99 protein-coding genes and 1 tRNA gene (2 of these 100 running past the window's edge) are annotated in these 115343 nt (G+C 64.7%); 64 read left to right on the top strand and 36 right to left on the bottom strand.

Annotated features, from left to right (window positions below; all coding sequences use genetic code 11):
* The 7 genes from QW861_RS18565 to QW861_RS18535 all read right to left on the bottom strand — a co-directional run.
* Positions 1-425: the start of a class I SAM-dependent RNA methyltransferase gene (locus QW861_RS18565; protein ID WP_315752055.1), read on the bottom strand. 811 nt of this gene lie to the left of the window's left edge; 425 of the gene's 1236 nt are visible here — the first part of the coding sequence; its start codon is at positions 423-425; the stop codon falls past the left edge of the window.
* On the bottom strand, positions 418-1155 hold the full coding sequence (locus tag QW861_RS18560; protein ID WP_315715541.1) for a TlyA family RNA methyltransferase: 738 nt from the start codon (positions 1153-1155) through the stop codon (positions 418-420). The genes QW861_RS18565 and QW861_RS18560 overlap by 8 nt, the downstream gene beginning before the upstream one ends.
* Positions 1156-1338: 183 nt before the next feature.
* Entirely contained in the window at positions 1339-1899 is a 561-nt protein-coding gene (locus QW861_RS18555) for a nucleoside 2-deoxyribosyltransferase (protein WP_315715542.1), read from the bottom strand.
* Positions 1900-1928: 29 nt separating this feature from the next.
* Positions 1929-3854, bottom strand: coding sequence for a 1-deoxy-D-xylulose-5-phosphate synthase (gene dxs / locus QW861_RS18550; protein ID WP_315715543.1), 1926 nt, complete (start codon positions 3852-3854; stop codon positions 1929-1931).
* A gap of 963 nt (positions 3855-4817) precedes the next feature.
* On the bottom strand, positions 4818-5069 hold the full coding sequence (locus tag QW861_RS18545) for an exodeoxyribonuclease VII small subunit (RefSeq protein WP_315715544.1): 252 nt from the start codon (positions 5067-5069) through the stop codon (positions 4818-4820).
* Positions 5070-5169: 100 nt separating this feature from the next.
* Positions 5170-6099 (bottom strand): histone deacetylase family protein, encoded by a 930-nt coding sequence (locus QW861_RS18540; RefSeq protein ID WP_316193375.1) that lies wholly within the window; start codon positions 6097-6099, stop codon positions 5170-5172.
* Positions 6100-6210: 111 nt separating this feature from the next.
* Positions 6211-7887, bottom strand: coding sequence for a bifunctional metallophosphatase/5'-nucleotidase (locus QW861_RS18535; RefSeq protein WP_316193374.1), 1677 nt, complete (start codon positions 7885-7887; stop codon positions 6211-6213).
* A 107-nt stretch (positions 7888-7994) separates the two neighbouring features.
* On the opposite strand from QW861_RS18535, the gene bla reads away from it, so the two are divergent.
* Positions 7995-8882, top strand: a complete 888-nt coding sequence (gene bla, locus QW861_RS18530) for a subclass B3 metallo-beta-lactamase (RefSeq protein ID WP_315828088.1) — start codon at positions 7995-7997, stop codon at positions 8880-8882.
* A gap of 12 nt (positions 8883-8894) precedes the next feature.
* On the opposite strand, the gene solA is transcribed toward bla, so the two are convergent.
* Both solA and QW861_RS18520 read right to left on the bottom strand, forming a co-directional pair.
* The gene (gene solA / locus QW861_RS18525; protein ID WP_316193373.1) at positions 8895-10088 is read right to left on the bottom strand and encodes an N-methyl-L-tryptophan oxidase; all 1194 of its coding nucleotides are present in this window, start codon (positions 10086-10088) and stop codon (positions 8895-8897) included.
* A gap of 21 nt (positions 10089-10109) precedes the next feature.
* Positions 10110-10874 (bottom strand): crotonase/enoyl-CoA hydratase family protein, encoded by a 765-nt coding sequence (locus tag QW861_RS18520; protein WP_316193372.1) that lies wholly within the window; start codon positions 10872-10874, stop codon positions 10110-10112.
* A gap of 255 nt (positions 10875-11129) precedes the next feature.
* On the opposite strand from QW861_RS18520, the gene QW861_RS18515 reads away from it, so the two are divergent.
* Positions 11130-11939, top strand: a complete 810-nt coding sequence (locus QW861_RS18515; RefSeq protein ID WP_316164262.1) for a hypothetical protein — start codon at positions 11130-11132, stop codon at positions 11937-11939.
* Between the two features lie 33 nt (positions 11940-11972).
* On the opposite strand, the gene QW861_RS18510 is transcribed toward QW861_RS18515, so the two are convergent.
* Both QW861_RS18510 and QW861_RS18505 read right to left on the bottom strand, forming a co-directional pair.
* On the bottom strand, positions 11973-12344 hold the full coding sequence (locus tag QW861_RS18510; protein ID WP_316193371.1) for a hypothetical protein: 372 nt from the start codon (positions 12342-12344) through the stop codon (positions 11973-11975).
* A complete protein-coding gene (locus tag QW861_RS18505; protein WP_316193370.1) occupies positions 12344-12859 on the bottom strand; it encodes a hypothetical protein in 516 nt (171 codons plus the stop codon). Before QW861_RS18505 ends, QW861_RS18510 begins: the two co-directional genes overlap by 1 nt.
* Positions 12860-13146: 287 nt before the next feature.
* Between QW861_RS18505 and QW861_RS18500 the strand changes: the two genes are divergently transcribed.
* The gene (locus QW861_RS18500) at positions 13147-14415 is read left to right on the top strand and encodes a DUF892 family protein (RefSeq protein ID WP_315715553.1); all 1269 of its coding nucleotides are present in this window, start codon (positions 13147-13149) and stop codon (positions 14413-14415) included.
* Between the two features lie 337 nt (positions 14416-14752).
* Here the strand turns inward: QW861_RS18500 and QW861_RS18495 are convergent, their stop codons facing one another.
* Entirely contained in the window at positions 14753-15010 is a 258-nt protein-coding gene (locus QW861_RS18495) for a hypothetical protein (RefSeq protein WP_315715554.1), read from the bottom strand.
* A gap of 272 nt (positions 15011-15282) precedes the next feature.
* Complete coding sequence (locus QW861_RS18490) at positions 15283-15651, bottom strand: hypothetical protein (RefSeq protein ID WP_315715555.1); 369 nt, start codon at positions 15649-15651, stop codon at positions 15283-15285.
* Positions 15652-15921: 270 nt separating this feature from the next.
* Here QW861_RS18490 and QW861_RS18485 point away from each other — a divergent pair, with 270 nt between their 5' ends.
* Positions 15922-16614 carry a phytanoyl-CoA dioxygenase family protein gene (locus QW861_RS18485; RefSeq protein WP_315715556.1) on the top strand — a complete coding sequence of 231 codons (693 nt, stop codon included), beginning with the start codon at positions 15922-15924 and terminating at the stop codon, positions 16612-16614.
* A gap of 115 nt (positions 16615-16729) precedes the next feature.
* Here QW861_RS18485 and QW861_RS18480 read toward each other — a convergent pair whose 3' ends face one another.
* Both QW861_RS18480 and QW861_RS18475 read right to left on the bottom strand, forming a co-directional pair.
* Positions 16730-17023: an HdeA/HdeB family chaperone gene (locus tag QW861_RS18480; protein ID WP_315715557.1), complete on the bottom strand. Its 294-nt coding sequence runs from the start codon at positions 17021-17023 to the stop codon at positions 16730-16732.
* A gap of 1043 nt (positions 17024-18066) precedes the next feature.
* Entirely contained in the window at positions 18067-19845 is a 1779-nt protein-coding gene (locus QW861_RS18475; protein WP_315715558.1) for an acyl-CoA dehydrogenase, read from the bottom strand.
* A 289-nt stretch (positions 19846-20134) separates the two neighbouring features.
* Between QW861_RS18475 and QW861_RS18470 the strand changes: the two genes are divergently transcribed.
* Together QW861_RS18470 and QW861_RS18465 are read left to right on the top strand one after the other, a co-directional pair.
* Positions 20135-20209: transfer RNA gene (locus tag QW861_RS18470), tRNA-Gln, on the top strand.
* 940 nt (positions 20210-21149) lie between these two features.
* Entirely contained in the window at positions 21150-21617 is a 468-nt protein-coding gene (locus QW861_RS18465) for a GNAT family N-acetyltransferase (RefSeq protein WP_315752044.1), read from the top strand.
* A 191-nt stretch (positions 21618-21808) separates the two neighbouring features.
* Here the strand turns inward: QW861_RS18465 and QW861_RS18460 are convergent, their stop codons facing one another.
* The 4 genes from QW861_RS18460 to QW861_RS18445 are packed head-to-tail and all read right to left on the bottom strand — an operon-like array spanning position 21809 to position 26205.
* Positions 21809-22996: an amidohydrolase gene (locus QW861_RS18460; protein WP_315752043.1), complete on the bottom strand. Its 1188-nt coding sequence runs from the start codon at positions 22994-22996 to the stop codon at positions 21809-21811.
* Positions 22997-23042: 46 nt separating this feature from the next.
* A complete protein-coding gene (locus QW861_RS18455; RefSeq protein ID WP_315752042.1) occupies positions 23043-24494 on the bottom strand; it encodes an amidase in 1452 nt (483 codons plus the stop codon).
* Entirely contained in the window at positions 24491-25399 is a 909-nt protein-coding gene (locus QW861_RS18450; protein ID WP_316193369.1) for a DMT family transporter, read from the bottom strand. Before QW861_RS18450 ends, QW861_RS18455 begins: the two co-directional genes overlap by 4 nt.
* Positions 25396-26205, bottom strand: a complete 810-nt coding sequence (locus QW861_RS18445) for a hypothetical protein (RefSeq protein ID WP_315752040.1) — start codon at positions 26203-26205, stop codon at positions 25396-25398. Before QW861_RS18445 ends, QW861_RS18450 begins: the two co-directional genes overlap by 4 nt.
* Positions 26206-26722: 517 nt before the next feature.
* Here QW861_RS18445 and hemA point away from each other — a divergent pair.
* The 6 genes from hemA to QW861_RS18415 all read left to right on the top strand — a co-directional run bounded on the left by hemA (position 26723) and on the right by QW861_RS18415 (position 35019).
* Positions 26723-28030: a 5-aminolevulinate synthase gene (gene hemA, locus QW861_RS18440; protein WP_315752146.1), complete on the top strand. Its 1308-nt coding sequence runs from the start codon at positions 26723-26725 to the stop codon at positions 28028-28030.
* Positions 28031-28087: 57 nt separating this feature from the next.
* Positions 28088-29626 (top strand): B12-binding domain-containing radical SAM protein, encoded by a 1539-nt coding sequence (locus tag QW861_RS18435; protein WP_315752039.1) that lies wholly within the window; start codon positions 28088-28090, stop codon positions 29624-29626.
* A complete protein-coding gene (locus tag QW861_RS18430) occupies positions 29623-31128 on the top strand; it encodes a hypothetical protein (protein WP_315752038.1) in 1506 nt (501 codons plus the stop codon). Before QW861_RS18435 ends, QW861_RS18430 begins: the two co-directional genes overlap by 4 nt.
* Positions 31128-33536 carry a penicillin acylase family protein gene (locus tag QW861_RS18425; RefSeq protein WP_315752037.1) on the top strand — a complete coding sequence of 803 codons (2409 nt, stop codon included), beginning with the start codon at positions 31128-31130 and terminating at the stop codon, positions 33534-33536. Before QW861_RS18430 ends, QW861_RS18425 begins: the two co-directional genes overlap by 1 nt.
* Before the next feature lie 18 nt (positions 33537-33554).
* Positions 33555-34514: a DMT family transporter gene (locus QW861_RS18420; protein ID WP_315752036.1), complete on the top strand. Its 960-nt coding sequence runs from the start codon at positions 33555-33557 to the stop codon at positions 34512-34514.
* Between the two features lie 94 nt (positions 34515-34608).
* Positions 34609-35019 (top strand): hypothetical protein, encoded by a 411-nt coding sequence (locus QW861_RS18415; RefSeq protein ID WP_316193368.1) that lies wholly within the window; start codon positions 34609-34611, stop codon positions 35017-35019.
* A 43-nt stretch (positions 35020-35062) separates the two neighbouring features.
* Here the strand turns inward: QW861_RS18415 and QW861_RS18410 are convergent, their stop codons facing one another.
* Both QW861_RS18410 and QW861_RS18405 read right to left on the bottom strand, forming a co-directional pair.
* A complete protein-coding gene (locus QW861_RS18410) occupies positions 35063-35833 on the bottom strand; it encodes an acyl-homoserine-lactone synthase (protein WP_315752034.1) in 771 nt (256 codons plus the stop codon).
* 78 nt (positions 35834-35911) lie between these two features.
* Complete coding sequence (locus QW861_RS18405) at positions 35912-36646, bottom strand: LuxR family transcriptional regulator (protein ID WP_315715569.1); 735 nt, start codon at positions 36644-36646, stop codon at positions 35912-35914.
* 533 nt (positions 36647-37179) lie between these two features.
* Between QW861_RS18405 and QW861_RS18400 the strand changes: the two genes are divergently transcribed.
* A complete protein-coding gene (locus QW861_RS18400; protein ID WP_315752033.1) occupies positions 37180-37344 on the top strand; it encodes a hypothetical protein in 165 nt (54 codons plus the stop codon).
* 491 nt (positions 37345-37835) lie between these two features.
* Complete coding sequence (locus QW861_RS18395; RefSeq protein WP_315715570.1) at positions 37836-38819, top strand: transporter; 984 nt, start codon at positions 37836-37838, stop codon at positions 38817-38819.
* A gap of 86 nt (positions 38820-38905) precedes the next feature.
* On the opposite strand, the gene QW861_RS18390 is transcribed toward QW861_RS18395, so the two are convergent.
* Entirely contained in the window at positions 38906-39814 is a 909-nt protein-coding gene (locus tag QW861_RS18390; RefSeq protein ID WP_315715571.1) for a LysR family transcriptional regulator, read from the bottom strand.
* A gap of 145 nt (positions 39815-39959) precedes the next feature.
* Here QW861_RS18390 and QW861_RS18385 point away from each other — a divergent pair, with 145 nt between their 5' ends.
* The 9 genes from QW861_RS18385 to QW861_RS34015 all read left to right on the top strand — a co-directional run bounded on the left by QW861_RS18385 (position 39960) and on the right by QW861_RS34015 (position 47797).
* On the top strand, positions 39960-41117 hold the full coding sequence (locus QW861_RS18385) for an alpha/beta hydrolase family protein (RefSeq protein ID WP_316193367.1): 1158 nt from the start codon (positions 39960-39962) through the stop codon (positions 41115-41117).
* Positions 41118-41141: 24 nt separating this feature from the next.
* On the top strand, positions 41142-42095 hold the full coding sequence (locus QW861_RS18380; RefSeq protein WP_316193366.1) for a VOC family protein: 954 nt from the start codon (positions 41142-41144) through the stop codon (positions 42093-42095).
* A complete protein-coding gene (locus QW861_RS18375) occupies positions 42079-42438 on the top strand; it encodes a Rieske (2Fe-2S) protein (protein WP_315828107.1) in 360 nt (119 codons plus the stop codon). Before QW861_RS18380 ends, QW861_RS18375 begins: the two co-directional genes overlap by 17 nt.
* 37 nt (positions 42439-42475) lie before the next feature.
* Entirely contained in the window at positions 42476-43606 is a 1131-nt protein-coding gene (locus tag QW861_RS18370; protein ID WP_316193365.1) for an FAD-dependent oxidoreductase, read from the top strand.
* 49 nt (positions 43607-43655) lie between these two features.
* Positions 43656-44813, top strand: coding sequence for an MFS transporter (locus tag QW861_RS18365; protein ID WP_316193437.1), 1158 nt, complete (start codon positions 43656-43658; stop codon positions 44811-44813).
* A 16-nt stretch (positions 44814-44829) separates the two neighbouring features.
* Entirely contained in the window at positions 44830-45405 is a 576-nt protein-coding gene (locus tag QW861_RS18360; RefSeq protein WP_315752030.1) for a cupin domain-containing protein, read from the top strand.
* Entirely contained in the window at positions 45405-46406 is a 1002-nt protein-coding gene (locus tag QW861_RS18355) for a fumarylacetoacetate hydrolase family protein (protein ID WP_316193364.1), read from the top strand. Before QW861_RS18360 ends, QW861_RS18355 begins: the two co-directional genes overlap by 1 nt.
* Positions 46407-46409: 3 nt before the next feature.
* Positions 46410-47333 carry an NAD-dependent epimerase/dehydratase family protein gene (locus tag QW861_RS18350; protein WP_316193363.1) on the top strand — a complete coding sequence of 308 codons (924 nt, stop codon included), beginning with the start codon at positions 46410-46412 and terminating at the stop codon, positions 47331-47333.
* Positions 47334-47506: 173 nt separating this feature from the next.
* A complete protein-coding gene (locus tag QW861_RS34015; RefSeq protein ID WP_409999282.1) occupies positions 47507-47797 on the top strand; it encodes a hypothetical protein in 291 nt (96 codons plus the stop codon).
* Positions 47798-47842: 45 nt separating this feature from the next.
* Here QW861_RS34015 and QW861_RS18340 read toward each other — a convergent pair whose 3' ends face one another.
* The 3 genes from QW861_RS18340 to QW861_RS18330 all read right to left on the bottom strand — a co-directional run bounded on the left by QW861_RS18340 (position 47843) and on the right by QW861_RS18330 (position 55379).
* A complete protein-coding gene (locus QW861_RS18340) occupies positions 47843-48406 on the bottom strand; it encodes a DUF4399 domain-containing protein (protein ID WP_316193436.1) in 564 nt (187 codons plus the stop codon).
* Between the two features lie 384 nt (positions 48407-48790).
* Positions 48791-50305, bottom strand: coding sequence for a formylglycine-generating enzyme family protein (locus QW861_RS18335; RefSeq protein ID WP_316193362.1), 1515 nt, complete (start codon positions 50303-50305; stop codon positions 48791-48793).
* 37 nt (positions 50306-50342) lie between these two features.
* On the bottom strand, positions 50343-55379 hold the full coding sequence (locus QW861_RS18330) for a helicase (protein ID WP_316193361.1): 5037 nt from the start codon (positions 55377-55379) through the stop codon (positions 50343-50345).
* A 917-nt stretch (positions 55380-56296) separates the two neighbouring features.
* Between QW861_RS18330 and QW861_RS18325 the strand changes: the two genes are divergently transcribed.
* The 13 genes from QW861_RS18325 (at position 56297) to QW861_RS18265 (ending at position 69501) form a co-directional block, all read left to right on the top strand.
* Positions 56297-58135 carry a porin gene (locus QW861_RS18325; RefSeq protein ID WP_316193360.1) on the top strand — a complete coding sequence of 613 codons (1839 nt, stop codon included), beginning with the start codon at positions 56297-56299 and terminating at the stop codon, positions 58133-58135.
* A 137-nt stretch (positions 58136-58272) separates the two neighbouring features.
* Positions 58273-60630: a type II secretion system secretin GspD gene (gspD, locus tag QW861_RS18320; RefSeq protein WP_316193359.1), complete on the top strand. Its 2358-nt coding sequence runs from the start codon at positions 58273-58275 to the stop codon at positions 60628-60630.
* On the top strand, positions 60627-61154 hold the full coding sequence (locus tag QW861_RS18315; protein WP_316193358.1) for a tetratricopeptide repeat protein: 528 nt from the start codon (positions 60627-60629) through the stop codon (positions 61152-61154). Before gspD ends, QW861_RS18315 begins: the two co-directional genes overlap by 4 nt.
* A 113-nt stretch (positions 61155-61267) precedes the next feature.
* Positions 61268-62944 carry a GspE/PulE family protein gene (locus tag QW861_RS18310; protein WP_410052331.1) on the top strand — a complete coding sequence of 559 codons (1677 nt, stop codon included), beginning with the start codon at positions 61268-61270 and terminating at the stop codon, positions 62942-62944.
* 4 nt (positions 62945-62948) lie between these two features.
* Positions 62949-64163 carry a type II secretion system F family protein gene (locus QW861_RS18305; RefSeq protein WP_316193356.1) on the top strand — a complete coding sequence of 405 codons (1215 nt, stop codon included), beginning with the start codon at positions 62949-62951 and terminating at the stop codon, positions 64161-64163.
* Positions 64164-64169: 6 nt separating this feature from the next.
* Entirely contained in the window at positions 64170-64661 is a 492-nt protein-coding gene (gene gspG, locus QW861_RS18300) for a type II secretion system major pseudopilin GspG (protein WP_316193355.1), read from the top strand.
* A gap of 2 nt (positions 64662-64663) precedes the next feature.
* Positions 64664-65137, top strand: coding sequence for a prepilin-type N-terminal cleavage/methylation domain-containing protein (locus tag QW861_RS18295; RefSeq protein ID WP_316186015.1), 474 nt, complete (start codon positions 64664-64666; stop codon positions 65135-65137).
* Positions 65106-65519: a type II secretion system protein gene (locus QW861_RS18290; RefSeq protein ID WP_315752020.1), complete on the top strand. Its 414-nt coding sequence runs from the start codon at positions 65106-65108 to the stop codon at positions 65517-65519. The genes QW861_RS18295 and QW861_RS18290 overlap by 32 nt, the downstream gene beginning before the upstream one ends.
* Positions 65519-66220, top strand: a complete 702-nt coding sequence (locus QW861_RS18285; RefSeq protein WP_315752019.1) for a prepilin-type N-terminal cleavage/methylation domain-containing protein — start codon at positions 65519-65521, stop codon at positions 66218-66220. Before QW861_RS18290 ends, QW861_RS18285 begins: the two co-directional genes overlap by 1 nt.
* Positions 66217-67164, top strand: a complete 948-nt coding sequence (locus QW861_RS18280) for a type II secretion system protein GspK (RefSeq protein WP_315752018.1) — start codon at positions 66217-66219, stop codon at positions 67162-67164. Before QW861_RS18285 ends, QW861_RS18280 begins: the two co-directional genes overlap by 4 nt.
* Positions 67165-67166: 2 nt before the next feature.
* Positions 67167-68264 carry a PilN domain-containing protein gene (locus QW861_RS18275; protein WP_316193354.1) on the top strand — a complete coding sequence of 366 codons (1098 nt, stop codon included), beginning with the start codon at positions 67167-67169 and terminating at the stop codon, positions 68262-68264.
* Positions 68261-68818 (top strand): type II secretion system protein GspM, encoded by a 558-nt coding sequence (gspM, locus tag QW861_RS18270; protein ID WP_315752016.1) that lies wholly within the window; start codon positions 68261-68263, stop codon positions 68816-68818. The genes QW861_RS18275 and gspM overlap by 4 nt, the downstream gene beginning before the upstream one ends.
* On the top strand, positions 68815-69501 hold the full coding sequence (locus tag QW861_RS18265; RefSeq protein ID WP_316193353.1) for a hypothetical protein: 687 nt from the start codon (positions 68815-68817) through the stop codon (positions 69499-69501). The genes gspM and QW861_RS18265 overlap by 4 nt, the downstream gene beginning before the upstream one ends.
* An 86-nt stretch (positions 69502-69587) precedes the next feature.
* Here QW861_RS18265 and QW861_RS18260 read toward each other — a convergent pair whose 3' ends face one another.
* Positions 69588-69890 (bottom strand): hypothetical protein, encoded by a 303-nt coding sequence (locus QW861_RS18260; protein ID WP_316193352.1) that lies wholly within the window; start codon positions 69888-69890, stop codon positions 69588-69590.
* A 574-nt stretch (positions 69891-70464) separates the two neighbouring features.
* On the opposite strand from QW861_RS18260, the gene QW861_RS18255 reads away from it, so the two are divergent.
* The 10 genes from QW861_RS18255 (at position 70465) to QW861_RS18210 (ending at position 82899) form a co-directional block, all read left to right on the top strand.
* Entirely contained in the window at positions 70465-72459 is a 1995-nt protein-coding gene (locus tag QW861_RS18255; protein ID WP_315715804.1) for a multicopper oxidase domain-containing protein, read from the top strand.
* Positions 72460-73087: 628 nt separating this feature from the next.
* The gene (locus tag QW861_RS18250) at positions 73088-73546 is read left to right on the top strand and encodes an FMN-binding protein (RefSeq protein WP_315752014.1); all 459 of its coding nucleotides are present in this window, start codon (positions 73088-73090) and stop codon (positions 73544-73546) included.
* Complete coding sequence (locus QW861_RS18245) at positions 73527-74417, top strand: FAD:protein FMN transferase (RefSeq protein ID WP_315752013.1); 891 nt, start codon at positions 73527-73529, stop codon at positions 74415-74417. The genes QW861_RS18250 and QW861_RS18245 overlap by 20 nt, the downstream gene beginning before the upstream one ends.
* Entirely contained in the window at positions 74407-74937 is a 531-nt protein-coding gene (locus tag QW861_RS18240) for a hypothetical protein (RefSeq protein WP_315715596.1), read from the top strand. The genes QW861_RS18245 and QW861_RS18240 overlap by 11 nt, the downstream gene beginning before the upstream one ends.
* Before the next feature lie 131 nt (positions 74938-75068).
* Complete coding sequence (locus QW861_RS18235) at positions 75069-75287, top strand: helix-turn-helix transcriptional regulator (protein WP_315752144.1); 219 nt, start codon at positions 75069-75071, stop codon at positions 75285-75287.
* 895 nt (positions 75288-76182) lie between these two features.
* Positions 76183-77505 carry a dicarboxylate/amino acid:cation symporter gene (locus QW861_RS18230; RefSeq protein ID WP_315715597.1) on the top strand — a complete coding sequence of 441 codons (1323 nt, stop codon included), beginning with the start codon at positions 76183-76185 and terminating at the stop codon, positions 77503-77505.
* A gap of 300 nt (positions 77506-77805) precedes the next feature.
* Complete coding sequence (locus QW861_RS18225) at positions 77806-79128, top strand: NAD(P)/FAD-dependent oxidoreductase (protein ID WP_315715806.1); 1323 nt, start codon at positions 77806-77808, stop codon at positions 79126-79128.
* Between the two features lie 155 nt (positions 79129-79283).
* Positions 79284-81086, top strand: coding sequence for an ATP-binding protein (locus QW861_RS18220; protein WP_315752012.1), 1803 nt, complete (start codon positions 79284-79286; stop codon positions 81084-81086).
* Positions 81087-81098: 12 nt separating this feature from the next.
* Entirely contained in the window at positions 81099-82475 is a 1377-nt protein-coding gene (locus QW861_RS18215; protein ID WP_315715599.1) for a sigma-54 dependent transcriptional regulator, read from the top strand.
* Between the two features lie 187 nt (positions 82476-82662).
* On the top strand, positions 82663-82899 hold the full coding sequence (locus tag QW861_RS18210; protein WP_315752011.1) for a hypothetical protein: 237 nt from the start codon (positions 82663-82665) through the stop codon (positions 82897-82899).
* A gap of 18 nt (positions 82900-82917) precedes the next feature.
* On the opposite strand, the gene QW861_RS18205 is transcribed toward QW861_RS18210, so the two are convergent.
* The gene (locus QW861_RS18205) at positions 82918-83268 is read right to left on the bottom strand and encodes a RidA family protein (RefSeq protein ID WP_315715601.1); all 351 of its coding nucleotides are present in this window, start codon (positions 83266-83268) and stop codon (positions 82918-82920) included.
* A 286-nt stretch (positions 83269-83554) separates the two neighbouring features.
* Between QW861_RS18205 and QW861_RS18200 the strand changes: the two genes are divergently transcribed.
* The 6 genes from QW861_RS18200 to QW861_RS18175 all read left to right on the top strand — a co-directional run bounded on the left by QW861_RS18200 (position 83555) and on the right by QW861_RS18175 (position 89822).
* Positions 83555-84532, top strand: coding sequence for an ABC transporter substrate-binding protein (locus QW861_RS18200; RefSeq protein WP_315752010.1), 978 nt, complete (start codon positions 83555-83557; stop codon positions 84530-84532).
* Between the two features lie 23 nt (positions 84533-84555).
* Entirely contained in the window at positions 84556-86262 is a 1707-nt protein-coding gene (gene ilvD / locus QW861_RS18195; protein ID WP_315715603.1) for a dihydroxy-acid dehydratase, read from the top strand.
* Between the two features lie 105 nt (positions 86263-86367).
* The gene (locus QW861_RS18190) at positions 86368-87213 is read left to right on the top strand and encodes an ABC transporter ATP-binding protein (RefSeq protein ID WP_315752009.1); all 846 of its coding nucleotides are present in this window, start codon (positions 86368-86370) and stop codon (positions 87211-87213) included.
* Complete coding sequence (locus QW861_RS18185; protein WP_315715605.1) at positions 87210-87986, top strand: ABC transporter permease; 777 nt, start codon at positions 87210-87212, stop codon at positions 87984-87986. The genes QW861_RS18190 and QW861_RS18185 overlap by 4 nt, the downstream gene beginning before the upstream one ends.
* A complete protein-coding gene (locus QW861_RS18180) occupies positions 87983-88744 on the top strand; it encodes an ABC transporter permease (RefSeq protein WP_315752008.1) in 762 nt (253 codons plus the stop codon). The genes QW861_RS18185 and QW861_RS18180 overlap by 4 nt, the downstream gene beginning before the upstream one ends.
* Before the next feature lie 31 nt (positions 88745-88775).
* Positions 88776-89822 (top strand): peptidase M29, encoded by a 1047-nt coding sequence (locus tag QW861_RS18175; protein ID WP_315752007.1) that lies wholly within the window; start codon positions 88776-88778, stop codon positions 89820-89822.
* Between the two features lie 1105 nt (positions 89823-90927).
* On the opposite strand, the gene QW861_RS18170 is transcribed toward QW861_RS18175, so the two are convergent.
* Genes QW861_RS18170 through QW861_RS18150 form a run of 5 tightly spaced genes read right to left on the bottom strand, consistent with a single transcriptional unit; the run spans position 90928 to position 96655 of the window.
* On the bottom strand, positions 90928-91914 hold the full coding sequence (locus QW861_RS18170; protein WP_315752006.1) for a 3-hydroxybutyryl-CoA dehydrogenase: 987 nt from the start codon (positions 91912-91914) through the stop codon (positions 90928-90930).
* Entirely contained in the window at positions 91911-93005 is a 1095-nt protein-coding gene (locus QW861_RS18165) for an NAD/NADP-dependent octopine/nopaline dehydrogenase family protein (RefSeq protein WP_315752005.1), read from the bottom strand. Before QW861_RS18165 ends, QW861_RS18170 begins: the two co-directional genes overlap by 4 nt.
* A 19-nt stretch (positions 93006-93024) precedes the next feature.
* Complete coding sequence (locus tag QW861_RS18160) at positions 93025-94539, bottom strand: class I adenylate-forming enzyme family protein (protein ID WP_315752004.1); 1515 nt, start codon at positions 94537-94539, stop codon at positions 93025-93027.
* 2 nt (positions 94540-94541) lie between these two features.
* Positions 94542-95828, bottom strand: a complete 1287-nt coding sequence (locus tag QW861_RS18155; RefSeq protein WP_316193351.1) for an acyl-CoA dehydrogenase family protein — start codon at positions 95826-95828, stop codon at positions 94542-94544.
* On the bottom strand, positions 95828-96655 hold the full coding sequence (locus QW861_RS18150; RefSeq protein ID WP_316174704.1) for an alpha/beta hydrolase: 828 nt from the start codon (positions 96653-96655) through the stop codon (positions 95828-95830). Before QW861_RS18150 ends, QW861_RS18155 begins: the two co-directional genes overlap by 1 nt.
* A 170-nt stretch (positions 96656-96825) precedes the next feature.
* Between QW861_RS18150 and QW861_RS18145 the strand changes: the two genes are divergently transcribed.
* The 4 genes from QW861_RS18145 (at position 96826) to QW861_RS18130 (ending at position 102209) form a co-directional block, all read left to right on the top strand.
* Positions 96826-97587, top strand: coding sequence for an SDR family oxidoreductase (locus tag QW861_RS18145; RefSeq protein WP_316193435.1), 762 nt, complete (start codon positions 96826-96828; stop codon positions 97585-97587).
* A 48-nt stretch (positions 97588-97635) separates the two neighbouring features.
* Positions 97636-98472, top strand: a complete 837-nt coding sequence (locus QW861_RS18140; protein ID WP_316193350.1) for an enoyl-CoA hydratase family protein — start codon at positions 97636-97638, stop codon at positions 98470-98472.
* A gap of 87 nt (positions 98473-98559) precedes the next feature.
* Positions 98560-100908, top strand: a complete 2349-nt coding sequence (locus tag QW861_RS18135; protein ID WP_316193349.1) for a bifunctional salicylyl-CoA 5-hydroxylase/oxidoreductase — start codon at positions 98560-98562, stop codon at positions 100906-100908.
* A gap of 53 nt (positions 100909-100961) precedes the next feature.
* On the top strand, positions 100962-102209 hold the full coding sequence (locus QW861_RS18130; protein WP_316193348.1) for a flavin-dependent oxidoreductase: 1248 nt from the start codon (positions 100962-100964) through the stop codon (positions 102207-102209).
* A 117-nt stretch (positions 102210-102326) separates the two neighbouring features.
* On the opposite strand, the gene QW861_RS18125 is transcribed toward QW861_RS18130, so the two are convergent.
* Both QW861_RS18125 and QW861_RS18120 read right to left on the bottom strand, forming a co-directional pair.
* Positions 102327-102785, bottom strand: coding sequence for a cupin domain-containing protein (locus QW861_RS18125; protein ID WP_315751999.1), 459 nt, complete (start codon positions 102783-102785; stop codon positions 102327-102329).
* A 20-nt stretch (positions 102786-102805) separates the two neighbouring features.
* The gene (locus QW861_RS18120) at positions 102806-103990 is read right to left on the bottom strand and encodes an ABC transporter substrate-binding protein (protein ID WP_315715618.1); all 1185 of its coding nucleotides are present in this window, start codon (positions 103988-103990) and stop codon (positions 102806-102808) included.
* Between the two features lie 305 nt (positions 103991-104295).
* Here QW861_RS18120 and QW861_RS18115 point away from each other — a divergent pair, with 305 nt between their 5' ends.
* The 4 genes from QW861_RS18115 (at position 104296) to QW861_RS18100 (ending at position 108092) form a co-directional block, all read left to right on the top strand.
* Complete coding sequence (locus QW861_RS18115) at positions 104296-104790, top strand: MarR family transcriptional regulator (protein WP_315751998.1); 495 nt, start codon at positions 104296-104298, stop codon at positions 104788-104790.
* A gap of 165 nt (positions 104791-104955) precedes the next feature.
* Positions 104956-106647, top strand: a complete 1692-nt coding sequence (locus tag QW861_RS18110; protein ID WP_316193347.1) for a benzoate-CoA ligase family protein — start codon at positions 104956-104958, stop codon at positions 106645-106647.
* Between the two features lie 21 nt (positions 106648-106668).
* The gene (locus tag QW861_RS18105) at positions 106669-107115 is read left to right on the top strand and encodes a RidA family protein (RefSeq protein ID WP_315715621.1); all 447 of its coding nucleotides are present in this window, start codon (positions 106669-106671) and stop codon (positions 107113-107115) included.
* A gap of 701 nt (positions 107116-107816) precedes the next feature.
* Positions 107817-108092 (top strand): hypothetical protein, encoded by a 276-nt coding sequence (locus QW861_RS18100; protein ID WP_316193346.1) that lies wholly within the window; start codon positions 107817-107819, stop codon positions 108090-108092.
* A 302-nt stretch (positions 108093-108394) separates the two neighbouring features.
* Here QW861_RS18100 and QW861_RS18095 read toward each other — a convergent pair whose 3' ends face one another.
* Together QW861_RS18095 and QW861_RS18090 are read right to left on the bottom strand one after the other, a co-directional pair.
* Entirely contained in the window at positions 108395-109768 is a 1374-nt protein-coding gene (locus QW861_RS18095) for a vWA domain-containing protein (RefSeq protein WP_316193345.1), read from the bottom strand.
* A 7-nt stretch (positions 109769-109775) separates the two neighbouring features.
* The gene (locus tag QW861_RS18090) at positions 109776-110735 is read right to left on the bottom strand and encodes a MoxR family ATPase (RefSeq protein ID WP_315715624.1); all 960 of its coding nucleotides are present in this window, start codon (positions 110733-110735) and stop codon (positions 109776-109778) included.
* A 276-nt stretch (positions 110736-111011) separates the two neighbouring features.
* Here QW861_RS18090 and QW861_RS18085 point away from each other — a divergent pair, with 276 nt between their 5' ends.
* The 4 genes from QW861_RS18085 to QW861_RS18070 all read left to right on the top strand — a co-directional run.
* Positions 111012-111425, top strand: coding sequence for a TspO/MBR family protein (locus QW861_RS18085; RefSeq protein ID WP_315826496.1), 414 nt, complete (start codon positions 111012-111014; stop codon positions 111423-111425).
* 246 nt (positions 111426-111671) lie between these two features.
* Entirely contained in the window at positions 111672-112571 is a 900-nt protein-coding gene (locus QW861_RS18080) for a LysR substrate-binding domain-containing protein (protein ID WP_316193344.1), read from the top strand.
* A 444-nt stretch (positions 112572-113015) separates the two neighbouring features.
* On the top strand, positions 113016-114392 hold the full coding sequence (locus QW861_RS18075; RefSeq protein ID WP_316193343.1) for an MFS transporter: 1377 nt from the start codon (positions 113016-113018) through the stop codon (positions 114390-114392).
* A 48-nt stretch (positions 114393-114440) separates the two neighbouring features.
* Positions 114441-115343, top strand: the 5' portion of a protein-coding gene (locus QW861_RS18070; RefSeq protein ID WP_316193342.1) for an amidohydrolase family protein. The gene runs 123 nt beyond the window's last position; only the first 903 of its 1026 coding nucleotides appear in the window; the start codon lies at positions 114441-114443; the stop codon falls past the right edge of the window.

The following is a 115343-nucleotide window of genomic DNA, read 5'->3' as shown; positions in this document are numbered from 1 at the left end:
TCGTGGCTGTTGGCTGCCGAGAATCCGACGCGGAGAACCTCGTGCGTGCCCATCCGGGCGTGGAAGGTGGCGCGGCGCCGGCCGGCGCCGTGGGCATCGATCAGATCGGCCACTTCGCAATCGACCTTGGCGGCCCGTAGCGTCTCGACGACGATGTTGCGCTTCCACTGCTGATAGGGCCCGGGCATCCAGTGCTGGATGGCGCAGCCGCCGCACACGCCGAAATGCGCACAGAACGGCGCGATCCGCTCCGAGCTCGCCGCCTCCACCGCGAGCAGCTTGCGGCGATCGGGATGCCCGGGCACGACGGCCGCCTCGACGGTCTCGCCGGCCAGCGTGTAGGGCACGTACAGCGCCTCGCCCGATGACAGCGACACGCCATCGCCGCGATGGCCGACATGGTCGATGACGAGACGCTCAACCATGGCGGCGCGCTCCCAGGAAGAATTCGGCGTTGCCGTCGCCGCCCTTGATCGATGATGGGAAGATCTCGATGTCGCTGCAGCCCAGCGAGGCGGCGAAGGCCGCAATGTCGTCGCAGACGGCGGCATGCACGCTTGCATCCTTGATGATGCCGCCCTTGCCGTGCTTTCCCTGCGCCTCGAATTGCGGCTTGATCAGCGCCAGCAGGCTCATCGGCGAGGCCGCGAGCGACAATGCGACCGGCAGCACCGCCTTGAGCGAGATGAAGCTGCAGTCGATCACGACGACGTCGGGGCGCTGCGGCAGGCGCTTGCCGTCGTAGCTGCGGATGTCGGTCTGCTCCATCGAGATGATCTTCGGGTGATTGCGCAATGATGGGTGCAATTGGTCGCGGCCGACATCGACCGCGAACACGAGCGCCGCGCCATTCGCCAGCAGGACCTCGGTGAAGCCGCCGGTGGAGGCACCGACATCGAGGCAGACATGGTCTTCGACCTCGATGCCATAATGCTCCAGCGCCGCCGCCAGCTTGACGCCGCCACGCGACACCCAGGGATGCGCCGGCTCGGCCTGCAGGACGGCGTCGGCGGGAATGTTCTCCGAGGCTTTGCCCACCTGCTTGTCGTTGGCGAACACGAGCCCCGCCTCGATCGCCGCCTGCGCCCGCGCGCGGCTCTCGAACAGGCCGCGTTCGACGAGGAGGATGTCAGCACGTTTGCGGGCAGGGGTCATGGGCCGGATCGCGAGATAGGTGAGATGAGGGCGACGCAATGAATTTCGAACTCCGTCATTGCGAGGAGCGAAGCGACGAAGCAATCCAGACCTCCTTTGCAGCCCTGGATTGCTTCGCTTCGCTCGCAATGACGGGTGTTGCAAGCTGTTCGCGCGTATTCGCGGCTTCGGAGGGGCCCGGGATCAAACCGTCCTCGTCGCCAGCCGCTCCGCCGCCAATCTCACGCAGGTCTCGAAAGCTGCCAGATGATGCCAGACGTCCGCAGGGCGTTCGCGTGGAGCGACGAGCGGGGCGCCGCGTAGCTCGAGCGCGTGGATCATCATGAGATTGTCGGGCAGGCCGAAATCCTCGACAGTCAGGCCTTCGCCATCGACCAGGCGGCCGTCCTGCTCCGTCACCGCCGTGAAGCGCCGGGCACGATCGGCGTAGACGGCCGGGTCGTTGCAGTAGCCGAGACACAGCTTGCCGGAGCCGGCCATGTAGCCGAACTCATAGACCGTGCCGGCATCGGCGCCGGGCCCGCGGAACGGTGTGAGATTGGCGATGATGGCATCGGCGTCGTCCATCATCGCCTCGTTGCCATGGAAGATCTGGCGCGAGGCGTCGGAGGAGGCGAGGTCGATGCTGTTGTCGAGGGGGTAGAGGCCGATCAGGCCGTGGCGGTCGCAGATCGCGACCTTCCGCCGGCCGATCTCAATGGCATCCGGCAGGAACACGTCGGGACCTGCCAGATAGATCTTCATGGCTCACCACTGCGGGACGCAAGCTCGCCTCAGGCGAGCTTGACCGACTCGGTCGTGTAATCCTTTCCGAGCGCCTCGAACACCTTGCGCACGATGCCTTTGGCGTCGAGCCCGGCGCGGGCGTACATCGCTGCCGGCGTGTCGTGGTCCTGGAACTCGTCGGGCAGCACCATCGAACGCATCTTCAGGCCGCCGTCCAGCATGCCCTGGTCGGACAGATACTGCATCACGTGCGAGCCGAAGCCGCCGATCGAGCCTTCCTCGATCGTGATCAGGATGTCGTGCTCGCGGGCGAGCTTCATCACCAGCTCCTCATCGAGCGGCTTCATGAAGCGCGCATCGGCGATCGAGGCGGACAGGCCATGGGCGGCGAGCTCGTCGGCGGCCTTCTCGCACTCGGCAAGCCGGGTGCCGAACGAGAGCAGGGCGACCTGCTTGCCCTGGCGGATCATGCGGCCCTTGCCGATCGGCAGCGGAACGCCAACCTCGGGCATTTCCACGCCGCGGCCTTCGCCGCGCGGATAGCGCACCGAGCTCGGCCGGTCGTTGATCGCGACCTGGGTCGCCACCATGTGCACCAGCTCGGCCTCGTCGGAGGCCGCCATGATCACCATGTTCGGCAGGCAGCCGAGATAGGCGTTGTCGAAGGAGCCGGCATGGGTCGCGCCGTCGGCGCCGACCAGGCCGGCGCGGTCGATGGCGAAGCGCACCGGCAGGCTCTGGATGCAGACGTCGTGGACGATCTGGTCGTAGCCGCGCTGCAGGAAGGTCGAGTAGATCGCGCAGAACGGCTTGAAGCCTTCTGCTGCGAGGCCGGCGGCGAAGGTCACGGCGTGCTGCTCGGCGATGCCGACGTCGAAGGTGCGCTTCGGGAACGCCTTGGCGAAGATGTCGATGCCGGTGCCCGAGGGCATCGCGGCGGTGATGCCGACGATCTTGTCGTCCTTCTCGGCTTCCTTGACCAGGCTCTGGCCGAACACGTTCTGATAGGCCGGCGCGTTCGGCTTGGCCTTCGCCTGGGTGCCGGTGGCGATGTCGAACTTGGCCACCGCATGATATTTGTCGGCCGCCGCTTCCGCGGGCGAGTAGCCCTTGCCCTTCTGGGTCACGACGTGGACCAGGATCGGGCCGGTCTCCATGTCGCGGACGTTCTTCAGGACGGGGAGCAGATGGTCGAGGTTGTGGCCGTCGATCGGGCCGACGTAGTAGAAGCCGAGCTCCTCGAACAGCGTGCCGCCGTCCATCATGAAGCCGCGGGAATATTCCTCGACGCGGCTGGCGCGGTTGGCGATCACCTTGGGCAGATGCTGGCCGAGCTGCTTGGCGGCATCTCGCAGCGTCCGGTAGGTCTTGCCCGAGTACAGGCGCGACAGATAGGCCGACATGGCGCCGACCGGCGGCGCGATCGACATGTCGTTGTCGTTGAGGATCACGATCAGGCGGGAGTTCATCGCGCCGGCATTGTTCATGGCCTCATAGGCCATGCCGGCGGACATCGCACCGTCGCCGATCACGGCGATCACGTTGTTCTTGCCGCCCGACAGGTCGCGCGCAACGGCCATGCCGAGGCCGGCGGAAATCGAGGTCGACGAGTGCGCAGCGCCAAACGGATCGTAGTCGCTCTCGGCGCGCTTGGTGAACCCGGAGAGGCCGCCGCCGGTGCGCAAGGTGCGGATGCGGTCGCGGCGTCCGGTCAGGATCTTGTGCGGGTAGGCCTGGTGGCCGACGTCCCAGATCAGGCGGTCACGCGGGGTGTCGAACACGTAATGGATGGCCGTGGTCAGCTCGACCACGCCGAGACCAGCGCCGAAATGGCCGCCGGTCACCGAGACCGCGTCGATGGTCTCCTGGCGCAATTCGTCGGCGACCTGCCGGACCTGCTCGACCTTCAGCCGGCGCAGATCTTCCGGGGTCTTGATGGTGTCGAGAAGCGGCGTCTTACTAAATGTGGTCACGGTGACATTCCAATTTTGCAGGTCGGGTTCAAGGGCCGACATCTGAGAGGTTCATCGTAACGGGCGGCGAAACCTGAGGTCTTGAAGGTCACATCCGCGCGGATCGAAGCCGCAGTCCGAAGACTAGCCGGGTTTGGGATCGATCTATGTGATGTAAGTCACTCTTGGTGGCCTTGCCGTCCTCGTTAGTCGCCCAAGATCGCCAAGTCGTTCAGCCAAGTCAGTTTTGCTAGCTCTTGCAAGCGCTTAGATTCCTCTCTCCGGAGAGGATGGACACTTCCAAAAACCCGCAGTTGCGAGAAGCTTTACACCAAAGTGCGTCTTAAAGCCAACCCGGCGGGAGTTGGCAAGCCCGCAAACGGTACCTTTGCGCCACGTCTCAACCGCGGCGGCGTGCCGGAGGTTCCATTGCTCTGCTCAAATCGACGGCAGCCGTCGCTCCGGAATAGACCGGGGACGCGAACTCGGTCCAGGCTTTTTCCCGCGCCGCAGAATCGGCCGATGCGGCGATTGCGCGCGCCGCGGTACGGTGAGCCATGCGTCCGCGTCAGGGGATCGGTCCGCAGACGATCATGAAGAAGTCGCAGGCGTGCGGCCTTTCGTGGATCGTCACGAAGCGGACGCGGAAGACCTGCGAGCCAAGCACATTGTCATGATCGGGCCGGACGATCGCAGACGCGGAACGGCACGATCGTGGGATCGGGGGGCGCCACGGCGAACTGCCCGGATCCAATCGTGTCGCATGGTAAACGAAGGACGTCGCGCTGACTCTCGAGCGGTGAACGCGGTGGCGGAGACTTCGCCGGGGGACACTTGGCGGCCAAGCCCATTGACGATGCAGTTGCACCGATGCGCGGCTGAATTGCACGAATGGGAGGCGCTTTGCCCGCGTGTCGCGTCAGGCCACAACCAGCGAAATAAATCCGGACTGTCGCTCGGAGACGGCCGGTGGGCCGCAAGCTGCTATTGCACGTCGAGCGGCACGGTTCCCACCGCATGGCCGCTGGCGTCGGTCGTGATCTTCTCGACCCGGGCCTCCGCCTGGCGCAGCAGCTCCTCGCAGCGCCGCTTCAGCGCCTCGCCGCGCTCATAGATCGCCACCGACTCCTCGAGCGGCACCTTGCCGTCCTCGAGGCGCTTCACGATCGATTCCAGCTCCTCGATCGCGCGCTCGAACGACAGCTTCTTGACGTCGGTTACGGTGTTGTCCGCCATGCGGGTTCCCTGCAGCTCACTCAACTCCGGGGCCGTGCTTTTACACCCCGCTCGCGGCCCTGTCAGGCCCTGCCGGGGTGGATCGGCTGGAACCTGGGGATTACGCCCCGGTCAGCGCCGCAACGTGGGCCGCGACGGATTCCTTAAGCCCCTGAAGGTCATAGCCGCCCTCCAGGACAGAGACGACGCGGCCGCCGGCGGTCTTGTCGGCGAGCTCCATCAGCTTGCGGGTGACCCAGCCGAAATCCTCCGCCCGCAGGTTGAGCGACGCCAGCGGGTCGCGATAGTGGGCGTCGAAGCCGGCCGAGATGATCACGAGCTCGGGGCTGAACTTGGTGAGCTGCGGCAGGATCAGGTTCTCGAAGGCGGAGCGGAACTCGAGGCTGCCGTCCTCGGAGGCCAGCGGTGCGTTGACGATAGTGTCGTGCTCGCCGCGCTCGCCGCGGGCGCCGGTGCCCGGGAACAGCGGCATCTGATGGGTCGAGCAGTACATCACGCTCCTGTCGGCCCAGAAGATGTCCTGGGTGCCGTTGCCATGGTGGACGTCGAAGTCGACGATGGCGGCACGCTCGATGCCGAAGGTGCGCTGGGCGTAGCGGGCGGCGATCGCGACATTGTCGAAGAAGCAGAAGCCCATCGGCTTGGCGATCTCGGCATGATGCCCGGGCGGGCGCACCGCCACGAAGGCGTTGCGGTGGCGGCCCGACATCACCGACTCCGTCGCCGCGACGGCGCCGCCGACGCCGCGCATCACGGCCTCCCAGGTGCCCGGCGACATCGAGGTATCGCCGTCGAGATAGATGATGCCCGAGGTCGGGGCCATGTGGCGCAGCTCGGTGACGTAGTGCTCGTTGTGGCAGAGCAGGGCCAGCTCGATGTCGGCCTCCGGGGCCTCGTCGCGATCGAGCAGGGCGAAGCGCTCCTCGGTCAGCGCCTCCTCGACGGCGCGCAGGCGGTCCGCGCGCTCGGGGTGGCCGGATGGCGTGGCGTGATCGAGGCAGGCTTCATGAGAGAGATACAGCGTCGACATCAGGGCTCTGCCACTCGCGCGTTGCGGGAGGGCCCAATCTATGCGCTGAACGCAGCCTCGGAAAGAGCCCCGCGGGCGATATGACCGGCTTTCCGCCCGGCGCGGCAGGCGTCACGAAGCCTTGTTGACGATACGGCCGCGCGGCGGCGGGGTCAGCGGGCTGTTGGCCTTGAGATAGGCGAACAGCGCCTCGTCGTCATAGGGTCCCGTGATCGGATCGCGGCCGCTCTTGAACGCGGTGAAGCCGTCGCCGCCGAGCGCGAGGTAGTTGTTGATGGTGACCCGGTAGGACGCGGCGGGATCGATGGCCTTGCCCTCGAGCATCATGCTGGCAGCATCGATCCGCGCGCCCGCGGACTGTTTCGCATCGAAGGCATAGGAGAAACCGCTGGAGACCTGCAGGATGCGCGGCCGCGCCGGGTCGAGCCATTGCTGCTCCAGCGCGGCCTTGATCTCGGCGCCGGTCAGGGTGACCGTCATCAGCTGGTTGCGAAACGGCTGGCTCGCGAACACGTCGGCATAGGTCACCGCGCCGTCGTCTCGACGAACGAGATCTGTCCGGATACCGCCGGGATTGGTCATCGCGACGACCGCGCTTCCCTTGTCCGCCGCGGCTGTCGCTGCGAGCTGGGCATCGGCGATGACGTCGCCGAGCACGCTCTCGCCGGAGGCGTTCGGCAGCCGCGACAGCGTCGCGGTGAGCACGCCGGCGGGGCGATTGGCGTAGGGCGCCGCGAGCTTCTCATAGGCGTCGATCAGCGCGGTCTGCGCCGGATCCTTCGGCAAGGTGGTATCGACGACGACGTTCGTCGCGGTGGCGCTGATCACGTCGCGCGTGGTGCGGTCGAGCTTGACGTCGATCGCGGTCACCAGCGTGCCGAACTTGTCGCCCGAGGTGACGAGCCGCTTGTCGATGGTGCAGACATAGGCCTGATGGGTATGGCCGGAGATGACGATGTCGACCGCGCTGTCGAGCTCCTTGACGATGTCGACGATCGGCCCCGACAGCCCGGGACATTCGTTCATGCCACCGGACGGCCAGCCGCCCTCGTGGATCAGCACGACGATCGCCTGCACGCCCTTGGCCTTCAATTCCGGGATCAGCGCGTTGACGCTCTCGGCCTCGTTGCGGAAGTCGAGGCCGGCCGCGCTCGCCGGCGAGATGATGCCCGCGGTCCCTTTCAGCGTCAGCCCGATGAAGGCGACCGGGACGTCCTCGAAGGTGCGGATCTCATAGGGCGGAAACACCGTCTTGTCGGTGCCGGCGAGGAACGTCGACGCCGCGAGATAGTGGAATTTGGCACCGGTGAACGGCTGCGGCCCGCGGCAGCCGTCGGTCGGATGACAGCCGCCGTTCTGCATCCGCAGCAACTCGGCCTTGCCCTCATCGAACTCGTGATTGCCGACCGCCGACAGGGCGAGCCCCATCTGCGACATCGATTCGATGGTCGGCTCGTCGTGGAACATCGCCGACAGGAACGGGCTCGCACCGATCAGGTCGCCGGCTGCGACGAAGATCGTGTTGGGCTGGCCGTCGGCGAGCAGCTTGACGAGGCTCGCCATGTGCTCGGCGCCGCCGGCTGGAACAACGGTGGTCTTGGTTGGATCGGCGGGATCGGCGACGCGGATGCCGGAAGAGGGCGGCTCCAGATTGCCGTGGAAGTCGTTGATGGCGAGGATGCGCAACGCTATCGGCTCGTCCTCGGCCGATGCTGGCGGGCCGACGATGCTTGCAACGGCGGCGCCGGTCAGCAGGCAGACAAGGGCGAAGCGGGAGAGACGGCTCATGGCAGGGTCACGTGTGATGCAGGGGCCGCGGGACGAAGCGCGATTGCCCCGCCGCGGTCGCAATGACATAAAACGATTTCATAACACCAATACATCGGGAGGCCGGAATGAAAAGAATGATGCTGCTCGCGGCGACATTGTCGCTGGCCGCCGGCTCCGCTGCAGCGCAATCGCTGCCGGACCTGATGAAGCAGATGGTCGCGGCGTGGAATAAGCCGACCGAGCCGTTCAAGGTGATCGACAACGTCTACTACGTCGGCACCAACGGGCTCGCTTCCTACCTGATCACCACGCCGCAGGGCCATATCCTGATCGATACCGTGATGCCGGAATCGACCGCGCAGATCGAGGCCAGCATCGGCAAGCTCGGCTTCAAGGTCGCCGACATCAAATACATCCTCAACACCCACGCCCATATCGACCACACCGGGGGGCTGGCGCAGATCAAGCAGGAAACCGGGGCGCAGATGGTGGCGGGCGCCAAGGACGTGCCGCTGCTGGAAGGCGGCTTCTATCCGGGCCGCGAGGAGGAGCGCTATCTCGGCTTCCCGCCGGTCAAGGTCGACCGCGCCGTGCGCGAGGGCGACACCGTCACGCTCGGCGGCGTCACGTTGACGGCGCATGAGACGCCGGGCCATTCGCCGGGCTGCACCAGCTGGACGACCGACGTGAAGGATGGCGACGCCACCCGCAGCCTGATCTTCTTCTGCAGCGCCACCGTGGCGCTGAACCGGCTGGTCGGCCGTCCCACCTATCCGGGCATCGTCGACGACTACAAGAAGACCTTCGCCTGGGCCAGGACCGCGCATCCCGACATCCTGCTGGCGCCGCATCCGGAGATGTACGACATGGCCGGCAAGCGGGCGAAGATCGCCGACGGCGCGCCCAACCCTTTCGTCAAGCCGGGTGAGTTCAACGCCTATCTCGACAAGCTCGAGACGCAGTTCAACGACGGGCTGGCCAAGCAGACGGCGGCGCTGCAGTCCGGCAAGTAGTTGCGCCGTCCGCTATGCTGGATCGGCGACGGCCAGCCGGTCCAGCGTGAAGCCGGAGAGGTCGACGCGCGGCGTCTCGCCCCGGGCCATCGCCGCGAGCGCCTCGCCGACGGCGGGCGAATGCTTGAAGCCGTGGCCGGAGCAGGGCGAGGCGTAGATGACGTTCTCATCGCCGGGATCGCGATCGATGATGAAGCGGCCGCCGGGCGCATTGGTGTAGAGGCAGACCGCGCTGCGCAGGCAGCGCGGGCCGAGATCCGGCACGAACGGCCGGACATAGGTTTCATAGGCCGCTTCGATCTCGGCCGCCGTCACCTCGCGGGACACGTTGTCGGGATCGGTCTCGCCGGTCAGCACTTCGTTGGCGATCTTGACGCCGTTGTCCGGCGATCCGAGCCAGGGAAAGCCGTAGATGTCGGATGCGGCGCGCTCGCGCCCGCTGACGTCCCAGATGAAGACCGGCGCGTTCGGGCCGAAGCGCTCGGGATTGGCAAGGATTTCGAACCAGTACAGCACCTGCCGCGTGACGTTCACGCGCCGCTGCAGCGGCGTGATCAACTCGGTGATCCATGGCCCTGTCGTGACAATCAGCGTCGTGGCCGATGCGGCTGTACCGTCGTCAGTCATCACCACGAGCGAACCCATGGCGCGGCGAAACCATTTGACTTGGCGGCCGAACAGCAACTTCGCGCCAAGCTGCACGGCGACCGCAAGCTCGGCGCGCACGCAGTCCTCGACCAGGAGATAGCCGCCCTCGCGGTCGAGGAAGGCGCGATCGCCGGGCAAAGTGGCGAAGCCCGGAAAGTCCGCGCGCAGTCGCTCCGACGACAGGATCTCGCCATCGACGCCATGCAGCCGGGCCGCGGTCTCGATATTGGCGAAGAACTGCGCGCTCGAGACGCCGTGGACCTCGCCGCCATCGCGGGCCGGAATGAACAGGCAGCCGCATTGCTCGAACAGATGCGCCCCGGTCTCGCGCTCCAGTTCGCGCCACAGCACATGCGAGCGCTGCGCCAGCGGCGTGTAGTCGACGCCTTCGCCGATCGCCGCGCGGGTGATGCGGGTCTCGCCATGGGTCGAGCCGAATGGATGCGGCGGCTGGAAGCGGTCGATGCCCAGCACGCGCTTGCCGGATTTGGCGAGATGCAGCAGCGCGGCGCTGCCGACCGCGCCGCAGCCGATCACGATGACATCAAAACTCGGCATGCGCCTCCGACGACCCCGGCGTCACTTTTTCTTCTTGCGCGACAGGAACGCCTTGAACGCGCCGACCGCCTCCTCGGAGGTCATGCGCTCGGCGAACAGATAGGCCTCCTGGTCGATCCGGCGCGTGAGCTCGTCAGGCGCGGTGCGGATCAGCCTGCGGCCGATCGCCACCGCCTCGGCCGGCAGCCGGCAGATGTCGCGCGCCACCTTGTGCGCCTCGACCTCGGTATGGCCCGGCGCTACCACCGTGTTGACAAAGCCCGCGATCTGCGCGTCGGCCGCGGTCATGGTGCGCCCCATGACCAGCATCGCGAACGCACGCTGATAGCCCATCGTCTGCGGCATCAGCAGGCTCGAGGCGCCCTCCGGCACCAGGCCGAGATGGATGAAGGGCGTCGAGAACGTCGCCGTGGTCGAGGCCAGCACGTAGTCGCAGTGGAACAGCATCGTCGTGCCGATGCCGATCGCGACGCCGTCGACGGCGGCGATGATCGGCTTGACGTTATGCGCCAGCGAATACAGGAACTTGGTCGCCGCCGAGGTGCGCGCGGCGTCGTTGCCGGCCGCCCCCGCATGCAGGAAGTCCTCGAGGTCGTTGCCGGCCGTGAACACGCCGGAGCCGCCGGTGATGATGATGCATCGCACCAGCGGATTGTTCTGCGCGGTGTCGATCGCATCGCTCATGCCGAGATACATGGCCTGGGTGATCGCGTTCTTCTTCTCCGGGCGCCTGAGCTTGATCGTCCGCGTCTCGCCCTCGTCGGTCACGATCAGATGGTCGGTCATGGGCCCCTCATGCGCGTGCGCCGGCGGCTGCGATGCTACCGGTCGTTTCGAGTCGTTGTTCTCGCCTCAGCCTACATCATCTGCTGAGCGCGCCAAGGGCTGAGCATGCGACGAAAACACGGGAAGGTTGCATCCCGTCGCGCGGGCAAGGCGTCATGCATTCATGGTTGATGACCGGTTTGCGGTCGCATCGGAGCAGGATGAGGTCGGGAGCCAGGCTGTGATCGTCACAGCTTGAACCCCAGGGTTGATTACATGACGAAGTTCTTTTCGGTGCTGATGGCGTTGCTGCTGTGCGCCGTGTTCACGGAGCGTGCGGGCGCGGCCCCCAATGATCGCGCGCTGTTGTCGCTGTTGTGCGCGCCGGGCGCGATCGCGGGCGCCAAGTGCAAGCGTGCGAAATCCTATCCCGAGGCCGACGAGCGTGGCTGCGATGTCACGCTGAAGCCGCAACGCCATCTCGGTCGCTTCCTCGTATCCGGCAATCCGCTGCTGGTCGTCACCTATGAAAGCGAATGCGAGTCGCGCGCGAACGATTTCGGCGGTTCGGTGCTGTTCGAGCAGACCGGCGCGACCTTCGTGTTTCGTGGCTTCCAGCCCGGTATGCGGGTGGACCAATGTGTGATGGCCGGCAAGAGCGACGGAGTGGATACGCTGGTCTGCCTGGTCGGCCACATGGGGCAGGGCGTTCTCGAAAGCGCCGTGGCCCGGATCGGCTTCACCGGGGGCGGCCGCGAGCCCATCACGATGTCCAACGACTTTCTGCTGAAGGCCGAGGATACGACGGAGGCTGACATGGCCAATGTCGTGACCTGCGCGGAGCCGATCAAATATTTCGACCTGTCGAAGCTGGCGCCCGGTCCGCGCCCGGGCACCGTGGTCGCCGACGTGACCTATGCCGACCGCGAGACGATCGGCACCGCGTGCGGCAAGGGCTTTCCGAAGCCGAAGGATGCGCAGGACATGCGCAAGCTCGCGCCCGGCGAAGCCTATGTTCCGGAGGACAATGCCAAGCGCGGCAGCGTCATCGTCGACGTTGCGGGCCGCACGGCGAAACTGCGCTGACCCGGCTTGCGGTCGCGCGCGGCATCCCGCGCCTCACCGCGCCCCGTCCAGGCGCGGCAGCGTGCCGGGTGCGCGCGGTGTGGCAGGTTGCGCCTGCTGCCGCACGGCTTCGCGCCGCAAGGCCTGCTCGAGCACCGCCAGCCGCGTCGCCATCCGCGTCAACTCGTCATGCATCGAGGTCTGAACGCCTTGCACGGCGTGCTGCACCTCGCGCAGCGCGTCGCGCTGCGTCTCCGCTTTCAGCACCCTGAACTCGGCCTCGATCGAGGTCAGGCGGCTGTTCACGGCGCGGATCGCCTCGGCGATCTCCTTCTGGCCGTCCTGCAGCGCGCGCACGTGATCGACCAGCCGCAGATGGTCGGTCAGTTCCTCGACCGTCCTGCCGATATTGCCGCGGCCCCACATTACTTCACCGACCTGAGCAGCGTCCTGATCGTTGCCAGATGATCCTCGGGCGAGCCGAGCCGGGCCGAGATTACGCTCATGAATTCCTTGCGCAGCTCCGACAGCTCCTCCTCCGGTGTGATCCGCTCGACGGTGTCTTCGGTGGGCAGCCGCCGGGGCTCGACCTCGACGGGGCGCGGCGCAATGTCACGCGGCGTGACGCCGAAATAGGGGGGCCGCTCATAGACCGGGATGTGCGGCGCCTGGCGAGACGCAGTGACGCGCGCCAGAGATGGGAACTTCGGCGGCGACGTCATCGCCGGCCGCTCGATCTGGTCGATCAGCGCCGCGAGCGCGACGTCCATGTTGCTGTCGTCGGGCTCCTCGGCGAAGTGATAGGAGTAGGGTCGCGGTGCGGCCGTCATCGTGAGCGACGAGGACGCGAGCGAGGATGCGTGCGCGCGAAGCCGTCCGATGACGCGGCGAAGTCGCTCGCCGAGACCGGGTTTCTCCCTGGCTGGTGTCCGCATCAACATCTCACTCTCCAGCACCACAGCTTAGGCGAGCAGGGAAAAGCTTAGCAAGGGCCGCGGCCCAACTGCCAACAGGATGTCGTCGCAAAGTCACCGCATTTTAAGCCGGCCGCATGGATCGCAACGGGGGGCCGTAGCGGGTTCGCGCGGATTGCTCAGTGTGGCTCAGCGTGCATATGGCGCCAATCTAGCTCCCACTGACGGGCAGGTTCCGGCACGGAGGTAAGGAACAACCATGTACCCGCGCCGTTCGGACAATGCGTCCCCCGCCCAAACGTCCGAGGCCTTCCATGTATCACCACGTCAAGAAGCTGATGTTCACCGTCCGTGTCGACGAGCCGGATCCGCGCTTCGGCAACATGCTGCTCGAGCAGTTCGGCGGCGCCAACGGCGAACTCGCCGCGGCCATGCAGTACTCGATCCAGGGCCTGAATTGCGAGGATCCCGACCGCAAGGATCTGTTGATGGATATCGGCACCGAGGAGCTGAGCCATCTCGAGGTGGTCGGCACGCTCGCCCGCATGCACCTGAAGCCCGCCAAGTTCGACCGCGAGGCCGCCGAGGCCGATCCGCTCATTGCGATCGCCGGCGGCGGTGGCGTCAACCTGTTCAACTCGCAGGGAAATCCGTGGACCGCCGATTATCTCAAGATCACCGGCGAGCTCGACGTCGACCTGCGCAGCAACATCGCCGCGGAAGCGCGCGCCAAGATCGTCTATGAGCGGCTGATCAATTTCACCGACGATGCCGGAACCAAGGACGCGCTGCAATTCCTGATGACGCGCGAGATCACCCACATGAAGGCGTTCGCGCTGGCGCTGGAGAGCATGGGCAAGCCCGCCTTCAGCATCGGCCGCCTCGCGCCGACGCCGGGCCTGGTCGATCAGTTCTTCAACGATTCCACCGGCGCCGGGGACCACGGCGAGATCGACACCCGGGGCCCTTGGAACGAGGGCGGCGACTGGGTGTTCACGGAATCGCCGGCGATCCAGGCCGGCGAGCCCGGAGCAGCCTCTGCGATTGTCACCGAAAGCTCGCCGCCGGCCGACGAATCCGGCCTCAGCGATCTCCTCATGGACGAGCTGCGCGACATCCTGCATGCTGAGAAGCAGCTCACAAAGGCGCTTCCGAAGATGGCGGAGGCCGCGCGCTTCGACCAGTTGAGCGAATTGTTCGAGCAGCATCTGGCCGAGACGGAAGCGCAGATCGAGCGCATCAACGAGTGCTTCGAGCTTCTTGGGAAGACGCCGCGCGCAAAACCCTGCAAGGGCATGATGGGCCTCATCGAGGAAGGCCAGGAGATCATGACCCAGAGCGAGGACAAGGAGGATGCCGCCGCCGACCTCGCACTGATCGGCGCCGCGCAGCGGGTCGAGCATTACGAGATCTCCGGCTACACCACCGCGCGCAACCTCGCCCAGCAGCTCCGCCACAGCGCCGTCGTCGCGCTGCTGTCGAAGTCGCTGGCCGAGGAGGAGAACGCCGACCAGCTCCTCAACCAGGTCGCGCGCTCGCTGATGTCGGTGGCGAAGATGCCGGCCGCGATCGAGCAGGCGTGAGGAGGGCGTAGTCGTAGGCGGATGAGCGCAGCGTCATCCGCCGCCTTCCAAATCAAGACGGCGGGTTACGCCTGCGGCTAACCTGCCCTAAGAGTCTCAACTCTCTCCCAGTCGTCATTCCGGGGCATTCGCGCGCAAACGGCGCAGCCGTTTGAAGCAGCGTGAATGAGCCCGGAATCCATAACCACAGGCCTCAGTTTGAGGCGAGCACGCGCCACATGCCGCTCGCACCTCACCACCATCGTGAGTATGGATTCCGGGCTCGCCCTGCGGGCGCCCCGGAATGACGGTGGAGGGAGCGATGACAACAACGAGCAAGCCAACATGGGCTGCCGTCTCACTCCGTATAGCTGTGCGACCGCTCCGCCCGGCGGAAGTGAACCGGCGATAGGCAGCGCCGGGCCCGGCTGATCTGGGCGTCGGTGGCGCCCCGGCTGCGCGCATACATCTCGGCCACCTCGGCGGTATATTTCTCGACGTAGTAGCGAACCTCGGAGCACGACATCCGCGTCTCCGGACCTGCTTCGTTGGCCGCCTGCAACTCGGACCCCATCGCCAGCACCAGCACTCCCGCGCCGATCACGCTTCGCAACATCGTCGTCTCCCCATTGTCGTAGCCGCCTGCCAGCAGGCGTGACTCGGCGCGCCGGGGCAAATTAACAATGGGCCGCGCATGACATCGCGCGCGGACTGTTGCTTCACGGCGTCACCGCGACGCGTGCGTCGCAGCGCGTTTTGCTGTTGTAATGCTCGTCCAGTTCCTCATTCGGAACCGGCGCGTTCGGATGCGACGCTCGCGATCGGCGCCACGCCATCGCTCGGCGCGACCCACAGCTCGTAGGACGGCGCGGGGATTCCGAACGAGCCTCAGGCCGTCACGCCTTGGCTCGACGCAGCCGTGCTGCTGGCTGCGCCATTGGTCGCGCCCTGCGCATTGTAGGTCTGCGCGTTGTTGCCGCTTCCGTTCGAGGCAGCGGCAGTCTTGGTCACCTCGGTCGAGCCGTCGGAATAGGTGATCGTCGTCGTGGTGATCCCGTCGAGGGTGATCGAGACCTCGCTGACCACGGTCTTACCCGACGATGAGCCGCCGCTGCCGGAAGAACTTTCAGACGTGGCGCTGGCGGAGCTGGTGGCCGAGGACGACGACGTCTGAGACGTGGACGAGGTGGATTGCGTGGCGGTGCTTGCCTGGGACGCGGTGGCCGCGACGGGCGTTGTGACAGAGCTGATCGACATGGGACTCTCGCGTGAAGAAGGAAGCCGGGCCGCGCGGTGGGCGTTCGGCCCGCTTCTTCAACGCAACTGCCGCCCGAAACTGGCGGCGCCAGTTGCGTCTGATTATGTCCGGACGCCGCCGTCCTGATGCCGGACCAAGACCGAAGCTTGACGCCGGTGGCCCCATCGCGCTCGCATCTCATGTCCATCGTGGGCATGGATTGCGAACTCGGCGGCGGGAAAGAAGAGCGATTGCCAAGCTCCCGCGGCGCACTCTAGTCTCCTGCGCGCATGACCTTCGCGCTCTCTTCCCAGCAGAAATCGCAGTTCACCGACGCCGGCGCGCTGCACGTCACGACGGCACTCGATGCGTCCGCTTTGCACGCTCTCGCCGCCGCGCTGTCCCGCCACGCACCGGCGCAGGCCGGCACCCGGCTGCACGGTGTTGCCGCGCTGACGCCGTTGCTCGCCAATGACGGTCCGGTCGGCCGCGCCGCCGCCGCCGTTCTCGGCGATGCCGCGCGCCCGGTGCGCGCCGTCTATTTCGACAAGACGCCGCAGATGAATTGGGCGGTCCCGTGGCATCAGGACCGGACCATCGTAGTGCGCGAGCGCATCGAGCTCTCGGGTTTCGGTCCCTGGACCACCAAGGGCGGCCTGCAGCACGTCGCGCCGCCTTACGAGGTGCTGGCGCGGATGGTCACCTTGCGTGTCCACCTCGACGCCGTGCCCGACGGCAACGCCCCGCTCCTGATTGCGCCAGGCTCACACTGCCTCGGCCGCATCCCGGAAGCCGATGTGCCGATCGTCGTCGCGCGGTGCGGCACCGTCGCGTGCCACGCCGAGCCGGGCGACATCTGGCTGTATGCAACACCGATCCTGCACGCCTCGGAACTATCCGTGCAGCCCGGCCATCGCCGCGTGCTGCAAGTCGATTTTGCCGCGGATGAGCTGCCGGGCGGACTGGAATGGCTCGGCATTTGAGACGACGGAGGAGGGCGGATGAGCGGAGCGTCATCCGCCCTTGGCGGCGCGGTGGAAAGGCGGGTCACACTAACACCACCCCGCCCTACGCGACACGGATGGTGCGCGTCGCCGGTTACTTGCCGAGGATCTTCTCGGCCGCCGTCACGATGCTGACCGTCGGATGCTCGGCGCAGTACGCGCCGAACTTCTTGGCGTTCGCGATGAACTCCTCGGTGTCGAACAGCGCTTCGTCCTGATCGCCCTTGTACCAGCCGTCCAGCCAGATCAGCACCATCTTGATGGTGTCGTCGCCGCTTTCGACGAACTGCTTGCAGCTCATGGTCGACAGATCGAGGACGACCGCCGACGCCGGCGCAGATGACAGCAGGAGGGCGACGGCAAATAGTGGGGCAACGAGCGATTTCATATGGTTCTCCGAATGGGCATGATCAAAAACGATGAACTATGCAGAGGCTCACCAATCCCTTCGCGAAGCGGCGCGAATTCCGTGATCACGATCGCGACGGGAGCGGTGGCCGGAACTGTCCGTACCGCGCGGAGAAAGTCAAGCATGAGCGGGAGAGCCGCAGGGTGCATCGAGCCTTTCCGGCTCCGAGGTCTGAATTGGGAGCCTCGGCGGGCGCGCGCGCCTGTCGGGCAAATCACGTTGACCCGAAATGATCGTGTCAAGGTTTTCTGAAAAACATAAATCGCTTTGTCGTTTCCCAAAATCAGCATTATGGTACGCCCATCCCGTTGCACGGTAGGGGACGCTTCGCGGTCGTCACGGACGTTGGCAGCGGGATGCGGTGGACGCGGGCGGGCGCAGTGCTGTTGGCACGGACGAACGGCTGCTCGCGGACGGTGAAGGCGTGTGGTTCTGATACTCCGACGCTAGTATCAAGCGTAATGCGCGAGAGCGCATTGCGCGACATGGTGGCCAGAAAGCCCGGTGCACCAGGAAGAGCGCGCTATAGACCGTTAAAACCATCGCGCGGGGAAGGCCGGGTCTGTCCGGCTGTACCTGTGGTGACTGCCGCCTGCTTTTTTTCTGCAGGCGGGCCACGGGCCTCAGCCGAGGTCCGGCCTTCCTCGCGCCCTCCACTCGGTGAGGGCGGGAATTTAGCTCATAGCTCGGGCGCGGAGCGCGTCGCGAGAGCGCGGATGCTCATGCCGAGCTACGCTCCGAGCTGATCGTGACATGCTGTTTGAGATTGTGGATCACACGATGCTACATGGCCGGTGCTCACCCTCCCCTGGAGGGGGAGGGTCGATCGCGCGCGAAGCGGGCGAGCGGGGTGGGGTGATGTCTCCACCGGCACGGGTGCGTGTGGAGACATCACCCCACCCCGCCTCACGTTTCGCTGCGCTCCTCGTGAGGCGACCCTCCCCCTCCAGGGGAGGGTGGGAGCCCGGTGATCAGCCATGATGTAAGGACGTCAAAGCTGCGCTGTCACGACCGAGTCGAACTCACGCCACCAGCACGGCCTCGGCGCCGAGCACCGCATCGGCGCCGTCGGTGACGGTCTTTTCCAGGGACGGCGCCTGCACGGCAAACGTCTCGGCGAAGAACCGTGCCAGCGCCACGTGACGGGCGCCGACGGTCTCGCTCTCGCTGCGCGCGGCGAGCGCCTCGTTGGCCAGCATGCAGCCGCCGAGCGCCGAACCGAACAGGCGCAAGTACGGCGTGGCGCCGGCAAGCGCGTCGTTCGGGGCTGTCGCCAGCTTCTCCAACAGCCAGCGGCTGGAGCGGTCGAGCGCGCCGAGCGCGTCGCGCAGCTTGGCGCCTGTCGTGCCGAACGCCGGATCGTTGGAGGCCTCGACGCGGCGGACGATGTCGGTGAGCTCGTCGAGCAGCTTGAACACCGAGGCGCCGCCGTTCGCACCCAGTTTGCGGGTGACGAGGTCGATCGCCTGGATGCCGTTGGTGCCCTCGTAGATCGCGGTGATGCGCGCGTCGCGATAGTGCTGCGCGGCGCCGGTCTCCTCGATGAAGCCCATGCCGCCATGGATCTGCACGCCGAGATAGGCGACCTCGTTGCCGATGTCGGTGGAGAACGCCTTGGCGATCGGCGTCAGCAGCGCGCCGCGCGCGGCCGCCTCGGCGCGCACGGCGGGATCCTTGGCGCGCACGGCGACGTCGAGCGCCACGGCGGTCGCGTAGCAGATCGAGCGCGACGCGGCGGTCAGGACGCGCATCTGCATCAGCATGCGCTTGACGTCGGGATGGGCGATGATCGCGTCCGAGCCGGTGCCTTTGCTGCCGACGGCGCGGCCTTGGCGGCGGTCCTGCGCGTAGGCGAGCGCCTGCTGATAGGCGCGATCGGCGACGCCGACGCCTTCGAGGCCGACTCCGAGCCGCGCCTGGTTCATCATCGTGAACATGCAGCGCATGCCGGCGTTTTCTTCGCCGATGAGATAGCCGATGGCGCCGCCATTGTCGCCCATCGTCATGGTGCAGGTCGGCGAGGCGTGCATGCCGAGCTTGTGCTCGACGCCGGTGGCGTAGATGTCGTTGCGGGCGCCGAGCGAGCCGTCGGCATCGACGAGGAATTTCGGGATCAGGAACAGCGAGATGCCCTTGGTGCCGGCCGGCGCGTCCGGCAGCCGCGCGAGCACGAAATGCACGATGTTGTCGGTCATGTCGTGGTCGCCATAGGTGATGAAGATCTTGGCTCCGGTGATGCGGTAGCTGCCGTCCGCGGCCCGCTCGGCGCGGGTACGCAAGGCGCCGACGTCGGAGCCGGCCTGCGGCTCGGTCAGTTGCATCGTGCCGGTCCATTCGCCGGAGATCAGCTTGCCGAGATAGATGTCCTTCAGCTCCTTGCTGCCATGGGCATCGAGCGCCTCGATGGCCGACAAGGTCAGCAGCGGGCACAGGCCGAAGGCGACGTTGGCCGCGCTCCAGATCTCGGTGCAGGCGGCGTTGATGGCGAGCGGCAGGCCCTGGCCGCCATGCGCCTCGGGGCCGGACACCGCGTTCCAGCCGGCCTCGGTCCAGCGCTTGTAGGCATCCGGCCAGCCCGGCGCGGTGGTGACCTTCTTGTCGGCGAGCTTGACGCCGTTCCTGTCGCCGATCTGGTTGAGCGGGGCGAGCACGTCGGTGGCGAACTTGCCGGCTTCCTCGAGCACGGCGGCGGTGATGTCGGGGTCGAAATCGCCGTAATGGCCGGCCTCGACCGCCGCCTTCAGCCCGGCGCCATGGTTGAGGGCGAGCAGCATGTCGTTGAGCGGGGCGCGATAGGTCATGGCGTGTCCTCGGGGGTCGAAATTGGCCGGTTTGGCCGCCGTCATCCCATGAAACCGGCCGGGTCTCAACTTTTTCGCAAGCCGTTGCGGCGGGCGGCCGCGGCGGACCCGGCGGGACAGGGTAAAGGCTTGTTCAGATTGACGAATCGGCGAGCGCGGCGGATCACCCGGAGCCCGCGCAAATTTCCTGCGGCGCAGCGGTTGAAATGGGCCGGCGCGCTCTGTAGACCACGGGCGCCGATCCGGAATCGCATGGCGCCCGCGCGCCGCGCCGATCCGACGGGCCTGATGGGGCGTAGCCAAGCGGTAAGGCAGCGGATTTTGATTCCGCCATTCGGAGGTTCGATCCCTCCCGCCCCAGCCAGATTTCCGGAGCCCAGTCGGTATCTTACATTTTTACGATTTTGTTGTTCTGCACCTCGCCAGACGCCGCATTCCGAAACTCTGTTTGCGTTGTGTTCGCCAAAACGTGAGCTCGTCGTTTGCGTGTTGCCGCAAGGATGCGCGGAGCCGTGCGCTTGGCGTAACCGGCGTTACTCCGGGCCAAGGATTCCGGATATCCTTGGCGAATTCGGCCGGGTACAGTCGATGAACCACGCGCCATGCCCTGCGGCACAGGCCAACGAATTTCTCGCCGCGCCGAAACAGTGTGCTCTCGCCCGCGTCATCCCTGATGAACATTTCGTAGAGCTTATCAGCGGCACGCGGGGTGATACTCTTGATCGGCGAGCACCCGATGCGCTCGCCTCCTTTGTTGCGCACGTCGCAGATGGCTTGCATGCTGTGCTCGTAGCCGGGTCGCAAGCGCTTCGAGACCTTTTCGAGATATGCCTTTGTCTGCTCATATTCGCGGAAAGGCCAATCAACCGAGCCGACGCGCGCTACAGAAGCCTTTGGATTGGGGATGCCCTTTCGATTTTGGCATCGGCATCACTCCACGTCTCGTCGCTGTCAGAATCACTGTCATCCGAAGGCAGCCGATCATTGGCACAATCAAGCTCTCCGACGTTCCATGCTCTTCGGCGAGCGCCAATGAGTGCGGGCTTCGGCATACTTCCTGCCTGCACCATCTGATCGAAGACGTTGAGGGAAGCGCAGATGCAAGCGGCTATGGCCTCACGGGTGATGGGCCGGGGCTTGAGCGATGACGAGCGAGTCGTCTGCCTTGGCTCGGCGAGATCTTGGTAACAGAGCCTAGATTCTTCGTGCCCGTTCTATCTTTTTCGGTGTAGTTCGCTATCCTTGTTACGACATGAAAGATATCATCGTCATACATCGATGTGCGTGCAATGGAGTTGCTGGAGATGAACAAGCAGGGTGGAGGCGTCGAGATCGCGAAGGGAAATCCCTTTCACGCAGATGTCGTCCGTATGCTCAGAGACGCAGACGAATATTATGCGTCGCTTTACCCGCAAGAAAGCAACCACTTGATCGATGTGAATGAGTTGGCGAAGGACGATACTCTATTCTTCGTCGCTCAGATCAACGACAGGGTGATTGGCTGCACGGCCCTCGTCTTGTCACCTGACTATGGTGAGTTGAAACGCATGTATGTAGATCCTGCCTATAGGGGGCTGGGGGTCGCGCAAGATCTGCTGGATACGATCGTGCAGGCCTCGCGAGGGGCAGGGCTATCTTGTATTCGTTTGGAAACCGGGTACCTGCAGCATTCCGCGATAGCATTGTATCGAAAGAACAGCTTCTTCGAAATTCCGCCGTTTGGCGGTTACAGCATTGACCCGCTGAGCATATTCATGCAGCGCGACCTCTAGCAACCTGTTGAATGTCCCACAGGCATCTGCCTGCACTTTGGTGCCGACGTTGGATTCTGTCGTTGTCTTGGTCGTTGCGCGGTATTCGCTCTTCTGCGCGGCGGCCGCAGGCGGCCTATTGAGGTCAAGCTCGAACACGAATTGAATCAGAAAAAAAGGCATTAGTACCCTGTCTTTCCATTTGAGGAGCATCAAGTGGACGCCAGTTCCCTAAGGGCTATGCGCTTCAACAGCAACGCGGCACGCTCGATATTGCGATCGTCGAAATCATATGAGGGGCTGTGCAGGCTGGCAGCGCTGTCCGTCCCCTGACCAATCAAGCAATACGCCCCCGGGACCTTTTGTAGAAAGAAGGAAAAGTCCTCTCCGGCCATGCTCGGACGAACGTTGCTCAGGATGTCGTCTTGATCAAGCAAGATGTCTGCAACGCCGGTCACGAGAGCAGCGCGGTCCGCATGATTGATCGTGGCTGGATAGAGCTTTTTGTAGGTCACCAATCCCGTCAAATCATGGGCATCGCAGACGTGGTCCACGATATCTCGGATCTTCTTCTCAATAGTCGATTGAACGTCCGTACAATATGTACGAACCGTGCCGACACAGTCGACCCGATCGGGAATCATGCTGCCCTTGAGAGGGCTTCCGCCGTGAATGCCTCCGATAGATATGACGGCAGCCTCCACGGGATCCACATAGCGCGATACGACGTTTTGCAGCATCGAGATGATGTTTGCGGTGGCAACGATCGGATCCCTCGTCTGGTGGGGAATTCCGCCATGGCCACCCGCTCCAAGGACGGAGATTTCGATTCGGTCCGCCGCGGCCATCACCGCCCCGCTATTGATGGCGATCTTTCCGATTGGAAGCCATGGCGCATTATGAATTGCATAGATCGAGCTGAGCGGGAATCTCTCAAGCAATCCATCTTCGATCATCGCTTTTGCACCCGCTCCCCCCTCCTCAGCGGGCTGGAAGATGCAACATACGGTTCCGGAAAACTCACGGTTCGCTGAAAGCTCTCGTGCGGTAGCGAGCAGAATGGCCATGTGGCCGTCGTGACCACACGCATGCATGCAGCCGCTGTTCTGCGACTGCCAAGCAAGACCCGTCTGCTCCGTCAATTCCAGGCCGTCCAGCTCTGCCCTCAACCCCACATACTTTCTGGGGCCAGTCCCTTTAATGCCGCGAATGATGCCGACCACGCCGGTTCCGCCGATCCCGGTCTGTATCTCGTCGGCACCGAGCGCTTGCAGACACTCCACAACCATCGCCGACGTCTTGAGCTCCTTGTACCCTAACTCCGGAATCGAATGCAGCGCCCTGCGGATGCGTATCGCTTGATCGAGAGTGCCTGGCTGCAGTGCGTCACGCAATGACATATCATCTCCTTCGTCTCGAAGCGGGCGTCCTCGTCGCTGCGACCCGCTACGCCAGCTTCTGGATGTTCTCGGACAAGGCCATTGCCTCCGACCTTCCACGAACAGGAGCGAGTTGGTGAAACGACAGCATGTCCTCCAGGGCGGCCGCACAGGAAATGACGTCGTGGTCGCCATTTGTCGGCCCGATCACCTGCAGTCCTACTGGAAGACCCGACCGCGTCACACCGCAAGGCAGCGACAACGCAGGAAGACCGGCCACGGCCGCAACGTAGGTCAACGCTGTCCAGTCGAAATAGCCATCGAATACATGGCCTGCACATTCAACTACGGTCGGCTGATCGATCGGATGAGCCGGCACGATTGTCGACGGACATATCAAGAGATCATATGTTTCGAAGAAATCAGCCACATGCTGCACGATGCGAACCCGCGCCTGTTCGGCTTCAAGCATCTGGTCGATCGTCAGCTTCAGCCCCTCGGTCACGTTCTCCCTGATATCGGTTGATCTCACCAGCGTACCCTGCTTCCTCAGGACGCTACCAAGGCTGCACGCCAATACGTAAGCACGCATCACTCGAAAACATCGCTGGACACCATCTAGATTCGGAGACGCCTGATCCACGACGACGCCATTGGCCTGAAGTCGCGCCGCGGCATTTTGCACGATGCAAGCGACTTCGGGGTCCACAGGGCCGATGTTCAGATCAGCAGAGAAGGCGACTCGCTTCGGCAACTTCTGGACTTCAGCCGCGCTGGCAAACGACCGCAATGGACGTGGTTTGGAAAGCAGATCCCTATGGGTCTCGCCCGACATGGCGTCAAGGAACATTGCAAGATCGACGACGTTTCGCGCCATGGGGCCTTGGACGGCTAGCGTCTGATCAACGGATGCGCGGTTAGCCATCGCGACCCGCCCCGGCGACGGCCTCATCCCAACAACGCCACAAAAGCTCGCGGGAATGCGCAAGGATCCCCCCATGTCAGAGCCATGAGCAAGCCACGTCATATTCAACGCCAGAGCAGCAGCCGAACCGGAAGATGATCCCCCCGGCGAATATTTGACGTTCCACGGGTTCAAACACGGGTCAAAGACCGGATTCAGAGAATTGAATCCAACGCCGAGTTCAGGGACGTTGGACTTTCCAAATACAAGTCCCCCTTCGTCTTCGATGTGCTGGACGACCGCATCAGTGAAGGCTGGAACATGATCGCTATATATGAGAGATCCGGCCGTCGATCGAACCCCGGACACTTTCTGAAGGTCCTTGATGACCAGCGGCAGGCCAGACAGTTGGCCGCGCTCGTCGCGAGGCTTCTGCATCAATTTTGATGCACGATCATGCGCCCTATCGAAGCAGAGCGTCGGCAGGGCGTTGACGGTCGAGTTGACCTCGCCGACGCGCTGTTCCACCGCATCAAGGCAATCATGCGGAGTCACGTCACCGCGTCTAAGCAGGGACACGACGTCAACAGCCGAATAGTCGAGCAAGGCGTTCATCGCTGGTGTGCCCCTTCGAAGATGAGTAAAGCGGTGCCCGCCACTGCTGTGATTGCGCCCAGGAGCGAACTTGCATTCGGTCTCTCACCCCGCGTAAGCCAGAGCAGAAGCAGGAGCACCAGCGGCGTCGAGGACGCGTATGTCATCGATATTGCGATTTTTCCGCTCGTGATCGCCAGCATAAGAAGCGTCAGGCCGCCGCACATTCCAACGAGCGCACTCACAACGATCTTGGCGTAAACGGTAGCTGAGCTGGCGTCTGTCCTGATGTCGTCGCTGCGGGTGCGGCCCATGATGACAAACAATAGGGACGCTGCGCAGAACCGTATTGTCGTCGCCATGATGGGCGACGTTCCCGCCGTTACGACGGGAGTCGAGATCAGCGTGCCGATCGCCTGGCATCCGGCTGCAAGAACCGCCAATGCGACGCCCGTGTTCTGACGTTCGGCGTTGAGATGTCCATTCAGGGGAGCGCCGGCGCCTCCTCTGAAGGCAATGACAATCAACGCCCCAGTCAGTACAAGAAGAATACCAACTCCCGCCTCTATCGTGGTCTTCTTGTGATAGATGGCAGCCTCCAGCACGGCGCCGATAACGACGTTGGACGAGAATATGATGCTGGTCTTCTTCGGCCCTATTTTGCTGATGGCGGCAATGAGAGACAGGTCGCCGACCACAATTCCAATGAGGCTCGATGCCGCGAGCGTCAGCGCGTCCGCGACACTCACGCGAAGCGGAACATCGGCGATGAACAGCACCGGTAGCATGAAAAAAGACGCGAAGATCATTCGCGTCTTCGTGAACTCGAAAACACCTGTGGTGCGACTGACGTCAGCGGCAATGAGGCTACTGATCGCCAGGCACGCAGCGGTTCCAAGCCCGGCAACTTCGACGCCGACCGTCATTCGACGTTAGCCGTCTCGACTGTTGCGTCATCAGACCTGGTATCGTCTGGATAGATGTCTTCCATCGAGTTGTGCGTTATGGAATCCGACACCATGTCTTCCGGCGACGCAAACGTCAGGACCACAACGGTTCTCTTGGTAGATCCCGTCAGGGGCGCCACACGATGCAGTGTCGTATTCGCCTTCATAAAATAGCAATGTCCGCTGTTGACGTAGAGAGACCGAACGACGTTGTCTTGCAGGACCCGCCGGAGGTATGGCTCAGTCGAGCCTTTCTGCCATTCGACGTTCGAGAGGTACTCGACGCGTCCCCCGAGGAGCGGATCTGGAGCCTCAATGACAAAAATGAGGGCATAGGCATAATCGTCCCAATGCCATCCATGGGTGTCGCCAGGCTCGCACTGGCTGTTGATGATATACTCCTCGGGTCGGTAAGGAACCCGTTCAATGTTCTCACCGGCGAGCTTCCGGAGGAAGGAGAGAACCGCGTCGCTATTGAAGATGGCCGGAATAATCCCGTCATGTTGACAAATAGCGTCACGCCCGACGCTGCTGTAGGCTCTTGGTGTGTTGCCGCTTTCCTTGATGGTCAGCTTTCGCCGCTTCGACTCCCGGTCGAGCAGGATATTGGCTTCGCTGGTGAGCGCTTCGACCATATCCTTCGGAAGAAGCTGATCGATGACAGCGACGTGATTGCTCCTGAACGTTTGTGACAGCTGATCGATGGCGGCTTGCGACAGGCCGCCAATGTGACTAACTAGGCGCAGCTCGGTGTCTGTGGGCGTGCAGTTTGCTGACAGATTCATTGCAACCTCAAGTTCGGTGCTGAAAGAGCCAGGGCGGATCCCCCCGCCCGAGGACGTGCGGCTATGCATCGCGCGCGTCGCGACTGCCTCCGTCGTTCTGTACGGTGCCTGTGGGCCATGGAAGTATCGATACCGTATTTTTCGGATATGGCCGCCCGCGGTGGTCGTCGGTAGCTATGGACGACAGGGCATTGGGCTCGCTCTGCTTCGCGTTGAAGGCGACAAATCACAAAGGATGGCGTCGGTGAGCGAGAGCCAAGCAGGATGCGGCGCGATATTGCGAATGTTCGACGCGGCTCCCTGACGTTCAGTATCGTGTCACAAAGTTAAGGAGTGCGTCTTCGACGGATATCCTCCCTACGTCACGCCGCCTGTTCGGCGTTCATCGTCGGTGCCGTTCGCCGCGGCGCTGCTTGCCTGCTAATCACCGTGTCATCCACCGCCGCTCGGAGCTCTATCTCAAGCCACCTCGACTTCACCGACGATGTGTTCGCTCAATAGAGTGGAATCAGCGATGATGAATTATGAAGGCATATTTGTCCGGGCGATCGACGCTCTTCGTGAGGAAAGGCGATATCGGACATTTGCCACTCTGGTGCGCAATCCCGAGACTGCGCCGACTGCGCTCTGGCGACCGCCGGGCGAGACACGAGCACCACAGCCCGTCACCGTCTGGTGCTCCAATGACTATCTCTGCATGGGCCTGCATCCGGATGTGATCGAAGCGTCCACGGAAGCGTCCCGGAGCTTTGGCACGGGCGCGGGAGGAACAAGGAACATCTCCGGCACGCACCAAAAAATCGTAGAGTTGGAGCAGGAGCTGGCCAGTCTGCATGGAAAGGAGGCGGCGCTCGTCTTCACGTCAGGCTGGGTATCGAACTTCGCAGCAATCTCCACCATCGGGACTCTGTTGCCGGACTGCGTGATATTTTCAGACGCGGACAACCATAACTCGATCATTGAGGGTATCAGCCGCTCGAGATGCGAGAAGAAGATCTGGCGTCATAACGACGTGAGGCATCTTGAGCAGCTGCTTGCCGCGGAGCCCCGCAATCGCGCAAAACTCATCGTATTTGAAAGTCTCTATTCGATGAGCGGCAGTATTGCGCCCATCGGCGGGATCGCTGCTCTCGCTGAACGGTACGGTGCCATGACCTACATCGACGAAGTTCATGCCGTGGGGCTGTATGGACCTCAAGGTGGGGGCATTTGCGATCGAGACGGCCTCGCAGATCGGATCGACGTCATTCAAGGTACGCTCGCCAAAGGGTTCGGATCGCTTGGCGGCTATGTCGCCGCAAATGCATCGATCGTCGATTCAATCCGAAGCTATGCGCCGTCGTTCATCTTCACGTCGACGATACCGCCACACGTCGCCGCGAGCGCAACGGCGGCGGTACGGCATCTGCGCCGGTCCAAGGCCGAACGCGACCAACAGCAAGCGGTGACGCGCAGGGTCCGGCGTGCGCTTCAGGCCGCGCGCCTGCCGGTCATGGCCAATGAATCGCATATCATCCCGGTCGTGGTAGGCGACGCGCAGAAATGTACCGCCGCGAGCCAGATGCTGTTGGAACGACACAGGATATATGTTCAGCCTATAAATTATCCGACTGTGAGCAAGGGCACGGAGCGGCTTCGTCTGACTCCGACACCGGCCCATCGAGACGTGCACATCGACCTGCTGGTCGCCGCTCTCTCTGATGTCTGGGCGTCTCTCGAGCTTCCGTACGATGAACGGGCCGCGCGATCTCCGATCGTTGGCATGACGGACGACGCGGTCAATCCGAAAGACATGACGAATCAGCGGTCGGTTCCGGCGGAGTAAAGGCGGACGCACCGCGCGTCGTGACGATGCGGCATCAGGCATGGCGAGGGCGGATACATGACGCATTCCAAGTACAAGATCCTGTTCGTAACGCAGCACTATCATCCAATTCATCTGGCAGACGACCGGATCTATATTGTTGAACCCATCCAGTACGAAGTGCTGGCGTCCATGCTGGACAAGGATGAGGTGGACATTTCTCTGCTGGATCAGCGCCTTGATCGCCGCCCGTTGGCCCTGCTCGAGACGATAAGGCGCCTGCGTCCAAACTTCGTCGGATTCACGTCTTGGACGATGCATGTCGACCTCGTGCGGATGCAGGCGGCGCTGGTCAAGCAGATCGACCCTTCGATCATCGTTGCGGTAGGGGGGCACCATGCTAGCCTAAGTCCGTCCGACTTTGCGGACCCCAACATTGACTACGTCATGATGGGAGAGGCTTATCTCTCTTTCCGGGATCTGATCCTGCGCTGCCGGGAAAGCGAGCGTAACGTAGCTGATCTGGCAGGCGTTGCCTGGCAGGACAACGGCAAATTCTTCTCGAACGGCAAGGCGGTCGTTCCGAAGTCCTTCGATCTCGACAGCCTCCCCCTCCCGGACCGAAGCATCCTCGGCAAGTATAAGGGCAGATACTATCACCTCTGGTGGAAGCCGGTTGCTGCCCTGAGGACGTCCATGGGATGTCCCGCAAGATGCTCGTTCTGCAACTTGTGGCGGCCGAACCTCGGAAAGTATCTAACGTGGAGTCCGGAATACATCGTCGAGTACCTCAAGACGATCGAGGAGCCGTATGTCATATTTACAGACGACCACTTCTTCGGGGACGGGCGCCGGGCGCACGCCATTGGTGAAGCGATCCTTCGGGCGGGCATCAAGAAGGAGTACTTGTTCTACAGTCGGGCGGACGCGATTGTCAGAGACCCGAGCTTGGTCGCGCTGTGGTCGCGGGTTGGGCTCAAGCGCCTTCGGATGGGTCTGGAGAGCTATTCCGACTCCGAGCTCGGTGCCATGGAAAAGGGCAGCTCCGTGGCGCACAACGACAGGGCCATCGAGATTCTCAAGAAGCATGAAGTCTTGATCGAAGGCCTGTTTATCGTCGGTGTCGACTACAAAAGAGAACAGTTCGAAAACTTGACGAGCTACATCCGCAGCCGAAAAGTCGATATCCCGAACATCACTGTAGCGACGCCGATGCCGGGGACGACAGACTACGCCAAGAACGAAGACGCGCTCATTTACAAGAACCCGACGTACTACGATTTTCAGCACGCCGTGCTCCCCACAAGGCTCGATATCAAGGAGTTCTGCCATCTCTATGGGAAGATGCTGCTCAAGGTCCAGAGACCTCCACTCGAGCAGATCCGGCGCATAGGTCTGTTCAAATTCATTTGTAACGTTCCGTCATTCTGGATCTACTTTCTTCGCGTCTACACGTCTTACAAGCACTACGGCTACGTAGAGCGAAGCGGGGGCGAACTTCCAACACTTCCATGGGTTGATATGCGGCGCGGAAGCTGCGGCGGTGACGCGGTAGCGGACAAGAAATATGGCTCCGTCGACATCGACAAGGTGTTTCCGACAGGGGTTCCGTCATGACGGACGAGGCCGACGTCACGAATGATATCAAGCTGCGCTTCGGACGCCCCGACGATTTTGCCGCGCTTAGGTCTCTGCGGGGCGAGGTGTTCTGTGATGAGCTTGGGATTCAGGAGCGATCCTATCACGACGTCATTTTCGATTGGTATTCGAAGAATGTCGTTTTGCTTGCGGGCAACCGTTTGATAGGTGCTGTTCGTCTTGCCTACATCCGAGATTGGCAGGAGTACTATGTCAGCTACCTATGCCTCGCGGCGCAATACCGCCGGAAAGCGCATCTGCGGCTGTTGTTCGGAGCCATTATTCTGCTCATGAAGCGAAATGGGATCAGGTCAATCAGGGCGGATTCGTCCGACGCAAATCTGATGATGTATCAGGCGATGGGGTGCGTTCCCATCGGAGGAAAGTTCAAGAAGCCAGGATTTGTCTGCGACTGGACACCGATGCGCTACGACATTGGTGTCAATGCAGCGGCGGAGGAGAGTCTTTCAGAACGCGCGGCGGCTCATTTTGAACCGTGGACCGAGAGCGATCTGACATGGGTGTTCGACACCGTGTTTCATCGGTGTGACACCGCGTCGGCATTCGGGGTGACTTTCGAGACCCTTCTCGAAAAGGATCTGATCCCTGGGCATCTGCCGTATCTGGCTCGTCCCGACCGGGTGATCGACCTGCCGCGCGATGAGGCGTTTACGCGTCATCTGAGGACAGTCGAGGTGCGGTCAGATGACGATGAATTCTTTTCGGCAACTTCAACAGCATCTCCCACTCGCCCTGCCTGCCCGGATCGCACGACCATCACCGCGGGCAGTCGGTTCGCGCATCTGAATGCTCGGTTTTCGTCCAAGACCCTGGTGGCGGTTCTTGTCGACTCGGAGGCGTTGGTCTTGGCGCGATTATACGCTGTCCTGACCTGCAAGCGTCTGGTCGAGTTGAACGATTGGGGGGAACTGCCCTCTCTCTGCCCACCGTCCGTATCGAGCGTGACTGCCATTATCGGACCGGCTGATCGGGCACTGTCGAAGGCGGTTTTATCGGCAGCGCAACGCCGATGCGCTATCGGGCTCCTGACCGCCGCGGACCTGCCGGCTCTCTCGTCGACGTTGCTCGGCTCGTATCTGAACTTCATTGGACCAACACAAGTGGCGATCGCGGTCCATCCGGTGGGTCTTGTGTCGTACGAGGCGCCGACAGGCGCGTGCGGTCGTGGGCTCGGCCCAGGTTTGTGGAGCCTCGCCGGTGGACCAGAAATGACCGTCGTCGCGATTGGCCCGTATCATTTGCTCATCGTGCCCGCCAGGATATGCCGAGCTGCCGTAGCGGCCATTTCAGAATTTCTCAAGGTTGGCTATGCGATCGGACAATCAGTCCGATTGGTCCGCGAGGAGTGCCTGGGCGATGAGCCGATCCTGCTGATGGGAGATCCGAGCCTTCGCCTCGATATCGCCCCGTCAGAGAAGAACGCGGAGGCGACGCGGCGCTTGGCGGCCGTCTCGGACTGATGTTCGTGCTGAACAACTCATTTTCGATGCCTGCTTTCACGGCCGCGGTGGTGACAGGGACGCTATGCGTTGTTGGGCCGTGTTTTCTTTTCGGGCTGGCGCTGGTTGCGACGATCTTCGTGCGCGCGATGCCAAGGCGATCGGGTGAACGCAGGCTTGCCGGGTTGAAGAACGAGGTCAGGATCTATCACGACAAGCATGGCGTTCCCCATATCTTCTCGGAGAATTTTCAGGATGCCGCGCGGTGCCTGGGTTACCTGCACGCAAGCGAGCGCCTGTTTCAGATGGAAATTCACCGACGTGCTGGACAGGGGCGACTTTCCGAAATCTTCGGGGCGGATTTCGTCGACACAGACAAAATCATTCGTGTTCTAGGTCTCTACCAACTGGCCAAGACCAGCTTTGCCGCGCTTGCGCCGGAAACTCAATCCACGCTTTCGGCCTATGCGGACGGCGTCAATGCATTCTTGTCGACCCACCGAAGCAAACTGCCGTTTGAGATGGTCTGGTTGAGAATCCGGCCGGAGCCATGGTCTCCCATTGATTCAGTCGTGTGGGGCAAGCTCATGGCTTGGCAAATGAGCCGGAACTATCTCGCCGAGCTGAATCGAGCCGAGTTGACCAGCAGAATCGGAACGGTCGATGCCGGCCCGTTTTATCCGGATCCCATGCGGGGCAAGACCGGACCATTGGTATCGGGTGGGTCTGGTGGCTCGCGCGGACAATCCGACTTTTCAGACAAGATGGGAGCGTTGCTCGGATTGGCCAATGGCGCTTCAAATGCTTGGGTCGTCGCCGGCGAGCGTACCACGAGCGGCCATCCGCTCCTCGCGAACGATCCGCATCTTGACGTGTCGTCGCCGGTGCTCTGGTTTTTATGCCGGATCGTCACCCCCGGAGGATGGGTGAAGGGAGCCGGAGTACCAGGCGTACCGATGATCCTGCTTGGACAGAACGAGAGCATCGCCTGGGGAACCACGGCGGCGATGTCCGACGTTCAGGATCTGTTCGTGGAAACTCTGGATCCGTCGGATCCGACCAAATATCTTGCGCAGGCTGGCTCTCACGCATTTGACAGGCATGAAGAGACGATTCGAGTCCGAGGTCGGCCCGACGTCAAATTCGCCATCCGCAAGTCGCGGCATGGCCCGGTGCTATCCGATGCTGTCCCGCGTCTTGCCGCGCTGGCGGGCAGCGATGGCGTCATCGCGCTATCCTTCAGCGGGCTCGGAGATTGTGACCGCACTGCCGAGGCGTTTCTGAAGCTCAATCGGGCGCGGAATTGGGAGGAATTCAAGGATAGTCTGCGGCTGTACGAAACGCCTGCGCAGAACATGTTCTACGCCGACGTCGCCGGCAATATCGGAGTCATGAGTCTCGGGCGGGTCCCAGTGCGCAAGTCGGAATATGGCCTGCATCCCGCGGCGGGATCAACAGGTGATGCAGACTGGTCAGGCTACGTTCCGTTCGACCAGATGCCGCACTCGTTCAATCCGGCCTGTGGCTATATCCATAATGCGAATGGTCGACCGGCCTGGTGTGGGCACGATGTCTTTATGGGATGCGATTGGGAAGAGCCGTATCGGACACAAAGAGTCCAGCAGTTTTTCGACAACATCAGATTGCACTCGCTGGAAACATCTGCCGAAATGCAGGCCGACATTCTATCTCTCGCCGCTCAGGATCTTCTGCCGATTTTGCTTCGAGCAACCCCGTCCAGTCCACTGGGACGGCAAGCCCTCGCGCTGCTCTCGAAGTGGGACGGCACGATGCACAAGGACTGGGCAGAACCGCTCATTTTCAACGGGTGGATGCAGGCGCTCCGACGAATGCTGATCGATGACAAGGCGAAGGTGAAGCTTGAGTATGTCGGGCCATGTGCGGCTTCGCTCCTCAGGAAGCTTATCCTGGAGCATCCCAAATGGTGCGCTTCGGGCGAAGAGACGGATCTGGAATGTCGTGCATGTCTGACGCGGGCTCTCGAAGAAGCTATGGCGATGCTCTCGAGGCGCCGCGGGTCTGACCTGACGAAATGGCGGTGGGGAGACGAGCACATCTCGACGCTTTCGCACGTCTTCTACTCGCGGATACCGATCTTCAGGTCATTGAGCGAGCTTGGCGTCGGAAGTGGCGGGGACCTGTATACGCTCAACAGCGGAGGTGCTCTGCAGCCGCACCATGATCGCCCGTTCGAGCGGAAACACGTTCCGACATTTAGAGCCCTATATGATCTCGGCGATCCGGATCGGTCCCGCTTCATGACCGCGACCGGCCAATCTGGCCATATCTTCTCGCGCTTTTACGGAAACCTGACGCCGCTTTGGAACGAAGGCGAGTCGATCACGCTGGCTGGCGATGAGTTGGCCTTGCAGCGTGAAGGCGCGACTCTCATGAGATTTATTCCGTAGGGCTGACAGGGCAGTCACATGGCGGTCGAGGAAGCATCTTTGGTCAAATCGGGTGATACGGAAGCCGATTCCTCGGGCGCGCCGTTGCCGCCGGTTGACTCAGGGTCCAGTCGATCAAGTCCCTATGTTTCGGGGCTGATCGCAGTCATGTTTTGGGGAACGACTCCGGCCGCGACGGTACTGGTCGCCCATGACATGCCCTCATCGTTGATCGGGCCGTCCAGACTTCTCCTGGCCGCGGTCTTCCTCCTACCAATGGTTCTCCTGCTTCGGCCGCCGCTTCCGACCGATAGGGGAGGTTGGATTGCCGTCGCGATCAACGGTATGATCGGGTTCGGTGGTTCGTTCTTTCTGCAGGGTCTGGGCTTCTCGCGAACGTCGACTTCGCACGCGGCTCTCATCTTGGCTTGCGCTCCGGTGTTTACATCCATCATCCAGCATGTGCTGTCCCGGACATTTCCCCGCACTCTTTGGCTGATCGGAAGTGCGATGGCATTGTGTGGTGAGACGTTTCTGATCGGCGCTCGTTCGAACGGCGATGTCTTCGGCAGTGGAACAATGGTGGGCGACGTCATCGTTCTCATCGGCACCATTACGGTCAGCATTGGATATGTGGCAGGCGCTCGCGCATCTGCGCGAATTGGCCTGTTCGGAGCGACGGCATGGTCGATCATCTTCGGTGCTGCTCTTGTGACGCCGCTGTTGCCCTCTGTCCTGGAGGCGATCTCCGGGGTGACGGTCGTAGGAGGAGGGGCCCTGTTCTTTCTTGCGGTCTTTTGCACCTTGATCGGATTCGCCGCATGGTTCTGGGCTCTGGACAAGGGAGGCGTCTCGGCGATTGCGCCTCTGCAGTTCGGACAGCCGATCGTATCACTCTTGATAGCCGTGATCTTTCTGGGAGAGCAGCTTTCGATGAGCATTTTTGCTGCAGTTGGATTGGTTCTCACGGGGGTATACTTCTGTCGAAAGTCGGCGTGAGAGGTCGTATCCCGCGAGGTGGGTCGCCGGTTAGCAATGCGGCTCTTGATGTGCGTTCCGCAATAGCGGCTGGGCGAATTGCTGTGCTGGATGAATGCGGTTGCAGGTTGTTGTTGTCAGCGAGCCGAACCGCAAGGTCGAAGAACAGCGTTTCGTTCAAGAACTCGTCGCGGATCTCTGCATCCGGTTCATCATGACGCTGCGGGTGAGCTCGGTACTTTGTCCAAGACGATCGCGCCCGGCTTGCCGTCCGGTGCGACAATCGCAGTCAGCCCGCGCGCTTCCTGTCGCCCGAGAGCGAAGTATCGGCAAATGCACCCAGTCATTCCGCGGTGACGATCGTCGATCGCACAGCTCTCAGCGCGAACGCTGGCTCGGCACGGTCCTCGCTCGGCACGCTCTTGGCGCGGCGGACCGCAAACTGCTGATCGGCACTCGAACTGCCGAGCTCTCGTCCTTGGACGGGGCTTACCGCCTGCAGGTGCTTGCGGGCGGCTCGCTGTAGCCAACAGCCAGAAGGCAACTTGGGCCCGGAATGACAGGTCTGGTTAGGTCACCGGGGTCGCCGCGCTGTAGGTGCGGTTGGCGCCGTCCACCTGCAAGGAGCATAGATCTAACGGCTCGGGTACAATCTCTCGTTGCGCTTGAAGTACCCCGGTCCTGCGCAGCGCTCCTGCGCAGATGTGACGTTTTGCTTTGGAAGCGGCGAGGTCTCGGAGGGATGGTTGGTCTAAGATGTCAGTGTCGATTCCCAAGCATTTGCGCGATGTAGATACCGTACGGTCAGAGACTCTCGCCTCCAACGCAAGGGTCGGTCGCCCATCAAAGACCACGGGATCGGCGAGTGGTTGCGCATTCCATCCAAGCCGGTTCAGCCGCCGTACCCAACCCGGCTTGGATTGCGCGATAAGACCCGTGATGCCGAGGTACTGGCATATCTCTGCTATGGCGACCATCAGTCGACGCGAGGCTAGAACGTCACCGTCTCCGATCTCGGACCTGGCGCAAAGACGGGTCCATTCGAAGATGTCCGGCGCCTTCGGATATGATCGCCCCCGCACCAGCTCCGGATACACGTGCGACAGGAGATGCGGCCTGGTCGTCGGAAGAAGCCGCGAGTACGCCATCACCCGTCCGTCGTGGATATCAACTACATGCAGCGCATCATCACCATCAAACTGGTCCCGATCGCGCCGGTCCGGCTTGACAAGGCTTGACCACGCAAGCGCTTCCACGAAGATCCTATATCTAAGATCGTAGATTTCATCCATAAGGCTGGGGGTCGCCAGTTTTGAATCCTCGTAGAACGCAAATATCATCATGGTCTCCTCGGGTAGGGAGACCAACCGATCATTTTGCAGAAGTATTGGCGATGCCGTTCTAGTACAGTATTTACTTCATACTGGCTTTAGCGAACCGTTCAATATCGCGATGCGGACGGCCTCTGTTCGGCTGCCGGCGCGAAGCTTCGACATCGCGTTGCGAAGATATTGATCGACGGTTCGCTTGGAAAGACGAGCCTCAAAGGCGATTTCCTTGGATTTCAGGCCGTGCATCGCCCAATGGAGGCATTCCAGTTCGCGCGGCGCGAGCACGCACGCTCGCTCCTCTTTCGCCGTTGCAGGTCTTTTCGCGTGTATCATTTGGTCGACACGCTGATGACTGAGTAACGCCATGAAATGAAGATTGTGCCGATCGCTTCGCTGCAGCGGCTTGGCGCCCGTCGCAAACGATACGCAGGTTGTGCGCATTTGCGGACCGTGGATGGGGACCGTGAAGCCGTCAATCAGTCCTGCGTCCCTTGCTTCGTCCATGAGCTTTCGTTGTTTTGCGGTGAGCGGCTGAACCGCACACTCCTCGCTCCAGACGTACGGCGTCGCTCTTTCCCGAAGCAGTTGGGCAATCGGGTCTATATGGACATAATTTCTCTCATTATAATATCTGATCCAGGCATCATTCCAGCCACGTAGCTGGATATGAGGCTCGAGGATTTCCATTCGGCTCGGCAGGTCAGCGATAAAGACGCCGGTCACTCCGAAGCGCTCAGTGGAGGCTAGAAGCAGCTCGAGTAGGCTGTCGATGCTAGTAGCATCAGCGATAGCTTCGCCATAGGCCTGAGGGATCTCAAACATTGCCTTCTGTCTCGAACGCAAAGTAGTCAGGATACTGCCGATAGCTGACGGATATCTCTCGTCCGGACAGTCACCTTAGAAGTTCGCGAGTCGCCACACATTCAACCAGCGCACCTCCTCCCGACGTTCCGTTCAGAAATTCCTCGTCTCGCCCGCGCGGTCGTGCACAAAAAAATTGGAGAGTCGCTTCTTCGACATGCCCTACAACCTCTGCGGATGATTAGCAGTGACGGTATAGGAATGCAACCGTTCTGGTTTCCTTGGAATGGTTTTTTGCAGATTGAATGGCAATCTGGTCGGAGCGGTGCGTCGAATGTCTGCCGTACGACTCTGGTAATCGGCCGCAGACATCAAGAAAGCTGTGGCGAAACCCATTCACCGATTCCTCTGCTGGGCGGCTCTCGCTGCCATCAAACGCGACCGAACGATAATGAACGGCCAGAAGCCGGCGGCCCCGACGTCCTGGGTAGGAGACGAGAGTGTCAGCGAATACACGTATTGATTGACGATGAGAAGACTGATCCAGCCAGCACTTGAAAAGCGGTCTGCAAGCGCAGCGTTTTTTCGCCATCAACGCGAACAGCCGGCCTGCTGAACCGATCGCGCCGCGCGTCGGGATACGACGCGTTCATTGGGAAGGCAAACAACCGATTGATATTGCGGCAGTTCGTCTCGACGATTTGCCAAAATGGCTTTGATATCGTTGCATCATCAAACTGATTTTGAATCCGCCATGCGGCCTCTCATCCAGCAGCGTGGCCCGACGTCATGGAATCGTCATTGGTGGAATGACCATGGAAGTTACTGGCAAGTCATATGCCTCTTGACCAGCGGGTCCTAGGTTCGAGCCCTATGCGCCTGCCGCCAACAATCGATGGTTGTGTTTGATCCAAGGCCTGAACTGCAGGCCTCGTACGGGCAATCTTCAACACGGTTGGGTGAGATCGATTATGTCGTCGGTGACGTGCCCGTGGTTGCTCACTCTGCTTGAACCAAGGAGCGCGACATCAATCGACGCCCGTGAGGCCGGCACATCGAGACTGTGAATAGCTCGGATCAAAACGATCAATTTTACGAATGATCTGGGATCGCTCATCAATGACGCGATCGGTCGGGCGCGGGCGCGTCGCCGTGAGGTCGGTCGGGGGCAAGCTCGTTTCGTAGAAAACGCGCCACCAAGGGGGGATTCATGACAAGAGGACTGCAGCGGTCCGCGTCCGCAGCGTTGATGTTGGCCGGGATGATCCAGGGTGCGTGGGCCGCCGAGAACGCGGCCACCAACTATCCGGCGGGCTCGCCCGGCGTGTTCATTGCGTCGTTTCCGCCGATCCCGGGCCTGTTTGCGATCAGCCAGACCAGCTACACCAGCGCCAACGGCCTGTATGACGGGCAGGGCAAAAAGCTGCCGATCGACTTCAAGCTCTCCGCCGTGTCGGAGACGATGCGGTTTCTCGCCAGTTATCCCGGCGACTTTTTCGGCGCCCATGTCTATTCGCAGCTCGTGGTGCCCTTCGTCCATCTCGAAAGCACCAATCCCGGCGGATCGTTCCAGGCCAACGGCCTTGCCAATCTGACCTTCTCGCCGATCATTCTGAGCTGGGCGCTGTCGCCCGTGCAGACCTTCACGGTCGGCCTGGACATCATGCCCAACACCGGCACCTATTCGGCGCGGCAGCCGCTCAACGTCGGCACGAACTACACCACCATCTCGCCCGTCCTCGCCTATCGCTATGCCGATCCGAAGGGCTTCGAATTCGCCGTCTCGCCACGTCTGCTGCTCAACGGCACCAATACCGATTCGGTCAACGCCTTCACGCAGCTGACCCAGCAGTACCGCAGCGGTGATGCGCTGGTGGTCGACTTCAACGCGGGCTATAATATCGGCGCCTGGAAGCTCGGCGTCGTCGGTGGCTATACGCATCAGTATCAGGACGACAAGATCAACGGCGTCAAGGCATTCAATTTCGCCGGGGTGCAGGACGGCAACCGGTTGCGCTCGATCAATGCAGGCCCGTCGCTGACCTATAATGCGGGCCCCTTCCAGATCAACGTAAACTACCAGCATACATTCTACGTCGAGAACGGCAGCCGCGGCGATACGGTCTGGGCCAATCTGGCATTCCCGATCTGGGTGCCCGCGCCGCCGCCCGGAGCCGGACCGATCAAGCGCTGACTCGCGCAAGCTGGATTGATCGCTCATCAACGAAGGCGGCCGGCGTCTCGCGCCGGCCGCCTTCAGCCAGTGCCGGTCGACGGTGGTCAGGGCAGCTCGGCGACGACCTCGCGGATCAGAGTGCGCAGCCACAGCAGGCCGGCATCGTTGGAGCGGTAGCGATGCCATTGCACGCGCTGCCGCAGCGCCGGCAGCGCGATCGGCAGCTCGATGATGCGGATGGGAAGGCTGCGCTGGGCGGCGATGGCGAGCCGCCGGTGCACGGTGGCAAGGCGGTTCGTCCCGGCGACGAGATGCGGAATGGCGGTGAACGCGTAGACCGATACGTCTTCGCTGCGGCTCGTGTTGCGCTGCTCCAGATAATAGGTTTCGAGCGATTGCGCCGCGATCGCCGGCCGCATCACGACGTGGGACGACTTGGCGAAATCCTGCCGTGACAGCTTGCCCTTGCCATACTTTCCCTTGCTCCACGCGATGACGCAGAAGTCGTCCTCGAAGATCACCTCGGACGGGTGCAGCTTGGAGCTGAATTCCTCCGGGATGATCAGCAGGTCGACGTCGCCGCGCTCGAGCGCGCGCTCCGGCCGCTGCACCTGCTGCAGGAAGTCGAAGCGGATACCGGGCGCAAGGGCCTCGCTGCGCGCCAGCAGCCGCGGGATCAGCGTCACCAGCGTGTAGTCCGACGCCAGGATCTTGAAGCAGCGGTCGGACTGCGCGGGATCGAACTCGGCAGACGAGGCGATGGCCCAATCGACCCGCACCAGAAGGTCCCTGATCGAGTCCTTCAGCGTCTCCGCTCGCGGCGTCAGCTCCATCTTGCGGCCGATCTTCACCAGCAGTTCGTCATCAAAATAGGTTCGCAGACGCAGCAAGGCATTGCTCATCGCGGACTGCGTCATGTTCATGCGCGCGGCGGCGCCGCTGACGCTGCGCAGGTGCAGCAGATGGTCGAGCGCGACCAGGAGATTGAGGTCGAACTTGTTGTTGAAGCGCATCGGCGGCCTCGCTCGAGGTATTCAAGAGATCAATGCGATCAATCTTGTTAATCAATTTTTCGAAATGGTCAAACGGGGCTATGCCAGACCTCGGGAAGAACGTCGAGGAAGACGCGTGGCCGGGCCGCGCGTCGCGGGTGCATTCATGTTCAAGTATTTTCCGACCAACTATGTCTGGAATCTCTCGGTCGATCTCGCGATCGAGATGGGCGCGCGGATCGGCGAGATCGAAGAAATGTGCGCGCCGCTGCAAGAGGCGGCCCGGCAGCCCGATGCCAACGGTACCCAGGCCTTCCGCGAGACCTGGGCGCGGATGGCGGACAAGCTCTGTGCGCTCGCGGCCGAGGACGAGGCGAAAGGGCGGCTGCTGTCGGCCGGCGAGAAATATGGCCGCGCAGCGAGCTATCTGATCACCTGCGAGCGTCTGCAGGCGCACGAGGCGCCGGGGCGGCTGGCGCTGTACCGCAGATGTCTCGACGTCTTCGCCAAGGGCATTGCGCTGGCGCGGGAGAACTGCGAGCGCGTCGAGATTCCCTATGAAGGCTCCCACATTGCCGGTCTCATGGTCCGCGCGGAAGGGCGCGACGGGCCGGCGCCGCTGCTGGTGCAGGTCAACGGCCTGGATTCGACCAAGGAGATGAAATACCGCGTCGGCTTGCCCGCCTGGCTCGCCCGACGGGGCGTGTCGTCGCTCGTGATCGACCAGCCCGGATCGGGCGAGGCGCTCCGGCTGCAGGGTCTCACCGCGCGCCATGACAGCGAGCATTGGGCGTCCCGGGTCGTCGACTGGCTGGAGACCCGCAGCGACGTCGACCCGAAGCGGATCGGTCTCGAGGGCGTCTCGCTCGGTGGCTACTACTGTCCGCGCGCGGTGGCTTTCGAGCCGCGCTTTGCCTGCGGCGTCGCCTGGGGTGCCAATCACGATTGGCGCGACGTGCAGAAGAGGCGCCTGCAGAAGGAAGGTGATTTCCCGGTCCCGCATTACTGGGCGCATGTGCGCTGGGTGTGGGGTGCGAGAGATCAGGACGACTTCATGCGGATTGCCGAGCAGGTTCACCTCGACGGCATTCTCGACCGCATCAAGGTGCCGTTCCTGGTGACGCATGGCGAAAAGGACTCGCAGATTCCGCTGCATTGGGCCGAGCGGACCTATGAGCAACTGGTGAATTCGCCCAAGCGCGAGCTGAAGATCTTCACCGCGCGTGAAGGCGGCGCCCAGCATGCGAGCTTCGACAACAGCATCAATGCCGGCCACTACATCGCGGACTGGGTCGCAGAGACATTGAACGGACACGTCGCCTGACGCAGCAGGTGGAGGGGAAAAGTCATGAAAATTGTCGGTCTGGAGAGCCTGATATTCGGTGTCGACGACGTGAGAGGCGCGGCGCGCTTCCTGGTCGATTACGGGCTGACGCCCGTCGACGTCTCCGATCGCGGCGGCCGCTTCGAGGCGATCGACGGCACCGCCGTGGTGATCGCACGGCAGGATGATCCGGCTCTGCCGCCGGCGCCCGTGCCGGGCTGCCGTCTGCGCAAGACGGTGATGGGCGTCGCCGACGAGGCGACGCTGGGGGCGATCACCGCCGAGCTGCGGCGCGACCGCGAGGTCCGGCGGCTGCCCGATGGCTCGATCGAGTCGACCGACGATTCCGACTTCGTGATCGGCTTTCAACTGACGGCACGGCGGCCGTTCATGCTGGCCGGCGAGATCTCGAATGCGCCGGGCGGCGTGGTGTTCCGGCCGATCAACAGCCTCGGCGTGCCGCCGTCGGGCAGCGTGATCCGTCCGCGCTCGCTGTCGCATGTGGTCTATTTCGTGCCCGACGTGGTGAAGGCCGAGGCGTTCTACGTCAACCGGCTCGGCTTCCGCTGCACCGACCGCTTCACCGGCACCGGGCCGTTCCTGCAGCCGGGCGGCTCGCTCGACCATCACACCCATTTCCTGATCGGCGCGCCGCCGCACATGCACGGCGTGGAGCACTTCACGTTCCATTTCGGTGGTCCTTCGGAAATGATCACCAACGGCTATCGCTTCGTCGATAAGGGCTATCAGGCGTTCTGGGGCCCCGGCCGTCACATCCTGGGCTCGAACTGGTTCTGGTACTTCAATAGCCCGTTCGGCTGCCACATCGAGATGGATGCCGACATGGACCAGCACGATGCGAGCTGGCAGCCGCGCGAGGCGACGGCATCCGCCGACAATTCGCAGACCTTCCTGATGAAGATGCGCAAGAAATGGTACCCCGGCCCCGGAATCCCCGAGAATGGCGACTACGCGTGAGGCCGGGGCGCGATGGATCCGGCTGTGCCGCGCCGATGAGATCGGCGAGGCGCAGTCGCGCGGCTTCGATCCCGATGATGAGGGGCAGGACAGCCTGTTCGTCGTGCGCCGGCACGGACAGCTGCATGGCTGGCGCAACGCCTGTCCGCATATCGGCGGTGCGCCGATGGCCTGGCGCAGGGATGCGTATCTCAACGCCGACGGCACGCGTATCGTCTGTCACGCGCACGGCGCCGAGTTCATGCCCGACACCGGGCTGTGCGTGCAGGGGCCGTGCCGCGGCGAGCGGTTGAGCCGTCTCGAGCTCGTCGTCATCGACGGCGAGTTGTTCGTAAAGTCATAACATGCCCGCAAGGGCGGACTGCAGAGGGGGAAGCACCATGGCAGTGGTGAGCAGGGTGCTGACGATCGGAGGCGGCTTTTCCGGTATGGCCGCGTCGATCCAGATGCGCAAGGCGGGCATCAACATCGATCTCGTCGAGGTCGATCCGAACTGGCGGCCGGAGGGCGCCGGCATCACGGTCAGCGGACCGACCCTGCGCGCGCTCGAGACGATCGGCGTGTTCGCGGAATTCGCGCGGCGCGGCTACACGGCTGACGGCGTCGATCTGGTCACGCCATCGGGCCAGCGGATCGGCGAGATCCCGACACCGAAGGCCGCAGGATCGGATGTGCCCGGCGGCGGCGGAATCATGCGGCCCGAACTCGGGCGCATCCTCGCCGATGCGACGCGCGCCGCCGGCGTTCACGTGCGTGTCGGCTGCACCTACACGCGGATCACGCAGCACGACAGCGATGTCGAGGTCGCCTTCACCGATGGCACGACGGGCCGTTATGATCTCGTGGTGGCTGCCGATGGCGTGCATTCGAAGACGCGGGCGCTGCTGCTTCCCGAGGTCAAGCCGCCGCAATACATCGGCCAGGTGGTCTGGCGCGCCGTGCTGCCGCGGCCGACCGACATCGTGCGTCCGCGGATGTGGCTGGGTGGTGCGGTCAAGGCGGGCGTCAACCCGGTGTCGCCGAGCCACATGTACATGTTCGTGACGGAGGCGCGGCCGGAAAAGCTCCAGGCCGAGCGCGCGTCCTGGCCGCAACTGGTCGCGGACCTGCTGGCGTCGTTCAGCGATCCCGTGCTGGTGGCAATGCGGGCGCATTTGTTCGCTCCCGACGCCGCCATCGACTATCGGCCGCTCGCCAACCTGCTGGTGCCGGCGCCGTGGAATCGCGGCCGCGTCATCCTGATCGGCGACACCGTGGCCGCGACCACGCCTCACCTCGCCTCCGGCGCGGGCATCGGCATCGAGAGCGGCATCGTGCTGGCCGAGGAGCTGGCTCGCGCGACGACCCTGCAGGAGGCGTTCGACCGCTTCCATGCGCGCCGCTGGGAGCGCTGCCGCATGGTGATCGAGAACTCCGCGCAGCTCTGCCGCATCGAAATGGAGAACGGCGACAAGGCGGAGCACGCCAGGATCATGCGCGAGTCGATCGTCGGGCTGACGCAGCCGATCTGAGCCAACAACATCAACAAACAACATCATCAACGGGGAGGAAGCAATGACGGTGACGACGGAGACGTGGCGCGGACGCATCGCCCTGATGGTCGCGCATTGCGCCGGGATGGTCGATCTCGTCGCGCTGCCGGTCTGGGTGGGCGCGCTGATCGAGCGCTACAGGTTCAGCCCGCAGCAGGCGGGACTGCTGGCCACGCTGTTCCTGCTGGGCGCCGTGCTCAGCAGCCTGTTCTTCGCACCTCGCTTCAACCGGATGGACGCCCGCCTGGCGGCGGCTGCGGGATACGCCGTGGCCGCGCTGGTATTCCTGGCCGCGAGCCGAACGTCGGAGTTTGCGCTGCTCGCGATGCTGCACGCGCTGGGCGGCGCAACAGCGGCCTGCGGGCTGAGCTTCACTCACGGCACCATCGCACGCAGCGCCAACCCGCACCGCCTGTTCGCCATCGTCGGAATGGCGCTCGGTGTGTTTGCCATTCTGTTTCTCGGCATGACGCCCAATCTCGTGGCGAGCTTCGGCGGCCAGGCCTTGTTCGTCGTGTTTGCCGGCGTGATGGCGGTTGCGGCGCTGGCGGCGGCGCTGTCATTTCCGAAGGGCGTGGTGCGCAGTGACGAGGATCTGATCGCCGAGGTCAGCCACCTGCCGCGCGCCGTCTGGTTCGGCATTGCCGGCATCAGCTGCATGGCGCTGACCCAGGCGATGCTGTTCAGCTTCATCGAGCGGATCGGCGCTGACCGCGGCTTCGACGCTGACGCGGTGACGGGAGTGCTGATCGCGCTCGGCTTCGTCAACCTGCTGCCGGCGCCGCTCGCCGCCATAATGGAGCGGCGGCTACCGGCGCGACACGTGCTGCTGGCGGGCCCGGTCTGCCAGGCGCTGATCGCCGTGACGATCACCTTCGGCTCCGGCTTCGTCGCCTATGCGGTCCCGACCGCGATCTTTGCCGCGGTAATGATCTTCACCCACACCTTTGCGTTCGGGCTGCTGTCGCGTCTCGACCCGACCGCGCGGGCGTTGGCCGGCACGCCGGCGATGCTGATGATCGGCGCCGCGATCGGCCCCATTCTCGGCGGCACCTTGGTGCAGCTGTTCGGCTATCCTGCGCTCGGGCTCGGTGCCGTCATCATCTCATCCGTCGCCGTCGTGATGTTCTCGCGCGTGTTCGCTGCGCGCGGCGCGGCGTCCGCCGCGTCTCTCGAAATCGCCTGACCAGGAGGCCTCCAGCATGACCCTTCCGCAGATCCGCCGCGTCGTCACCGGCCATGACGCGCAGGGCGCCGCCGTGATCTCGTCCGACGGCGCCTTGCCAACCGTCACCGAGCTGGCGGCGATCCCCGGCACCTTCTTCCACGAGGTCTGGAGCACGCAGGCAACGCCGGCGCTGATCGACAACGGTCCCGATCCGACGATCGGGCCGCTGCGGCTGCCGCCGCCAACGCATGGCAGCCGCATCCGCTTCGTCGACATTCCGCCGGACACCGAGGACTTTCTCCGCAACGGCGCGACGCGCATGAATGCCGCGTTCAGCCAGATCGGCGACCCCCATGCCTCGACCGTGACGACGGAATCGCCGCATCCGCTGATGCACCGCACCGAGACGATCGACTATGGCATCGTCATCTCCGGTGAGATCACGCTGGTGCTCGACAAGGGCACCGCTGACCTCAAGGTTGGCGACGTGGTGATCCAGCGCGGCACCAACCACGCCTGGGCCAACCGCAGCGACAAGCCGTGCCGGATGCTGTTCATCCTGGTCGACGGCAAGTTCGGTCCCGAAGCCAATCCGACCAAGGCCAGCTGATGAGACTCGCGACCTATCGGAACGGCAGCCCCGACGGCGGCCTGGTCATCGTCTCCAGGGATCATGCGTGCGTGCTGGATGCGAGCGCGATCGCACCGGATCTGCTGACGGCGCTGGGGAACTGGCAGCTGGTCGCGCCGGCGTTGCACCGGCTCGCTGAAAGTCTCGAGGATGGATCGGCTGCCGATGTGACGGCGTTCGATCCCGCGCGATGCCTCGCACCGCTGCCGCGCGCGCCGCAATGGCTGGATGGCTCGGCCTTCCTCAATCACGGACGGCTGATGGACATCGCCTTCAATAAGCCGCCGATCCCCGACTTCGACACTGTCCCGGTGATGTACCAGGGCGCCAGCGACGACTTCCTCGGGCCGCAGGACGATGTTCCCTTCGTGACAGAAGCTGATGGCATCGACTTCGAGGGCGAGTTCGGCGTCATCGTCGACGACGTGCCGATGGCTGCTTCTGCCGAAGAGGCTGCGCAACGAATCCGGCTGCTGGTGCAGATCAACGACTGGAGCCTGCGCGCGGTCGGCGCGCGCGAGGTTCGCACCGGCTTCGGCTTCCTGCAGGCGAAGCCCTCGACCAGCTTCGCGCCGTTTGCGGTGACGCCGGACGAGGTCGGCGATGCCTGGCGCGATGGCCGGCTCGACATGGCCCTGCATGTCCGGCGCAATGGCGAGCGGATCGGCGCAGCCTCTGGCCGCGAGATGGCGTTCTCGTTCCCGCAGCTGATCGCCCATGCGGCGCGGACGCGGCGGTTGACGGCCGGCACGATCATCGGCTCGGGCACGGTCTCGAACGCCGATCGCGCCGCCGGATCGAGCTGCCTTGCCGAGGTCAGGGCGATCGAGATGATCGAACACGGCGCGGCGCGGACCTCGTTCCTGCGCTTCGGTGAGGAGGTGACCATGCAGGCCTGCTTCGCCGATGGCCGGCCGGGTCCGTTCGGGCGTGTCGCGCAGCGCGTGGTTCGTGCGGCGGGCGCCGATCGGCCGGATTGAACCATGCGTATTCTTGTCACGGGGGCCGCGGGCTTCATCGGCCGTGCGCTGCTGCATCGGTTGCTGATCGACATGGACGGTGCTGAAATCACCGCACTCGATCTCGCCGAGGCGCCAGCGGGATTGTCCGGTGCGCGTCTGTCCTGGATCCGAGGCGGCCTCGACGATCCCGCCGTGCTGGAGCAACTCGGCGCCGCGCCGTTCCACCTCGTGTTCCATCTCGCCAGCATTCCCGGCGGCCGCGCCGAGGCCGCGCCCGCGCTCGGCCGCCGCGTCAATCTCGATGCGTCGCTGGATCTCTTCCAGCTGCTGGCGGAGAGCCGACATCGGCCGCGCGTGGTCTATGCCAGCAGCATCGCCGTCTACGGCGCGCTTGCGGAGGCGCGGGTCAGCGCGACGACGGAGGCGTGGCCGGCGATCACCTATGGCGCGCACAAGCGGATGGTGGAGATCGCGCTCGCCGATCACACGCGGCGCGGAGATCTGTCGGGTATCGCACTGCGGCTGCCCGGCATCGTGGCGCGGCCCAGGCCCGTGAGCGGTTTCGGATCGGCGTTCATGAGCGAGCTGCTGCACGCGCTGTCCGCGGGCGAGAGCTATGTCTGTCCGGTGTCGCCGGGCGCGACGGCCTGGTGGTTGTCCGCGAAGGCCGCCGTCGACAATCTCCTCCTCGCCGGGAAGCTCGATGTCTGCGGAACCCTGCAGCTTCCGGCGCTTCGTCTCTCGATCGCCGAGGTGGTCGACGGCCTGGCGCAGCTGCTCGGCGCGGAGCGCGTCGCGCGCGTGACGTTCGATCCCGATCAAGGCATAGAGGACGTCTTCGGCCGCTATCCCGAGTTGGATGCCACCGCCGAGCTGGCCCTCGGCTTCACCCACGATGGATCGGTGGCGGAGATGATCGCGAATGCGGTGCGCGCGATCGCATGACGGGGAATGAGCCCAACTCGCCGGACCAGCATCTGTCGGGCGAGGCCACGGGCACCGCGGCCATGGTCCCAAAAGGAGTGCTGATTCTTTGATTTTGTTGGTTTCCCTGCTTCCTTAGGGAGCGCCAGTTTCCAAGCTGAACTATTGATTTCTGGGAGTTTGAGCCGGACTACATGTTCGGCAGGATGGGCGTTGACGCCAAGGTCGGTGGTGCCGCAATCCCAGGCTGGACCGTTACGGCTCTGGTGTTCATTCCATTCGCGGCTGGTTATTTCCTGTCGTACCTGTTCCGGACGATCAATGGCGTGGTCTCCCAGCGCCTCGCCTCCGAGCTTGGACCGATGCTGATGATCGCTCTTGGCGCTCGCCGAGGCGAAGCAAGCCACGCGTCTGGAGGTCGTATCAATAGAGCCGAGCCGGACAAATGCAGCGCTGCGGTTGGAGGCTCCGGCACGTCGCGATGAACTGATGTGCCGGCCGAACCGGCTCCATCGGGGAGCGGCGGAGGCTCATTTCGCACCCGACAGGAAGCTCTTGATGAATTCGACGGCTCCCGCCGATTTTGCCGGATCGGGCGGCGGCGCTTCGGCGGCCGACGGTTGCGCCGCCAGACGCGCGGGGTGCGCGTGAAGATGCCGCGTCCGCCGGTGGGCGTAAGTGGCGCTCTGCCCGTGCCTCTGCGAAGCACTGCTCACGGTGATCGTGATCTTCTTCGATACCAGCGGTGGATCGAAGTTGAAGTGCATGCCGTCGCCCAGGACGAGCTGCAGGGTATGCTTGCCGGGGGGCAGCTCGATCCGGGCCTCGGTCTCGCCCGCGCCATAGTGCAGGTGCTTTCTGTCCTGCGGAATCGGCTCGCCCGGGCTGATCGGCTCATCGGCGTCGATCAGGAGGTGATGATGGCCGGTGTTGGCAAAGGCGTCACCGGCATGGGTCACGCCCATGTTGCGAAGTCCGAAGCGGCACCAGAACGCGCTCTTCACGGTGTCGCCGTCGGTTGGCGTGATGAAATACAGATAGGCGTCCTTCGGCGCCGTTTTCGCCTGCGCCCATGCGAAAGTCGGCAACAGCACCAGCGTGCAGGCCAACACGGTGGACCCGAGCGTCGCGACTGGGGCGAGACGACGTCGTCGCCAGGGCGTCAGATCCAATAGCGGCGCGCGACGCGCAGATTTCTCACTCCACATAAATCCCCAACTCATAAACAACGACGATCATCGATCGCAAATATCGAACGGTGTAGCCGGTCCATGAATGGGGCGTAGCGCGGCAAATTTGAGGTTTCGATCGGTCTCGTCCTACGATTCCCGATAAGAATTTGAATAAAGAGGCTCGGCAGACCAGGCGTCCTGCGGATCTGCGACGCTGGTGTTCGCTGTGGTGCGAGACATTTGCGGGCGCAGGCCCCGCATCGGCGTCGACGGCACGCTGGCCTGGCTCAGCATACAGCGGCCGCATCAGAGCGAAAGAGCGAGGCGAAAGCCATGGGTCGGATACCTGACGCGCCCATCATAGCGGTCGCGGCTCCCGCTGCGGGCATAGCTCGCATCCTTCTTCCATGAACCCGAGCGAATGACATGGACGAAGCTCTGCTCGTCGATCCATGCCGAGCCATCGGACGGCGCGCCCTGATAGCTCTTGTGCCAGCTGTCGGCCACCCATTGGTCGACGCTCCCGCCCATGTCGAACAGGCCAAACGGATTGGCCGCAAAGCTTCCGACCTTCATGAGCTGCGCGGGCGCGCCGGGCTCGTTGCATCCGTTGCAATTGGCCATGCCGGAGCGCATCCGGTCGCCCCACCAGAACGCCGTCGTTGCGCCGCCGCGCGCTGCATATTCCCATTCGGCCTCGGTCGGGAGCCGGAACGGCTTGCCGACGGCCCGCGAGAGCCAAGCCAGATAGCCCCTGACGTCGTCGTAGCCGACATTTGTCACGGGGTTGTCGTCCGGGCCGCTCATCACGTCGGCGCATGCCCCGTCAGCCACGCACGCCTTCCATTCGCCAATCGTGACGGGGTACTTGCCGAGCGCGAACGGCTTGATCGTGACGCGGTGGACCGGAAGCTCGGAGCTCTCGACGCCGCCCATCGCGAATGCCCCTCCTGGAATCATCACCATGTCAGGCAGGCGAATCGCCGCTGCCTCCGCCGGCCCTGGGGTCGCAGTCGACTCTGCTGCCGGCGCAGTCTCGGGAGCGGTCGCAGCGCTTGCCGATGCGAGCAGGGCGGGCGCCTCGAGCGGCGCGGTTTCAGCGGAACGCGAGAGCGTTGCAGTGTCCGAGGGCGCGTCCGGCATCGGCGCCGGGGCGGTCGCGGCTGACATGGCCTCTGCCGTGACGACGCGCCCCGAACTCTCGACGCTTGCGCGGCTCCACGCGGTCACGGAGGCCTCGGCGGCTTGCGGCTGTGTTGGCGGGGGAGCGGCCGGCTCCCGCGCCAGCATGAACCAGCTGGCGGCGGCAGCGAGCAACAATGCGCCGAGGCTGGCAGCCGCAGCGCGGGTCCAGACCAGCGGCCTGCGCTCCGCCCTTGCTGCGGCCGCGCGCAGCCTCGTGGCCAGCTTGTCGTAGCCGTGCGCCTGCCAGATCTCCGCGCGGCTGCGCGCCTCGTTCGGGGCGTATTGAGCGATCGAGACGCCGGGAATGCTGCAGACGACCCGTCCCGGCTGTCCGCCACCGGGAGCGGTGGCCTCGACCTCGGCCGCATCGCATCGTGCGGCGAGCGATTGCTTCAAGGGGCCGCACATCATCAACAGCAGTCCGCCGTCACCCTTGCTGCGGCGCTCCCGGATCTCGGGGCACGCGACCTGCTCGTCGAGGCGGTGGAAGCCGGGTGGGCGCAGCGTGTTCATCGCCACCCGCACGATCCGGCCGCACTGCTCGCAAGGCACCGGATAGGTCACGGCGGTCAGCGGTCGCTCGTCCCGATCGGTGACCGGAGCCTGCGATGGCGCGAGGATGTCGATGCCGATCATAGGACGGCGCCTTCCGTGCGTCGGCCTTGCCGCCGGATCATTGTCCCCAGGCGGCAAACGCATCCTTGAACGCGCGCTCACCGTCCGCTCCCTTCTCGATCGCCAGCACCGCCCGGCTGCCGCCATTGTAGACGATCGGGATGTCGATCCAGTCCTTGCCCTTGAGCAGCAACACGTTCCGCTTCATGTCGACATCCCCCGCCGACAGCGCGATCATGAAGAACTCCGGCGTCACCTTGGCGGTCATGGTGGTCAACGGGGTCCCGCGACCCGCTTCCTTGGGCTTCATGCTGACGCCCTTCAAGGTCTCCACCCCGGCGTGAGACGGGTCGTCCGGCCAGTTGAACTTGATCTCCATGATGTGGCTCGCCGGCATTTCGGCTTCCTTGTTTGGACGCAGCGACAACGTCGCCGTCATCCTCTTGTCGATCTCGACATCGCCTTTGATCGAGGCTGGCACCGCTCCTGCCGCAGGCTCGACATGCCAGGTGACTTTCCCGAGATAGCGCTTGCCGTGCGGATCCTGCGGATCCTCCTGGTACAGCACGGCGTGTGACACCATCGTCTCGGTCGCGCTCCCCGTGGTGATCGCATCGCCGCCAGCACCGCCCCTGGCGTCAGGCGTTATCCGATCCGCGATGACCTTGCGCGGCTCGGCGGCAGCCGGCGAGGCGGCATTCCAGGACACCGGCACTCGGTTCAAGACCGTCTGCCAGGACGTCGTGATCCGGCTCGCGGCCGGCTGCCAGTAGATCGATGCGCCAACCACCGCGACCGCCAAGCCGGCGGCAGCGGCCATCATGTGCCGGCGGAGCGAGCGGTGTGGACGCCTCGCTCCATGATCAGGCCGCGGACGCCGACCCGGCGACAGCGCGCGATGATCGATATGCACGGCGTCGCGCTCCGACTCGGCTTGGCCGCGCGTCGTCGTCTCGGACAGTTCCGCCGGGCGGGCGAGCACGGCCACCCGCGCGATGGTGGCATCGTCGGCCGGCGACCTCGCAGCCTCCGCGAGCCGATCGGCCGCGGACGGCTGATTCTCCTCGATCTCGACAGGCGCTGCGGGCGCGACGGACGCGGGCGGCGCAGAGGCGGGCGTATCAGACGACGAGGCGGCACGCGTTTCATCGGTCGCGACCTCATGCTCGCGGCGCCGCGTTGGACGCGCCCCGATGCCGGCGCCGGCGCGGTTGCCCAGCCAATCCGGCACCGGGCTCTCGATCGAGATGGCCGGCTCAGCGCGTTGCTCCGAGAGCCGCGCCAGCGACAGGCTTTCGGCCACCGTGGCGATCTCGTCTTCCAGCGAATAGGCGCGGCGCGTTACGGATCGCGCGGATGCCGGGTGATCCTCCGCCGCGCCAGTGAGCCGCGCGGCAGCCGGATGCGGGCTGGTCGCCGGCTGTGCCGATGGCTGCTGTGAGCCGACGGCTGCAAGCGCGACCGGATCGACCCGGCGAGCGTGCTCCCGAAGTCTGATCATCCGGTCGGGAAACAGCATCTTGACGAAATCGCAGAGCGCTGCGCCCGGCAGCAGGAACCGGCGCATGGCAGCCGGACCGCTGCGCAGGATGCTGCGTGCGATGGTTTCGATGTCGTGCTCACCTTGCGCGACGCGCTCGCCGGTCTGCCGATCGTCCTCGATGACGACGACCTTGCGGGCCCGGAGCATCGCAGTGAGTTCGCGGAGATCGGATTGCGAGGCATCGTCGATGACGACGAGATCAAATGCGCCGAGCCGGGCCGGCAACTGCTCGGCCACGCGCCATGCCGGCACCAGCTGGCATGGGATGCCTTCGTAGCAGCTCTCGAGTGCCTCGCGTGCGGCCTGACGCAACCGGCACGCGATGGGGCCGGAACAGGTCGCTGCCATCTTTCTCAGCGTGGTCATGAACACGGTGAGCGCCTGCCTCATGGCGCTGCCGGTGTTCTGTGCCAGGCCGAGATGCATCCGTGCCACGACGACCTGGCCGAACAGCTCGCGCAGCTGCATCTCCAGTGCCGCGCGCTGGTCGGACAGGTCCTGCAAACGCTGATGCTGACCGATGCCTTCGGTCTGCCGCATCAGCACCGCCCAATTCCAGGCCATCATCCAATCTGCAACGAGCACCGGATCCCCGGTCTGTGGATGTGCCGGCTCGGTCCTGATCCGCCGGGCGAAGGCGTCCGCTCCGGCCTCGGTGATCGCTCGGCAGACCTCGTCGAGCAGTTCGAAATCCTGGCGCCGGTCGTGCAGCGACTGCAGCCGGGTGCGAAGGGTGCTCCAGCGTGTCTCGATGTCGCGCGGGTCGACACCGTCGCGGCCGATCTGCGAGAGCACGTCGGCATGAGCCTGCGTTGCGACCTTGCCGCTGCCGCCAAACAGCTCGTTCAGCCGGGTGAGCTCCAGCCGCTGCTTGCCGATGCGGAGAGCCATGCTCCTCACTGCGGCTGCGAGCGCGGACAGTCTTCGGCCGTCACCGAGCAGTCCGGCGATCGCGTCGTCCGGCATCGACAGCTTCGGTGCGGCGGTGAGAACATTGCGCTTCGCCAGCGCCGCCAGCACGATCGCGGCCTCGACGCTTTTGACGACGCGCTCGTGACCGTGGAACGTGTGAGAGGAGTCCGGCTCGGGCGCAGGCGCACCGATTTCGGCCGCCAGCGATCGCCATCTGGCGTCGAGCGAATGCAGGTGACGACGCCAGGTCAGATAGTCGCGAACATGGCCCCAGTCGGCCGCGCCTTTCGGCGCGAAGCCAGCCACCCTGATCGCCTCCACGGTCTGCTTCAACGCACGGCCGGACAGGGAGAATGTCGCGAACGGCCTTGCTCCGGCCGACAGCCGTTCGACAATCGTGAGCAGTTCCTGGCTGGCGAAGGCGTCCGCCGGCGTTTCCACCGGCCGAACCAGGAAGCCGGCACGTTGCGACAGCAGGGACGACGCATCGCGGGCAAAATCGACGAGGATGCCACCGTCAACCGACATTGCATCGGCCTTGCGGCCGACCGGCGACAGCGCTGCGAGCCAGGGCTCGTCGGCAATGATCCGGTGGGCCGCCGCGAGCGCGTCGAGGTCGCCGGCGAGCAAGTCCGCTCCGTCCGGCCCGAGCTCCGCGATGATCTGGCAGGCAAGCCGGCTGTCATGGCTTTCGCCGTCGATCCGCGCCGGCTGCAGGTCCTCGTGCAAACGTCTCACGGTCACGGCGTCCGGCAGGGCCGCGATTTCCGGGAGCGCGTCGTCGACATATGCGAGATCGGTACCCAGCCGAACACGCGCCTCACGGGCCTGCTCGACTGCCGCAACCAGAAGGTCGCTCTCACTCACGAATCGTGACGGCTGATCGGTGAACCAGGCATAGGCGTCGCGGTCGGCGATCAGCGTGGTCAACGCGTCGAACGGCAGGTCGGGGACACCGGATGACCGCAGCATGCTGCGGCTGGCGATGTCTGCGAACGCGTCATCGAGACGCGATATCTCGACGCTGGTCGCGATGATGTCGCGCTCCAGCCGATTGACCTGTTCCGCCTGCGCGCGCGGGTTCGTGGTCTTGAGGATCGACAGCAGCCGGCTGACGACTGTCTCCGCATGCTTCAAGACGTCCTTGTCGGAGCCGGTTAGATCGACGGTCAGATCACGGACAGCGCGCGGCAGCTTCTCGGACAACAGTCCGAGTGCAGCCTCGTTGCGCGAGACGACGAGAACGCGCAGGCCCATTGCGAGGTGATGGCAAACCAGGTTGACGAGGGTGGACGTGCGCTCGGACCCGCGCGCGCCTTGCACGACAAGTCCGTCCGATCGCCGGAGCTGTCGCACGACCTCCATCTGGTCGGAGTTCGTCGGCAGCGGAAAGAACAGGTCGCCGTGATCCGCCGCGATCTGCGCATCCGGCCCGACGTCGATCGGTTCACCGATCACGCCGGATAGACGACGGCGCGCGCCGTCATGGGCTTCGTGGTCCGGCGCGCCAAGCAGAAGGCGAGACAGTGCGGCCAGGCAGCAAGCGTCGCCGGGCGCGTATTCGATCGCTCGCTTCAGCCGCTCGATGTCGCGCAACAGCAGTGCGTCCGAGCGCGGCCGCGCAAAGATCACCCAGCGATCGGAGACGACCAGTTGCTCGTCCTCCTCGGGAAGCAGCAATGCGGAGTCGGGCATGGTGGGACAGTAGATCCCATGCGGGTCGAGCTGTGAGCCGATGGCGCTGAGAACCGGCTCGAAGCTGGCGGGCTGGAATGGCGAAAGCTCGTTGCCGCGCTCGATCGTCTCGAGCAACTGCTCGGCCGTTTGCCCCGCCAATCCGGCCGCTGATGTCAGCGGTTCGAACGCCTTGAGATTGACCGTCGCGCCGACCATGCGGGGCCGGATTCTGATTTCGGTGTCGGAGCCATCGAGGACCTCGATCTCGACCAGGCGTTCGAGCAGCGGAAGATCCAACTCGCGGCCTTGTTGCCGCCAGCGTGACACGCCAATGCCCCACACGATTTCGCAGCTGCCATCGTTGCCTCCGGCTCCCGCCACGCGAGCCATCTCGCGCAATCGCTGATGAACCGCGATGGTCTTGCGGCGTAGCCGCTCGGCCGCGGCCCAATTTGTCCACGAGCCGGCGAGATAGCGGTCCAGACGCTCGACGATGTCCGGGCGTTGCTCAAGATGCAATCGCACGTTCCAGAGCCCGGCGGCCACCCCCGGGCCGTTCGCCGGCGAGCAGTGCTCGCCGCGTGCGTCACCGGCCGCGATCAACCGGTCTTTTTCCGCCGCGTGCACCGTGATCGTCACGCGTTGCCGAACCAGCGGGCGACGGTCCGGATCAGCGGACACGTCAATCCACATCGCCAGGTCGTACTCGACGGCGGGAGGATCGGTGGCGACCAGGCGTTCGATGGAGAGCCACACGGGCCCATCAGCGTCGAACGTGTTGTAGGTAATGCCGGGCAGCTTCTCCAGCTCATGCTGATGGAACACGAAGCATTGTCCGCCCGCAAGCCGATGGTCAGACAGGCGCGCGACCGCACGTGCATTGCGCAGGATCATCTCGGTGAGATACCCAAGAACATTCTGCAACGGTCCGGCCGCCGGCTCCAACCGATGGACAGCGTTCATAGTGCCTCTCCGATGATAGCGGCGACCAAGCGAAGCAATCGGTTCACCCTCAACTCCCGTCCTGACGTCCGTCCCGCTTTGCAGAAAATTCCGTCACGCGCGTCGAAGAAGATGGACGTATCTGACTATTCACGATCCTGATGTGGTCAGGCGACGTCTTCGTCGATGGCATTCGAGGGAATACTGAAGCCAACGTCAGATAGACCACACTAACTGGCGAATAATAGCGTCACGCAATGCGGCGTAATGATGGGAGCGAGTCCGGGTGTGTCGTCGACCCTGAAAACTGCGCCAACTGATTTGTTATCATTTCGAGAACCACCGCTGTCGGTTCGCGTAACCGGTTTAGAATCTCTTTAAAGAAGCCGAGCGCCTTTCCGGTTTGACTGCCTTGATCGGAAGGGACTGGTATTCGCGTGCGTAGATGCGACATCTCCACGAGAGAAGCGTGCGGCGTCTTGCCGCAATCTCAGTCGCGTCCGCTTGCGGCTTTTCGTTGGATTCCATTGCTTCGTCCGAGCTGCGCCATCGCACGAACGCAATTTCTTTCGGAGTAGGGCCGTCGTTGGCGAAGTGTGACGTCGCTTATTACTTCGCGATGCAAAGGCATGAATGCAGCTCTACGCTGCGCCGCTCGACGCTCCGCACGCCGGACATGAACCCAGCAGCAATTATCAATGACTGAAAACACTTAGCCAGATCTCGGCTGGCGTCCAAGCGATTGGTCGGCAAGCCGTGCCTCCGCCGCGCAACGAGCGCCGCCCAAGTGCTGACACGCGAGCATCTCCGACGAGCCCAAGTATCGACATCGCGGGCTTCTAGCGCGAATGGCTCGCAGTCGCGCACGAATTCTGTGCTCACGGCGGCGCGGGCGAAGGGGATGCACGTCCGCGCATCATCATGGGGAGGTTTGACTGATGGTCTTGATTAGCTGCAGCGGAAGGCGCGCAGATTGCTCCGCGTCTTCACACGACGGCGCTTTGAGTATTGGCAAAGGCGGTGGCCCGCTTCGCGGCCGCGACCGACTCCTGCCATCTCTGCTTGCCGCCGTATCGACATTGGCGTTGAGCGCCGCAGCAGCCCAGGCGGCCGACGCCGGCTCGGCGCGGTCCACGGACGGGGCAGCCGTCAAAGCGCTGATGGCGAAGCTCGAGTCCATGGAGCAGCGCATCAACAGTCTTCAAGTCGAGCTCAAGGACGCCAAGGCAAAGAAGACGACCAGCGTCGGACAGTCCGCATCACTCGCATCTCGCCGCCCGGCCGACCCGATGCCTCTGATCGGCGCCAAGGACGCGCGTGCCGGAGGTGCGAAAGCCTCCGACAACGCGCAGACTGCGTCCAGCCAGCCGGTCGGCAACGCCATGGCGCTCGCCGACTCGAAGGACGTCAGGGACAGTGGGTCGAAGGGGGCTGATGCCGGACCATCGCCATCCCCGGCATCACGGCTGGCGGCAGCGTTCGCCGATTCGGATTCCAAGCCGCGATTTCTGCCGGCAGCAGATCTAAAAGCACCTGCGCCGCAGCCCAGCAGAGACCTGTTCGGCGCCGCGCCGTCGCCGGTCCCCGGCATGAAGATCGGCATGTACGGCGAGATCAAGCTCGGTTCGGTGCAAAATCCCGCAGCGAACGGTCAGTGGCAGAACGGCTTCGACATGGCCCGCCTTGTCTTGCTGCCAACCTATCAGGTCAATGACTCCATCACCTTCAACGCGGAGCTGGAATGGGAGCATGGCGGCACCGCATTCGATAACGACGACAAGCTGCATGGTGCGGTCGAGGTCGAGCAGGCCTTCTTCGACGTCAAGTTCAACGACCACTTCACCCTGCGTTCGCCGGGTATCGATCTCATCCCGATCTCCTTCACCAACCTGTATCACGAGCCGACGCTGTTCTACAGCGTGCAGCGGCCGGAGCTTGCCAACGGCCTGATCCCGACGACATGGTACGCGCCATCGGCAGGGTTTCACGGCAAGATCATCGACGGCTTGAACTATCAGTTCCAGGTCAGCCAGAGCGCGGAGGATTTCGGCGACGGATTCGATCATCGCGGCGACAATGGTCATATCAATCCGGGCGGCTATGAAGGCGGCATCAACGGCTCGGAAGCGCTCGCGCTCTCGCGAGCGCCGATCGGCGATTTCCGGCAGCTGAGCAACCAGCTCGCCTATACGCTGCGGCTGAGCTACACGCCGTCGTTCCTTCCCGGCTTTGCCGGAAGCTCGGCGATCTATTATTCGCCGAACGTCACGCCGCGGGGCGCCTATGCGACGCTGCCGGACGGCAGCGAGGTGCCCCTCGGCAAGAACGCGATGACGATCTTCAATACCGAGGCCCGCTATCGCGTTCCGAACACCGGGCTGGAGCTGCGGGCTGAATATGCCCACGTAAACTTCTCCAATCCGGAGAACCTCCGCGCCAACAATGATCTCATCGACGACAACAACGTCGGCAAGAACATGTGGGGCTACTCCGGCGAGATCGCCTACCACTTCAGGGCGCCCAACGACTACGACATCGTGCCGTTCTATCGCTATACCCGACAGAACTTCCAGACGTCGGGCATGCTCGGCTCCGATCTCACCAACGGCCTGAACAACATCACGGGCAGCGGTGACATGACGTTCCACGACGTCGGCCTTGCCGTGTTTCCGAATCCCAGCCTGGTTTACAAGCTGAACTACACCAAGGTGATCGATCACAGCGCGGCGGGGGCGATGTCCGACCGGGTTCTCGCGGGCGTCGGCTGGCTCTGGTAGCCGACCGACGCGAGCAGGGGCCGCGGCCTGACGGCAGCGGCGTCTCCTCGCAAGACACAGGTTGGAGCACCCGGGCGGAGCGCGACCGCTCTCCGCCCGGGTGTGCCTCGAAACGTAGAACGGACTCGGCAGATCGGGTGGGCGGGCGAGTGGTTGAGATTGCTGATTTGAGCGCAGCTTGGCTGCGATGCCGCACGCTCGCAACGTTGCTCACGATGTCGATCGCGTTGGCGGGCTGCAACCCGGCGACGCTCGGCAGCGATAGCCGCGGCGATGACGTGCTTGACAAGGTCGGCCGGATCGACCTTTCGCCGCGCTATCCCAGGCAGGCCATGTCGGAGCAGTCGCCGGCGGCGCGGCGCGCCCGTGCCGAGATCTATGGCGGCAACGACGATGCACGAGATGCCAGGGACGCGCGAGCGGAAGCGCCGGCCGCGGGCTCGCTTCCGATCCAGCAGGTGGCCGCGCATTCGCAGCCGGTTGGCAACGGGTTCGAGCTGAACTTCGAGAATACGCCGATCGCGACGGTGGCCAAGGTGGTGCTCGGCGACGTTCTCGGCGTCGGCTACACCATCGATCCAAGGATCCAGGGAACGGTCAGCCTGTCCTCGGTGCGCCCGGTCCCGAAATCGGACGTTGCCTACGTGCTCGAGAACGCGCTCCGGCTCTCGGGGACGGCGCTGGTTCGCGACAACTCCGGATACCGGCTGATTCCACTCGGCGACGCAGTGGGTGCCGGCAACGTCGATGCCGCCGGAGGCTCGGCAGAGCCTGGTTACGGCATCTCCGTGCTGCCACTGCAATATGTCTCCGCCCCGACACTGCTGAAGCTGCTCGACAGCTTTGCGCTCAAGCCCGGCACGGTGCGCGCCGATCCCGGCCGCAACGTGCTGCTGATCCAGGGGACGGGCGCCGAGCGACGCACCGCGATCGATGCCGCGCTGAGCTTCGATGCAGACTGGATGCGCGGACAGTCGGTCGGGATCTTTCCCATCGTCAATGGCAATCCCGAGCCGATCGTCGCCGAGCTCGAGAAGATCATGGACACCGGCGACAGCGGGCTCGGCCAGAACATGGTCAAGTTCCAGACTGTCAGCCGGATGAACGCCGTCATGGTCATCAGCCGCAAGCCGGCGCTGCTGCATACGGCGGAGACCTGGATCAAGCGGCTCGATGCCGGCAACACGCTGCGCAACAGCGTCCATGTCTACCGTGTCAAGTATGGCGAGGCGCGCCAGATGGCGCGGGTGCTGAACGACATGTTCACCGGAAACGCGGGCAGCGCGGCCGAGGGATCGTCGACTGACCTCGCTCCCGGGTCCGGAGCATCGTCGAGCTCGAGCAGCGAACGGCTCTCGGCCGCCGGCACGACGGCCCAGTCGGGCGGCTTCGCGAGCCAGCAGCAGGGCAACGCCGGCCTGGTCGCCAACCGCGGCTTCGGCGGGACGCCGCCACCGACCCAGGCGGGACTCGATGCGGGATCGGAAGCGCGCGCAACGGGCGCGGGCGGCAAGCCGCTCATGGAGGGCGTGCGGATCACGCCCGACGTCGTCAACAACACGCTTCTCATCTATGCCGACAGGGAAAACTACCGGCTGATCGAAGCTACCCTGCGTCAGTGCGATCGTCCGCAGCTGCAGGTCGCGATCGACGCGACGATCGCCGAAGTCACGCTCAACGATTCGCTGAACTACGGCGTGCAGGCCTATCTCACCAGCAAAAACCTCGGCCTGAGACCCGACCAGGGGTCAGTGCTCAACACCACCTCGACATCGGCGCCGGCAACGGTCGCCTCGGCCGCGGGAACGATCACCAACGCCTTTCTCAGCCGCGCTTTTCCCGGGTTCAATTTCCTGGTCGGGTCGGAATCCCAGCCGAGCGCGATCCTCAGCGCGCTGCATACGGTCACCGATGTCAAGGTGCTGTCCAACCCATCGCTGGTGGTGATCGACAACCAGGCGGCGACATTGCAGGTCGGCGACCAGGTGCCGGTCTCGACCGGCAGCGCCACGGTGCTGACGACCAACAACACGGTCGTCAACACGATCGACTACCGCAACACCGGAATCATCCTGCGCGTCGCACCGCGGGTCAACGAGAACGGCAACGTCCGGCTGGAGATCGAGCAGGAGATCAGCAACGTCTCGCCGCAGACCGTCAACAGCCTCACGCCGACTGTCGCCCAGCGCAAGGTGAAGAGCTCGGTGGCAGTTGCCAGCGGCCAGACCGTGCTGCTGGCCGGTCTCATCAGCGAAACCCATCAGGGCACCCGCAGCGGCGTGCCGGGGATCGACCAGATCCCGGGCCTCGGCGACCTCTTCAGCAACAACGACCGCAGCCGCGGGCGGACCGAGCTGATCATCTTCATTCGCCCCCAGATCATCCGCGACGGGACCGACGCCCATTACGTCGCCGAGGAGCTGCGCTCCAAGCTGCGCGGCACGATCAGGCCTGTCTCGACAAGTGCGCTTCAGACTCCGCGGGTCAATCGATGATGCGGCATGCGACAACGGCCTTCGCTGTTCTGGCGCTCGCCTTCGGCATCGTCGCGGCCGACGCGCGGCCGCGCGGCGACGCATGGGCCGCGCTGGCGCGCGGCGAGTATGTCAGGGCGGCCGCAGCGTTGGCGCCGATGGCGCAGAGTGGACATCCGCGCGCCATGACCGCGCTCGGCTACATGTATGAAAACGGGTTCGGCGTCCCGCAGTCCTACGAGGCGGCGATCGAGCTCTATATCGGAGCCGCCGAGCGCGGCGATCCGACAGCGCAGCACCTCTTGGGCCTGAGCTACGACAAGGGGCATGGCGTCTGCCAGGACCTCGTGCTGGCCTACAAATGGCTCAACCTTGCAGCGGCCGCAGCGCCCAATCGTCTGCGCGAACCTTATTTGCGAATCCGGGACGCCGTCGCGTTCAAGATGTCGCCCGATCAGATCGCCGACGGCCAGCGGCTCGCGCTCGAATGGCGGCCGACGCAGCCCGGCGGAGTTCGCGCGACCGCATCGAGTTCGGGTTTGTAGTTGTTCTAATCAGCTGACCGCAGAAGGGTCATCTTTGGTATCGAGAACGAACTGTTCGACAATCCAGACCTCGACAATGAGGTGATCGACAACGATCCGTCACGGGACGCGCCATGAGCTCGACTCCTCCTCTACGATTGGCCGACGATCTGCAGGATCGCCGGGGGTCGGTCCGGCTCGCCGCTGGACGGGTCGGCGCTGCGGCGCAGGACAGCGCGGGGATGGGATCATCGACGGCGACCAATCCCGCAGGTCCCGAGTCCGCCGACGACATCGCGCGGCAGCTCGGATTGACTCGGATCGCGCTGTCCGATTTGCTGGCGTCCAGACCGCTCACAGAACATTTTTCACGGCGCTTCCTGCGGGAGACGATGGTCTTCCCGTTCCAATCCGCCGGGCAAGGACCATGCCTTGCGGTGGCGGATCCCCGCGACACCGCAGCGCTACGCGCCGCGGAGCTGGTGTTCGGCAGGGCGGTCGAGCTGGTGGTCGCCTCCGCCGAGGATGTTGCCACCGCGCTGAACGGGCTCGCGGGCGAGGACGAGCTACCGGCGCGCAACGAAACGGCTGAGCCGCAGCTGCGCGACGACGACATCGAGGGCTTGCGCGACCTCGCCACCGGAGCGCCTGTGGTACGCGCGGTCAACGATCTGTTCGAGCGGGCGGTGGAGTTGCGCGCCAGCGACATCCATGTCGAGGCGATGCGGAGCGGGCTATCGGTCCGGATGCGTGTCGACGGCCTGCTGAAGCCGCTCCCTGAGCCGTTCGGCGTGCTGCCCCAAGCCGTCATCTCGCGCATCAAGATCGTCGCCGGGTTGAACATCGCGGAACGGCGCCTGCCTCAGGATGGCGCTGCGCGGCTTCGCATCGGCCGCATCGAGTTGGACGTGCGCGTCGCCGTGATGCCGACGCAATATGGCGAGTCGGCGGTGATCCGGCTGCTGCCCAAGGACCGTGGTCTGCTCGCGATCGAGAAGCTCGGCTTTTCTCCCCACGACGATCGATCGCTGCGCCGCCTGCTGGCGCTGCCGCACGGCATGATCGTGATCTGCGGGCCGACCGGCAGCGGCAAGACCACCACGCTCGCGACCGCGCTGTCGATCCTCAACGAGCCCACGCGCAAGATCCTCACCATCGAGGACCCGGTCGAATATGAGATCCCGGGCATCAACCAGTCGCAGGTCAAGCCGTCGATCGGGCTGACCTTCGCCTCTGCCCTGCGGTCCTTCGTGCGGCAGGATCCGGATGTCATCATGGTCGGCGAGGTGCGCGACGGCGAAACCGCCCATGTCGCTGTTCATGCGGCGCTGACCGGCCATCTCGTGCTGACCACGCTGCATACCGAGAACGCGGCGGCCGCCGTGCCGCGTTTGCTCGATCTCGGGGTCGAGGACTTTCTGTTGCGCTCGACGCTGCGCGCGGTGATCGCGCAGCGGCTGGTGCGCCGGCTGTGCGAGCGCTGCAGGTCGAAGCGGATGCTGAGCGCCGACGATCTCTGCGCGGACCCGCGCTACGCCGCGGTGGGCTTCGACGTCGGCGAGACGGTCTACGAGCCGGCTGGCTGCGAGCGCTGCGGCGGCACCGGCTATCGCGGCCGGCTCGGCATCTTCGAGGTTCTGGAGCTGAATCCGGAGATCCGGTCACTGATCCAGGGCACGACCGATGCGGCCGTGATCGACCGCGGCGCCATTCTGAACGGCATGACCACGATGCTCGACGATGGCATCGCGAAGTGCCGGGCCGGCGCCACGTCGGTCGCGGAAATCCTGCGCGTCACAACGTTACGGTGAGACGGTGAGCAAATTCCGCTATCGTGCACTGACCGAGAACGGCGACGTCGTGCACGGCACGATCTCGGCTGCCACCGCCAAGGAGGTGATCGACCGGATCGAGTATCTGCGGCTGCTGCCGATCGAGACGGTCGAGGAAAAGGCCGCGAGCGTCCTCGCCCGCGATGCGTTGGCGCTGTTCGGCGGTCCGACGCCTGGCGATGTCACGACCTTCACGCGCGATCTGGCGCTGTTGTTGAAGGCCGGAGCCCGCCTCGAGGACTCGCTCGAGCTTCTCGCTGGCGATGCCGATATCGGTCGGCTGCGTCCGATCGTCAGCCGGTTGCGATCCAGCGTCCTGGCTGGAGAAAGTTTCGCCGAAGCGCTGACGCATCATGCCTTGCAGTTTCCCGCGATGTACGTTGCGCTGGTGCGGGTCGGGGAGGTCTCGGGCACCCTCGATCACGTGCTCGATGTGCTCGGCGCCGAGCGGGCGCGCGCGGAAGCCATGCGTCGCAAGCTCAGCGACGCGATGCAGTACCCGCTGTTCGTCCTGATCGCCGCGCTTCTGGTGATGCTGTTCTTCTTCATCGTCGTGCTGCCGCAGTTCTCGGCGGTGCTGCGCGATTTCGGCGCCAGGTCCGACGCCGCCATCAACACGTTTCTCGACATCTCCGATTTCGTCCGTGGCAACGGCGCGGTGATCGCGCTGTCGGCGAGCGCGCTGATTGCTGCGGGTCTCCTCCTCCTTGGCCGCGCAAGCGTGCGCGCTGCCGTGATCGCGCGGGTCTGCCGGCTTCCGGGCCTCGCAACCGTGTTCAGGTCGTATCGCACGAGCGTATTCTGCCGCAATCTCGCGATCCTGCTCGGCAGCGGGCTGACCTTGACGGCGACGCTGCGCATCCTGGTCGACATCATGGCGGCCACCGGCAGCGCCGCGGCGTGGAACGCCGCGGCCGACCGCGTTCGTCACGGCGGCAAGCTGTCGGAAGCGCTGGCAGCGACGAACATTCTGCCGGCCATGGCCACGCGGATGATCCGGATCGGCGAGGAGACCGGACAGCTGCCGGTTCTCGCCGGCCGCATCGCCGAGTTCTACGAGGCGAAGCTGCAGCGCGGCCTCGATCGCATCGTGGGCATCGTCGGTCCGGCCGCGATCATTCTCATCAGCACCGTCGTGGGCGGTCTCATCGTCTCGGTGATGACCGCGCTGCTGTCGGTGACGCAACTCGTCGGGTAGAACAAGATGGATCATCGCATGAAACAGTCAGGGATCAGCTGTACCGCGCGGCGGACCAACATTGCGCGCGACGACCCTCAGAGCGGCTTCACGCTCGTCGAGATGCTGGTCGTCATCGCCATCATCGGAATGATCATGGGTCTGATCGGACCCCGTGTGCTGTCCTCCCTGAACGAATCCCGGGTCAAGACGGCCCGGATTCAAATTCAGAGTTTTTCGAGCGCGCTCGATCTGTTCTATCTCGACACCGGGCGCTATCCGACCTCGTCGGAAGGTCTGACCGCGCTGGTCCGGCCTGCCTCGACCATCGCAGGCTGGGCGGGTCCGTATCTCAAGGGAGGAAATGTCCCGAGCGATCCCTGGAATCACGCCTACGTCTACCGGTCGCCCGGACAGCATGTGCCCTATGAAATCGTGTCGTACGGATCGGACGGGCAGGAGGGCGGCGTGGATCTCGCCGCCGACATCTCTTCGTCGATCACGATGGGTGCCAAATAACGATGGTTGGCCGTGACGGCTGCGAGGCCGGCTTCACTCTGATCGAGATGGTCTGTGTGCTCGCGATCGTCGCGCTGCTGGCGTCCGTCGCGGTCCCCGCCGTCTCGCGGCAGACCTCGCGGCCGCAACTCGAGGCCTATGCGATCGAGGCTGCTGCGCTGCTGAAGGCCGATCGCAACGCCGCGATCAGGCGAGGCTTGGAGGTCGTGACTCGCATCGACGCGCAGGCGCGCTCGCTCAGCTCGGGCGCGAATGGGCAGGTCGTTCGCTTGCCGACGGACGTGCGGGTCGAGACGGTGCTGCCGCGTCGTTGCGACGATCGGCCCGCAATCCAGACCATCAGCTTCTTCGGATCGGGCATGTCGTGCGGCGGCGTCATCACGCTCACCCATCTCGATGCGGGCTACCAAATTCGCGTCAACTGGCTGACAGGAGGGATCGAGATTGTCCCGAGCACTGGTCTGTCGAACCGCTAGGCCGACGGCAGGATTTGCCCTGATCGAGACATTGGTCGCGCTCGCGATCATGGCGGTGTCGCTCGTCGCCATCGGCGCGCTCATGGGGTCCTCGGCGCGCGGCAGCAGGAAGCTGGAGCAGCACGTCGCTCTGGTACAGGCGGCCTATAACGCGCTGTGGCTGGCCTTTCCGTCCCGCCTGCGGCCGGCATCGCCGACCCAGTCAGGGGAGTCGACGGCACATCTCTGGCGCGCGCAGGCGGAGCCATTCGCCATCGATGGCGGCGCACCGGACAGCGCGTCGGCGTGGATCCCAATGAAGATCGTGCTCCAGGTGCGATCGCCATCGGGCGCGACCATGGAGCTGGAAACCATCCGGCTGTTTCGAAGGCGGGCCGAGTGATGGCGACGCGGAGCAACGATACTCAAGCTGGCTTCACCCTCGTGGAAGTCCTCGTCGCCATGGTCTTGATGGGGCTGCTGATCTCCGCGCTGCTCGCGATCACATCGCAATGGCTGCCGAACTGGGATCGCGGCCTGTATAGCATCCAGCGCAGCGAATCCATCAGCATGGCGCTCGATCGCATCGGCGCCGATATCGCGGCCTCCGAATTCATCAAGCCGGATGGGCAGGCCAAGTCGGTTCTGTTCGACGGGTCGGAGACCTCGATCACGCTCGTCCGAACGGCGCTCGGACCGCATCGGGGCAGCGGACTGGACGTGGTCCGCATCACCGAAGGCGGCGGCGATGGCGCGGCGTTGACCCGCACCCGCGCGGCATTCGCGCCCGGCAGTCCGTCCGCCCGGGATTTCGGTGATCCGGTGGTGCTGCTGAAGGCGCCGTACCGGGTGTCGTTTGCCTATGCGGGGACAGACCGGATCTGGAGTCCATCGTGGCAAGATGCAGAAAGGCTGCCTGCGGCCGTGCGGGTGACGGTGCACGACGGAAGCCGCGCAAGCGCACCGTCGCTGTCACGGATCGCCGTCATTCGTGTTTCGGCGCCGCCCGACAGCGTCTGCCGGCCTGCGGACCCCACCTGCGACAGACATGCGCTCTCGGCCGATGCAACGGTCGGGCGCGCCTCCACGGCATCGAAGCAATGATGATGTGGCGACAGAAGCACCCGCGAGATCCGGATCCCGATGATCGGGAAGGCGGCTTCGTACTCATTGCGGTGCTGTGGCTCCTGGTCTCGCTGGCTGGACTGGCAGGCGCCTTGTCCGTCTATCTCGTCAGCACCTCTCAACGCCTGTCGCTCGATGATGCTCGCCTGCGATCGGCGGCGCTGGCCTCGGCAGGCCTTGAGGTTGCGGCCTACAGATTGTCCGCATCGCCGAAGCCGCAGCGTCCCGCGGCCGGGGCATTTTCGTTCCGGCTCGATCATGCGCAGGTCTCGGTCGCGTTCCGGTCGGAAGCCGCCCGAATCGATCTCAATCAGGCGTCCAGGCAGATGCTGGCGAACCTGTTCGAGGTTCTCGGCGCGCGCGCGGACAAGGCCGGCGAGTATGCCGAGCGGATTGTCGGCTGGAGGACACCGCCGGCCGACAACGTTCCGGATGCGGAGCGCGATCTCTACCGCACGGCCGGCGCGGACTACATGCCTCGCTCCGCGCCGTTCGCAAACGTCGAGGAGCTTCGGCTGGTGCTCAACCTGCCGCCGCCGCTGGTCGACAAAGCCATGTCCTACGTCACCGTCTTCAGCGGCCGGCGCGAGATCGACGCGCTGGAGGCCGCCCCCGAGGTGGTGGCCGCGCTTCCCGGGATGACCCAGGAGCAGTTGAAGAGCTTCCTCGATCAGCGGGCCGGCCTGCGCCGCGACGTCAGGTCGCTCAACGCGGCGCTGGGGCCTGCGCGCGCCGGAGCGACCTTGGAGGTCGCCGATGCCGTCCGCGTGTGGGTCACGATCGGCTTTGACGGCGGTCGCAGGGCCGCAACGGAAGCGGTCATCCTGCTGGGCGATGGTGAGGATCCTTACCGCGTCCTGGCGTGGCGCGATGATGTCAACACTCCGGGGATGCTTCGGCCAACAGGAAAGGCGCCGAGATGACGATGTCGACGCGCGTGCGCCGCGAACTGGCGGGCTGGATCGGCTCCGTTGCCGAAGCCGTGGTGGCCGCGATGGGCCAGCTCAAGATCAAGCCGTCTGTCCAGCTGATCGAGACCGAACGGAACGTCTTCATCATGCGGATGCTCGCGCGATCCGGGCGATCCGTCCCGCCCGATTGTCGCATTCTCCTGCCGGACCGCGACGCGAGCCTGCCCGCGCCTCCGGAGAGCTGGAAGGCGGCCCTTCACGGCAGCCGGATCGAAGTCGTGCTGAGGCCGGACCGTTTTCTCTGGCGGCCGCTGGATCTGCCCAAGCGCGCCGTCGAGTTTCTCGATGCCATGGTCCGCTCGCAGCTCGACCGGTTGACGCCGTGGTCGGCGCATGAGGCCGTGTTCGGTCGGACTGCGCCGGTCGAGATATCGAGTGAGCGCATCCAAACAACCGTGATCGCCGCGCCAAGGCCGAATCTGGAATCTCTCATTCGCCTCGCCGAGTCCTGGCGGGCTGGATCGATCATCCTGTTTGCTGCGCCTGAGACGGCGCCGATGCCGGTCGACGACCGGCTCACCGCAACCACTGCAACGAGGTTGACCGAGCAGCGCCTGGGGGGATCGCTCGACGTCGGCCGTGTCAGTCGGGTCCTGGCCGCTCTGTTGATCGTCGCCGCAATCTCAGCGGCGCTGTCTTTCGCGGCGGGGAGCCTGCTGGGCGAGAGGCTGGACGAGCAGCAAGGCCAGCTCACGCGGAGGATCTCCGAGCGGCGCGCAGCGCTGCGCCTCGACCTGCAAGGCACCGACACCGCCGCGCTGCGAGGCCTGATGCGACGCAAGCAGGAGAGCCCCGCGGCGGTCGTGCTGATGGAGGCGCTGTCCCGGATACTGCCCGACAACACGTATGTGACCGAGCTGCGGATCGAGAAAGACAGACTGCAAATCGTCGGAATGACCCAGGATGCGCCGGCACTGGTCAAACTGATCGAGCAGTCGGCGCACTTCACGCGCGCGACCTTCTTCGCGCCGACCACGCGTTCGGCTGAGGATCCCGGAGAACGGTTCCATATCGAAGCGGGCATCAAGCCCCATTTTGGACTCGGCACATGAGCGTCGCAAAGCTCGTCACGGACAATTCCGCATCGCCCTCGGTCGCCGCCGCCGCCTATGCGGGACTGCTGATCGTGCTGATCTCGGTCACGGTGCTGTCGATCAAGAGCATGATCGATCAGCGCAGCGAAGTGACCTCGCTCGCCGATACACTCCACCTGTTGGACGCCCACAGCATGGCGGCCGCGCGTCAGGACGGCAACGGCGATGCCGGCATGACGGGATCGGCCTTTCTCGAAGGACCGACCGTGACCGTGGCAGGAGCAGCGCTGCTGCAGCGCCTCGGCGACGTGGTGACGCGTCACGGCGGCAGCGTGTCGTCGTCGCAGCTCGATGTGCAGGGCCCCCGCGCCAAGGACGGTCATATCAGCGGGAGCGCGAGCTTCGAGGCCGGTCAGTCCGATCTGCAGCCGATCCTCTACGATCTGGAGGCCGGCATGCCCTGTCTGTTCGTCGACGAACTGGTCGTCGAGGGGAACGCGCCCGCGGCGGCATCCGGCGGAAAATTACGCGTGCTGATGACGGTCTCCGGACAATGGCAGGGCCCGCAATGAGCAGTCGCGCCAAGCTTTGCATGATCAGCTGTTGCAGCGTTCTGGCGGTGGCGTCGGCGTTCGGCATCGCCCATTCGACCGGTCTGGACGTCTCGGGAGCGGTCTCCGCCGAACAGCCGAGCGGACCGGCGCAAGCCTCGTCCATCGCGCAGCGAACGCCATCGCGAACCGGCAACCCATTATGGGGCATTCCGCTCGAGCAATTGTCGGCGACGCGCGAGCGCCCGCTATTTTCGCCGTCTCGCCGCCCTCCGCCGACGGAGGCTCCGCTGCCGGCCGTCGTGGAGGCTCCGGTGGTGCAGGAGCCGCCCGCACCGGAACGGCCGCAACTCGCGCTCGTCGGCACCGTCGTGAACGGGGACCGCGGCCTTGCGGTGTTCGTCGATACGAGCAGCAAGACGCCGTTGCGGATCAGAACCGGCGCGGACTATCAGGGTTGGACGCTGCGTCTCGTCGAGGCGAGATCGGTCACGCTGCAACGGGGCGAGGACGTCACCGTTCTCACGCTGCTGCCGGCGCAGGCGCCGGCCCAGCCGACGAATTCAGCTAACGAAAGCTTTGCGCAGATACCGTCAACCCCCACTGCGCCTCCGCTGGCTCAAGCAGGGCCGCCCTTTCTGTCGCCCGAGTCGAGGCTGCTCCGGATGCATCAACGCCAACGCTCGGGACGCCGTCAATTGTAAGGATGGATCCGATCTGGATCGAAGCGTGATGATAGGCGCCGGCAGGCCGCACCGACAAAAGCGATGCGGCTCTCGGTCGATGGCGCTCAGCGCTTGCACAATCCGCTCGTCAGCACCCATCCCTTGTCCGTGAGAGCCGCGGAGACGATGTCGAAATACAGGCGCTTGTCGGGGTCGTCCTCCGATACGAAAGAGACCTGGCACAGGAAACGCCCGCCCTCGTCGCCCTTGTCGCAGGTTGCCTCGACGATCTTGAGGCCCTTGTCGTGGCGGACGCCGGATGACGGCGCCTCCTGCTCGTAGGCCTTCTGGATGATCTCGGTGGTCGGTGCTCCATAGGCCATGCCGGTTACGTTGCAGGCCCATGCGAGAACAACAGCAAGCAGCATCGTTCGGTCTCCTCGGAGCGGGGCACTCACAAACATGTCCGGCGGCGTTCGCGCCCGACACGATCTCATGAGCTTCATGGCGAGCTACGAGAGCTGGTTGTCGTTTTTGTGTCGCTGCTGTCCGCCACGCGCACAACGCAGGCGTCTGGACGTGTAGTTAGATCGATTCTTAAACGCCGGTCGGCAATTCTCACAAAGCGAAAGAAAACGTCACAAAGGAGCCACCCGACATAGCGACGAAGGCCGAGGGGACGATGCGGCAGATCGGCTGATGAGTTCGGACTGCTCATTCGAATTCCGCATCCCGGGGACGGTGATCGTTCCTGCCGGTGTATCTCGAGCCAGATGGGGATCAGGCATGTTAGTTGGGCGTGTGCGCAAGCCAACTCTGCGATTACTGACATCGGCGGCCGCGATGTTGGCCGGTTTGACCGTTGCGGGCCCTGCGGCGCAGGCCCACGATCTGGCCGAGCCGACGGTGTTCAGGAGTTGGCATGGCGTGCTCGATCTGCTGATGATCGCGCGCCCCAAGCCGATCTCGACGATCACCTATGAGCCCCCTGGGGGCTCGCCGATGAACCCGACCGGCTGGGTCTACGAGATCTGTCGGCGGCCGGCCTCAGGCGACAAATGTCCTGCCGGCGCCGCGGTGGCGGATTATGGTGGCGTGCGACTGGCGCTGCAGAAGGGGGATACGCTGAAGATCAGGCTGGTGAACCAGCTGCCGCAGCTCGACCCGGCCAAGGTGAATCACAACTCCGATCCCGGCCAGGCCAACCTGTTTCGCAATCCGACCAACCTGCATACCCATGGGCTGATCGTCGAGCCGCGCGCGCCGACGCTGACCGACCAGACGTTCGGGGACTACGTCTTCGTTCAGATCTTCAACTCGGCCAACGGCATGCCGGTGCCGCAGACCACCCATCAGCACGGCTCCAACAAGATGGACTCCGCGGATTACCGCATCGAGATTCCGCGCAACCACCCGTCGGGTCAGTTCTGGTTTCACCCGCACATTCATGGCATTTCGCTCAACCAGGTCTCGCAAGGCCTGGCGGGCATCATCTCGGTCGGCGAGGTCTCGGACTATGCGCATGGCGATGCCAGGCATTCGCCGTTTCCGGACGCGAGCGTGCGCCATCTGATCCTGAAGGATCTTCAGGTCGCGCCCGGCGGCCCGGTGCAGTTCGACAGCGGTCCGGTGGACGTCCAGCCCGGCGAGGTGATCAACCAGCAGGATCCGGGCTTCTGCGCCCAGTTTCCGGCAGACAGCTCCGAAGTGCGTGAGGGGGCGTGCCCGGGCGTCGATCTGTCGGCCGATGGCGGCTCCAACTTCTCCGGCGGCAAATGGTTCTTCACGGTCAACGGCCAGACGTTCCCGAAGATCAAGGTCACCGATCCCGATGGCGAGGTCTGGCGGCTCACCAATGCGTCCGGCAGCCTGTCCTACAATCTTCAGCTGACCGATGACGAGACGCAGAAGCCGATGGTCATGCAGCTGATCTCGGTCGACGGCGTGAGCGTGAACCTGCCGCAGGATACGACGATGGACACCATGGTTCGTCTCGGCGGCGCCCGCTTCAGGGTCGTTCCCTGTCCGCCGTCGCCAACGTCGGGCTTTCATTCGAAGCCGGTCTGCGTCACCCAGATGGTCATGATGCCGAGCTCGCGCACCGAGGTGTTCGTCACCTATCGCGATCCCGCGACAGGTGCCATCGCCAGCCTTGGGCGGTCCGCCTCCGCGACCTTCAAGATGGCCGGATTGACGATGGGTAGCGGCGATCAGTGGCCGGCGGTCGATCTCGCCAAGGTGCACTTCCACCAGCGCGGTTGGCGCAATCACATCGCCTACGCCATGGACATCAGGGGAGACGCCTTGGCGACCATGCAGCCGTCGGGCATCCTCGATGCCAAGGTGCCGTACGCGAACGCCGCGCCGCTGCGTGCCGGCTGCCGTCCGCTGCCGGCGGGGCATCGCCGCCGGATCTTCTTCGGCATCGCCGACCTGACCGACGACGGCACCTTCGGTCTCGGCTATGAGGAGGTCGATCAGAACGGCAACCCGGTGCCCGGCACCCAGCTCCCGGTGAGCCAGTTCGACCCGTCGCAGAACATCGTCTGTCTGCCGCTCGCGCCGGGACAGCGCCCCGTCCACGAGACCTGGGAGCTGGTGCAGCTGTCGACGGAAAATCACAACTTCCACATTCACCAGACGCGCTTCCGGACCGTCAACAGCAAGGCGGGAGAGAACACGCCGCTGTCGGTATCGCTGAACAGGAGCATCGGCGGGGGTATGCTGCAGGACAACGTCCCGCTCGGCGTCGCGACTCCGAACGTCCCGGAAGTAATGGAATCCCAGAGCGGGGTCTGCAGCATCGAGCAGTGGCGGAACGGGCAGTGCACGTCGAAGCCCGTGGTGGTTGATATCCCGTTCTCACAGGTCGGCGAGTTCGTCTATCACTGCCATATTCTCGAACATGAGGACGGGGGCATGATGGCGAAGATCAAGGTCGTGCCCTCGCCCTATGGCGGCAATCCGTGGGAGGCAATGAACCAGATGCCGTGGTAGTTGCGGCAGCGGTCTTCTGCCATGTCGTTCACGAGGTCGGCGCCACATCTGCGGCGCCGACCTTCGTTTGTGCGCAGCGATGCTCATGCGCGGCCGCCTTACCGCCGCGAAGGACGATCGCCTGCCAAACGCGACGCGCTTTCCAGGTCCTGTTCGAAGAAGGGATTACACATTTTGAATCGATCTAAACGGCTGCAAACGTCTTTGCATGACTTTGAAATGTCAGGCTCGCGTGCCGCAAGCTGCGCGAGCGCGGTCCCCGCGATGTGGCGATCTGCAGCAACATTGTTATTCCCCAGCCGCTCCGGCAAATCGCCAACATCGACGCGGCAATTCGCCGCAATCGAAACACTACTCTCTCGACTGACATTCGGAGCCATTTGCAGCGCGCGTGGTTGCGAACGTCGCAAGGACGGAGGCAGACCCGCGAACGGGTAGGGCTGTTGCCGAGGCAAAGTGTGATCGATCGCTCGGGTTCATCGTCGCACTGAACTGGATGGTTCGGAGCGTCGCTGCTGCGGTTTAGACGGCTTCGCAGGAGAGGTTGACAGCGATCGATGCCCTGAGAAGACGAAAATGCGTTCGGCGAGAGAGGGCGTACCATGGAAACAAAGTTGAGGTGGACGAGATGAGCGATTGGTTGAAATGGACGGCGCCCGCCGTGGCCGTCATGTCGATCGCCGCACCGGCCCATGCCATTCAGTACATGAGCGTCGAAGAGGCGCAGAAGGCCGCTTTTCCGGGAGCCAGCTTTTCCGAAGTCCAGCCGGGCAGGGTATGGAAGTCGAGCAATGGCGGCTACTTCTATTACGATCACGTCGTTGGCAAGCACCTCCTGATCGACTACACGGTTGCCGTCGGACCCGACGGGCGGGTGCGTCGCGTCGACATTCTGAACTATCGCGAATCCTATGGCGGCGAGGTGCACGATGCCAGCTGGCTCGGTCAGTTCGTCGGCAAGAGCAGTCAGAACGAGCTTCGCATCAACTCCGACATTCGCAACATCTCGGGCGCTACGCTGTCCTCGACCCATTTGACCGAGGGCGTTAAGAAGGTGCTGTCGTATCATGCCAGCCACTTCCGCTAGCCTTCGACGAGCACGGGCTCTGCTCGGGACATTCGTCGAGATCGACGTCACGGATGCACGCCGCTGCGATGCGGAAAATGCCGTTGAAGCTGCGTTTTCCGCGGTGACCGACGTGCATCGGCTGATGAGTTTCCACGATCCCGACAGCGACGTGTCGCGGCTGAACCGCGCGGCATCGAGCGGCGTCGTGAAGGTGCATTCCTGGACCTACGCCGTGCTGAAGATGGCGCTCGATGTGACCCATCACTCCGACGGCGCCTTCGACGTTGCCGTCGCCGGCGCGGCAAAGCCGTCTGTGGGCTCGACGGCGCAAGCGGATGTCCCGCAGTCGACTGCGATCGAGTTGCTCGCCGACGACCGCGTCCGTTTCCGCGATTCCGCCGTCAAGATCGATCTCGGCGGCATCGCCAAGGGGTTCGCCGTGGACCGCGCGATCGCGGCGTTGCAGAGCCGCGGCGTGCGCTCCGCAATGGTCAATGCAGGTGGGGACCTCGCCGCCTTCGGGCCCGATGCCCGCATCGTCCACATTCGCGACCCGCGTTTCCCGGACAGGCTTTTGTGCCAGGTCGAAGTAAGCAATGGGGCGCTCGCGTCGTCGGCGCGCCGCTTCGACCCGTTTCGATCGACGGAAACAATGGATACAGCGGTCGTCACGCCTTCGACCCGGCTGCCCACAGGGGCGGCCCACGGCGCCACCGTGAGCGCGCCAACCTGCATGGTTGCCGACGCGCTGACCAAGGTCGTCATGGTCGCCGGCGAGCAGTCCGCGGCGTCATTGGCGCGCTTCCAGGCGAGCGCCATGTTGATTGCGGCGAACGGCGACATTCATACGACACCGGACTGGCAAGGAGTTCACCAGCATGCGGCTTAAAGGCTTGTTTCGGTTCGCCCTCTACGGAATTCTCGGGCTCTTGTTCGCCAGCGGCGCGCTGTGGATCTATGCCGACCAGATGAAGACCCGCACGGAGCTGGACAGCGAGATGTGGCAGCAGGCCGCCGCATACCTGCTGAGCATGCATGGCGGAACTGCAATGGTGACGCTGATGCTGCTTGGGGCGCTCGGTCCCATGCACGTCCAGCGCGCGTGGCGTGCCGGGAAGAATCGAGCGACCGGTATCGTCAGCCTCGCGATGTATGGTCTGCTCATCGCGACGGCGTTCGGGCTCTACTACGTCGGATCCGAAGCGCTTCGGCCCTGGATCAGCACGGTCCACATTGCGTTCGGGCTCGGCGTTCCGGCTGTCATCACCGCCCACATCATCGTCGGCCGCTCGAGCGTTGTCGCCGCGGCTCAGTCCGTGCGGCCACAACGTGCGACCTCTCCGACCCTGGTTCCTGCCGACGCGCCTGCCGATGCCGATCTGGTCAACGTCATGAGCAAGGTAGGTTGACCGCATCCGGCGTTCGGCTGGCCGAGCAGGTCTCCATCCCGGCAACGACGTCCTTGCTCGCAGTTGGCCAACCGCCGCATGGAGGAATTCTCCGAGCCGGCGATCGATGCGTCCCATGAAATGGCTGTTTGATGACTCCCGATCGATCTCGGGCAGCTCGTGGTCTGCTCGACTGGTCTCAGGCTGAATTGGCTGCTCGGTCCAATTTGAGTGACAGTACCATTCGCGATTTCGAAAAAGGCGGCCGGATCCCGTCAATCAACAATTTGGCGGCCGTCAGGCGCGCCCTGGAGGCGGGAGGCGTGCAATTCATCGACGGCGACCAGCCCGGTGTTCGATTGGCGCGCTGATAGTTAACTCCGATCGCTCAGATTCCAAAGCCGCCCTGGGCTCGCTAGCCGCCCATGGAATTGGCCATCATCTACTCTGCAGCCGCGGCAACTTCTGGCGAAGCCAATAGCCGAGTTCAACACTCGGATGCGACGGGCGCCGCGGGCGCCTCGCGTTTGCGATCAAGGCGCGAGAATAGCCAATGATGGCTCATTGGTCATTCGCCCTGTTCTTGACGCTTGCCCTGACGCGCCCGCAACCCGGGAAGTGGTTCGAGACCGATTTGGCAGTCCGTAGGCCGGCTCGCGTTCCGAATAGCGATGTAACCTATTGGAATTCCCAGGGTCGGTTTCTCTCTGTGTTTCAGAATGCGCGTTGATTTGTATAGCGGACCGCGCAACTTTTGATTCCGCCATTCGGAGGTTCGATCCCTCCGCCCCAGCCAGGTCGAGCGCGACGGGCAGGGATGGATATTGCCGGTGGGAACCATGTCGCCGGCGCGTCCGATGTTTCGGACGCCTGCGACGGCAAATTTCCGGAAGTCCAGACAAGTCGCGGGCTGTGGCTTGGTCGCGCGCCGCGTGATGGTTCACAAATCGTAGCAAACTGAAGGACATGCAGGCGCCTCATGTGGCACCGCTCCGCTGGCACGATTGCTGCTTACTGAGCCGCCAAACGAGCGCCAGCTCCAGAACAACAGATGCGAGGGGACGTCCGGATGCCAGCCCACAGCTCATTCCTGACCTGAGACCCGGCGACAGGCGATCCCGCCTGTGCGAGCTTCTCGGGTCCGCCCCCGGCGAGGCCCGCGTCCAGACGCACGACGTTGCCCCGGCACGCAATGGAGCCGGCGCGGAAGCGGGTCATAGGCAGACCAGAGAGATAGACCGAGTGAGATCAGGGAGAGAAGATTCGATGTCTGCAACCACCACAGCGGCCGCGGCGCCGCAGAAACCGTTCTACCGGGTCCTCTATGTGCAGGTCCTGTTCGCGATCGTGCTCGGTGTCATCGTCGGCTGGCTCTGGCCCGAGCTCGGCAGGAACGAATGGATCAAGGCGCTGGGCGACGGCTTCGTCAAGCTGATCAAGATGGTGATCGCGCCGGTCATCTTCTGCACCGTCGTGTCGGGCATCGCGCATGTCTCCGAGGTGAAGAAGGTCGGCCGCGTCGCCGTCAAGGCGCTGATCTATTTCGAGATCGTCTCGACCTTCGCGCTCGCGCTCGGGCTCATCGTCGGCAATTTCATTCAGCCCGGGGCAGGCTTCCAGGGCCAGAGCAGCAACGCCGCCGCCGTCGCCAACTACGCCAAGCAGGCGAGCGAGATGAAGTCGGTCGACTTCGTGCTCCACATCATCCCGGACACGGTGGTGGGAGCGTTCGCGCAGGGCGAGATCCTGCAGGTGCTGCTGTTCTCGATTTTGTTCGGCATTTCGCTGATGACGCTCGGTGAGCGCGGCCATACGATGCGCGCGTTCATCGACGACGCCGCGCACGCGATCTTCGGCGTCATCGCCCTCGTGGTGAAGGCCGCTCCGATCGGCGCCTTCGGCGCCATGGCCTTCACCATCGGCCGCTACGGGCCGCAGGCGCTCGGCAACCTCGCCGGCCTGATCGCGACCTTCTATCTCACCGCGCTCACTTTCGTCGTGGTCGTGCTCGGCATCATCGCCCGCATTGCCGGGTTCTCGATCTTCAAGTTCCTCAAATACATCAAGGACGAGCTGCTGATCGTGCTCGGCACCTCGTCGTCCGAGAGCGCGCTGCCGCAGATGATGGAGAAGCTTGAACGCCTCGGCTGCTCCAAGCCGGTCGTCGGCCTGGTGGTTCCGACCGGCTACTCGTTCAATCTCGACGGCACCAACATCTACATGACGCTGGCGACGCTGTTCATTGCGCAGGCGATGAACGTTCACCTGTCCTTCGGTGAGCAGATCACGATCCTGCTGGTCGCGATGCTGACCTCGAAGGGCGCCTCGGGCATCACCGGCGCCGGCTTCATCACCCTGGCCGGAACGCTGGCGGCCGTGCGGCCGGAGCTCGTTCCCGGCATGGCGATCGTGCTCGGCATCGACAAGTTCATGAGCGAGTGCCGCGCACTGACCAATCTGTGCGGCAACGGCGTCGCCTGCGTGATCGTGGCGTGGTGGGAAGGCGAGCTCGATCGCGACAAGCTGCGCATCGCGCTCGATCGCGATATCGACCCGGCCGACGTCGAAGTCGCGGTCACGACGGGATAGGCCTGCGGTCGTGGGGGCGCTGCCGTCGCATTCCAGCGCCGGTGGCGCCGGCCGCGGCCATGCCCAATCGCGATGCCGCCAACATCTCGGATAATCTGCTAAGGTAGCGGCGGGCAGGGGCTCGCCGTGGAGGCATCCCGCCTGGTGCCGCAAGGTCGGCATGGTCTGACCATTGCGACGATACGGCGTATCGTGAACATGGTCGCGCTGGCTGGGGCGGCGGTGCCGGAGGGACGACGTCACCGGCGTGACATCGGAGTCATGCCGTCGCGCCGCGGTCACCCTTGGAGAGGTTCGATGATGGCCGTTGCGCAGCCTGGTGTCCCTCGCATCGTGATCGTCGGCGGCGGCGCCGGCGGCTTGGAGCTCGCGACCCGGCTCGGAGACAGATACGGCCGCAGGGGCAAGCTCGACGTCACCCTGGTCGAGCGCAACCGCACCCATGTCTGGAAGCCGAAGCTGCACGAGATCGCCGCGGGCAGCATGGACCTCTCGGCCCATGAGGTCGACTATCTCGCCCAGGCCTATTGGCACGGCTTCCACTACCGCATCGGCGACATGATCGGCCTCGACCGCGACAAGCGCGAGGTGCTGGTGGCGCCCTATCTCGATGCGGAGGGGCGCGAGGTCACGCCGCGGCGGACCATCCCCTATGACGTGCTCGTCATCGCCATCGGCAGCCAGAACAATGATTTCGGCACGCCCGGCGTGGTCGATCATGCGATCAAGCTGGAATCGCAGCACGACGCCCGGCGCTTCCACGAGCGCATGGTCAACGCCTGCATCCGCGTCCATTCGCAGTCCTCGCCGATCGCGCCGCACCAGCTGAAGGTCGCGATCATCGGCGCCGGCGCGACCGGCGTCGAGCTGGCCGCGGAACTGCATCGCACGACCCGCGAGGTGGTGGCCTATGGTCTCGACCAGGTCGACGCCGAGAAGGACATCAGGATCACGCTGATCGAAGCCGCGGGCCGGGTGTTGCCGGCGTTGCCTGAGCGGGTTTCGCGCGAGACCGAAAAGCTGCTCGCAAAGCTCGGCGTCGAGGTGCTCGTCGGCGCCAAGGTCGCCGAGGTCGGGCCTGACAAGGTGAGCCTCGCCGACGGCCGCGTCATCCCGGCCGAGCTGATCGTCTGGGCCGCGGGCGTCAAGGCGCCCGACTTCCTGAAGGACATCGCGGGGCTGGAAACCAACCGCATCAACCAGCTCGTGGTCAGGCAGACCCTGCAGACCACGCGCGACGAGCGCGTCTTCGCCATTGGCGACTGCTCGGCCTGCTCCTGGGGCGAGCGCGGCAATGTGCCCCCGCGGGCGCAGGCCGCGCATCAGCAGGCCTCGCACCTCTACAAGCAGATTCCGCGCTTCGTCAGGGGCGAGCCGCTGGCGGACTACCGCTATCACGATTTCGGCTCCCTGGTATCGCTTGGCGAGTTCAGCACGGTCGGCTCGATGATGGGCGCGCTGGTCGGCGGCAATCTGGTGTTCGAAGGCCTGTTCGCGCGGATGATGTATCTGTCGCTCTACAAGATGCACGAATACGCGCTGCACGGGCTCGCCAAGGTCACGCTGGACACGCTGGCGCGCCTGATCACCCGCCGCACCGAGCCGCACGTCAAGCTGCACTGACGGGCGCGCCGAGGGCGTCGGCCCGGCCGATTTTGTTGTCGCCTATTGCCCGGCAAGACCTTAGACTTGCAGCACAATTACGGATACGGCAGGCCCGGCCCGGTACATGGGTCCGGGGCGTGATGGGCCTGGACATGATGGGCCTGGAAAAGGGAATGACGGACCTTCCATTCCGGATCGGCCTCGAGCGACATCCCGACGTCACCGCGGTGGTCCGCAGGCGCGCGGGCTTGGTCGTTCGCGGAGTGATGGCGGCTGCGCTGGTCGGCGTCGCGGCATGGCTCGGCTATGCCATTGCCTTTTCCCGCGGGCTCGATCAGCGGCACGCCGCGGCCCAGCAGCGGCTGGCGGTCGAGGCCGCGCAGCTCGACGGCTACCTCTCGCGCTTCGAATATCTGCCCTCGCTGCTGGAGACCTCGCCCGATGTCTTCCGGCTGCTCGGCACGCCGGACGATCGCGCGCTGCAGCAGAGCGTCAGCCTGCATCTGAAGTCGATCAATCTGCTGGCCGGCGCCGACAACCTCTATGTCCTCACCGTCGCCGGTGATGCGATCGCCGCCGCCGACTTCGATCAGCCGGGAACGCCGGTCGGCAGCAACCTGTCCTACCGGCCCTATATGCGCCAGGCGCTGGCGACCGGCCGCGGCGCGTTCTTCGGCATCGGCATCACCAGCGCGCGCGCCGGCTATTACCTGTCCTATGCGGTCAAGCAACAGGGACGGACGATCGGCGTCGCCGTCGTCAAGGTCAATCTCGATGCCTTCGAGCGCGAATGGCGCAACCGCGGTGCCGACATGCTTCTGGTCGACGCCCGCGGCGTCACCATTCTCGCCTCGCGCGAGGAATGGCGCTTCCGCCCGTTGACGCCGCTCTCGGTGGATGCGCTCGAGGAAATCGCGACGTCGAAGCCCTATGGCAGCTCCAGCCTCGCGCCGCTCGACTGGACCTTCATGGAGAGGACCGATCGCGGCGGCCAGGTCGCGACCGAGCGCGGCGCAGTCTACAGCGTCGACGAGCGTCCGCTCAACGGGCGGCAATGGCAGCTGCTGCTGCTCGACGACGAGACGCCGATCCGGCGGACGGCCTTGATCATCGGCACGCTCTCGGGTCTCGCCAGCATCGTGGCGCTGCTGGCGCTCGGCCTGCTGGCGCAGCGACGCCGCGAGATCCGGCAGCGGCTGGCGAGCCAGGCCGCGCTGCAGGCCGCCAATGATCGGCTGGAAATGCGGGTGCAGGAGCGCACCGCCGAATTGCGCGCCGCGCAGGACGAGCTCGTCCATGCCGGCAAGCTTGCCGTGCTCGGCCAGATGTCGGCCGGCATGGTGCACGAGATCAACCAGCCCTTGGCGGCGCTGCAGACCGCTTCCGACAATGCCGTGCAATTCGTCGATCGCGGCATGATCGGCGAGGCCCGCGGCAATCTCATCCGCATCGGCGAGATGGTCCGCCGTCTCGCGCGCCTGACCGGCCAGTTGCGCGTTTTCGCCTACAAATCGAACGCGCCGCTCGATGCCGTCGCGGTCGAGCAGGCCCTGTCCGAGACGTTCAAGATCCTCGGCGCGCGGGTGAAGGACGGCCATGTCGACGTGACCATCGATCTCGCGCCCGAGCTTCGTGTCAGGGCCGATCAGATCCGGCTCGAGCAACTGCTCTGCAACATCATCGCCAACGCGCTCGATGCCGTCGAGGGCGCCGCGCGGAAGTCCATCCACATCTGCGCCGTGCGTGAGGAGGGGCAGTGCCGCATCGCCATCGCCAACAGCGGCCCGGCGATCGCCGCCGATGTCCTGCCGCGCCTGTTCGAGCCCTTCGTCACGACCAAGCCGGCCGGCAAGGGTCTCGGACTTGGGCTCGTCATCGCCAATCACATCGCGCGGTCGTTCGGCGGCGAGCTGCGGGCGCGCAATCTTGAGCCGTCCGGCGCCGAGTTCATCGTGCTGCTGCCGCTTGCCGATTGAAGAGGTTCCCACATGACTCCTGAGCAACCGGTCGGCGTGATCTATGTCGAGGACGACGAGGATGTCCGCATCGGCGCCGTCCAGGCGCTGCAGCTCGCCGGCCTGTCGGTGACGCCGTTCGCCTCCGCCGAAGCCGCAGGCGGAATCGTTCGCGCCGACATGCCGTTCGTGGTGGTCTCCGACGTGCGGCTGCGCGGCAAGAGCGGCACCGAGTGGCTGTCCGAGCTACAGCGGCTCGATCCGGACCTGCCGGTCATCCTGGTCACCGGTCATGGCGACATCTCGATGGCCGTGGAAGCGATGCGCAACGGCGCCTATGACTTCATCGAGAAGCCGTGCTCGTCGGAGCAGCTCGTCTCCGTCGTGCGCCGCGCCCTCGACAAGCGTCGCCTGACGCTCGAAGTCCGCACCTTGCGCTCGGCGCTCGCCGACCGCCAGGGCATCGAGGCGAGCCTGCTCGGGCGCTCGCCGCAGATCCAGGAGGTGCGCCGCCTCGTCGCCAATCTGGCCTCGACCAATGTCGACGTGACGATCTATGGCGAGACCGGCACCGGCAAGGACGTCGTCGCCCGTTGCCTGCACGCTCACAGCGCCCGGCGCGGCGGCAACTATGTCGCGGTGAATTGCGGCGGCCTGCCGGAATCACTGGTTGAGAGCGAATTGTTCGGCCACGAGGCCGGCGCCTTCACCGGCGCGACCAAGCAGCGGATCGGCAAGATCGAATATGCCCATGGCGGCACGCTGTTCCTCGACGAAATCGAGAGCATGCCGCTCAGCGTGCAGGTGAAGCTGCTGCGGGCGTTGCAGGACCGCTCGGTCGAGCGCGTCGGCTCCAACAAGCCCGTGGCGGTGGACTGCCGCGTGGTGGCGGCCAGCAAGGCCAATCTGCTCGAGCTCAGCGAGCAGAAGCTGTTCCGTGCCGATCTGTATTATCGTCTCGGCGTCGCCTTCATCGAGCTGCCTCCGTTGCGCGAACGCCGCGAGGATATCCCGATCCTGTTCGAGCACTTCACCCTCGAGGCCGCCAAGCGGTTCGAGCGCGACGCGCCGATCGTGAACGAGCAGACCATGTCGCTGCTGCTCGGCTACTCATGGCCGGGCAACGTGCGCGAGTTGCGCAACGTCGCCGACCGCTTCGTGCTCGGTGTGCTCGACCGCAAGGTCCTCGACCGCTCGGGCGCCGCAGCCTCGGAGCTGTCGCTGCCACGGCAGTTGGAGAACATCGAGCGCTCGATCATCGAGGATGCGTTGCGCCGCAAGCTCGGCGACGTGCCGGCGACCGCGGCGCTGCTGAGCATTCCGAAGCAGACGCTTTACGACAAGATCAAGCGGCTCGCCGTGAAGGTCGATGGCATCCGCGAGGGCGCGCCGCTGCGGCCGCAGTCCTGACCGTGGCTGCATCGCCAGCGCTCGTCCGCATCATCATCGCGTCGACGCCGACCACCACTGCGCTCATCTGATGTTGCGACGCGCGACTTATGCTCCTCGCGGACCCGGTCGTCCTGTGGCGGCAGGAAGGCATCTGTTCCATGCCGGCGATCAGGAACGAATGCTGGAGAAGGCTTGTTGAAGGATCATGACAGGCCGAGACACCCGCGACCTGCGCTCCGGCGCCTACGACCACGTCAGCAAGGACGGTCTGCCGCAGCCGCAACAGGTCAAGGACAAAACGACGCCCCACCAGCAGGAGCAGTGGGGCGCCGACGTGCGGGCCGAGCCGTTGCCCGGCACCGAGCCGGTGCTTCCGGAAGGGCTCAGGCGCGAGCGGCGTGATCCGCTCAATCGCAACACTGGTCGCCGCGACACCGACTAGTGCGCGGCGACCCAGCGCCTACTTCGCCGCGATCACCATGATCTCGACGGTGTATTGCGGCGCGGCAAGCCCGGCCTCTACGGTGGCGCGAGCCGGGGTGTTGCCGGCCGAGACCCAGCCGTCCCACACGGCGTTCATTTCGCCGAATGTCTTGATGTCGGTGAGGTAGATCGTCGCCGACAACAGCTTCGACTTGTCGGTGCCGGCCTTGGCGAGGTGGCCGTCGATGATCGAGAGAATCTCCTCGGTCTGCTTGGTAACGCTTTCACCGGCCGTCTTCTGCGCGACGACGCCGGCGAGATAGACGGTATTGCCGTGAACGACGACCTGGCTCATGCGCGGGCCAATTTCGAAACGCTGGATCGACATCGAAGAACTCCTCAAAAGGTGAATTCGGGGCCTCTCCCTAGCGCGTGCGACGCGGCAACGCCAGTCGGTCGAACGGCCACTCTCGCCACCTGGGGCGTGCGACCTTGCGTTGTCGACAGCGCCGCGGCACACGGAACGCGGCACTTCACGATGATCCGCCCTTGTCGCGCTGCAAGGCGGGCTTGCCCATGGGGCAGGCAAAGGCGGGCGTTTTCCGCGCTTGCACAGATATTTGAGACATGAAACATTCTCCGCGAGGTTGCTTTTTGAATGGCGGAGGGGCGTGATGCGGAAACGATCGATGCTGGCGGCACTCGCGGCGATGGCTTTGGTGACGAGCGCGGGGCCGACATTCGCACAGCAGACGATCCGCGTCGGCTGGACCATCCCAGCGGAAGAATCCAAGTACTGGATGATGAAGCGGCCCACCGAATTTCCGGATCTCGGCAAGATCTACAACATCGAGTGGACCCAGTTCCAGGGAACGGCACCGATGACACAGGCGCTCGCCGCCGGCGCGCTCGACTGCGCCACGCAGGCGCCGCTGTCGCTGGCGAACGGCGTGGTCGGCGGCGGCCTCAAGGCCTACATCGTCGCCCAGCACGTCTATGAGAAGCCGGGCGGTTTCTCGGTCTACTGGGCGGTCAAGGACGACTCGCCGATCAAGACCATCGCCGACCTGAAAGGCAAGACGGTCGGCATTTCCGTGATCGGTGGCGGCACGCAAGGGCCGTTCAACATGCTGCTGAAGCAGGCCGGGCTCGATCCCGCCAAGGACATCAAGCTGGTCGAGGTCGGCTTCGCGGTGTCGGAGGATGCGCTGCGCCAGGGCCGCGTCGACGCCGTCAACATGAATCAACCCTTTGCAGCGCGCGCCGAGGCCAAGGGCGGCACCCGCAAGCTGTTCTCGCTGTCCGAGGCGATGCCGAACATCGTGCACATCCTCGAGGCCTGCCGCGCCGACTTCGTCGACAAGAACCCGGAGCTGGTGAAGGCCTATGTCCGCGACATCACGACGGGCATGAAGAAGGCGCTCGCCAATCGCGACGAGACCTTGAAGGTGGTGTCGGAGGTCATGAAGGCGCCGGTTGCCGTCATCGACACCTATCTGCTGAAGGACAATGATTTCGGCCGCGATCCGGTCGCCGCGCCGAACTTCCCGGCGATCCAGAAGATGCTCGACATCTACGCCGAGACCGGCATGCTGCCGAAGCTCGACGTCGCCCAGTTCAAGCATCCGACGATCGTCGCGCCGATCCAGTAGGCGGCCGGCGCGGAGCCTTGTCGATGAGGAAGCTGCGATCGCGCGTGACGGTGGAGGGGCTCGATCGCGCCCCGCACCGCGCCTTCATGCGCGCGATGGGGCTGGATGATGCCGACATCGCCAAGCCGATGATCGGCGTCGTCAGCCAGAAGGGCGAGCAGACGCCCTGCAACATGACGCACGACTTCCAGGTCGATGCGGCCAAGACGGGCATCTCGGAGGCCGGCGGCACCCCGCGCGAGTTCGCCACCGTCTCGGTCTCCGACGGCATCAGCATGAACCACGAGGGAATGAAGTTCTCTCTGTTCTCGCGCGAGCTGATTGCCGACTCCATCGAAGCCGTCGTCCATGGCCTCGCCTATGACGCGCTGATCGGCTTCGGCGGCTGCGACAAGACCTTGCCTGGCGTCATGATGGGCATGGTCCGCTGCAACGTGCCGTCGATCTTCATCTATGGCGGCAGCGCGCTGCCCGGCAACTACCAGGGCCGGACGCTCACGGTGCTCGATTCTTACGAGGCCGTCGGCAGCTACATGACCGGCGAGATCGATGCACGGACGCTCGAAGGCATCGAGCGGACCTGCCTCCCGACGATCGGCGCCTGCGCCGGGCAGTTCACCGCCAACACCATGGGCATGCTGTCGGAGGCGATGGGGCTGTCGATGCCCAACGTCTCGATGATTCCCGGCGTCTATGCCGAGCGAGCGCACGTCGCGCGTCAGGCCGGACGCCTGATCATGCAGATGCTCGCGCGCGGCGGGCCGCTACCGCGCGACATCGTCACCCGCAAGGCGCTGGAGAACGGGGCGGCCATTGTCGCGGCCACCGGCGGCTCCACCAACGCCGCGCTGCATCTGCCGGCGATCGCCAATGAGGCCGGCATCCGTTTCACGCTCGACGATGTCGGCGAGGTCTTCGCGCGCACGCCGCTGATCGGCAATCTCAGGCCGGGCGGCAAGTACACGGCGAAGGACGTCTACGACATCGGCGGCGCCGCCGTTGTGATCCGCGCGCTGATCGAGAGCGGCCACATCGACGGCTCCTGCATCACGGTCTCCGGCCGCACGCTGGCCGAGGAATATGGCGCGGCCAATGCGCCGGACGGCGAGATCGTGTTCAGCCCGGCCAGGCCGATCATGGCGGATGGCGGCGTCGCTGTCCTCAAGGGCAACCTCGCGCCCGACGGCGCCGTCATCAAGGTTGCCGGCCTCAAGAACCTGGTGTTCGAGGGCCGCGCGCGGGTGTTCGAGGACGAGGAGGCCTGCGTCGCCGCGGTGCGCGCACGCAACTATCAGGCCGGCGAGGTGCTGATCATCCGCAACGAGGGTCCGGTCGGCGGTCCTGGGATGCGCGAGATGCTCGGCGTCACGGCGCTGATCTATGGCCAGGGCATGGGCGAGAAGGTCGCGCTGATCACCGACGGCCGCTTCTCCGGCGCCACCCGCGGCATGTGCATCGGCTATGTCTCGCCGGAAGCCTTCGTCGGCGGTCCGCTGGCGCTGGTGCAAGACGGCGATCCGATCCGCATCGATGCGAAGGCGCGCACGCTCGACGTGCTGCTCGATGAGTCCGAGCTCGCGGTGCGTCGCAGCGCGTGGTCGCAGCGGCCGCCGCGGCACAGGGCAGGGGCACTGGCGAAATACGCGAAACTCGTTGGGCAGGCACCGCTCGGCGCCGTGACTCACGAAGGGCCGGCCGAATGGCCCTGGTTCGATCAGGACCGGGAATGATCCGCGCGTGGCGACGATTGGCAGGTTTCTTGCTAATCTGCGGCAGTCTGTCTTGCCTGATTTCACGGAGCGTTTGAGCGTGCTGCATCGGAAAGAGAAGCCGACATGGACGTGACCCCGATCCGACCCGGCCAGCTCGCGGGCACTCCGCTCGGCCGTCGCGTGGCCACGCCGATCATCGAGATCGATCACGTGTCGCAGGTGTTCAAGACCTCGTCGCGCCGCGACCACACCGCGCTGTCGGACATTTCGCTGACGGTCGGCGAGGGCGCCTTCGTCTCGATCCTCGGTCCCTCCGGCTGCGGCAAGTCGACCTTGCTCTACATCGTCGGTGGCTTCGTCAGCCCGACCAGCGGCACCGCGAAAATGAAGGGCAAGCCGATCACCGGTCCCGGCACCGATCGCGGCCCGGTGTTCCAGGAGTTCGCGCTGTTTCCCTGGAAGAGCGTGCTCGGCAACGTCATGTATGGTCCGCTGCAGCAGGGCAAGAAGCCGGCGAAGGCCGAGGCGCTCGCGCGGACTTTGCTCGCCATGGTCGGACTTACCGGCTTCGAGAAATTCTATCCCAAGGAGCTCTCCGGCGGCATGAAGCAGCGCGTCGCGCTGGCCCGCACGCTGGCCTACGGGCCGGAGGTGCTGCTGATGGACGAGCCGTTCGGCGCGCTCGACGCGCATACGCGCACGCGGCTGCAGAACGACCTGCTCGACATCTGGGAGCGCGACCGTAAGACGGTCCTGTTCGTGACCCACTCGGTTGAGGAAGCCGTGTTCCTGTCCGACAAGGTCGTCATGATGTCGCGCTCGCCCGGCCGAATCCGCGAGGTGATCGACATCGATCTGCCCCGGCCGCGCCGCCGCGAGGAACTGCTGCTGGACCCGCGCTATCAGAAATACATCGTCGACATCGAGCGCATGTTCGACGATTCCGGTGACAACGAGCTGCCGTCATGAATGGTCTGTCGAAGCCGCTCGCGCCGATTCTGGCCTGCTGCGGCCTGCTGCTGGCTTGGCAGCTCGCCTCGCTCGGGCTCAAGAACGACAGCTTCCCGACCGCGCTGGAATCGCTGCGCGCGATCCCGCCGATCCTCACCGACAAGGAATCCCTGATCAACATCATGGCCTCGCTGCGGCGGATGGCGATCGGCTTCGCGCTCGCGCTTGCGTTCTCGATTCCGCTCGGGTTGCTGATGGGGCGCAGCCGGTCGACCGCCGCCTTCTTCAATCCGCTGCTGATGCTGATCTACCCGGTGCCGAAGGCGGCGCTGATGCCGATCATCATGCTGTGGCTCGGCGTCGGCGACATCTCCAAGACGCTGGTGATCTTCCTCGGCGTCAGCCTTCCGGTGATCTACCACAGCTTCGAGGGCGCCAAGGCGGTCGAGGAGAAGATGCTGTGGTCGGGCGCGGCGATGGGACTCTCGGCCGGCGAGCGCCTGCTGCGCATCGTCCTGCCCGCAGCCTTGCCGGAGATCCTGACCGGCTGCCGTACCGGCCTGGTGCTGGCGCTGATCACGATGGTCACCAGCGAGATGATCGCGCGGCAGTCCGGCGCCGGCAACATCCTGTTCAACGCGCTCGACATGGGCCAGTACGACACGGTGTTCGCGATGATCATCATCATCGGCGCCATGGGCATCTGCCTCGATGCGGCGTTCGAGGTCGTCAGGCGCTGGCTGGTGCGCTGGTCCGAGCCGCAGTTCGACATGCCGCTGAGCTTCTCATGACGCGCACCTCCAACGACATCCTGCTGGGCGCCGCGCCGATCGTGCTGGTCCTGCTGCTGTGGCAGGGGCTGGTGTCGTTCGGCTACGCGCCGCCGACCCTGCTGCCGCCGCCGGGACAGGTGTTCCAGCGCATGGGCCAGCAACTCACCAGCGTCACCTTCCAGCAGGACATCGTGGCGACGCTGTTCCGGCTGTTCGCGGGCTTTGCGATCGCCGTGGTGCTCGGTGTTTCCCTGGGAATTGCCGCCGCGGTGAGCCCGCCTGTCAACGCCGCCGTCAAGCCGATCGTGCGCGTGCTGGCGCCGCTGCCGAAGGTCGCGCTCTATCCGGCCTTCCTGCTGCTGCTCGGCTTCGGCCACGAATCCAAGATCATGCTGGTGGCGGCGGATGCGCTGTTTCCGATCCTGCTGTCGAGCTATTACGGCGCCGCCACGGTCGAGCAGAAGCTGATCTGGTCGGCGCTCGCCGCCGGGACGCCGCCGCGCGACGTCCTGTGGAAGGTGGTGCTGCCGGCCGCGATGCCCTCGATCCTGACCGGTTGCCGCATCGGCCTCGTGATCTCCTGCATCGTCGTGTTCCTGGCCGAGATGATCACCTCGACCGACGGGCTCGGTCACGTGCTGGTGACCGCCGCGCGCACCTTCCAGGCCGTCGACATGTTCGTGCCGCTGATCACGATCTCGCTGCTGGGCCTCATTCTCAACGCCCTGCTGCAAGGCCTGCGCGCTTATCTGCTGCGCGGCTTCCCCTCGGTCTGATAACAACACAACGACAATCGGGAGAACGACCATGCTGGCGGATCGCATCGAGGCGAAATGGATCGACGCATTCTGTGAGATCTTCGAGCGCTGCGCCGTGAAGGCGGGCGACACCGCTGCGATCCTGTCGGAGACGCAGTCCCGGGCGCTGAACGTCCACATCGCCGAGCTGGCGTTGCTGCGGATGGGCGCGCGGCCGTTCCATGTCGTGGTGCCGACCCCGCGCAACAAGCATCCCGTTCCCGTCCGTTCGACCGGCGCGTCGGAGGCGATCGGCAAGCTCGGGCCGGTGGTCTCAGCGCTTCAGCAGGCCGGCTTCGTCGTCGACTGTACCATCGAAGGCCTGATGCATGCGGTGGAGACGCCGGAGATCCTGAAGGCCGGCGCGCGCATCCTGGTGATCTCCAACGAGCATCCCGAGGCGCTCGAGCGCATGGTGCCGGACTCGGCGCTCGAAAAGCGGGTGCGCGCCGCAGCCAAGATGCTGCGCGGAACCAAGCGGATGCGCGTGACGTCGAAGGCCGGCACCGACCTCGACGTGATCATGGAGGGCGCCTCCACCGTCGGCGTCTGGGGCTGGACCGATCGTCCGGGCACCCTGGCGCACTGGCCGGGTGGCATCGTCGTCAGCTTCCCCAAGAGCAAATCGGTCAACGGCACCATCGTGATGGCGCCCGGAGACATCAACCTCACCTTCAAGCGTTATCTGAGTTCGCCTGTCACGATGACCCTGCGCGACGACTACGTGACCGATCTGGCAGGCGAGGGCGCCGACGCAGCGATGATGCGATCTTATCTCGCGTCCTGGGGCGACCGCGAGGCATACGCCGTGTCGCATGTCGGCTGGGGCATGAACCCCGGCGCGCGCTACGAGGCGCTGGCCATGTACGACCAGCGCGACACCAACGGCACCGAGCTGCGCGCCGTCCCCGGCAACTTCCTGTTCTCCACCGGCGCCAACGAGTTTGCCGGCCGCTACACGGCGGGTCATTTCGACCTGCCGATGATGGGCACCACGATCGAGCTGGATGGGGTCGCCGTGATCAAGCACGGCGTGCTGCAGGATGTGTTCGGGTAGAGTCCTGCGCATTCTACTGGCGAGCTGCCGCCGCGGCGGTAGTGCGCTCCCCTCCCCCTTGCGGGGAGGGGGCGGGGGTGGGGGTCCCCATACGCTGAACTTCGTTGTGGGCACAACTGCTCGTACCCAAACCTCCACTGTGAGACGCGTGGGGCCGCAACACGCCGTCGGTTGATCGATGCAGGGCTCTTGTGCTCGTCGCTCCAAGCACAACTCGTGGACCCCCACCCCCAACCCCTCCCCGCAAGGGGGAGGGGAGCGCACCGTCCTCACGGGGCGGGCCGGCCCAAATGACAAGCGCCGAGACAGAATCATCCCGCTATTCTGTTAAAAATAATCTTCTTGCGATTTTTCGGAAATCATGGTTCTCTCTCTGCATCCCGCCTCACTGCGGAGGGGCGTTGCGCGCGATCGTCACGACACGCGAGGTGGGGATGCGATGGCCGCGAGAGATCGCAGCGTCTTCTTACGAGGGCGCGGACGAACGATCGCTCGCGGACGTGAAGTCGCAGCGTCCTGATACCCCGATGCTGGTATCAAGTCGCGTCGGCCTGAGTGCCGCGCGGTGATGGTGGCCAACAAGCCCGGCGCACCAGGGAGACTGCGTATAAGCGTTAGACCCATCGCGCAGGGAATGCCGGCGTGTTCGGCTTTGCCTGTGGTACCTGCCGCCTGCATTTTTTTCGCAGGCGGGCCATGGGTGAGGCCTTCACCCGGCATTCCCTGCGCCCTCTGCATGATTCGCGAGGGACCCATTCGATGCATGACTCGGGCGAGATGCGCCGCGAGAACGACCAGTTATGTCGTAGCTGTTTATTTGGCCCGCTGTTTGAGCCGTGAACCCACCCCACCCACCGCCGTCGGCGTTCGCCGGGACGACGTCGGAGTTCGTTGATGTCGTTGCGGTCAACATTCGCGAGAGGCGAAGATCACCGCAGCCGTAGGGCGGGCAAAGCGGCCACCCGCAGGGCGGTTGCGTGCCCACCGTAGATCCACGCAATCGGCGCGACTGGTGGGCACGGCGCGCGAGAGATCGTCACGATCCGGCGACGGCGTGGCGCGCCTTTGCCCACCTCACGGCTCCGTTGCTGCCGCGTGCTCCGCCTCAATCCACCACCGGCGGCCGGGCGAGCTTGAAATGCCGCAGCATCTCGACCAGCGCGCCGAGCCGCTGCTCGCGATAGGCCGCAACGTCCATGCCGGAATAATCGAGGAAGCCGGCGCCGGTGCGCAGGCCGATGCGGCCCTCGGCCATGTTGCGCTCGATCACTTCGGGTGCGCGGTAGCGGTCGCTGCCCAGCGCGCCTTCGAGGTAGCGGCTGGCGTAGTAGAGAATGTCACCGCCACCCCAGTCGATGAATTCGAGCAGGCCGAGCACCGCGTAGCGGAAGCCGAAGCCGTAGCGGATCGCCTTGTCGATCTCCTCGGCGCTGGCGACGCCTTCGTCGACCATGCGCGCCGCCTCGTTCATGGCGAGCGCCTGGATGCGCGGCACGATGAAGCCCGGCGTCGCCGCGCAGACCACCGGCACCTTGCCGATGTCTTCCAGTAGCGCCTTCAGCCGCGCGGTGACATCGGGATCGGTCGCCTTGCCCGGCGAGATCTCGACCAGCGGAATCAGATAGGCTGGATTGAGCCAGTGCGCATTCAGGAAGCGCTCAGGACGCTCCACCGCACCAGAGAGATCGTCGACCAGGATCGTCGATGTCGTCGAGGCGATGATGACGTCGGGCGCGACCGCGCGCGACGCCGCAGCCAGCACTTCGCGCTTGAGGTCGACGATCTCCGGCACGCCTTCGAACACCAGCGTGGTCTGTGCGAGGACATCGCCGCTCGAGCCGGCCGGCGCGACGGCGATCTTGTCCATCAGCTTGTTGGCGTCAGCGGCCTGCAGCATCCCGAGCCGCGCCAAGGTCGCGAATGTCGCGCCGACCTCGCCGAGCGCATCGCGCTGCAGGCTGGCGAACTCTTCCGCCGTGCGCGGCTTGATGTCGATCATCGTCACGGGATGGCCGGCATAGGCGAAGGCGACGGCGATGCCGCGGCCCATGCGGCCGGCGCCGAGGCAGGCGATATGACCGCGCGCGCTCATTGAGCAAATCCATCGCGCAGCAACGCCTGCAGTGCGGTCCGGTCGAGACCAGCCAGGCCGAGGCTCGCCAGCGTGCGTCCCGTTGCCATGAAATCCTCACCGCAGATCGCACCGCCGATGGCCAGGAAGGCGCGGGCGAGCGGCGTCGGCGTGCCGGTCAGCTCGGCGGCCGAGATCAGGAACGACAGGCCGAGCCTGAGATCCTCGCGCATGTAGCGGTGCTGCGTCAGCACGAGCTGCTCGCGCCAATCGCCGGAATCGGTCAACCGATCGTGCGAGCCGCGGCCATACATCCAGATCTCGCCCTCCTTGGCATAGTGATGCGCCAGCGGAAAATGCGGCGCGCCGTAGCCGAGCGCCTCGCGCACCGCGATCCGCTCCGCATCGAGCGCATCGGTAACGCGGCGGATCGAAGGTTGCGTGCCTTCCTTGTGAATGTCCCAGCGCTCGAAATGCTCGATGGGGCCGGCATTCATCACGATCAGCGGCGGATGGATGATGCAGCCGGCATTCATCAGAGCGCCCGACAGCGCATCGCCGCATGGCTCGATCACGCCGGGGAAGGCGCGGCCGATCACCGCGAGCGCGTGCTCCGCCGTCTTGAGAGGAAACACGCCGACCGGGAGCCGCTTGGCCCGGATGGTGATGGCAACCTCGAACGGGCCGTGCTTGCGCGTCAGCCAGGGCAGGGTGCCGGTCTCGGCGTAGCTGACGCTGGCTTCATTGCCGGCCTCGCGCGCCGCCGCTGCGAAGATCATGGTGCCGAAGGTCGCCGGGGGCAGGAACACGACCTGCCCATCGGCGAGATGCGGCGCCAGCAGGCGGGCGATGTCGGCTTGCGCGAAGGCCGGCGCCGGGCAGAGGATCAGCTCGGCACCGCTGATAGCCTCGCCGATGTCGGTCGTGACCAGCGCGAGCCGCGCCTCATGCCGGCCATTGACGTCCTTGACGACGATCGTCGAGCCCGCCGCGCGATGCTGCGCGACAGCGTCCGCATCGCGGCGCCACAGCCGGACCTCGTGACCTCCCAGCGCGAAATCGCCTGCCGCTGCAAAGGAGCCGTTGCCGCCGCCGAGCACTGCAATTTTCAAGAGTGCGTCTCCGTCTCGCTTATTTGGGGCCGTCGATCTGGCGCAGCAGATGGTGCTGCACCTTGCCGAGCGCAGTGCGCGGCAGGTCGTCGACGAACACGATGTCGCGCGGCACCTTGAAGCGCGCGAGCTGCGCCTGCAGATGCGCGCGCAAGGTGTCCACATCGAGCGCGCAGCCCTGGCGCCTGACGACGAACGCCACCGGCACCTCGTCCCAGCGCGGATCGGGCCGGCCGATCACGCCGCATTCGACGACGTCGGGATGCTCGCGGAGCACGCGCTCGATCTCGGCCGGATAGACGTTCTCGCCGCCGGAGATGATCATGTTGTTCTTGCGCTCGAGCACGAAGAAGTACCCCTCGGCATCGCGCTGGGCGATGTCGCCGGTGCGGTACCAGCCGTCATGGATCGCCTGTTGCGTGGCTTTGGCGTTGCCCCAATATTCGAAGAACAAATTGGGCCCGCGCACGGCGATCTCGCCCGCTTTGCCCGCCGGAAGCTCGTCGCCGTCTTTGTCGATGATCTTGGCCTCGCAGCACAGCCCGGGCAGGCCGGTCGAGCCTGCGCGCGAGAGGTCGCCGCCGAGCCGTGTGTAGACCGCGATCGGACAGGTCTCGGTCGAGCCATAGACCTGCAGCACCGGCACGCCGCGCGCCGTGATACGCTCGATCAGCGCTGGCGGCACGATGCTCGATCCGGTCGCAACAGCTCTCAGCGAGGACAGGTCCGTCGCGTTCCAATCGGGATGCTCGGTGACGGCCTGGATGGTTGCCGGCACCAGCACGGTCAATGTCGGCCGGTCGTTGACGATCGCTGCCAGCGTCGAATCCGGCGTGAAGCGGGCGTGCAGCGTGACGGTGGCGCCGTGATGCAGGGCCGGCGTGGTCTGGATGTTGAGGCCGCCGACATGGAACAGCGGCAGCACCGTCAGTACGTGATCATCGGAGGTCAGGCCATGCATGTGCTGGCTCATCACCCCGTTCCACAGCAGCGCCTCCTGCCGCAGCACCGCGCCCTTCGGCCGGCCCGTGGTGCCCGAGGTGTAGACGATCAGCAGCGGGCAGGAGAGATCGATGTGCGGGTTGCGGTCGTCGCCATGACCGCGCGCCAGCAGTTCATCGAGCGTCAGTCCGTCGGCCGGGGCAAAGTCGATGCCGACCGGCGCTGTCTCCGGGTGGCTCTCGGCCAGCGCCGGCAGCACCGGCGCGAACGCCTGCTCCAGCACCAGCACCTTGGCGGCAGCATCCGAGAGAATGAAGACCTGCTCGGCCACTGCAAGCCGCCAGTTCAACGGCACCAGGATCGCGCCGAGCCGCGCACAGGCATAGAGCAGGACCAGATAGTCCGGCCGGTTGAGGCTCAGAATCGCGACGCGGTCGCCACGTCCGACGCTGAACTCCGACTTGAGCGCGCGCGCCATCAGCGCGATGCGCTCGCTGAAATCGGCATAACTCTGCGTTACGCCATCGAAATGGATCGCCGGCTTGTCCGGCGTGAACGCCGCATTGCGCTCGATCAGGCTGCAGAGGTCCACGCTCAGTCGTCCGTCTCGCCGGGCTCGTACAGTGCCTCGCGGCCGATGCGGTCGAGGCACAATTCCGCGGTCCAGGGCAACATCAGGGAGCCGCAACGGCTGTCGCGATAGATGCGCTCCAGCGGCAGCGTCTTCAGCATCGATTGTCCGCCGCAGGTGCGGATGGCGAGCGCCGCCAGGTCATTGGCCCCCTCCATCACCGAGTACTGCGCCGCATAGGCGCGCAGCACCTGCTCCTTCGTCGGATTGGCGCGTGCCTCAGTGACGGCCTGGAACCAGATGCCTTTGATCTGTTCCAGCTTGATCTGCATCTGCGCGACCGCGATCTGCTTGGTCGGGTACATCCGCCGCTTGACCGGCGGCATGCCCGGCACCTCGCCGCGCAGATATTTGACGGTGAAGTCATACGCGGCCTGCGCCAGCCCCATATAGGTCGGCGACAGCGTCATGAACATGTGCGGCCAGCGCATCGCTGCCTGGAAGTAGACGCCGCGCGGCATCAAGGCGGCGTCCTCCGCAACGAAGACATCCTTGAACAGCAGTGTGCGTGACACCGTGCCGCGCATGCCCAGCGGATCCCAGTCACCGACGACAGAGACGCCCTCCGTTTTCGCCGGCACAGCGAGATAGAGCGTGTTGCGGCGGGACGCCTTCTCACCCTCGCTGACTTCGGTGCATAGCACTCCATAATAATCTGCGTGTCCGGCAAGCGAGGCGAAGATCTTCTTGCCGTTGATCAGCCAGCCGCCCTTGACCGGCTTGGCCTCGGTGCCGAACGCGACGCCGCCCGCTGCCGCCGCGCCGCCCTCCGAGAACGGCTGCGAATAGATCGCGCCGTCGTCGACGATGCGCTTGTAGTGGATCGCGCGCCGCCGCTCGTGCTCGGCGCGGACGTCCTCGTCCATGTCGAGATCGTCGGCGAGCGGTCCGGACCACAGGGTCGAGCAGACGTGCATGTTCCAGGTCAGCGCGGTGGCGCCGCAATAGCGGCCGATCTCGGCGGCGGTGAGTGCATAGGTCTGGTAGCCCGCACCGAGGCCGCCGAGAGCCTTGGGAACGGAGATGCCGAGCAGGCCCGCGCGATGCAGGTCCTTGTAGTTCTCAGTCGGAAAGCTCGCCTCGCGATCCCAGGTCGCGGCGCGGCCCGCCAGCACGCTCTGCCCGAGTTCCCGGGCCCGTGCGATGATGTCGGCCTGCTCGGCCGTGAGCCGATATGCCGCCGGATCGAACATCGGAGCATCGAGGGCTTCGCCGGAGGCTGTCGCCGTCTTCTGGACCGGGATCGTCATCATCTCTCCGCTGTCGCTGGTGTTGCACGTGCCGTCAGGAACGTATCGAGTGCGGCGTTGAAATCGCCGGGCCGTTCGAGATTGACGAGATGACCGGCGCCCTGAAGTTCGACGTAGTCGGACGAAGGAATGAAGCTCGCCATCTTCTCCATCATCGGCGCCGGCGCGTTGCGATCCTTCGAGCCCGAGAGCACCAGCGCCGGCACCTTGATGTCCTTCAAGGCTTGTCGCCGGTCGAAACCGAGCAGGGCCAGCATGCTGGCGCGATAGCTTGCCTCGGGTACGCCGGCCATGCAGGAGGTTGCAATTTCAAGGCCGCGCGGATCGGGATCGTCGCCGACCAACTCCTTGACCAGGTCCGGCGCCAGCGACGCCATCGTCGCGCCCCGATCGAGCGGGCCGAGGCGCGCCTCGATGAACGATTTCTGCCAGTCCCCGTCGGCCTTGCCGAAGGCCGGGCTGGTCTGAGCCAACACCACGGCTGCCGCGGCCTGCGGATGCGTCGTCAGCCATTCCTGTACGATCATTCCGCCGATGGAATGACCAACGAGGATCGGCTGCTTGGCGCCGATCTGGATCAGGAAATCTTGAAGCGCAGCGGCGAGCGTGGTGATGCTGACCATGTCGAGCCGTGCGGATCGGCCATAGCCCGGCATGTCCCAGGCCACCGCATGGCAGCGCTCGCCGAAATAATCGAGCTGACCACGCCATGCGCGCGCGGCACCACCGATGCCGTGCAGGAACACAACGCTCTGTTGCTCGGGCGTCCCCGATGCCTCGTAGCCGAAGCGGCCGTCCTTCGTGGTAAAGATTTGCGACGCAGGCACGCAGACCTCCGAGATATGCCCGAGGCCGCTACGTTGCTCGCTCCGGGCCCTTGAACGCTAGTCGCGGTAACCGAGGTGTCAAGCCGCTTCCGGCGTGTTGTTGCAAAAATTTGAAGTTTAAAATAACTTCCCCGTCGAGACCTGCCAACGAAATCAGAGGAGGCGCACGCATGTCCGGACTTCCGCAAGCCGCGCATGCGATGGTGACGGGGGGCGGGCGCGGCATCGGCCGCGAAATCGCGCGCGCCTTGAAGCTTGCGGGCGCAACCGTGACGATCGTCGGTCGCAACGGCGCAACGCTCGATGAGGCGGTCGCGGCCGGATGCGCGGATCACGCCGCAATCGCCGATGTTGCCGATCCGGCGGCGCTCAATGCCGCAGCCGCAAGCGCCGCCGCGCGTCGGCCGATCGACATCCTGATTGCCAATGCGGGAAGCGCAGAATCGGCGCCGTTCCTGAAATCCGACACCGCGCTGTTCCACCGCATGATGGACATCAACTTCATGGGCGTCGTCCACGCCGTGCAGGCGGTGCTGCCGGCGATGAAGGGCAGGCCCTATGGCAGGATTGTCGCCGTGGCGTCGACCGCGGGTCTCAAGGGCTATCCCTATGTCAGCGCGTACACCGCGGCCAAGCATGCGGTCGTCGGCCTCACGCGATCGCTGGCGCTGGAGCTGGCCGCGACGCGCGTCACGGTCAATGCCGTGTGTCCCGGCTTTACCGATACCGATCTTGTCGCGGAAAGCGTCGACAACATCATGAAAAAGACCGGCCGCAGCCGGGAGCAAGCGATCGCCGAACTTGCCAAGCGCAATCCGCAGGGGCGTCTCATCACGCCGCAGGAGGTTGCCGACACCGTGCTGTGGCTGTGCGGCAGCGGTGCCGGTGCGATCACAGGGCAGGCGATCGCGGTTGCCGGCGGCGAAGTGTGAGCCGCAGCGCCCTGGCCTAACGAAGACAGTTGAACAGAGGGAGCTTACATGTCGAGACCGGCCAATCCCGTCACCGTGCCGCTGGTGGACTACAAGCCGAGCCATTTCCTGCTTGCGGTCAAGGATCGCGTCGCGACCGTGACGTTGAACCGGCCCGAGCGCAAGAACCCGCTGACCTTCGAGAGTTATCGCGAGCTGACCGACTTCTTCCGGGCCTGCGCGTTCGACGATGACGTCAAGGCGATCGTCGTGGCCGGTGCAGGCGGCAATTTCTCGTCCGGCGGCGACGTTTTCGAGATCATCGGTCCGCTGGTGAAGATGGACACTAAGGGCCTGACCGCGTTCACCCGCATGACCGGCGATCTGGTCAAGGCGATGCGCGCCTGTCCTCAGCCGGTCGTGGCTGCCGTGGAGGGCATCTGCGCCGGCGCGGGCGCGATCGTCGCAATGGCCTCGGATATCCGGCTCGCCACGACCGGTGCCAAGGTCGCCTTCCTGTTCAACAAGGTCGGCCTTGCCGGCTGCGACATGGGCGCCTGTGCGATCCTGCCGCGCATCATCGGCCAGTCGCGCGCCTCCGAGCTGCTCTACACCGGCCGCTTCATGAGCGCGGACGAAGGCGAGCGCTGGGGCTTCTTCAGCCGTATCGTTGCGCCGGCCGAAGTGCTGACCCAGGCGGTGACGCTGGCGACCGAGATCGCGAACGGTCCAACCTTCGCCAACACCATGACCAAGCGCATGCTGGCCATGGAATGGGCGATGTCGGTGGAGGAGGCGATCGAGGCGGAGGCAGTTGCCCAGGCCTTGTGCATGACAACAGAGGATTTCAATCGCGCTTTCGAAGCCTTCGCCGCCAAGTCCAAACCGGTCTTCCAGGGGAATTGAGCTGCTGCGGGAACCGAAGGGACTTGCCAGGAGATATTTTAGGTCTAAAATAATTTTCATTGGCTCGGCTCTCCAGTGGAGGCGCTCATGAAGATCGCGATCATCGGCGGCGGACCTGCCGGTCTCTATGCGGCGATATTGCTCAAGAAGCAGCGGCCCAGCGCCGACATCGCGGTCTACGAGCGCAACCGCGCCGACGATACGTTCGGCTTCGGCGTCGTGTTCTCCGACGCCACGCTCGACAATTTCGAGAAGCACGATCTGCCGAGCTACCAGCGGATCACCCAGGAGTTCGCCTACTGGGATGATATTGCCGTGCATTTCCGCGGCACGGTCCACCGGGTCGGCGGCAATGGTTTCTGCGGTTGCTCGCGCCGCACGCTGCTGCGAATCCTGCAGGAGCGAGCGCGCGAGCTGGGTGTGACCCTGCAGTTCGAGGTCGACCTCGAGGACGAGTCGCAATTCGCTGATGCGGATCTCCTGATCCTGTCTGACGGCATCAACAGTCGTTTCCGTCAGAAGTACGTCGATCACTTCCAGCCGGAGGTGGATCTGCGCGCCAACAAGTTCGCGTGGATGGGCTCGACCAAGCCGCTCGATGCCTTCACCTTCATCTTCCAGGAGACCGAGTGGGGTCCGTTCATCGCGCACGCCTACCAATACGAGGCGGGGCACTCGACCTGGATCTTCGAGACGGATCCGGAGACCTTCGAGCGGGCCGGCCTGACCGGGCTCGATGAGCGGCAATCCGCCGACCGCATGAAGGAGATCTTCGGCTGGTTCCTCGGCGACCATCCGCTGCTGATCAACCGCTCGATGTGGCGCAATTTCCCGATGATCCGCAACAAGCGCTGGGTCAAGGACAACATGGTGCTGCTCGGTGACGCCAAGTCGACTGCGCATTTCTCGATCGGCTCGGGCACCAAGCTTGCGATGGAGGACGCGATCGCGCTGGCTGACGCCATGCAGCGCGCGCCCAACATTCCGGCGGCTCTCGATCTTTACGAGCATGGCCGGCGCGAGGAGGTCGAGAAGACCCAGCACGCCGCCGACGTGTCGCTGGTCTGGTTCGAGCACGTCGACCGCTTCTGGGATTTCGATCCGGTTCAGTTCGCGTTCGGCGTGATGACGCGCTCGAAAGCGATCACCTACGACAATCTCACTCTGCGCGCGCCGGACTTCGTGGCCGAGGTTGACAAGGCCTTCGCGCGGCAGGTCCGCGCCAAGGGCTTCGACGTCGACGTCGAGAAACCGGTCGCACCGATGTTCCAGCCGTTCAAGCTGCGGGAGATGACGGTCACGAACCGCGCGGTGCTGTCGCCGATGTGCATGTACTCCGCGGATGAAGGCGTGCCTGGCGATTTCCACCTGGTGCATTACGGCTCGCGCGCGATCGGCGGCGCGGGCCTGCTGTTCACCGAGATGACCTGCGTCAGCCGCGATGCGCGTATCACACCCGGCTGTGCCGGTTTGTGGAACGACGCCCAGGAGGCGGCCTGGACGCGCATCGTCGATTTCGTCCACGCCAACTCGAAAGCGAAGTTCGCGCTGCAGCTCGGCCACGCCGGCCGCAAAGGCGCGACCAAGCTGATGTGGGACGGTATCGACCAGCCGTTGGAGCAGGGGGGCTGGGACGTGGTGTCGGCGTCGCCATTGCCGTATTTCCCGGACAGCCAGGTGCCGCGCGAGCTCGACCGCGCGGCGATGGATGCGATCAAGGCCGACTTCGTCGCTGCGGCCGAGCGTGGCAACCGCTGCGGATTCGACATGCTCGAACTGCACTGCGCCCACGGCTATTTGCTCGCGAGCTTCATCTCGCCGCTGACCAACAAGCGCACCGACGGCTATGGCGGCGCGCTGGAGAACCGGCTGCGCTTCCCGCTGGAAGTGTTCGCGGCGATGCGCGCGGCGTGGCCGGCGCACAAGCCGATGTCGGTGCGCATCTCCGCCACCGACTGGGCCGACGGCGGCGTCACTGGTGACGTCGCGGTGCTGATCGCCCGCGCGTTCGGCGAGGCCGGCGTCGATCTCGTCGATGTCTCGACCGGCCAGACCGTTTGCGAGGCCAAGCCGATCTACGGCCGCATGTTCCAGACGCCGTTCTCCGATCAGGTCCGCAATGAGGCTGATGTCGCGACCATGTGTGTCGGTAACATCACCTCGGCCGACCAGGTCAACACCATCCTGGCCGCCGGCCGCGCCGATCTCGTCGCGCTCGGCCGTCCGCATCTGGTCGACCCCGCCTTCACGATGAAGGCCGCGGCCTGGTACGGCGCCGACACGTTCTGTCCGCCGCAATATCTGCCGGGCAAGGAGCAAATCTTCCGCAACAGCGTCCGCGACCGGCAGGATTTCGAGGAGCTGAAGATTAAGGCTAAGCCGAAGACGCGGGCCGAGCTGACGGCAGAGGCTGCGAAGCCGCTTGCGGCGGAGTAAGGCTCCGTGCCACGCTGCTGCCCGGTACGAGAAGTACGAGTGGAGTAGAGGCGATGAAGGCGATCATCGTTGGCGGCGGTATCGGCGGATTGACCACGGCCCTGATGCTGCGGGCGCGCGGCATCGACTGTGAGCTGTTCGAGCAGGCGGATGCAATCCGCGAGCTCGGTGTCGGCATCAACACCCTGCCGCACGCGATCCGGGAGCTCGCCCAGCTCGGGCTGCTCGACCGGCTCGACGAAGTCGCCATCCGGACCTATGAGCTGTTCTACTTGACTCGGCGCGGCCAGGAGGTCTGGCACGAGACCCGCGGGCTCGACGCCGGCCACGACGTGCCGCAATTCTCGATTCACCGCGGCCGTCTGCAGAGCGTGATCCATCAGGCGGTGATTCAGCGGCTCGGGCCTGAGAAGGTCCACACCGGCTGCCGGCTCGGCTCGTTCACCCAGGACGAGGGCGGTGTGACCGCCTATTTCTTCGACCGCACCGGCGCTCATGTTCACACCGTCCGCGGGGACGTCCTGATCGGCGCCGACGGCATTCATTCCAAGGTCCGGCAGACGCTGTTCCCCAATGAGGGCGCGCCGTGCTGGAACGGCCTGATGCTGTGGCGCGGCGCCACCGACTGGCCGGCGTTCCTGACCGGGCGGTCGATGATCATCGCCGGCGGCCTGAACGCCAAGGCGGTGATCTATCCGATCGCCGAGGGCTCGAGCCCCGCGACCCGCCTCACCAACTGGGCCGTGCTGGTGCGCATCGGCGATGCCAACACCGCGCCGCCGCGGCGTGAGGACTGGTCGCGGCTCGGCAAGACGGACGAGCTGATGCCGCATGTCAACGGCTTCTCCATTCCCCAGGTCGACTTCGCCGCGATGGTGCGGGCGACGCCGGAGTTCTGGGAATATCCCTGCTGCGACCGCGATCCGCTGCCGTACTGGTCGAGCGGCCGCGTCACCTTGTTGGGCGATGCCGCGCATCCGATGTACCCGGTCGGCTCCAATGGCGCCTCGCAGGCCATTCTCGATGCCCGCGCGCTCGCCGATGCCTTGGCCCGCTCCGAGCATCCGCGCCAGGCGCTGATGGCCTATGAGCAGAAGCGGCTGCCGATGACCGCCGAGATCGTCGCGTCGAACCGCCGCGGCGGCCCCGAGGGCGTCATCGATGCCGTCGAGCAGCTCGCGCCGCAAGGCTTCACGGACATCAACACCATCCTCAACTACGAAGCCCGAGAGGGTATCGTGCGCGGTTATGCGAGCCGGGCCGGCTTTGCCGCGCGGATGGTGACGCGGCAGGCGTCGTAGCAACTATCTGAGACTGCCCGAACGGCTGCCCCTCGCCCCATCCCTCTCCCCGTGAGGACGGGGAGAGGGAGCGCGCTACGTTCTGCGCAACAGTTCGAAACAAGCGCCAGATCAGACTCACGCCCCCGGAGGCGGGGGCAGGAAGTGGATGTTGTGCTCGGCGGCGAGCTTCACCACGTCGTCCGGGTTCTGCTCGCGCATGTTGTGGATCGCCCAGAACAGCTCGTAGAGCCGCCGCGTCGGCGACACCCAGAACAGCGTCTTTGCCGTCTGCTGCGACTTGTTGAAGATGCCGTGCGGCTTGCCCATCGGCAGCCGCACCGTGTCGCCGGCGGTGGCGTATTCCTCGGCGCCATCCAGGAAGAAGTCGAGCCGTCCTTCGAGGATGTAGAGATACTCGTCCTGGTCGGGGTGGATGTGCGGCGGCACGAAGGTGCCGACCGGGAACGTCGCGTGCCAGGAGAAGCTGTGCTCGGTGCGGTTCTTCGGCACATAGACCTGGCCGAGAATGTTCCAGGAGATGCCCTGGATGCCCTCATTGGCCCGGGTGATGCCGGCGATTTCCGGATGGTTCATGTCGTTTTCGCTCCCTGCTGTTACTTGGCCGCGCAATCCTTGGCGTAGCGGTCGGCGTAGTTTTCGAACACCTTCTGTACGATCTCGGTCTGGAACTTGCCATCCGGCCGCTTGGCGACCTTGGTCAGATAGAAGTCCTGGATCGGATAGCCGTTGGTGTTGAACTTGAAGTTACCGCGCAGCGAGGCAAAATCGGCCTTCTTCAGCGCCGCGGCTACTGCATCCTTGTTGCTGAGGTTGCCGCCGACTGCCTTCACGGCGCTGTCGATCAGCAGCGCGGCGTCATAGGCCTGCATCGCGTAGGTGCCGGGCACGCTGTTGTAGGCGGCCTCGTAGCCGGCGACGAACTTCTTGCTCTGCGGATTGTCGAAATTGGGCGCCCAGTTGGCGCCGCCGAACATTCCGACCGCGGCATCCTGCTGCGCAGGGAGCGTGGATTCGTCGACCGTGAAGGCCGAGAGCACCGGAATGGTGTCGGCAAGGCCGGCCTGCTTGAACTGCTTGACGAGGTTCACGCCCATGCCACCCGGCATGAAGGTGAACACGGCGTCCGGCTTCTGCGAGGAGATCTTGGACAGCTCGGGCTGGAAGTCGAGCGTGTTGAGCGGAACGTAGGACTCTTCGACGATCTCGCCCTTGTAGTCGAGCTTGAAGCCGGCGACGGAATCGCGCCCGGCCTGATAGTTCGGAACCAGCAGATACATCTTCTTGTAGCCGCGGTCCTGCGCGACCTTGCCGAGAACGGCATGCACTTGGTCGTTCTGGTACGAGGTCACGTAGAAGTAGGGGCTGCATTCCTTGCCGGCGTAGCTGGACGGACCGGCATTCGGGCTGATCAGGAAGGTCTTGTTCTCGGTGACCGGCCGGTGGATGGCCTGCAGCATGTTGGAGAAGATCGGACCGACGACGAAGTCGACCTTGTCACGCTCGAGCAGGCCCTTGACCTTGGTGATCGCGGCATCCGGCTTCAGCTCGTCGTCGGCGACCACCACCTCGACGTCCTTGCCGCCCATCTTGCCGCCGAGGTCCTTGATGGCAAGGTTGAAGCCGTCGCGGACCTGGCCGCCGAGCGCGGCGGCGGGGCCGGAGAGGGTGACGATGACGCCGATCTTGATTTTGTCGTCGGCCAGCGCCGGCTGGGCGAGCAGGCTCGCGGCAATGCCAAGACCGACGCCGAGACCGGCCAGCTTCGAACTCATTTTCATGACAACTCCCCCGGGATGCGGAAATTCAGGTTTATGTTTTTTGCACCTGACCAAACGATGGGCCAGACCGCAGCTTGGTCACAAGCCTAGTCTGATGACGCCCTCAGCTGCAAGCGAGCTGCTCGCGGAAGGGGCAGTTTCGGCACGTATGCAAGCGCCGCGCCAATTGCTTGAAGGTTAAAGGAATTGCCTCCTCATCGTCCTGCGCAAAATGACGGTACATTTTTCCTTGCTCCCAGGAGGTCCTGAAGGTCAAACTCACGAGCCTCGCCAGACGAGGCTGAACGTGCCCAAGTGATTCCGTCATGACGCTTGATTCCGAGACCAAGGCCGTCGAGCTGCCCGAGGACCATGCCGAGGAGCTGCGGCTGTGGCTGCGCCTGCTCACCTGCACGACCCTGATCGAAGGCGAGATCCGCAGCCGGCTGCGCGAGCGTTTCGACGTGACCCTGCCGCGTTTCGACCTGATGGCGCAGCTCGACAAGGCGCCTGATGGCATGACCCTGTCCGACGTCTCCAAGCGCATGATGGTCTCGAACGGCAACGTCACCGGACTGGTCGAGCGCCTCGTCGAATCCGGCCATCTGGATCGCCGCACCTCCGACACCGACCGCCGCGTCCAGGTGATCCGGCTGACCAAGCTCGGCCGCGCCGAATTCCGCAAGATGGCGGCCGAGCACGAGACCTGGATCGCGGACATCTTCGGCGATCTCACGGAGAAGGACGTGCGCGAGTTGATGCGGCTGCTCGCCAAGACCAAGGGATCGGCGCAGAAGGCCGTGCAGCGCCGGCAGGATTGAAGCGGGCCTGACAGGACGTCGCAGGCCACGCTGCCACGCGCGGCAGGCGCTCAAACAATTTGCGGGCAGTGCACAATCTTCGGCTCTTGCGCCTAGATGTTTTAAGTCTAAAATGTTTAGGACTGAAACGTGCCGGGCGTCCTTCCCTTCAGACAGGAGCGTGTGATGGCCACTGCCGCCAAGGTTCAGCAGCCGGAGAGCGCCAGCGCGCATGCGCATAGCGCCCACGTCGACACCTTCGCCCAGGACAATCTGCCGCCGCGTGAGCTGTGGCCAGACTTCGTCTTCAGCCGGCCCGAATTCCAGTATCCGCCGCGGCTGAACTGCGTGACGCATTTCGTCGATCGCTGGGTCAAGGAGGGGCGGGGCGATGCGCCATGCATCATCAGCGCTGACATCAGCTACACGTATCGCGAGCTGCAGGCACTGGTGAACAGGATCGCCAACGTCCTGGTCGGCAAGCTCGGTCTCGTGCCCGGCGGCCGCGTGCTGCTCCGCTCCGCGAACAATCCGATGATGGTTGCCACCTATCTGGCCGTCATCAAGGCCGGCGGCATCGTGGTCGCCACCATGCCGCTGCTGCGCGCCAAAGAGCTGTCCTATCCGATCCAGAAGGCGCAGATCGCGCTGGCCTTGTGCGACGGCAAGCTGGCCGACGAGATGGAAAAGACCCGCCCGATCGCGCCGGCGCTGAAGCAGGTGGTCTATTGGGGCAACGGCCAGCCCAACGCGCTGGAGGCGCTGATCGCCGATGCCAGCCCGGAGTTCACCGCGGTCGATACCGCCTCCGACGATCTCTGCCTGATCGCCTTCACCTCCGGCACGACCGGCGATCCCAAGGGCACCATGCATTTCCACCGCGACATGCTCGCGGTGTGCGACGGCTACGCCCGCAACGTGCTGCGCGCCAGCCAGAGCGACCGCTTCATCGGCACCGCACCGCTCGCCTTCACCTTCGGTTTCGGCGGCGTGCTGTTTCCGATGCACATCGGGGCATCCTACGTCGTGCTGGAAAAGACCTCGCCGGACGATCTGCTCGCGGCCATCGAGCGCTACAAGGCCACCATCTGCTTCACGGCGCCGACCGCCTATCGGGCCATGCTGAGCAAGCTCGATGGGCGCGACATCTCCTCGCTGCGCAAATGCGTCTCCGCCGGTGAGACCCTGCCGAAGCCGACCTTCGACGCCTGGCTGAAGGCGACCGGGCTGAAGCTGATGGACGGCATCGGCTCGACCGAGATGCTGCATATCTTCATCAGTGCCGTCGAGGACGAGATCCGTCCCGGCGCCACCGGCAAGCCGGTGCCGGGCTACGAGGCCAAGATCGTCGACGACGAGGGCCACGACGTGCCGCCGGGCACGATGGGGCGGCTCGCGGTGCGGGGTCCCACCGGCTGCCGCTATCTCGCCGACGAGCGTCAGCGCAAATACGTCCAGAACGGCTGGAATGTCACCGGCGACACCTATGTGATGGATGAGGACGGCTACTTCTGGTATCAGTCGCGCTCTGACGACATGATCGTCTCGTCCGGCTACAACATCGCCGGCACCGACGTCGAGGCGGCGCTTTTGACGCATGCGGCGGTCGCCGAATGCGGCGTCGTCGGTGCTCCCGACGACGCGCGCGGAATGGTCGTGAAGGCGTATGTCGTGCTGGCGCCGGGGGTGGAAGGCACGCCGGCGCTGGTGGCCGAGCTGCAGGAGCATGTCAAACGCGAGATCGCGCCGTACAAATATCCGCGCGCGATCGAGTTCGTGACGCAACTGCCCAAGACCGAGACCGGCAAGCTGAAGCGGTTCGCCCTGCGGCAGATCGCGCAGGCTGCCGCTACGCCGTCGCCCGGCGCGGCCTCGTAGGAGAGACAAGGAGAGACGTTCGTGAGCACGACCAAGGCGCCCACGCTGGCCGTGGTGAAGCAGGATGAGGCCGAGGGCATGCGCGTTCTGCAGCCGAGCGGCTGGCCGATGCCAAAGGGCTACGCCAACGGCATCAGTGCCGAGGGGCGCATCGTCGTCACCGGCGGCGTGATCGGTTGGGACGCGAGCGAGACGCTCGCCGATGGCTTTGTGACGCAGGTCCGGCAGGCGCTGGAAAACATCGCCGCGATCCTGGCTGAAGGCAATGCGCGTCCGGAGCACCTGGTGCGGCTGACCTGGTACGTCGTCGACATGGATGAGTATCTCGGCAATTTGAGGGAGCTTGGGAAGATCTATCGCGAGATCTTTGGCAGTCATTATCCCGCGATGGCCCTGGTGCAGGTCGTCAGGCTGGTCGAGAAGGCCGCGCGGGTGGAGATCGAGGCGACTGCGGTGGTACCGCGCTGAGGGCGCGTGCTGCCGGCAGGGGCTGGTCTTTGATCGGTCGAACTTGGAACGTGACATCGCGTTCTCGCGGCTGGTCGGCCCGAGCTTTGCTGGTCGATCACCCCCGGCGAAAATCGAGGGCGCAGGGAAGGCCGGGTGTCCACCACACCCGCGGCCCCCGTGCGACAGAGAATGCACGGGGCAGGAACCACAGGTGGGCCGAACATGCCGGCCTTCCCTGCGCGATGTTTGACGGCTTATACGTGGTCTCCCTGGTGCGCCGGGCTTGTTGGCCACCATGATCCGCGCGATGCTCTGAGCATCGTCGCGAACGTGATACCAGCGTCGGGGTATCAGGACATCACGACTTCACCGTACGCCACGACATCACTCGTCCGCGCAACAAGCGCATGATGCAACGGCGTCCACCGCGGCCTGCCCCACGTATCGTGACGACGCGTACGCCCCTCTTCGCCTGGGCAGGTTGGGCGCAAGCATCGTCGTGATTTGCCCGACGGCACAAGGCCAGCGCGCTGCGACATGGTAACGCGACGGGCAGTCACACAGGACATCACGGTTCGCAGGCATGTCGCTTCGTTAGTGGAACAATTGTGGTCGTCTGATGATCCTGCCGCCGAATGAACGACTTGGGATCGCCATGTCGCAGACATCAACCTGTTCGAGCGTGACGGCGCAGTGGCGGGTGAGAGCAGGGGGCGGACTTGGACTGGAAACTCTTCGTGACGACGGCGCTGGCCGCCGGCATCGGCGCCGCGGCCGGCGCGCTGGCATTGGCGACGGCCGGGGGCGGCGGCATCGAGCATCAGGCCGACGCCAAGATGCTGGAGATCGGCGTCGCCATCCTGCGCGAGCCGGCGCGGGTGGATGACGATCCGATGCGGTCATGGCCCGTGCGGGTGGTCGAGAAGAAGTCGGGTGTGACTTTTACAGATCAGCAGCGCGCGGCGTTGCTGAAGCGCGCCGCGGGGGGACGGTAGCTCCGCTCCCGGTGCGTAGGGTGGGCAAAGGCGCGCCGTGATCGCGATTGTTTTTTGGCACTGTCTGATCGCGCCGTGCCCGCCGTTGTTCGCGGACGGTCCGCCGGTGGGCACGCGATCGTGCGGCTTACTCCGCACGACGGCTTTGTCCACCCTACGAACTTATGGCGTCATTGCGAGGAGCGCAGCGACGAAGCAATCCAGAGTCGCGCACTCGGCCCTGGATTGCTTCCGCCTTCGCCCGAGAGGGCTTCGGCGGACACGTCGCTGCGCTCGCAATGACGCGTGGGGAGAGCGGAGTGCTACTGATACGCCGAGACGATGTCGCTCACAGCGCGTTCCAATTGCTGAGCTGTCGCGCAGGGGCGCACGACGTTGCAGAAGGTCTGGTAGCGCGGCATCTCTGAATCGCCCCAGCCCCAGGTCATACGGCCCTCGGGATTGAGCCAGACCACGCGCTTGGCGCGTTCGGAGATGGCTTTGAGGATGTCGGCGCGTGGGTCGAGCTTGTTGCTGCGGGCATCACCCAGAATGATCACGGTGGTCTGTGGCGTCACCGACGACATGAACTGCTTCTCGAAATCCACCAGCGAGGAGCCGTAGTCGGACGAGCCGAAGCCGACCTTGTGCATGATCTCGGCCATGGCCTCCTCGGCCGGCTTCTGCTCAAGGATCTCGCTGACCTCGATCAGGTGGCCGGAGAACGCGAACGAGCGAACATCGCTGACGACGTCGTGCAGGCTGTGGATCAGCAGCAGGAAGAAATCCGAGACGCGGGCGACGGAGCCCGAGACGTCGCACAGCGCGACGATCTTCGGGCGGTCGCGGTGCCGGCGCTTCCACGCGGTGAGGAAGGGCACGCTGCCCCAGGCCGCGTTGCGGCGGAGCGTGCGGCGGACGTCGAGATGGCCGCGGCGCTGGCGCTTGCGCGGCTTCGCATAGCGCTCGCGCAGGCGGCGCGCGATCTGCCGGATCAGCGCCCGCATCTCCGCGACCTGGCGCGGCTCGATCCGCGACAGCTGCGCGTTGCGCAGGATCTCGTGGCGCAGGTTCTCGGTCTCCTCGCGGCCGTACAGCGCGAGCGCCTGCGCGACCGCATCGCGCACGGTGTCGCGCAGGCCGTCGAGCCCGGCCTGCAGCCGCTCCGCCAACGCCGGATTGGTCTCGGTGAGCCTATCGAGATCGTCGCGCAGCCGCTGGATCCCCATCGTCTCCAGCATGCGGCTGGAGAACAGGCCGCGCTGGGTGAAGTAGCGGATCTCCGACAGCCCGACGGCGCTGGACGCGTTGGCGATCGCGGCCGAGATGTCAGCCGTGTTCTGCGCCAGCAGCATCTGGGCAAGAGCGCCGAGCTCCGCGTCCGCCTCACCGCCGATCGGCTCTCCGGATGGCGGGGCCGACTGGGCCTCATTCGACGCCGCGTCCTGCTGCGTCTCGTCATTCGCCTCGGCCTGCGCCGGATCGACATGGGCGAAGAACAGGTCGAAGCAGGCGCCGAGCGCCTTCTTCTCGTCCTCGCTCTTGGCGAGCGTCATCAGCAGGCTGTCGCGCAGCACCGTGCGATCGGCGAGACCGACGCTCGCCACAGCGCGCATCGCGTCGATGCTCTCGGCCGGCGACACGTGCACGCCGGCGCCGCGCGCCGCCCGAAAGAACCGATGCAGGTTCTCCTGCATGAGAGCCTCACCCGAAGATGTTCTGGCGCTGCGCCTTGGCGACGAAGGTCGTCACCTGCGGCAGCGCCACCTCGATGTCGGACTCGTATTTCAAGAGCACGTTGAGCGTATCCTTCACCACGTCATGGCCGAGCTCGGCCGCCTGCAGCAGCACCAGCACGCGCGCCCAGTCGATGGTCTCGCTGACCGACGGCTGCTTCTTCAGGTCGAGCGTTCTGACGTCGTGGATGAAGGCCACGAGCTGCCGGCGCAGATTCTGCGAAATGCCGGGCACGCGGCTCTCGACGATGCGCTCTTCCAGCCGCTGCTCGGGGAAGCCGATGTGCAGATGTAGGCAGCGTCGCTTCAGGGCGTCGCCGAGGTTTCGCTCGGAGTTGGAGGTCAGGATCACGGTCGGCGGCTTGGCGGCGGCGATGCTGCCGAGCTCGGGGATCGTGACCTGGAAGTCCGACAGGATCTCCAGCAGCAGCGATTCGAACTCGGCGTCGGACTTGTCGATTTCGTCGATCAGCAGCACGCAGCCATTGGGCTCGAGCAGCGCCTGCAGCAGCGGCCGCGGCTCGACGAACTCCTTGGAGAAGAACACGTCGCCGAAATCGTGCAGCTGGCCGAGCGCCGCATGCAAGGTCTGAGCGCCGCCGAGCACCTCGCCGAGCTTGTCCTTCAGGATCTGGGTGTAGAGCAGCTGCTTGGCGTATTTCCACTCATACAGCGCCTTGGCCTCGTCGAGCCCCTCATAACATTGCAGCCGGATCATCTTGAGGCCGCGCCAGGCGGCGATCGCCTTGGCAAGCTCGGTCTTGCCGACGCCGGCTGGGCCCTCGACCAGGATCGGCTTGTCGATCGCCTGCGACAGGTAGACGGCGGTGGCGATCTGGCGGCTGGCGATATAGCCCTGGGCGGCGAGGCCGGCTTCGACGGCCGCGATCGAGGCGATGGCTGAAGAGGGGGCCGGGGAATCAGCCACTGACGAAACTCCGTTTCCTGGTATCAGGACCCGGCGCAGATGTGATCGGCGTTCCGGTCCCTGGACGTTGGTGGTCAGGCGAAAACCCTGACTTTTCCTCGCATTGTGTTATGTCCTGGCTACGCGTCCCGGGCAGCCCTGTCCAGTGCGCGCGTGGGTGCCTCGGCCGCATGGCTGCCGGTCGCCAGCGGACCGGACCGAGAACCTCCTCCTGCAAATCACGCCGAGCGGAATATGAACCGATCCATCCTGCATCTCCTCGTCCTGCTGGTTCTCGTGGTCGGAGGCGGCTGGATCATCGGCGCCTCCAACATGCCCGGCGCCTGGTACGGCTCGCTCAACAAGCCTTGGTTCACCCCGCCCGGCTGGCTGTTTCCGATCGCCTGGACGGTGCTCTACGTCATGATCGCGGTCGCCGGCTGGCGCACCTATGAGCGGGTCGAAAGCGGTGCGGTGATGCAGGTGTGGTGGGGACAGCTAGTGCTGAACTTCGCCTGGTCGCCGGTATTCTTCACCGCGCATCTGATGTGGGTCGCGTTCGCGATCATCGCCAGCATGTTCGTGCTGATCGTGACCTTCATCGTGATGCAATGGCGCGAGGACCGGATCGCGGCGCTGCTGTTCGTGCCCTATGCCTGTTGGGTCGCATTCGCGTCGGCGCTGAATTTCTCGGTGAACGTGCTGAATTGAGATGAGGCGGCTGATGGGGCGACGCTGTCAACAATCGGGTGTGCTGCCGCCGCATCCTCCGCTGTGGTCCCTGCGAACGCAGGGACCCATACCGCGGACGGCCGATTGTCGGAAAAGACTCCGAGTTGCCTTTCGTGCTCAACAATCAGGGCCGGTGGTTATGGGTCCCTGCGTTCGCAGGGACGACAGTCGGGGGTGGGGCGGGCAGCGCGGCAGACTGACGCTTGATGGTCGAGGCCTTCACCCATGAACCTCAAGCAGCTCGAATATTTCGTGCAGGTCGCCGAGCTCGGCTCGTTCAGCAAGGCCGCGTCCGTGCTCGACGTGGCGCAGCCGGCGCTGTCGCGGCAGGTGCGGGCGCTGGAATCGGAGTTGAAGCAGCAGCTGTTCGCGCGCAACGGGCGCGGCGTGGCGCTGACCGAGGCCGGCAAGCGGCTGCTCGACCACAGCGTCGGCGTGCTGCAGCTGGTGGCGCATGCGCGCGAAGATCTCGGCGCCAGCCGAGATGCGCCGGTCGGCCGCGTCACCATCGGCCTGCCACCGAGCATCGCGCGGCAATTGACGCTGCCGCTGATCGATCGCTTCCGCAAGGAGTATCCGGCGGCGCGACTGGCCGTCGTCGAGGGCCTGTCGACGCATGTGGTGGAGTGGGTCACCACCGGACGCATCGACGTCGGCATGGTCTACAATCCGGAAGCCCAGCCCGGCATCGAGATCACGCCGGTGCTGCAGGAGCCGTTGGCGCTGGTGAGCCACGCGCCCAAGGGCAAGCGCCGCGTCACCGCGCCGCTGCCGATGGCCGAGCTGTCGCGCTACAGCCTGATCATGCCGGAGCGGGTGCACGCGATGCGGCGCCTGCTGGAGACGCAAGCGGCGCTCGCCGGGATCAAGCTCGACATCGCCTGGGAGGTGTCGAGCGTGCCCTCGATCATCGATCTCGTCTGCGCCGGCTACGGCCACGCCGTGCTGACCCCGAGTGGCGTCGCCGCCTCGGGCCGCGCCAGCGAGCTCGCCATCCGCCCACTGACCGAGCCCGCCCCGACCAGCGTGCTGTGCTTCGTCACCTCGGCGCACAAGCGCCCGACGCCGCTGGCGCAGCAGACCATCAAGCTGGCGACCGCGCTGATCCGGAAGCTGCCGCGGTGAATCGCGGGTGATCTCGGCTCGGGCAGTGCCACCCTCCCCTGGAGGGGGAGGGTCGCTCGCGCGCGAAGCGGGCGAGCGGGGTGGGGTGATCTCTCCCCGCGCGCCGGTGCCAGAGGAGAGATCACCCCACCCCGCCTCACGGCTTGCTTCGCTCCCCGTGAGCCGACCCTCCCCCTCCAGGGGAGGGTGGAGCCCGCGGTGTCTGAGCCGTGCGAAAGCCAACAGCGGAGTTGTTCAGACCCATTCTAAAATCAGCATGGCTCCTCTGATATCTTATACCGTTTCGGAATAGCTGATAGAAGCCTCCGGGCGCTGGCGCGGGCCGGCGCGCTCGGTCACATACCCGGTCAAGCCTCCGAAGCGCAGGGCCGATCCCGTCAGGGAACGCGCGCCTGCGGACGTCGGTCAAGGCGCAAGAACAGCACCCCAAGGAAAGCAGAAGCGATGCCAACGACCGCCCGCGTCGACGTCCAGGCCTTTCTCGACGACCACAAGTTCTCCGGCTTCCAGTGGCTGATCTTCGCGCTCGGCTTCGTCATCGTGCTGCTCGACGGCTTCGACACCGCGGCGATCGGCTTCATCGCGCCGTCGCTCCTGAAGGAGTGGGGCATCGAGAAATCGGCGCTGGGACCGGTGCTGAGTGCGGCGCTGTTCGGTCTTGCCGGCGGGGCGCTGTTCGCGGGGCCGATCGCCGATCGTCTCGGCCGCAAGCTGGTGCTGGTCGGCTCCGTGCTGATCTTCGGCATCGCCTGTCTGGCCTCGGCGTTCGCGAGCAACCTCACCGAGCTTACCGTGCTCCGCTGCGTCACCGGCATCGGCCTCGGTGCCGCCATGCCGAATGCCGTGACCCTGCTCAGCGAGTACTGTCCGGGCCGGCTGCGCGCGACCATGACCAACCTGATGTTCTGCGGCTTTCCGCTCGGCGCGGCCTGCGGCGGCTTCCTCGCGGCGTGGATGATCCCGCAATGGGGCTGGCGCAGCGTGCTGGTGCTCGGCGGTGTCACCCCGCTGGTGCTGACCGTGCTGCTGATCGCGATCCTGCCGGAGTCGGTGCACTACCTGCTGTCGCGCGGCGCCACTGTCGAGCGTGTGCGCAAGGTGATGCGCCGGATATCGGCTGCAGCCTCCGATGTCGGCCAGTTCGTGATGCTGGAGCCGGAGCATGCCGAGACCACGCGCCGCGTCAACGCGACCGGCATCGGCATGGTGCTGTCGCCGGTGCTGCGCATCGGCTCGCTGATGCTGTGGGTCACCTATTTCATGGGGCTCGTGATCTTCTATTCGCTGATCAACTGGATGCCGATCCTGTTCAAGGATGTCGGCCTCAATCCGCAGACCGCGACGCTGATCTCGGCGCTGTTCCCGCTCGGCGGCGTCGGTGCGGTGTTCTTCGGCATGCTGATGGACCGCTTCAACGCCAACCGCATCGTCGCGGTCGGCTACGCCCTGACCGCGGTGACGATCTTCCTGATCGGGCAGGCGGTCGGCAACATGGGCTTCCTGGTGGTGATCGTGTTCGCCGCCGGCGTCGTCATGAACACGGCGCAGTCGTCGCTGCCGGCGCTGGCCGCCTCCTTCTATCCGACCCAGGGCCGGGCCACCGGCGTGGCCTGGATGATGGGCATCGGCCGCTTCGGTGGCATCGCCGGCTCATTCCTGGTCGCCGAGCTGACCGCGCGCCAACTGACCTTCAGCGAGATTTTCACCGTGATCGCGGTTCCCGGCTTGATCGCGGCGCTCGCCCTTGTGGTAAAGCAGGTCGTGGGACCGGGAGGCCGCGGCAGCGGCGAGGATGTCGGCTCCGCCGTGGTGGCGCATTGAGCGGCGCGCGCCACCGCAAGACACAGAAGCTTTGAGGGAGAGACTGACGTGATCATCGACGTGCACGGCCATTACACGACGGCCCCGAAGGCGCTGGAAGACTGGCGCAACCGGCAGATCGCGGGCATCAAGGATCCGTCCGTCATGCCGAAGGCCTCCGAGCTCAAGATCAGCGACGACGAGCTGCGCGAGAGCATCGAGAGCAACCAGCTCAAGAAGATGAAGGAGCGCGGCAGCGACCTCACCGTGTTCTCGCCGCGCGCGAGCTTCATGGCCCACCACATCGGCGACTTCCAGGTGTCCTCGACCTGGGCCGCGATCTGCAACGAGCTGTGCTACCGCGTCAGCAAGCTGTTCCCGGACAATTTCATCGGCGTTGCGATGCTGCCGCAGTCGCCGGGCGTCGACCCCAAGACCTGCATTCCCGAACTGGAGAAGTGCATCAAGGAATACGGCTTCGTCGGCATCAACCTCAACCCGGATCCCTCGGGCGGCCACTGGACCTCGCCGCCGCTGTCGGACCGGCACTGGTATCCGATCTACGAGAAGATGGTCGAGCTCGACATCCCCGCGATGATCCACGTCTCCACCAGCTGCAACGCCTGCTTCCACACCACGGGCGCGCACTACCTCAACGCCGACACCACCGCGTTCATGCAGTGCCTGACGTCGGACCTCTTCAAGGACTTCCCGACGTTGAAGTTCCTGATCCCGCATGGCGGCGGCGCGGTGCCGTATCACTGGGGCAGGTTCCGCGGCCTCGCCCAGGAACTGAAGAAGCCGCTGTTGAAGGATCATCTGCTCAACAACATCTTCTTCGACACCTGCGTCTATCACCAGCCGGGCATCGACCTGCTGACCGGCGTGATCCCGATCGACAATATCCTGTTCGCGTCGGAAATGATCGGCGCCGTCCGTGGCATCGACCCGGAGACCGGCTTCTACTACGAC

Origin of the sequence: Bradyrhizobium sp. SZCCHNRI1029, from assembly GCF_032487555.1 — a bacterium.
Lineage (GTDB): Bacteria > Pseudomonadota > Alphaproteobacteria > Rhizobiales > Xanthobacteraceae > Bradyrhizobium.
This window is presented reverse-complemented; position numbering and strand designations above follow the sequence as displayed.

Bases quoted from the DNA above. Each gene is read 5' to 3' on its own strand.
- QW861_RS18545 (WP_315715544.1), bottom strand. From the start codon at position 5,069: ATGGCGGACAACACCGTAACCGACGTCAAGAAGCTGTCGTTCGAGCGC.
- QW861_RS18200 (WP_315752010.1), top strand. From the start codon at position 83,555: ATGCGGAAACGATCGATGCTGGCGGCACTCGCGGCGATGGCTTTGGTG.
- QW861_RS18170 (WP_315752006.1), bottom strand. From the start codon at position 91,914: ATGAGCGCGCGCGGTCATATCGCCTGCCTCGGCGCCGGCCGCATGGGC.
- QW861_RS18485 (WP_315715556.1), top strand. From the start codon at position 15,922: ATGACCTTCGCGCTCTCTTCCCAGCAGAAATCGCAGTTCACCGACGCC.
- QW861_RS18130 (WP_316193348.1), top strand. From the start codon at position 100,962: ATGAAGGCGATCATCGTTGGCGGCGGTATCGGCGGATTGACCACGGCC.
- QW861_RS18275 (WP_316193354.1), top strand. From the start codon at position 67,167: ATGTCGACGCGCGTGCGCCGCGAACTGGCGGGCTGGATCGGCTCCGTT.
- QW861_RS18140 (WP_316193350.1), top strand. From the start codon at position 97,636: ATGTCGAGACCGGCCAATCCCGTCACCGTGCCGCTGGTGGACTACAAG.
- QW861_RS18235 (WP_315752144.1), top strand. From the start codon at position 75,069: ATGACTCCCGATCGATCTCGGGCAGCTCGTGGTCTGCTCGACTGGTCT.
- ilvD (WP_315715603.1), top strand. From the start codon at position 84,556: ATGAGGAAGCTGCGATCGCGCGTGACGGTGGAGGGGCTCGATCGCGCC.
- QW861_RS18230 (WP_315715597.1), top strand. From the start codon at position 76,183: ATGTCTGCAACCACCACAGCGGCCGCGGCGCCGCAGAAACCGTTCTAC.
- gspG (WP_316193355.1), top strand. From the start codon at position 64,170: ATGGATCATCGCATGAAACAGTCAGGGATCAGCTGTACCGCGCGGCGG.
- QW861_RS18370 (WP_316193365.1), top strand. From the start codon at position 42,476: ATGGCAGTGGTGAGCAGGGTGCTGACGATCGGAGGCGGCTTTTCCGGT.
- QW861_RS18155 (WP_316193351.1), bottom strand. From the start codon at position 95,828: ATGACGATCCCGGTCCAGAAGACGGCGACAGCCTCCGGCGAAGCCCTC.
- QW861_RS18385 (WP_316193367.1), top strand. From the start codon at position 39,960: ATGTTCAAGTATTTTCCGACCAACTATGTCTGGAATCTCTCGGTCGAT.
- QW861_RS18210 (WP_315752011.1), top strand. From the start codon at position 82,663: ATGACAGGCCGAGACACCCGCGACCTGCGCTCCGGCGCCTACGACCAC.
- QW861_RS18445 (WP_315752040.1), bottom strand. From the start codon at position 26,205: ATGAATCTGTCAGCAAACTGCACGCCCACAGACACCGAGCTGCGCCTA.
- QW861_RS18505 (WP_316193370.1), bottom strand. From the start codon at position 12,859: ATGTTGATGCGGACACCAGCCAGGGAGAAACCCGGTCTCGGCGAGCGA.
- QW861_RS18520 (WP_316193372.1), bottom strand. From the start codon at position 10,874: ATGACCGACCATCTGATCGTGACCGACGAGGGCGAGACGCGGACGATC.
- QW861_RS18535 (WP_316193374.1), bottom strand. From the start codon at position 7,887: ATGAGCCGTCTCTCCCGCTTCGCCCTTGTCTGCCTGCTGACCGGCGCC.
- QW861_RS18450 (WP_316193369.1), bottom strand. From the start codon at position 25,399: ATGACGGTCGGCGTCGAAGTTGCCGGGCTTGGAACCGCTGCGTGCCTG.
- bla (WP_315828088.1), top strand. From the start codon at position 7,995: ATGAAAAGAATGATGCTGCTCGCGGCGACATTGTCGCTGGCCGCCGGC.
- QW861_RS18490 (WP_315715555.1), bottom strand. From the start codon at position 15,651: ATGTCGATCAGCTCTGTCACAACGCCCGTCGCGGCCACCGCGTCCCAG.
- QW861_RS18280 (WP_315752018.1), top strand. From the start codon at position 66,217: ATGATGATGTGGCGACAGAAGCACCCGCGAGATCCGGATCCCGATGAT.
- QW861_RS18265 (WP_316193353.1), top strand. From the start codon at position 68,815: ATGAGCAGTCGCGCCAAGCTTTGCATGATCAGCTGTTGCAGCGTTCTG.
- QW861_RS18510 (WP_316193371.1), bottom strand. From the start codon at position 12,344: ATGTGGGGCCGCGGCAATATCGGCAGGACGGTCGAGGAACTGACCGAC.
- QW861_RS18480 (WP_315715557.1), bottom strand. From the start codon at position 17,023: ATGAAATCGCTCGTTGCCCCACTATTTGCCGTCGCCCTCCTGCTGTCA.
- QW861_RS18245 (WP_315752013.1), top strand. From the start codon at position 73,527: ATGCCAGCCACTTCCGCTAGCCTTCGACGAGCACGGGCTCTGCTCGGG.
- hemA (WP_315752146.1), top strand. From the start codon at position 26,723: ATGAATTATGAAGGCATATTTGTCCGGGCGATCGACGCTCTTCGTGAG.
- QW861_RS18240 (WP_315715596.1), top strand. From the start codon at position 74,407: ATGCGGCTTAAAGGCTTGTTTCGGTTCGCCCTCTACGGAATTCTCGGG.
- QW861_RS18435 (WP_315752039.1), top strand. From the start codon at position 28,088: ATGACGCATTCCAAGTACAAGATCCTGTTCGTAACGCAGCACTATCAT.
- QW861_RS18135 (WP_316193349.1), top strand. From the start codon at position 98,560: ATGAAGATCGCGATCATCGGCGGCGGACCTGCCGGTCTCTATGCGGCG.
- QW861_RS18310 (WP_410052331.1), top strand. From the start codon at position 61,268: ATGAGCTCGACTCCTCCTCTACGATTGGCCGACGATCTGCAGGATCGC.
- QW861_RS18335 (WP_316193362.1), bottom strand. From the start codon at position 50,305: ATGATCGGCATCGACATCCTCGCGCCATCGCAGGCTCCGGTCACCGAT.
- QW861_RS18295 (WP_316186015.1), top strand. From the start codon at position 64,664: ATGGTTGGCCGTGACGGCTGCGAGGCCGGCTTCACTCTGATCGAGATG.
- QW861_RS18420 (WP_315752036.1), top strand. From the start codon at position 33,555: ATGGCGGTCGAGGAAGCATCTTTGGTCAAATCGGGTGATACGGAAGCC.
- QW861_RS18225 (WP_315715806.1), top strand. From the start codon at position 77,806: ATGGCCGTTGCGCAGCCTGGTGTCCCTCGCATCGTGATCGTCGGCGGC.
- QW861_RS18250 (WP_315752014.1), top strand. From the start codon at position 73,088: ATGAGCGATTGGTTGAAATGGACGGCGCCCGCCGTGGCCGTCATGTCG.
- QW861_RS18455 (WP_315752042.1), bottom strand. From the start codon at position 24,494: ATGAACGCCTTGCTCGACTATTCGGCTGTTGACGTCGTGTCCCTGCTT.
- QW861_RS18355 (WP_316193364.1), top strand. From the start codon at position 45,405: ATGAGACTCGCGACCTATCGGAACGGCAGCCCCGACGGCGGCCTGGTC.
- QW861_RS18260 (WP_316193352.1), bottom strand. From the start codon at position 69,890: ATGCTGCTTGCTGTTGTTCTCGCATGGGCCTGCAACGTAACCGGCATG.
- QW861_RS18175 (WP_315752007.1), top strand. From the start codon at position 88,776: ATGCTGGCGGATCGCATCGAGGCGAAATGGATCGACGCATTCTGTGAG.
- QW861_RS18500 (WP_315715553.1), top strand. From the start codon at position 13,147: ATGTATCACCACGTCAAGAAGCTGATGTTCACCGTCCGTGTCGACGAG.
- QW861_RS18350 (WP_316193363.1), top strand. From the start codon at position 46,410: ATGCGTATTCTTGTCACGGGGGCCGCGGGCTTCATCGGCCGTGCGCTG.
- QW861_RS18145 (WP_316193435.1), top strand. From the start codon at position 96,826: ATGTCCGGACTTCCGCAAGCCGCGCATGCGATGGTGACGGGGGGCGGG.
- QW861_RS18315 (WP_316193358.1), top strand. From the start codon at position 60,627: ATGATGCGGCATGCGACAACGGCCTTCGCTGTTCTGGCGCTCGCCTTC.
- QW861_RS18540 (WP_316193375.1), bottom strand. From the start codon at position 6,099: ATGTCGACGCTGTATCTCTCTCATGAAGCCTGCCTCGATCACGCCACG.
- QW861_RS18380 (WP_316193366.1), top strand. From the start codon at position 41,142: ATGAAAATTGTCGGTCTGGAGAGCCTGATATTCGGTGTCGACGACGTG.
- QW861_RS18390 (WP_315715571.1), bottom strand. From the start codon at position 39,814: ATGCGCTTCAACAACAAGTTCGACCTCAATCTCCTGGTCGCGCTCGAC.
- QW861_RS18465 (WP_315752044.1), top strand. From the start codon at position 21,150: ATGAACAAGCAGGGTGGAGGCGTCGAGATCGCGAAGGGAAATCCCTTT.
- QW861_RS18515 (WP_316164262.1), top strand. From the start codon at position 11,130: ATGACGAAGTTCTTTTCGGTGCTGATGGCGTTGCTGCTGTGCGCCGTG.
- QW861_RS18325 (WP_316193360.1), top strand. From the start codon at position 56,297: ATGGTCTTGATTAGCTGCAGCGGAAGGCGCGCAGATTGCTCCGCGTCT.
- QW861_RS18125 (WP_315751999.1), bottom strand. From the start codon at position 102,785: ATGAACCATCCGGAAATCGCCGGCATCACCCGGGCCAATGAGGGCATC.
- QW861_RS18430 (WP_315752038.1), top strand. From the start codon at position 29,623: ATGACGGACGAGGCCGACGTCACGAATGATATCAAGCTGCGCTTCGGA.
- QW861_RS18075 (WP_316193343.1), top strand. From the start codon at position 113,016: ATGCCAACGACCGCCCGCGTCGACGTCCAGGCCTTTCTCGACGACCAC.
- QW861_RS18560 (WP_315715541.1), bottom strand. From the start codon at position 1,155: ATGACCCCTGCCCGCAAACGTGCTGACATCCTCCTCGTCGAACGCGGC.
- QW861_RS18180 (WP_315752008.1), top strand. From the start codon at position 87,983: ATGACGCGCACCTCCAACGACATCCTGCTGGGCGCCGCGCCGATCGTG.
- QW861_RS18460 (WP_315752043.1), bottom strand. From the start codon at position 22,996: ATGTCATTGCGTGACGCACTGCAGCCAGGCACTCTCGATCAAGCGATA.
- QW861_RS18115 (WP_315751998.1), top strand. From the start codon at position 104,296: ATGACGCTTGATTCCGAGACCAAGGCCGTCGAGCTGCCCGAGGACCAT.
- gspM (WP_315752016.1), top strand. From the start codon at position 68,261: ATGAGCGTCGCAAAGCTCGTCACGGACAATTCCGCATCGCCCTCGGTC.
- QW861_RS18120 (WP_315715618.1), bottom strand. From the start codon at position 103,990: ATGAAAATGAGTTCGAAGCTGGCCGGTCTCGGCGTCGGTCTTGGCATT.
- QW861_RS18375 (WP_315828107.1), top strand. From the start codon at position 42,079: ATGGCGACTACGCGTGAGGCCGGGGCGCGATGGATCCGGCTGTGCCGC.
- QW861_RS18080 (WP_316193344.1), top strand. From the start codon at position 111,672: ATGAACCTCAAGCAGCTCGAATATTTCGTGCAGGTCGCCGAGCTCGGC.
- QW861_RS18495 (WP_315715554.1), bottom strand. From the start codon at position 15,010: ATGTTGCGAAGCGTGATCGGCGCGGGAGTGCTGGTGCTGGCGATGGGG.
- QW861_RS18220 (WP_315752012.1), top strand. From the start codon at position 79,284: ATGACGGACCTTCCATTCCGGATCGGCCTCGAGCGACATCCCGACGTC.
- QW861_RS18415 (WP_316193368.1), top strand. From the start codon at position 34,609: ATGCGGTTGCAGGTTGTTGTTGTCAGCGAGCCGAACCGCAAGGTCGAA.
- QW861_RS18425 (WP_315752037.1), top strand. From the start codon at position 31,128: ATGTTCGTGCTGAACAACTCATTTTCGATGCCTGCTTTCACGGCCGCG.
- QW861_RS18185 (WP_315715605.1), top strand. From the start codon at position 87,210: ATGAATGGTCTGTCGAAGCCGCTCGCGCCGATTCTGGCCTGCTGCGGC.
- QW861_RS18330 (WP_316193361.1), bottom strand. From the start codon at position 55,379: ATGAACGCTGTCCATCGGTTGGAGCCGGCGGCCGGACCGTTGCAGAAT.
- QW861_RS18475 (WP_315715558.1), bottom strand. From the start codon at position 19,845: ATGACCTATCGCGCCCCGCTCAACGACATGCTGCTCGCCCTCAACCAT.
- QW861_RS18110 (WP_316193347.1), top strand. From the start codon at position 104,956: ATGGCCACTGCCGCCAAGGTTCAGCAGCCGGAGAGCGCCAGCGCGCAT.
- QW861_RS18410 (WP_315752034.1), bottom strand. From the start codon at position 35,833: ATGATATTTGCGTTCTACGAGGATTCAAAACTGGCGACCCCCAGCCTT.
- QW861_RS18360 (WP_315752030.1), top strand. From the start codon at position 44,830: ATGACCCTTCCGCAGATCCGCCGCGTCGTCACCGGCCATGACGCGCAG.
- QW861_RS18405 (WP_315715569.1), bottom strand. From the start codon at position 36,646: ATGTTTGAGATCCCTCAGGCCTATGGCGAAGCTATCGCTGATGCTACT.
- QW861_RS18190 (WP_315752009.1), top strand. From the start codon at position 86,368: ATGGACGTGACCCCGATCCGACCCGGCCAGCTCGCGGGCACTCCGCTC.
- QW861_RS18095 (WP_316193345.1), bottom strand. From the start codon at position 109,768: ATGCAGGAGAACCTGCATCGGTTCTTTCGGGCGGCGCGCGGCGCCGGC.
- QW861_RS18555 (WP_315715542.1), bottom strand. From the start codon at position 1,899: ATGAAGATCTATCTGGCAGGTCCCGACGTGTTCCTGCCGGATGCCATT.
- QW861_RS18215 (WP_315715599.1), top strand. From the start codon at position 81,099: ATGACTCCTGAGCAACCGGTCGGCGTGATCTATGTCGAGGACGACGAG.
- QW861_RS18205 (WP_315715601.1), bottom strand. From the start codon at position 83,268: ATGTCGATCCAGCGTTTCGAAATTGGCCCGCGCATGAGCCAGGTCGTC.
- QW861_RS34015 (WP_409999282.1), top strand. From the start codon at position 47,507: ATGTTCGGCAGGATGGGCGTTGACGCCAAGGTCGGTGGTGCCGCAATC.
- QW861_RS18255 (WP_315715804.1), top strand. From the start codon at position 70,465: ATGAACCCGACCGGCTGGGTCTACGAGATCTGTCGGCGGCCGGCCTCA.
- solA (WP_316193373.1), bottom strand. From the start codon at position 10,088: ATGCCGAGTTTTGATGTCATCGTGATCGGCTGCGGCGCGGTCGGCAGC.
- QW861_RS18285 (WP_315752019.1), top strand. From the start codon at position 65,519: ATGGCGACGCGGAGCAACGATACTCAAGCTGGCTTCACCCTCGTGGAA.
- QW861_RS18395 (WP_315715570.1), top strand. From the start codon at position 37,836: ATGACAAGAGGACTGCAGCGGTCCGCGTCCGCAGCGTTGATGTTGGCC.